Annotated in this window: 102 protein-coding genes, 4 tRNA genes and 1 pseudogene (2 of these 107 only partly in view); 75 read left to right on the plus strand and 32 right to left on the minus strand. The window is 64.2% G+C overall.

The window, feature by feature from the left end; genetic code table 11:
* From KNN17_RS00515 to KNN17_RS00550, 8 genes are all read left to right on the plus strand, one after another.
* Positions 1-1,179: the 3' portion of a sulfate adenylyltransferase subunit 1 gene (locus tag KNN17_RS00515; RefSeq protein WP_241707026.1), read on the plus strand. 234 nt of this gene lie to the left of the window's left edge; only the last 1,179 of its 1,413 coding nucleotides appear in the window; its start codon lies off the left edge, out of view; it ends in the stop codon at positions 1,177-1,179.
* A gap of 279 nt (positions 1,180-1,458) precedes the next feature.
* Complete coding sequence (locus tag KNN17_RS00520; protein WP_241707027.1) at positions 1,459-2,613, plus strand: ABC transporter substrate-binding protein; 1,155 nt, start codon at positions 1,459-1,461, stop codon at positions 2,611-2,613.
* A gap of 109 nt (positions 2,614-2,722) precedes the next feature.
* On the plus strand, positions 2,723-3,460 hold the full coding sequence (locus tag KNN17_RS00525) for an ABC transporter ATP-binding protein (RefSeq protein ID WP_234748948.1): 738 nt from the start codon (positions 2,723-2,725) through the stop codon (positions 3,458-3,460).
* Positions 3,450-4,400 carry an ABC transporter permease gene (locus KNN17_RS00530; protein ID WP_078107990.1) on the plus strand — a complete coding sequence of 317 codons (951 nt, stop codon included), beginning with the start codon at positions 3,450-3,452 and terminating at the stop codon, positions 4,398-4,400. Before KNN17_RS00525 ends, KNN17_RS00530 begins: the two co-directional genes overlap by 11 nt.
* A gap of 35 nt (positions 4,401-4,435) precedes the next feature.
* Positions 4,436-5,476: an LLM class flavin-dependent oxidoreductase gene (locus KNN17_RS00535; protein ID WP_241707028.1), complete on the plus strand. Its 1,041-nt coding sequence runs from the start codon at positions 4,436-4,438 to the stop codon at positions 5,474-5,476.
* Between the two features lie 79 nt (positions 5,477-5,555).
* Positions 5,556-6,812, plus strand: coding sequence for a uroporphyrinogen-III C-methyltransferase (gene cobA, locus KNN17_RS00540; protein WP_078107992.1), 1,257 nt, complete (start codon positions 5,556-5,558; stop codon positions 6,810-6,812).
* A 98-nt stretch (positions 6,813-6,910) separates the two neighbouring features.
* Complete coding sequence (locus tag KNN17_RS00545) at positions 6,911-8,377, plus strand: FAD-dependent oxidoreductase (protein WP_241707029.1); 1,467 nt, start codon at positions 6,911-6,913, stop codon at positions 8,375-8,377.
* A 94-nt stretch (positions 8,378-8,471) separates the two neighbouring features.
* Positions 8,472-9,851 carry an MBL fold metallo-hydrolase gene (locus tag KNN17_RS00550; RefSeq protein WP_241707030.1) on the plus strand — a complete coding sequence of 460 codons (1,380 nt, stop codon included), beginning with the start codon at positions 8,472-8,474 and terminating at the stop codon, positions 9,849-9,851.
* A 61-nt stretch (positions 9,852-9,912) separates the two neighbouring features.
* Here KNN17_RS00550 and KNN17_RS00555 read toward each other — a convergent pair whose 3' ends face one another.
* From KNN17_RS00555 to KNN17_RS00565, 3 genes are all read right to left on the minus strand, one after another.
* Complete coding sequence (locus KNN17_RS00555) at positions 9,913-10,593, minus strand: FadR/GntR family transcriptional regulator (RefSeq protein WP_241707031.1); 681 nt, start codon at positions 10,591-10,593, stop codon at positions 9,913-9,915.
* Positions 10,590-11,855 carry an MFS transporter gene (locus KNN17_RS00560; protein ID WP_241707032.1) on the minus strand — a complete coding sequence of 422 codons (1,266 nt, stop codon included), beginning with the start codon at positions 11,853-11,855 and terminating at the stop codon, positions 10,590-10,592. Before KNN17_RS00560 ends, KNN17_RS00555 begins: the two co-directional genes overlap by 4 nt.
* Positions 11,856-12,042: 187 nt before the next feature.
* Positions 12,043-13,485: a PucR family transcriptional regulator gene (locus KNN17_RS00565; RefSeq protein WP_241707033.1), complete on the minus strand. Its 1,443-nt coding sequence runs from the start codon at positions 13,483-13,485 to the stop codon at positions 12,043-12,045.
* 144 nt (positions 13,486-13,629) lie between these two features.
* Here KNN17_RS00565 and KNN17_RS00570 point away from each other — a divergent pair, with 144 nt between their 5' ends.
* Together KNN17_RS00570 and gabT are read left to right on the plus strand one after the other, a co-directional pair.
* Positions 13,630-15,060 carry a gamma-aminobutyraldehyde dehydrogenase gene (locus KNN17_RS00570; protein WP_241707034.1) on the plus strand — a complete coding sequence of 477 codons (1,431 nt, stop codon included), beginning with the start codon at positions 13,630-13,632 and terminating at the stop codon, positions 15,058-15,060.
* Positions 15,061-15,118: 58 nt separating this feature from the next.
* Entirely contained in the window at positions 15,119-16,474 is a 1,356-nt protein-coding gene (gene gabT / locus KNN17_RS00575) for a 4-aminobutyrate--2-oxoglutarate transaminase (RefSeq protein WP_078107999.1), read from the plus strand.
* 153 nt (positions 16,475-16,627) lie between these two features.
* Here gabT and rarD read toward each other — a convergent pair whose 3' ends face one another.
* Positions 16,628-17,524, minus strand: a complete 897-nt coding sequence (rarD, locus tag KNN17_RS00580; RefSeq protein WP_241707152.1) for an EamA family transporter RarD — start codon at positions 17,522-17,524, stop codon at positions 16,628-16,630.
* 291 nt (positions 17,525-17,815) lie between these two features.
* Between rarD and KNN17_RS00585 the strand changes: the two genes are divergently transcribed.
* The 7 genes from KNN17_RS00585 to KNN17_RS00615 all read left to right on the plus strand — a co-directional run bounded on the left by KNN17_RS00585 (position 17,816) and on the right by KNN17_RS00615 (position 26,377).
* Entirely contained in the window at positions 17,816-19,249 is a 1,434-nt protein-coding gene (locus KNN17_RS00585; protein WP_241707035.1) for an FAD-dependent oxidoreductase, read from the plus strand.
* Between the two features lie 151 nt (positions 19,250-19,400).
* Positions 19,401-20,765, plus strand: coding sequence for a GAF domain-containing protein (locus tag KNN17_RS00590; protein WP_078108008.1), 1,365 nt, complete (start codon positions 19,401-19,403; stop codon positions 20,763-20,765).
* A gap of 83 nt (positions 20,766-20,848) precedes the next feature.
* Positions 20,849-21,460, plus strand: coding sequence for a hypothetical protein (locus KNN17_RS00595; protein WP_241707036.1), 612 nt, complete (start codon positions 20,849-20,851; stop codon positions 21,458-21,460).
* Between the two features lie 132 nt (positions 21,461-21,592).
* On the plus strand, positions 21,593-23,116 hold the full coding sequence (exaC, locus tag KNN17_RS00600; protein ID WP_241707037.1) for an acetaldehyde dehydrogenase ExaC: 1,524 nt from the start codon (positions 21,593-21,595) through the stop codon (positions 23,114-23,116).
* 120 nt (positions 23,117-23,236) lie between these two features.
* Positions 23,237-24,259 carry an alcohol dehydrogenase AdhP gene (gene adhP, locus KNN17_RS00605; protein WP_241707038.1) on the plus strand — a complete coding sequence of 341 codons (1,023 nt, stop codon included), beginning with the start codon at positions 23,237-23,239 and terminating at the stop codon, positions 24,257-24,259.
* Positions 24,259-24,675: a DUF779 domain-containing protein gene (locus KNN17_RS00610; protein ID WP_078108010.1), complete on the plus strand. Its 417-nt coding sequence runs from the start codon at positions 24,259-24,261 to the stop codon at positions 24,673-24,675. Before adhP ends, KNN17_RS00610 begins: the two co-directional genes overlap by 1 nt.
* A gap of 112 nt (positions 24,676-24,787) precedes the next feature.
* Positions 24,788-26,377, plus strand: coding sequence for an amino acid permease (locus KNN17_RS00615; protein ID WP_241707039.1), 1,590 nt, complete (start codon positions 24,788-24,790; stop codon positions 26,375-26,377).
* A 57-nt stretch (positions 26,378-26,434) separates the two neighbouring features.
* Here KNN17_RS00615 and KNN17_RS00620 read toward each other — a convergent pair whose 3' ends face one another.
* The 3 genes from KNN17_RS00620 to KNN17_RS00630 all read right to left on the minus strand — a co-directional run bounded on the left by KNN17_RS00620 (position 26,435) and on the right by KNN17_RS00630 (position 29,193).
* On the minus strand, positions 26,435-27,070 hold the full coding sequence (locus tag KNN17_RS00620; protein WP_078108012.1) for a DUF2461 domain-containing protein: 636 nt from the start codon (positions 27,068-27,070) through the stop codon (positions 26,435-26,437).
* Positions 27,071-27,220: 150 nt separating this feature from the next.
* Positions 27,221-28,705 (minus strand): catalase, encoded by a 1,485-nt coding sequence (locus KNN17_RS00625; protein WP_241707040.1) that lies wholly within the window; start codon positions 28,703-28,705, stop codon positions 27,221-27,223.
* Complete coding sequence (locus KNN17_RS00630; protein ID WP_184738401.1) at positions 28,702-29,193, minus strand: Fur family transcriptional regulator; 492 nt, start codon at positions 29,191-29,193, stop codon at positions 28,702-28,704. Before KNN17_RS00630 ends, KNN17_RS00625 begins: the two co-directional genes overlap by 4 nt.
* A gap of 150 nt (positions 29,194-29,343) precedes the next feature.
* Here KNN17_RS00630 and KNN17_RS00635 point away from each other — a divergent pair, with 150 nt between their 5' ends.
* Together KNN17_RS00635 and htpX are read left to right on the plus strand one after the other, a co-directional pair.
* On the plus strand, positions 29,344-30,615 hold the full coding sequence (locus KNN17_RS00635) for an MFS transporter (RefSeq protein WP_241707041.1): 1,272 nt from the start codon (positions 29,344-29,346) through the stop codon (positions 30,613-30,615).
* 158 nt (positions 30,616-30,773) lie between these two features.
* A complete protein-coding gene (htpX, locus tag KNN17_RS00640) occupies positions 30,774-31,643 on the plus strand; it encodes a zinc metalloprotease HtpX (RefSeq protein WP_241707042.1) in 870 nt (289 codons plus the stop codon).
* A gap of 52 nt (positions 31,644-31,695) precedes the next feature.
* Here the strand turns inward: htpX and KNN17_RS00645 are convergent.
* Together KNN17_RS00645 and KNN17_RS00650 are read right to left on the minus strand one after the other, a co-directional pair.
* Positions 31,696-32,551 (minus strand): annotated as a pseudogene (locus KNN17_RS00645) (Dyp-type peroxidase); the annotation flags it as partial.
* 162 nt (positions 32,552-32,713) lie between these two features.
* Positions 32,714-33,205 carry a YajQ family cyclic di-GMP-binding protein gene (locus tag KNN17_RS00650; protein WP_059387254.1) on the minus strand — a complete coding sequence of 164 codons (492 nt, stop codon included), beginning with the start codon at positions 33,203-33,205 and terminating at the stop codon, positions 32,714-32,716.
* Positions 33,206-33,391: 186 nt separating this feature from the next.
* Between KNN17_RS00650 and KNN17_RS00655 the strand changes: the two genes are divergently transcribed.
* Positions 33,392-33,658 (plus strand): hypothetical protein, encoded by a 267-nt coding sequence (locus KNN17_RS00655; RefSeq protein WP_078108081.1) that lies wholly within the window; start codon positions 33,392-33,394, stop codon positions 33,656-33,658.
* A 129-nt stretch (positions 33,659-33,787) separates the two neighbouring features.
* A tRNA-Tyr gene (locus KNN17_RS00660) sits at positions 33,788-33,869 on the plus strand.
* Positions 33,870-34,037: 168 nt separating this feature from the next.
* Here KNN17_RS00660 and KNN17_RS00665 read toward each other — a convergent pair.
* Positions 34,038-34,262 carry a hypothetical protein gene (locus tag KNN17_RS00665; RefSeq protein WP_241707043.1) on the minus strand — a complete coding sequence of 75 codons (225 nt, stop codon included), beginning with the start codon at positions 34,260-34,262 and terminating at the stop codon, positions 34,038-34,040.
* A 138-nt stretch (positions 34,263-34,400) separates the two neighbouring features.
* Here KNN17_RS00665 and KNN17_RS00670 point away from each other — a divergent pair, with 138 nt between their 5' ends.
* Both KNN17_RS00670 and KNN17_RS00675 read left to right on the plus strand, forming a co-directional pair.
* The gene (locus tag KNN17_RS00670) at positions 34,401-34,946 is read left to right on the plus strand and encodes an acyl-CoA thioesterase (protein WP_241707153.1); all 546 of its coding nucleotides are present in this window, start codon (positions 34,401-34,403) and stop codon (positions 34,944-34,946) included.
* Positions 34,947-35,057: 111 nt separating this feature from the next.
* Positions 35,058-35,429, plus strand: coding sequence for a thioredoxin family protein (locus KNN17_RS00675; protein WP_059387274.1), 372 nt, complete (start codon positions 35,058-35,060; stop codon positions 35,427-35,429).
* Here the strand turns inward: KNN17_RS00675 and KNN17_RS00680 are convergent.
* Positions 35,426-35,704, minus strand: coding sequence for a putative quinol monooxygenase (locus KNN17_RS00680; RefSeq protein WP_078108018.1), 279 nt, complete (start codon positions 35,702-35,704; stop codon positions 35,426-35,428). The two genes, KNN17_RS00675 and KNN17_RS00680, sit on opposite strands and share 4 nt — an antisense overlap.
* Positions 35,705-35,806: 102 nt before the next feature.
* Between KNN17_RS00680 and KNN17_RS00685 the strand changes: the two genes are divergently transcribed.
* Both KNN17_RS00685 and KNN17_RS00690 read left to right on the plus strand, forming a co-directional pair.
* Positions 35,807-37,480: an AMP-binding protein gene (locus KNN17_RS00685; RefSeq protein ID WP_241707044.1), complete on the plus strand. Its 1,674-nt coding sequence runs from the start codon at positions 35,807-35,809 to the stop codon at positions 37,478-37,480.
* 132 nt (positions 37,481-37,612) lie between these two features.
* Complete coding sequence (locus KNN17_RS00690) at positions 37,613-38,575, plus strand: hypothetical protein (protein ID WP_241707045.1); 963 nt, start codon at positions 37,613-37,615, stop codon at positions 38,573-38,575.
* Positions 38,576-38,592: 17 nt separating this feature from the next.
* Here the strand turns inward: KNN17_RS00690 and KNN17_RS00695 are convergent, their stop codons facing one another.
* A complete protein-coding gene (locus KNN17_RS00695; protein ID WP_241707046.1) occupies positions 38,593-39,585 on the minus strand; it encodes a DNA-3-methyladenine glycosylase family protein in 993 nt (330 codons plus the stop codon).
* 150 nt (positions 39,586-39,735) lie between these two features.
* On the opposite strand from KNN17_RS00695, the gene KNN17_RS00700 reads away from it, so the two are divergent.
* The 5 genes from KNN17_RS00700 to KNN17_RS00720 all read left to right on the plus strand — a co-directional run bounded on the left by KNN17_RS00700 (position 39,736) and on the right by KNN17_RS00720 (position 44,865).
* The gene (locus KNN17_RS00700) at positions 39,736-40,143 is read left to right on the plus strand and encodes a VOC family protein (RefSeq protein WP_241707047.1); all 408 of its coding nucleotides are present in this window, start codon (positions 39,736-39,738) and stop codon (positions 40,141-40,143) included.
* A gap of 124 nt (positions 40,144-40,267) precedes the next feature.
* Positions 40,268-41,653, plus strand: coding sequence for a cystathionine beta-synthase (locus tag KNN17_RS00705; protein ID WP_236812368.1), 1,386 nt, complete (start codon positions 40,268-40,270; stop codon positions 41,651-41,653).
* Positions 41,654-41,667: 14 nt separating this feature from the next.
* The gene (locus tag KNN17_RS00710; RefSeq protein ID WP_078108023.1) at positions 41,668-42,831 is read left to right on the plus strand and encodes a cystathionine gamma-synthase; all 1,164 of its coding nucleotides are present in this window, start codon (positions 41,668-41,670) and stop codon (positions 42,829-42,831) included.
* A gap of 160 nt (positions 42,832-42,991) precedes the next feature.
* Entirely contained in the window at positions 42,992-43,519 is a 528-nt protein-coding gene (locus KNN17_RS00715; protein ID WP_241707048.1) for a winged helix-turn-helix transcriptional regulator, read from the plus strand.
* Positions 43,516-44,865 (plus strand): MFS transporter, encoded by a 1,350-nt coding sequence (locus KNN17_RS00720; protein WP_241707049.1) that lies wholly within the window; start codon positions 43,516-43,518, stop codon positions 44,863-44,865. The genes KNN17_RS00715 and KNN17_RS00720 overlap by 4 nt, the downstream gene beginning before the upstream one ends.
* Positions 44,866-44,918: 53 nt before the next feature.
* Here KNN17_RS00720 and KNN17_RS00725 read toward each other — a convergent pair whose 3' ends face one another.
* Entirely contained in the window at positions 44,919-46,103 is a 1,185-nt protein-coding gene (locus KNN17_RS00725) for an acyl-CoA dehydrogenase family protein (protein WP_241707050.1), read from the minus strand.
* Between the two features lie 81 nt (positions 46,104-46,184).
* Between KNN17_RS00725 and KNN17_RS00730 the strand changes: the two genes are divergently transcribed.
* From KNN17_RS00730 to KNN17_RS00770, 9 genes are all read left to right on the plus strand, one after another.
* On the plus strand, positions 46,185-47,669 hold the full coding sequence (locus KNN17_RS00730) for a sensor histidine kinase (protein WP_241707051.1): 1,485 nt from the start codon (positions 46,185-46,187) through the stop codon (positions 47,667-47,669).
* Positions 47,666-48,340: a response regulator gene (locus KNN17_RS00735; RefSeq protein WP_241707052.1), complete on the plus strand. Its 675-nt coding sequence runs from the start codon at positions 47,666-47,668 to the stop codon at positions 48,338-48,340. The genes KNN17_RS00730 and KNN17_RS00735 overlap by 4 nt, the downstream gene beginning before the upstream one ends.
* A 21-nt stretch (positions 48,341-48,361) precedes the next feature.
* Positions 48,362-49,024 (plus strand): MOSC domain-containing protein, encoded by a 663-nt coding sequence (locus KNN17_RS00740; protein WP_241707053.1) that lies wholly within the window; start codon positions 48,362-48,364, stop codon positions 49,022-49,024.
* 452 nt (positions 49,025-49,476) lie between these two features.
* Complete coding sequence (locus tag KNN17_RS00745; RefSeq protein ID WP_241707054.1) at positions 49,477-51,648, plus strand: DEAD/DEAH box helicase; 2,172 nt, start codon at positions 49,477-49,479, stop codon at positions 51,646-51,648.
* 226 nt (positions 51,649-51,874) lie between these two features.
* Positions 51,875-52,237, plus strand: a complete 363-nt coding sequence (locus tag KNN17_RS00750) for a LysM peptidoglycan-binding domain-containing protein (protein ID WP_241707055.1) — start codon at positions 51,875-51,877, stop codon at positions 52,235-52,237.
* Between the two features lie 118 nt (positions 52,238-52,355).
* Positions 52,356-52,427: transfer RNA gene (locus tag KNN17_RS00755), tRNA-Thr, on the plus strand.
* Between the two features lie 62 nt (positions 52,428-52,489).
* Positions 52,490-52,563, plus strand: a tRNA-Met gene (locus tag KNN17_RS00760).
* A 135-nt stretch (positions 52,564-52,698) separates the two neighbouring features.
* Positions 52,699-53,130 (plus strand): hypothetical protein, encoded by a 432-nt coding sequence (locus KNN17_RS00765; RefSeq protein ID WP_241707056.1) that lies wholly within the window; start codon positions 52,699-52,701, stop codon positions 53,128-53,130.
* Positions 53,120-53,299 carry a hypothetical protein gene (locus tag KNN17_RS00770; protein ID WP_241707057.1) on the plus strand — a complete coding sequence of 60 codons (180 nt, stop codon included), beginning with the start codon at positions 53,120-53,122 and terminating at the stop codon, positions 53,297-53,299. Before KNN17_RS00765 ends, KNN17_RS00770 begins: the two co-directional genes overlap by 11 nt.
* Positions 53,300-54,464: 1,165 nt before the next feature.
* Here the strand turns inward: KNN17_RS00770 and KNN17_RS00775 are convergent.
* Complete coding sequence (locus KNN17_RS00775) at positions 54,465-55,409, minus strand: LysM peptidoglycan-binding domain-containing protein (RefSeq protein WP_241707058.1); 945 nt, start codon at positions 55,407-55,409, stop codon at positions 54,465-54,467.
* 555 nt (positions 55,410-55,964) lie between these two features.
* Between KNN17_RS00775 and KNN17_RS00780 the strand changes: the two genes are divergently transcribed.
* Together KNN17_RS00780 and KNN17_RS00785 are read left to right on the plus strand one after the other, a co-directional pair.
* The gene (locus KNN17_RS00780; protein WP_241707059.1) at positions 55,965-56,621 is read left to right on the plus strand and encodes an NAD(P)H-binding protein; all 657 of its coding nucleotides are present in this window, start codon (positions 55,965-55,967) and stop codon (positions 56,619-56,621) included.
* A 149-nt stretch (positions 56,622-56,770) separates the two neighbouring features.
* Positions 56,771-58,342 (plus strand): Na+/H+ antiporter, encoded by a 1,572-nt coding sequence (locus KNN17_RS00785; protein WP_241707060.1) that lies wholly within the window; start codon positions 56,771-56,773, stop codon positions 58,340-58,342.
* On the opposite strand, the gene KNN17_RS00790 is transcribed toward KNN17_RS00785, so the two are convergent.
* Entirely contained in the window at positions 58,339-59,559 is a 1,221-nt protein-coding gene (locus KNN17_RS00790) for an ROK family transcriptional regulator (RefSeq protein WP_241707061.1), read from the minus strand. The genes KNN17_RS00785 and KNN17_RS00790 overlap by 4 nt on opposite strands.
* 107 nt (positions 59,560-59,666) lie before the next feature.
* Here KNN17_RS00790 and KNN17_RS00795 point away from each other — a divergent pair, with 107 nt between their 5' ends.
* The 8 genes from KNN17_RS00795 to KNN17_RS00830 all read left to right on the plus strand — a co-directional run bounded on the left by KNN17_RS00795 (position 59,667) and on the right by KNN17_RS00830 (position 67,588).
* The gene (locus tag KNN17_RS00795; protein ID WP_241707062.1) at positions 59,667-61,370 is read left to right on the plus strand and encodes a glycoside hydrolase family 13 protein; all 1,704 of its coding nucleotides are present in this window, start codon (positions 59,667-59,669) and stop codon (positions 61,368-61,370) included.
* Positions 61,371-61,480: 110 nt separating this feature from the next.
* Positions 61,481-62,446 carry an aldo/keto reductase gene (locus KNN17_RS00800; protein WP_241707063.1) on the plus strand — a complete coding sequence of 322 codons (966 nt, stop codon included), beginning with the start codon at positions 61,481-61,483 and terminating at the stop codon, positions 62,444-62,446.
* Positions 62,447-62,619: 173 nt separating this feature from the next.
* Positions 62,620-63,483 (plus strand): HpcH/HpaI aldolase/citrate lyase family protein, encoded by an 864-nt coding sequence (locus KNN17_RS00805; RefSeq protein ID WP_241707064.1) that lies wholly within the window; start codon positions 62,620-62,622, stop codon positions 63,481-63,483.
* A 284-nt stretch (positions 63,484-63,767) separates the two neighbouring features.
* Positions 63,768-63,992 carry a DUF3188 domain-containing protein gene (locus KNN17_RS00810; RefSeq protein ID WP_241707065.1) on the plus strand — a complete coding sequence of 75 codons (225 nt, stop codon included), beginning with the start codon at positions 63,768-63,770 and terminating at the stop codon, positions 63,990-63,992.
* Between the two features lie 8 nt (positions 63,993-64,000).
* Positions 64,001-65,500, plus strand: coding sequence for an FAD-dependent monooxygenase (locus tag KNN17_RS00815; protein WP_241707066.1), 1,500 nt, complete (start codon positions 64,001-64,003; stop codon positions 65,498-65,500).
* 45 nt (positions 65,501-65,545) lie between these two features.
* Positions 65,546-65,995, plus strand: a complete 450-nt coding sequence (locus KNN17_RS00820; RefSeq protein ID WP_078108045.1) for an FAS1-like dehydratase domain-containing protein — start codon at positions 65,546-65,548, stop codon at positions 65,993-65,995.
* Between the two features lie 2 nt (positions 65,996-65,997).
* The gene (locus KNN17_RS00825; protein WP_241707067.1) at positions 65,998-66,435 is read left to right on the plus strand and encodes a MaoC family dehydratase; all 438 of its coding nucleotides are present in this window, start codon (positions 65,998-66,000) and stop codon (positions 66,433-66,435) included.
* A gap of 85 nt (positions 66,436-66,520) precedes the next feature.
* Entirely contained in the window at positions 66,521-67,588 is a 1,068-nt protein-coding gene (locus tag KNN17_RS00830) for a UDP-N-acetylmuramate dehydrogenase (RefSeq protein WP_241707068.1), read from the plus strand.
* A 32-nt stretch (positions 67,589-67,620) separates the two neighbouring features.
* On the opposite strand, the gene KNN17_RS00835 is transcribed toward KNN17_RS00830, so the two are convergent.
* A complete protein-coding gene (locus KNN17_RS00835) occupies positions 67,621-68,088 on the minus strand; it encodes a hypothetical protein (RefSeq protein WP_078108048.1) in 468 nt (155 codons plus the stop codon).
* 109 nt (positions 68,089-68,197) lie between these two features.
* Here KNN17_RS00835 and KNN17_RS00840 point away from each other — a divergent pair, with 109 nt between their 5' ends.
* Entirely contained in the window at positions 68,198-69,316 is a 1,119-nt protein-coding gene (locus KNN17_RS00840) for a winged helix DNA-binding domain-containing protein (RefSeq protein ID WP_241707069.1), read from the plus strand.
* Between the two features lie 123 nt (positions 69,317-69,439).
* Here KNN17_RS00840 and asd read toward each other — a convergent pair whose 3' ends face one another.
* From asd to KNN17_RS00880, 8 genes are all read right to left on the minus strand, one after another.
* Positions 69,440-70,594, minus strand: coding sequence for an aspartate-semialdehyde dehydrogenase (gene asd / locus KNN17_RS00845; RefSeq protein WP_078108050.1), 1,155 nt, complete (start codon positions 70,592-70,594; stop codon positions 69,440-69,442).
* A 108-nt stretch (positions 70,595-70,702) separates the two neighbouring features.
* On the minus strand, positions 70,703-70,927 hold the full coding sequence (locus tag KNN17_RS00850; RefSeq protein WP_241707070.1) for an NF038396 family protein: 225 nt from the start codon (positions 70,925-70,927) through the stop codon (positions 70,703-70,705).
* A 2-nt stretch (positions 70,928-70,929) separates the two neighbouring features.
* Entirely contained in the window at positions 70,930-71,517 is a 588-nt protein-coding gene (locus tag KNN17_RS00855; protein WP_078108052.1) for a dihydrofolate reductase, read from the minus strand.
* Entirely contained in the window at positions 71,514-72,317 is an 804-nt protein-coding gene (locus tag KNN17_RS00860; protein WP_308196769.1) for a thymidylate synthase, read from the minus strand. The genes KNN17_RS00855 and KNN17_RS00860 overlap by 4 nt, the downstream gene beginning before the upstream one ends.
* 18 nt (positions 72,318-72,335) lie before the next feature.
* Positions 72,336-73,304 carry an NUDIX hydrolase gene (locus tag KNN17_RS00865; protein ID WP_241707071.1) on the minus strand — a complete coding sequence of 323 codons (969 nt, stop codon included), beginning with the start codon at positions 73,302-73,304 and terminating at the stop codon, positions 72,336-72,338.
* A gap of 11 nt (positions 73,305-73,315) precedes the next feature.
* Positions 73,316-75,565, minus strand: coding sequence for an RNA degradosome polyphosphate kinase (locus KNN17_RS00870; RefSeq protein ID WP_241707072.1), 2,250 nt, complete (start codon positions 75,563-75,565; stop codon positions 73,316-73,318).
* A gap of 105 nt (positions 75,566-75,670) precedes the next feature.
* Entirely contained in the window at positions 75,671-76,642 is a 972-nt protein-coding gene (mshD, locus tag KNN17_RS00875; protein WP_241707073.1) for a mycothiol synthase, read from the minus strand.
* A gap of 246 nt (positions 76,643-76,888) precedes the next feature.
* Complete coding sequence (locus KNN17_RS00880) at positions 76,889-77,587, minus strand: winged helix-turn-helix transcriptional regulator (RefSeq protein ID WP_059387339.1); 699 nt, start codon at positions 77,585-77,587, stop codon at positions 76,889-76,891.
* Between the two features lie 317 nt (positions 77,588-77,904).
* Between KNN17_RS00880 and KNN17_RS00885 the strand changes: the two genes are divergently transcribed.
* The 7 genes from KNN17_RS00885 to KNN17_RS00915 all read left to right on the plus strand — a co-directional run bounded on the left by KNN17_RS00885 (position 77,905) and on the right by KNN17_RS00915 (position 83,968).
* Positions 77,905-78,639, plus strand: a complete 735-nt coding sequence (locus KNN17_RS00885; RefSeq protein WP_241707074.1) for a permease — start codon at positions 77,905-77,907, stop codon at positions 78,637-78,639.
* 166 nt (positions 78,640-78,805) lie between these two features.
* Positions 78,806-79,405 carry an FABP family protein gene (locus KNN17_RS00890; RefSeq protein WP_241707075.1) on the plus strand — a complete coding sequence of 200 codons (600 nt, stop codon included), beginning with the start codon at positions 78,806-78,808 and terminating at the stop codon, positions 79,403-79,405.
* 85 nt (positions 79,406-79,490) lie between these two features.
* Entirely contained in the window at positions 79,491-80,213 is a 723-nt protein-coding gene (locus KNN17_RS00895) for a flavodoxin family protein (protein ID WP_241707076.1), read from the plus strand.
* A gap of 22 nt (positions 80,214-80,235) precedes the next feature.
* The gene (gene ygfZ, locus KNN17_RS00900; protein WP_241707077.1) at positions 80,236-81,321 is read left to right on the plus strand and encodes a CAF17-like 4Fe-4S cluster assembly/insertion protein YgfZ; all 1,086 of its coding nucleotides are present in this window, start codon (positions 80,236-80,238) and stop codon (positions 81,319-81,321) included.
* The gene (locus KNN17_RS00905) at positions 81,318-81,731 is read left to right on the plus strand and encodes an ankyrin repeat domain-containing protein (RefSeq protein ID WP_241707078.1); all 414 of its coding nucleotides are present in this window, start codon (positions 81,318-81,320) and stop codon (positions 81,729-81,731) included. The genes ygfZ and KNN17_RS00905 overlap by 4 nt, the downstream gene beginning before the upstream one ends.
* A 98-nt stretch (positions 81,732-81,829) precedes the next feature.
* Complete coding sequence (locus tag KNN17_RS00910) at positions 81,830-82,390, plus strand: PadR family transcriptional regulator (RefSeq protein ID WP_078108062.1); 561 nt, start codon at positions 81,830-81,832, stop codon at positions 82,388-82,390.
* A gap of 54 nt (positions 82,391-82,444) precedes the next feature.
* A complete protein-coding gene (locus KNN17_RS00915) occupies positions 82,445-83,968 on the plus strand; it encodes a DHA2 family efflux MFS transporter permease subunit (RefSeq protein WP_241707079.1) in 1,524 nt (507 codons plus the stop codon).
* Positions 83,969-84,039: 71 nt separating this feature from the next.
* Here KNN17_RS00915 and KNN17_RS00920 read toward each other — a convergent pair whose 3' ends face one another.
* From KNN17_RS00920 to KNN17_RS00940, 5 genes are all read right to left on the minus strand, one after another.
* Positions 84,040-84,771: a GNAT family N-acetyltransferase gene (locus KNN17_RS00920; RefSeq protein WP_241707080.1), complete on the minus strand. Its 732-nt coding sequence runs from the start codon at positions 84,769-84,771 to the stop codon at positions 84,040-84,042.
* A 94-nt stretch (positions 84,772-84,865) separates the two neighbouring features.
* Complete coding sequence (locus KNN17_RS00925) at positions 84,866-85,891, minus strand: ATP-dependent 6-phosphofructokinase (protein ID WP_078108065.1); 1,026 nt, start codon at positions 85,889-85,891, stop codon at positions 84,866-84,868.
* A gap of 159 nt (positions 85,892-86,050) precedes the next feature.
* Positions 86,051-86,308: a PspC domain-containing protein gene (locus KNN17_RS00930; RefSeq protein WP_078108066.1), complete on the minus strand. Its 258-nt coding sequence runs from the start codon at positions 86,306-86,308 to the stop codon at positions 86,051-86,053.
* Between the two features lie 45 nt (positions 86,309-86,353).
* Entirely contained in the window at positions 86,354-86,659 is a 306-nt protein-coding gene (locus KNN17_RS00935) for a hypothetical protein (RefSeq protein WP_241707081.1), read from the minus strand.
* Position 86,660: 1 nt separating this feature from the next.
* Positions 86,661-88,148, minus strand: coding sequence for a PspC domain-containing protein (locus KNN17_RS00940; RefSeq protein WP_241707082.1), 1,488 nt, complete (start codon positions 88,146-88,148; stop codon positions 86,661-86,663).
* Between the two features lie 125 nt (positions 88,149-88,273).
* Here KNN17_RS00940 and KNN17_RS00945 point away from each other — a divergent pair, with 125 nt between their 5' ends.
* Together KNN17_RS00945 and KNN17_RS00950 are read left to right on the plus strand one after the other, a co-directional pair.
* Positions 88,274-89,632, plus strand: coding sequence for an ATP-binding protein (locus KNN17_RS00945; RefSeq protein WP_241707083.1), 1,359 nt, complete (start codon positions 88,274-88,276; stop codon positions 89,630-89,632).
* Positions 89,629-90,300 (plus strand): LuxR C-terminal-related transcriptional regulator, encoded by a 672-nt coding sequence (locus tag KNN17_RS00950; RefSeq protein WP_241707084.1) that lies wholly within the window; start codon positions 89,629-89,631, stop codon positions 90,298-90,300. The genes KNN17_RS00945 and KNN17_RS00950 overlap by 4 nt, the downstream gene beginning before the upstream one ends.
* An 83-nt stretch (positions 90,301-90,383) precedes the next feature.
* Here KNN17_RS00950 and KNN17_RS00955 read toward each other — a convergent pair whose 3' ends face one another.
* Positions 90,384-91,613 carry a pyridoxal phosphate-dependent aminotransferase gene (locus KNN17_RS00955; protein ID WP_241707085.1) on the minus strand — a complete coding sequence of 410 codons (1,230 nt, stop codon included), beginning with the start codon at positions 91,611-91,613 and terminating at the stop codon, positions 90,384-90,386.
* Positions 91,614-91,933: 320 nt separating this feature from the next.
* On the opposite strand from KNN17_RS00955, the gene KNN17_RS00960 reads away from it, so the two are divergent.
* The 9 genes from KNN17_RS00960 to rplL all read left to right on the plus strand — a co-directional run bounded on the left by KNN17_RS00960 (position 91,934) and on the right by rplL (position 98,534).
* Positions 91,934-92,006: transfer RNA gene (locus tag KNN17_RS00960), tRNA-Trp, on the plus strand.
* 82 nt (positions 92,007-92,088) lie between these two features.
* On the plus strand, positions 92,089-92,370 hold the full coding sequence (secE, locus tag KNN17_RS00965) for a preprotein translocase subunit SecE (protein ID WP_059387348.1): 282 nt from the start codon (positions 92,089-92,091) through the stop codon (positions 92,368-92,370).
* Positions 92,371-92,484: 114 nt separating this feature from the next.
* Complete coding sequence (gene nusG / locus KNN17_RS00970; RefSeq protein ID WP_241707086.1) at positions 92,485-93,321, plus strand: transcription termination/antitermination protein NusG; 837 nt, start codon at positions 92,485-92,487, stop codon at positions 93,319-93,321.
* A gap of 129 nt (positions 93,322-93,450) precedes the next feature.
* On the plus strand, positions 93,451-93,879 hold the full coding sequence (gene rplK, locus KNN17_RS00975; RefSeq protein WP_028265119.1) for a 50S ribosomal protein L11: 429 nt from the start codon (positions 93,451-93,453) through the stop codon (positions 93,877-93,879).
* Positions 93,880-94,147: 268 nt separating this feature from the next.
* Positions 94,148-94,855: a 50S ribosomal protein L1 gene (gene rplA, locus KNN17_RS00980; protein WP_028265118.1), complete on the plus strand. Its 708-nt coding sequence runs from the start codon at positions 94,148-94,150 to the stop codon at positions 94,853-94,855.
* A 111-nt stretch (positions 94,856-94,966) separates the two neighbouring features.
* Positions 94,967-96,043 carry a GNAT family N-acetyltransferase gene (locus KNN17_RS00985; RefSeq protein WP_241707087.1) on the plus strand — a complete coding sequence of 359 codons (1,077 nt, stop codon included), beginning with the start codon at positions 94,967-94,969 and terminating at the stop codon, positions 96,041-96,043.
* On the plus strand, positions 96,022-97,173 hold the full coding sequence (locus KNN17_RS00990; protein WP_372489595.1) for a GNAT family N-acetyltransferase: 1,152 nt from the start codon (positions 96,022-96,024) through the stop codon (positions 97,171-97,173). Before KNN17_RS00985 ends, KNN17_RS00990 begins: the two co-directional genes overlap by 22 nt.
* A 302-nt stretch (positions 97,174-97,475) precedes the next feature.
* Positions 97,476-98,081: a 50S ribosomal protein L10 gene (gene rplJ, locus KNN17_RS00995; protein ID WP_078108073.1), complete on the plus strand. Its 606-nt coding sequence runs from the start codon at positions 97,476-97,478 to the stop codon at positions 98,079-98,081.
* 75 nt (positions 98,082-98,156) lie between these two features.
* Positions 98,157-98,534, plus strand: a complete 378-nt coding sequence (rplL, locus tag KNN17_RS01000) for a 50S ribosomal protein L7/L12 (RefSeq protein ID WP_059387353.1) — start codon at positions 98,157-98,159, stop codon at positions 98,532-98,534.
* A gap of 138 nt (positions 98,535-98,672) precedes the next feature.
* On the opposite strand, the gene KNN17_RS01005 is transcribed toward rplL, so the two are convergent.
* A complete protein-coding gene (locus KNN17_RS01005) occupies positions 98,673-99,140 on the minus strand; it encodes an aminoacyl-tRNA deacylase (RefSeq protein ID WP_241707089.1) in 468 nt (155 codons plus the stop codon).
* A 52-nt stretch (positions 99,141-99,192) separates the two neighbouring features.
* Complete coding sequence (locus KNN17_RS01010; protein ID WP_241707090.1) at positions 99,193-100,404, minus strand: acetyl-CoA C-acetyltransferase; 1,212 nt, start codon at positions 100,402-100,404, stop codon at positions 99,193-99,195.
* A gap of 397 nt (positions 100,405-100,801) precedes the next feature.
* Here KNN17_RS01010 and rpoB point away from each other — a divergent pair, with 397 nt between their 5' ends.
* The 7 genes from rpoB to KNN17_RS01045 form a co-directional block, all read left to right on the plus strand.
* Positions 100,802-104,308 carry a DNA-directed RNA polymerase subunit beta gene (gene rpoB / locus KNN17_RS01015; RefSeq protein WP_078108119.1) on the plus strand — a complete coding sequence of 1,169 codons (3,507 nt, stop codon included), beginning with the start codon at positions 100,802-100,804 and terminating at the stop codon, positions 104,306-104,308.
* 103 nt (positions 104,309-104,411) lie between these two features.
* Positions 104,412-108,311, plus strand: coding sequence for a DNA-directed RNA polymerase subunit beta' (locus KNN17_RS01020; RefSeq protein WP_078108087.1), 3,900 nt, complete (start codon positions 104,412-104,414; stop codon positions 108,309-108,311).
* 450 nt (positions 108,312-108,761) lie between these two features.
* Positions 108,762-109,136 carry a 30S ribosomal protein S12 gene (rpsL, locus tag KNN17_RS01025; RefSeq protein ID WP_009358312.1) on the plus strand — a complete coding sequence of 125 codons (375 nt, stop codon included), beginning with the start codon at positions 108,762-108,764 and terminating at the stop codon, positions 109,134-109,136.
* A 1-nt stretch (position 109,137) separates the two neighbouring features.
* On the plus strand, positions 109,138-109,608 hold the full coding sequence (rpsG, locus tag KNN17_RS01030; RefSeq protein ID WP_059387355.1) for a 30S ribosomal protein S7: 471 nt from the start codon (positions 109,138-109,140) through the stop codon (positions 109,606-109,608).
* A 68-nt stretch (positions 109,609-109,676) separates the two neighbouring features.
* Positions 109,677-111,791, plus strand: a complete 2,115-nt coding sequence (gene fusA / locus KNN17_RS01035) for an elongation factor G (RefSeq protein ID WP_078108088.1) — start codon at positions 109,677-109,679, stop codon at positions 111,789-111,791.
* Positions 111,792-112,027: 236 nt separating this feature from the next.
* A complete protein-coding gene (tuf, locus tag KNN17_RS01040) occupies positions 112,028-113,218 on the plus strand; it encodes an elongation factor Tu (protein ID WP_028265109.1) in 1,191 nt (396 codons plus the stop codon).
* 196 nt (positions 113,219-113,414) lie between these two features.
* Positions 113,415-114,472, plus strand: partial view of a hypothetical protein gene (locus KNN17_RS01045; protein ID WP_241707091.1) — the beginning only. 3,061 nt of this gene lie beyond the right edge of the window; 1,058 of the gene's 4,119 nt are visible here — the first part of the coding sequence; it begins with the start codon at positions 113,415-113,417; its stop codon lies off the right edge, out of view.

Below are 114,472 nucleotides of genomic sequence, written 5' to 3' on the forward strand. Positions count from 1 at the left end.
GACGGCCTTCGCGCCGAGCGGGAACAGGGCATCACCATCGATGTCGCCTACCGCTACTTCGCCACCGACCGCCGCAGCTTCATCCTCGCGGACTGCCCCGGCCACGTGCAGTACACCAAGAACACGGTGACGGGCGCGTCCACTGCGGACGCCGTCGTCGTCCTCATTGACGCCCGCAAGGGAGTCCTGGAGCAGACCCGCCGCCACCTGTCCGTGTTGCAGTTGCTCCGCGTGGCGCATGTGATCGTTGCTGTGAACAAGATCGATCTCGTGGGCTTCAGCGAGTCGGTCTTCCGCGAGATCGAGGCCGACGTGCAGAAAGTCGCCCGCGAGCTTGGCTTGGGCAGCGATGGTGTTGCCGACGTCGCGGTCATCCCGGTGTCGGCGCTCGACGGCGACAACGTCGTGGACCGCTCGGAACGCACCCCGTGGTACAGCGGCCCGGCGCTGCTCGAGGTCCTGGAAACCCTTCCGGCCGCGGACGAGCTCGAAAGCCACCTGGAGAGTTTCCGCTTCCCGGTCCAGCTGGTCATCCGGCCGCAAGGCGCGCTGGCTCCCGACGCCGTCGCCGCAGGGCTCGACGTCGGGGCGTACCGCGACTACCGCGCCTACGCGGGCCAGATCACGGAAGGAACTGTGAAGCTCGGGGACAAAGTCACCGTCCTGAGCCCGGGCCACGAACCCCGGATCACCACCGTGACGGGGATCGACTTCGCGGGCAGCGAGTTGACCGAGGCTACCGCTCCGCAATCCGTGGCGATCCGCCTGGCCGACGAAATCGACATCGCCCGCGGTGACACCATTGCCGCCGCAGGGACGGTGCGTGAGAGCTCGGCCGATCTGTACGCCGCCCTGTGCTGGCTTTCGCCGAAGCCGTTGCGAGAAGGTGCCAAGGTGCTCGTGAAGCATGGGACCCGGACCGTCCAGGCGCTCGTCCGCAATGTCACGGGCAAGCTGGACCTGGCCACGTTCAACGTCGAGGCGGCCTCCAGCCTTGAGCTGAACGACATCGGCAACGCCCAGCTTCGACTGGCCGCGCCGTTGCCGTTGGAGAACTACCTGCACCACCGCCGCACGGGCGCTTTCCTGGTGATCGACCCCGTGGACGGCAACACGCTGGCCGCCGGCTTGGTGAAGGACCACCCGGGCGACCACGAGGACGAACGTTACGTCATCTGACGCTTCCGGTGACTGGAACCGCAGCTTGTTTCCCGAACCCCGCCTTCAAGGTCCGGGATGGGAAACAAGCTGCGGTTTTTTGCGTCGGGGCCAGCTCAATTGTGACGCCGCATGAACGTGCGTGACCCCGGGTTTCCGGGTCATTGAACGGCAAATATGACAGTCCCTATGGTGAATCCATGACCTCATCGGATTGGTCCTTGGCTGCCCTTTCGGGGCGATGTCGCAGGGCCTGATAAACGCCCTGCCCCTTCCGCAACGCATCCCAAGGATTCCCCCATGTCAAACACCCCAGAACCCACGCCGCCCGCCTCGAACCCGGGAACCACCCGCATCGTCGCCGGCGAAACCAACAAGCCCAAGCGCCGCCGCGCGCTCGAGATCGGCATCGCCGTCGGACTCGTCCTGCTGATCGGTGCCGGCGCCGCCGTCGCATCGGTGGTGGCCAAGAACAACGAAACCCAGGCAGCCGCGGCAACGACGCCCGCCGCCGAACTTCGGCTCGGCTACTTCGGCAACGTCACCCACGCTCCCGCGCTGGTGGGCGTCAGCAAGGGGATCATCGCCAGCAAGCTCGGCAGCACCAAGCTCACTACCCAGATCTTCAACGCCGGACCCGCCGCGATCGAGGCCCTGAACGCCGGAGCGATCGACGCCGCCTACCTCGGGCCCAACCCGGCCATCAACTCCTTCGTCCAGAGCAAGGGCGCCTCCATCAGCATCATCGCGGGTGCTGCCTCCGGGGGTGCGCAGCTCGTGGTGAAGCCCGGCATCAACAGCGCCGCGGACCTCAAGGGCAAGACCCTCGCATCCCCACAACTCGGCGGCACCCAGGACGTGGCACTGCGCGCCTGGCTCGGCAAGCAAGGTCTGAAGAGCAACCCGAACGGCGGGGGCGACGTCGCCATCAACCCCACCGACAACGCCCAGACCCTCAAGCTCTTCCAGGACGGAAAGCTCGACGGCGCGTGGTTGCCAGAGCCCTGGGCCTCACGTCTGGTGCTCCAAGCCGGCGGGAAGGTCCTCGTGGACGAGAAGGACCTCTGGGACAAGGGTGCGTTCCCCACCACCATCCTGATCGTGAGCAAGAAGTTCGCCGCCGAGCACCCGCAGACGGTAAAGGCCCTGCTCCAAGGCCACGAAGCCTCCGTCAACTGGCTCAACACCGCCTCGGCGGCCGACAAGGCCACCGCGATCAACGCCGCCCTGAAGGCGACCGCCGGAAGTACGCTGCCGGCCGACGTCATCGACCGCTCCCTGAAGAACATCACCTTCACCGTGGACCCGCTCGCCGGAACCTACAAGAAACTCCTCCAGGACGGGGTCGACGCCGGCATCACCAAACCGGCCGACATCAACGGCATCTTCGACCTCCGCGCCCTCAACAACGTGACCGGGCAGAAGACCTCGGCTGCAGGACTGGGCCAAGACTGAACTGCCAAGACCCAACTGACTCGCAGTTGTTGTCGTTTTGAGGCCTCATAACGACAACAACTGCCAGTCAGTTGGGAATTCAACAACGAAACAAACGAAGGACGGGACCATGCCAGTCGTACTGGAACACCTGGGTAAACGCTTCGGCGACGGAGCCCCGGTGCTGGACGACGTCAACGCCACCATCCAGCAAGGCGAGTTCGTCGCCTTGCTCGGTGCGTCCGGCTGCGGCAAATCCACCCTGCTGAACATCCTCGCGGGGCTGGACCAGCCGACGTCGGGCGCCCTGGAGGTGCCCAGCGACGGTGCCGCCTTCATGTTCCAGGATTCAGCGCTGTTTCCATGGCTCACTGCCCGCGGCAACATCGAACTCGCGCTGAAACTCGCCGACAAGTCCGGCAGCCTGAGCAAAGCGTCGCGTGCCGCCCGTGCGGGCGAGCTGTTGGACCTCGTCCATTTGGGTGGCGCGGGGGACAAGCGCCCGCACGAGCTCTCCGGCGGCATGCGCCAACGCGTCGCCCTGGCCCGCGCGTTGGCGCAGGACCGGCAACTGTTGCTCATGGACGAACCGTTCGCTGCCCTCGACGCCATCACCCGCGACCTTCTGCACGACGAGCTTGAGCGGATCTGGAAGGAAACCGGCCGCACCATCGTGTTCGTGACGCACAACGTGCGCGAAGCCGTCAGGCTCGGCCAGCGTGTCCTGCTGCTGTCCTCCCGTCCGGGACGGGTCGTGGCCGAGTGGAACGTCACCGAGGAACACCGGACCGACGCCGGCCGGGCCGGGGAGCTGACCGGAACCATTACCCGCCGCCTGCGCGAGGAGATCCGCCGCCATGCCAATTGAACAAGAGACCCGGCTTGCCGAAGGAGAGGCCGCCGAGCAAGCTCAGCAGTCCCGCCACATCACGTCGCCGTCCCTGAAGGGAAACCCGGACGAACTCCGGGACCTTGAGGCCGGCCTGGACAAGCTGCAGTCGGATGCCCACCGCAAGGCGCGCATCGACTGGGCCCGTATTGTCCTCCCGATTGCGGCGCTCTTGGTCCTGATCCTCGCGTGGCAGTTCTATGTCTCCCTTGGTTTCAAGCGCCGCGACCAGGTTCCCGGACCGCTCGACGTCCTGGGCCAGTTCGGTTCTTTGTGGGCCGAAGGCAAAGCCCAGGAAGCCATCTGGACCTCACTTCAGCGCGGCGTGATCGGATTCCTCATCAGCGTCGCCGTGGCTACTCCGGTGGGCCTGCTCCTGGCACAGGTGCAGCCGCTGCGCCGTGCCTTCGGACCGCTCATTTCCGGGCTCCAGGTGCTGCCGTCGGTGGCCTGGGTTCCGGCGGCGATCATCTGGTTCGGGCTCTCGGACGGCACGGTGTACTTTGTCGTCCTCATGGGTGCCATCCCGTCCATCATCAACGGGCTGATTTCCGGCGTCGACCAGATCCCGCCGCAATACCGGAGCGTCGGGAAGGTCCTTGGGGCCTCGCGACTGCAGATGGCGTTACAGATCGTCCTGCCCGCGGCCCTCCCCGGCTATCTGGGTGGACTCAAGCAGGGCTGGGCTTTCTCCTGGCGCTCGCTCATGGCCGCCGAAATCATCGCGGTGGGCGGCACCATCGGCTTCGGACTCGGTTCGCTCCTGGACCAGGGCCGCACCCTGTCGGACATGGCCACGGTCATGTCCGCCATCCTGGCGATACTCTTTGTGGGCATCCTGATCGAGCTCGTTGTCTTCGCCCCGATTGAGCGCCGCCTCCTGCTCCGCCGCGGCCTGCTCGCGGGCAGCACGCGCTAAGGAATTCCCCGGCCCACACCGTGGTTGATGCGGGCATGAAACGAATCGGTTTTCTTTCCTTCGGCCACTGGGGACCCGTCCAAGGATCGCGCACTCCGTCGGCCGGCGACGCCTTGCTCCAAGGGATCGACCTTGCGGTGGCGGCTGAGGAACTCGGCGTCAACGGAGCCTTCTTCCGCGTGCACCACTTTGCGCGCCAGCAGGCCTCGCCATTCCCCTTGTTGGCGGCCATCGCTGCCCGGACCAGCCGGATCGAGATGGGCACTGGCGTGATCGACATGCGCTACGAAAACCCGCTCTATATGGCCGAAGAAGCAGCGGCCACGGACCTCATCAGCCAAGGCAGGCTCCAATTGGGCATCAGCCGTGGTTCACCCGAGCCGGCCCTGCACGGCGCCCGGTACTTTGGCTACGCGCCCGCCGAGGGTGAGGACGACTCCGCGATGGCCCGCCGCCACACCGCCGTTTTCCGGCACGCTATCGCAGGCCACGGAGTAGCCGAAGCTGATCCCTCCTTCATGGGCGGCGGCCGTGGCCTCCTGCCGATCCAGCCGACGTCGCCCGGGCTGCCGCGACGGATCTGGTGGGGCGCCGGCACCCGCAAAACCGCCGTCTGGGCCGCGGAACAAGGGATGAACCTCATGAGCTCCACCCTGCTCACCGAGGACACCGGAGTTCCCTTCGACCAGCTCCAGGCCGAACAGATCAGCATGTTCCGGGAGGCATGGACAACGGCCGGACACGGTTTCGAGCCCCGTGTTTCGGTCAGCCGCAGCATCATTCCCGTGGTGGATGCCGAGGACGAACACTATTTCGGGCTCCGCGCGCAGGTGGATAACCGCGACCAAGTGGGCATGCTCGACGGTGCCCTGTCGCGGTTCGGCAAGAGTTACGTCGGCCCGCCCGATGCCTTGGCCGAGGAACTCGCGCAGGACGCCGCGGTCCAGGCAGCGGACACCGTACTCGTTACCGTGCCCAACCAACTCGGTGTGGAGTACAACATCAAGCTGCTGGGCAACATCGCCAAATACGTGGCTCCGGCGATCGGATGGGAGGCGCCCGGCGCTCAGGCGTAATGTGACGCCGGGTTACCTAGCGTGAACTGGTGTTTCCGGACCTTTGAAGCATGTTACGGCCCGGCCCTACAGTTTTTTCATGGCAATACAGGACATCTACCCCACAGCCCTGCGGCTGCTTGGCCGCCCGGTGCTGGTGGTGGGCGGCGGACCCGTGGCTGCCCGACGCGCCAAGGGACTGCTCGACGCCGGCGCCCGGGTGACCGTGGTGGCCCCCGTTGCCTCTGACGCGCTCCGCGAACTTGCCGCCTCCGGCCTGCTCACCTGGGAGCCGCGCACCTACCTTTCCTCCGACGTCGACGGCGTGTGGTTCGTCCAGACTGCCACCGGTGTTGCCGCTGTGGACGCCCAAGTAGCCGCCGACGCCGAAGCGCAGCGCATCTGGTGCGTCAACGCCTCGGACCACGAATCGTCGGCAGCCTGGACGCCCGCCGTGGCCGTCGTCGACGACGTCAAGATCGCCATCAATGCCGGGGGAGACCCGCGCCGCGCCATGGCCTTGCGCGACGCAGTTGCCACCGCGCTTGAGACGGGAGACTTGCCGCTCCGCCGTCGTCGTGCGTCCACCGGAAGCGTCGCGCTCGTAGGCGGAGGGCCCGGCGACTCCGGACTCATCACCGTCCGCGGCCGCCGTCTGCTGGGCCAGGCCGACGTCGTCGTTGCGGACCGCCTCGGACCGCGTGACTTGCTGCAGGAGCTCGCTCCGGACGTCCGCGTGATCGAGGTCGGCAAGACACCCGGCCACCACCCCGTGCCGCAACTCGAGATCAACCGGATCCTTGTGGAGGAAGCCCTGGCCGGCCACCGGGTGGTGCGGCTCAAGGGCGGCGACCCCTACGTCCTGGGCCGCGGCGGCGAGGAAGCCGAATTTTGCCGGCAGAACGGCGTCGAGGTTGAAGTGGTTCCGGGCGTGACCTCGGCGATCTCAGTGCCGGCCGCAGCGGGTATTCCCGTGACGCACCGAGGACTCGCGAAGGGCTTCAGCGTGGTGACCGGCCACGAGGAACTCTCCGAGGTCCCGGCCCGACCGGACCACACCGTGATCCTGCTCATGGGCGTCGCCAAACTCCGCGAATCCGCCGCGGCCCTCGCGGAATCCGGAATGCCCCTGGACACGCCAGTAGGTATCGTAGAGAACGGCTACATGCCCGAACAGCGCGTCACGATCGGCACTTTGGCAACCATCGCCGAGCAAGCCGAGGCCACCGGCGTCGCAAATCCCGCAGTGATTGTGATCGGCGATGTTGTGCGTGTCAGCCCGTTTGCCCCCGAACATTTCAAGACCGCTGACTACAGCACACTGACCCCCAACAAGCCCCGCGTCGTTACCCCTTAGCCCCTCACCCAACTAGCTCGCATTAGGTGTCGTTATGAGCCCTCATAACGACAACAATTGCGAGCCAGTTGGGAAGCACACTGAAAAGGAACACAGCCGTGTCATCTAGCACCACCGTAGGAACCGCCGCACGTCCGCTGCGCGTCGCCGTCGTCGGCTCCGGCCCGGCCGGCGTCTACGCAGCTGACATCCTGACCAAGAGCGAGGCCGTCAAGAGCGGCGAGCTGACGGTCAGCATCGATCTCTTCGACCGCTACCCGGCCCCCTACGGCCTGATCCGCTACGGCGTCGCTCCGGACCACCCCCGCATCAAGGGCATCGTCAACGCGCTGCACAAGGTCCTGGACCGCGGGGACATCCGCTTCTTCGGCAACGTCGACTACGGCACGGACATCTCCATCGAAGACCTCCGCACCCACTACGACGCCGTCGTCTTCGCCACCGGCGCCATCAAGGACGCGGACCTGAACATCCCGGGCATCGAGCTCGAGGGTTCCTTCGGTGGTGCCGACTTCGTCTCCTGGTACGACGGGCACCCCGACGTTTCCCGCGAATGGCCTCTCGACGCCAGCTCGGTGGCCGTGCTCGGCAACGGCAACGTCGCACTCGACGTTGCCCGGGTCCTCTCCAAGCACGCCGACGACCTTCTCGTGACCGAGATTCCGGACAACGTCTACGCGGGCCTCAAGGCTTCCCCGGTCACCGACGTACACGTCTTCGGCCGCCGTGGACCGGCGCAGGTGAAGTTCACCCCGCTGGAGCTCCGCGAACTGTCCCACTCCAAGGACGTGGACATCATCCTTTACGCCGAGGACTTCGAGTTCGACGAAGAGTCGGACCGCCAGATCCAGACGAACAACCAGACCAAGACCATGGTGGGCACGCTCACCAACTGGATCGCCGAGCAGCCCGAGGACCTCTCCGAGCTCAAGGCATCCCGCCGGCTGCACCTGCACTTCCTGCACAGTCCGGTGGAAATCGTGGATTCCGCAGAGACCCCGGGCAAGGTTGCCGCGATCAAGTTCGAGCGCACCGAGCTGGACGGCACAGGCAACGCGCGTGGTACCGGCGAGATCGTCGACTACCCGGTCCAGGCCGTGTACCGCGCGATCGGCTACTTCGGTTCCGCGCTGCCGGACGTTGAGTTCGACCACAAGCGCGGGGTCGTCGCGAACGACGGCGGCCGCGTGCTGGACGCTTCCGGCGAGCACGTTCCTGGCCTCTACGCCACGGGTTGGATCAAGCGTGGCCCCGTCGGCCTCATCGGCCACACCAAGGGCGACGCACTGGAGACGGTCATGTACCTCCTGGAAGACCGTGAAAACCTGCCGTTTGCTGCCGTTCCCGAGGCGGACGCCGTCGTCGAGCTCCTGGACGCCCGCGGTGTGAAGTTCACCAGCTGGGAAGGTTGGCTGGCCCTGGACGCCCACGAGCTCGCTCTGGGTGCCGCAGCGTCCGACGCCGGCACCTCGCACGGCGTCGAGGTCCAGCGCGAACGCATCAAGGTTGTCCCGCGTGAGGACATGGTGGATATCTCCCGCGACGGCGTGGCTGCCCAGGTCTAAATCTCCAACGCGGGGTCACTTGGCGCCCATCCGGGGCATCGGAATGGGCGCTAAGTGACCCCGCGTTGCGCGTTATCGGGGCTAAACTTTCCGCATGGACGTCGTCGTCGTCGAAACGACCCAATTGGGGGACCGCAGCTACCTCGTTCACGACGGTACGGTGGCGCTCGTGATCGACCCCCAACGTGACACCGACCGCGTCGAAACAGCGGCGCGCGCTGCGGGAGTGGCCATCACGCATGTCGCTGAGACCCACCTCCACAACGACTACCTCACCGGCGGCCTCATCCTTGCCCGTGACCACAACGCCCGCTACCTGGTGAATGCGGCGGACAACGTAGCGTTTGAGCGGGAGCCGGTTGTCCCGGGGCGGGCGTTCAAGGTAGGCAGACTTTCAGTCAAGCCCGTGGCCACGCCGGGCCACACGCACACACACCTGGCCTATGTCGTTTCGGACCCCGACGCCGGCACTGGCGTCCGGCTAGCCGTGTTCTCGGGTGGCAGCCTGCTCTACGGCTCTGTGGGCCGGACGGATTTGATTGGCCCGGAGGAGACCGCCGGACTGGCCCATGATCAATACGCCTCGGTCCGGCGGCTCGTCGCTGAGGCAACACCGGATGCGATCCTGTATCCCACCCATGGCTTCGGTTCGTTCTGCTCCATCGGTCCCGCGAGCAGGATCCCCGCATCGACGATCGGGGAGCAGGCCGCAAGCAACCATGCGCTCACTGACCCGGACGAAGACCACTTTGTCAGGCACCTCCTGGCGAATATCACGGCCTACCCGAGCTACTACGCGCATATGAGCCCGCTCAATGCACTCGGTCCGGGCCCGGCGATACTCGACATGCCGGAATCCGTGGAACCCGCCGAACTGGAGCGCAGGCTCGAGGCCGGGGAATGGGTGGTGGACCTTCGCAACCGGGTCGCGTTCGCTGCGAGCCACCTGCGTGGCAGCGTGGCCTTTGAATACGGGACGGGATCGAGCTTCACGAGCTACCTTGGTTGGGTCCTGCCATGGAACCAGCCGCTGACCCTGCTGGGTGCCCATGCCGACGTCGAAAAGGCTATCCGCGACCTCGCGAGGATCGGATTCGACTCCCCGGATGCCGCCGTCGGCGTGGATCCCGGGGCTCTGGCACCCGGCGCGTTGTTGGTGCAGTATCCGATCACCGACTGGGCCGGGCTCGTGCGGGACCGGGCTCCGGGTGAAACGGTGCTGGACGTGCGCCGTACCGAGGAATTTTCCGCCTCACACGTCCAAGGCGCGGCGAATGTTCCATTGCACGAGCTTTTGCGCCGTGTGGACGAATTGCCGACGGCCAGGATCTGGGTGCATTGCACCTCCGGTTATCGGGCAAGCGTCGCCGCAAGCCTGCTGCATCGTGCAGGCCGCGACGTGGTGCTCATCGACGCGCCCTTCCGCGAGGCAGCTGATGCCGGTGTCGAACTGACGGGCGCCGCTTCAGGCTAGATCCCGGACTCGCTGCGGACGCTCGCTCACTAGATGTGAGCGGGCGTCGGGGAAGATGGCGTCAGCTGTTGAGCCACTCCGCGGCAAAGTCCAGGTTGCGGTACACGCTCGCGACGGCGGCAGCTTCGTCGCGTGCTTCGATGGCGTCAGCCAGTTCGTCGTGGCCTTCGTGCGGGATGCCGTTGAAGCCGGCCTTGCGTTGTTGGCGCAGCAGGTCGTCGTTGAAGACCCCGCCGAAGGAAACATACAACTGGTGCAGCAACGGATTGCCCGAAGCCAGCGCCACCCGTTCGTGGAAATCCCAATCGGCCCGGGCCCACGCGGGGTAGTCGGCCGCGAGCCAAGCGTCGTGGCGCAGTTGGAGCAGTGCGCGCATGGCGGCGATGTCCTCGGCGGTAGCGTGCTTCGTGGCTAGCCGGGCGGCTTGGGTGTCGAGCCCCACCCGGACTTCGACCACGTGCTCCTGCGTGTGTTCCTTGTACATCCGCTGGGCTGCGCCGGAGATCTCGCTCGTGGCCCGGACATAGGTTCCGTCACCCCGGCGGACCTCCAACATGCCGCTGTGGGCCAAAGCTTTGATGGCTTCGCGGAGCGTCCCGCGGGAGACTCCCAGCGAGGCCATGAGCTCCGGCTCGGCCGGAATCTTCTCCTGTAGCGGCCACTCACCGGACTGGATCATGCTGCGCAGTTGCCTGGTGACTTCCTCGGCCAAGGCGGGCCGGTGCGAAGGTGTCAGGCTCATGCAACAGGCCTTGGTCCGGCCTTGATCGGCGTCCGTTTGCTGGTCAGCTGGTGGCCCGTCACCATGAGGGCCAGCGCCACCAAGGCAAGGAGTGCCAAGGGAAGGGTCCAAGCGCCGGTGGCACTGTGGAGCAGGCCCATGCCGAACGGTCCCAACGCCGCGATCAAGTACCCCACGGACTGGGCGACAGTGGACATGGCGGTGGTCTCCGCCGTCGTACGCCCGCTGCGGCTGATGATCACCAGGACCAGGGGGAAGATGCCCAGACCGAAACCGAACATCACGGCGGGAACCGAGGCGAACGACGTCGGCAGCAGAAGCATTGCGGGGATTGCCAGGAGGGTGGTCCCGCTGCCGAGGTACAGGGCAGGTCGCATCATGCCGGGCCGCGAGCCGATGGCCAGGAGGATCATGCCACCAGCCACGGACACCAGCTGCATGAGTCCGAACTGGAGGCCGCTCTCGGAGGCGCTGAGTCCCTGGGTTGTCAGGATGTAGGCAAACCAACTCATCACGGCATACGCCAGGAGGCCCTGCAACGTGAAGATGGAAGTGATAAGGAATCCCAGCCGGGTGCGCAGGAGCGGCCACATCGACACGTGCTCTTGGCTGGCCTTGCGTGATGAGCGGTGGGTGTGGAGGACCATCGGAAGGAAGCCAAGGAGTGCGGCGACGCCAAGGAGTCCCCATGCGGCCAGGCCCATCGACGGCGAGCCCAGTTGCTGCGCCAAGGGCACGCTGACCGCCGCGGCGAAGGTGGCACCCGCGGACATCGTGAAGGTGTAGAGACCGGTCATCATGGACGTCCTGCTTGCGTAGTGCTCGCGGATGTACGACGGCATGGCCACGTTGCACACTGCCAGGCCGGACATCGCCAGCACTGTTCCGGCGAGGAGCGCACCGGTTGCGGGGACGCTGCGGACCAGGAGCCCGGCGGCCAACATGGCGAGCGCGACGAAGATCGATTTCTCGACGCCGATCCGGCGCGATAGCCACGAGGTACCCAAACCCGCGACGGCGAAGCACAGCAAGGGGATCGACGGAAGAATCGACGCGACGAGCGCCCCGTATCCGAGGAATGCCTGCAAATCGTGGAACAGCGCCGCCGCGCTCGTGATGCCGGCACGCAGGTTCAGGCCGATGAGGATGACGGCGATGATCCCGACGACGGCGACCACCTTGGATTTCGGCGCTACAGTACCGCCGGTGGTGGGCACAGTTGTTGTTTCCGTTGCGTGGGGAGTCGGGTGAGTCGAAGCCATGCTTAAAGGTTAGACGTTTGATGTTTGGCGCGCGAAGTTTTGTGGCGAATCTCTCTGTGCCGCGGCGGGAGCCCAACTGACTCGCACTTAATGTCGTTTTGGACGCTCGTAACGACAACAAATGCGAGTTAGTTGGGGAGGGCCGACGGCGACGGCGGGTGGGGAGGACCGACGGCGGCAGGGAACCTTAGCGCGGGTTGCGGGCGCCCAGCCGTTGCACCGCCAGGGCGAGCCACAGCTGCACGCGGTCCGGCGTCTGGGCGGGGTCATAACCGGTAAGGTCCGTGATTTGCGCCAGCCGGTAGCGCACCGTGTTGCGGTGCAGGGTCAGGGCTTCAGCGACGGCGGCCACCGAACCATTGTGGTTGAGGTAGCTTTCCAGGGTTGAAACGAGCTCCGAGCCGTGCGCGGCGTCGAACTTGCGCAGGGGGGTGAGCGCCTCGCTGGCCATGTCCGCCAACGGCACATCCTCGCTCGCCAGCAACAGCGAGGTCAGGCTGAGCCGCTCGGGCTCGTTGACCGGCAGGCCGTGCGCCACGGCGTCGCGCGCTTCGAAGTAGCTCCAACGCACGCCGTTCGGCTTCGTGTACGCGCCGCCGATTCCGATCACCGCGTGGATCCCCGCCTCCAAAAGGTGATCACTGAGGTCCTTGGCGAGCGCGCTCGCGGAACTGCCGTCGTCGGGCACTACCGTCACCAGGTCCTTCCCGACGACGGCGGTCACCCCGCCGTCGAGCGACTGCGGAAGCGATGTGCTCCCGAGTTGCTTGTGATGGGCTGTTGAAACCACCAGCAGCACCACGTTCTTGCGCGTGCTGTTGATTCCGACGCCGGCCAGGCGGCGGGCACCCTCCACCGTGTCCAGGGTTCCGTGGATGACATCGTCCAGTACCTGGCCCGCCAAGGCCCGTTGGCTCTGGCGCTGCTTGACCATGTTGTTGAGTTCCACGCTGATCAGGTTCTGCGCATAACTGACAATCCCGGTGTCCCCGAAGGGTTGCCTGATCCATAGCGTGCAGGCGTCGCGACGGCCTGTCGGAATGGGAAAGGACGCCCAATCGTCAGCCGTCGGCGCGGGTTTGCCGGGCACGCTGTTGTAAAGCTGGGCGCTGAACTGGGTGAGCGCGATATCGGTCCGGAGCATGCTGCCCAACTGCTTGAGCAATTCGCCGAGGCCGCCACCGGTCAGCAGGGCCCGGGCCAGGATCTGGTGGCCGGCGATGAGGCGCTCCAGCTTGGAGTAGTGGTCGGCGGATTGGGAATCGGCCACGAGTTTTCCGATGGCGATGAAAGGGGTCTCGTAGGGGACTTCCACGAGGGGCAGGCCCCAGCGGTTCGCTTCCGCAACGAGGGCGGAGGGCACGGCTTCATGGGTCAGCCCGGTCCCGAAGCCGATGCCGACTGCTCCCGCGCGCTGGACCTGGCGCACGAAACGGCGCTGTTCCGCGGCGCCGTTGAGCCTGAGCCCCGTGGTCAGGATCAGTTCGCCGCCATTGAGGAAGCGTTGGGGATCCTCCTGCTCCGTCACGGCCACCCATCGGATGTCTTCGTTCCAGGTGGTTTCCGCGAGGCCGGCTTTGCGGAGTCGAAGTGAGGGGACGGCGACGAGCGCGGCGAGTGACATTGCCATGCCAAAAAGGATATCCCTGCACTGGTCATTCGCACTAAGCCGTGGTGGTCGGGGTGTGCACCTGACTATTCCGCGCTGCGGGGTGCTGGCATAGGCTCGGAGCAGCTGCAACCAATGCCTAGACACCGAAAGAGGTTGTACACCGTGGTCCAAACCTTGCAGAACTTCATCAACGGCGAGTTCGTCACGCCGGCAGGCACCGAACTGCTCGACATCGTGAACCCCACCAACGGAGAGATTGTGGCCCATGCGCCTATCTCCACGGCGGCCGACGTCGATGCCGCCATGAACGCGGCGAAGGAAGCTTTCAAGTCCTGGAAGCATGTCACGCCGGGCCAGCGCCAGCTCATGCTGCTCAAGCTCGCCGACGCCATCGAGGCCAACAGCGATGAGCTCGTTGAGGCACAGCACCGCAACACCGGCCAGGTCCGCGCCCTCATTGCATCCGAGGAAGTTGCCGCCGGTGCAGACCAGCTCCGCTTCTTCGCCGGCGCCGCGCGCATCATGGAAGGCAAGTCCGCAGGCGAATACTTCGAGGGCCACACCTCGTACGTCCGCCGCGAACCGATCGGCGTCGTGGCCCAGGTTGCCCCGTGGAACTACCCGTTCCTCATGGGTATCTGGAAGATCGGCCCAGCCCTCGCCGCAGGCAACACTGTTGTTCTCAAGCCCTCTGACACCACGCCGGAATCCACCTTGGTCCTGGCCCGCCTGGCGGGGGAGATCTTCCCGGCCGGCGTCCTCAACGTGGTCCTCGGCAACGGAGCCACCGGGTCCATGATGGTCGAGCACAACGTCCCGGGCCTCGTCTCGATCACCGGTTCCGTCCGTGCCGGCATTGCCGTAGCCAGCGGAGCGGCCAAGGGCCTCAAACGTGCCCACCTGGAGCTCGGCGGCAAGGCCCCGGCCATCGTCTTCAAGGACGCCGACATCAAGAAGAGCGCAGCGGCCATCGCCGAATTCGCCTTCTTCAACGCCGGCCAGGACTGCACGGCCATCACCCGCGTGCTGATCGAGGACTCCATCCACGACGACATGGTTGCCGCGATGGTGGAGCACACCAAGACGCTGCACACGGGTTCGCAGAACGACGACGAGAACTACTTCGGCCCGCTCAACAACGTGAACCACTTCAACGCCGTGAACTCGGTAGTGGAGCACCTCCCGGCCAACTGCAAGATCGAAACCGGCGGCCACCGCGCAGGTGAGAAGGGCTTCTTCTTCGAGCCCACCATCATCACCGGCGCCAAGCAGAGCGACGACGTCGTCCAGAAGGAAACCTTCGGTCCCGTCATCACCGTCCAGAAGTTCACCACCGAGGCCGAGGCACTCGAGCTCGCGAACGACGTCGAATACGCCCTGGCCTCCAGCGTCTGGACCACGGACCATGGCACCGCGATGCGGATGAGCCGCGACCTGGACTTCGGCGCGGTCTGGATCAACACCCACATCCTGCTGACCGCTGAGATGCCCCACGGCGGCTTCAAGCAGTCCGGCTACGGCAAGGACCTGTCCATGTACGGCGTCGAGGACTACACGCGCATCAAGCACGTCATGTCCGCCCTTGATGCCTAACTCAGGCGCCTAGCGCCCGACGCCCACACACGGCAAGCATAAGAAAGAAAGAACCATCATGACCGCAACAGCACATGAAATCACCTACCGCCTGGACCAGAAGCGCAGCATCAACGGCGCCTTCCCCGGCCCCAAGTCGCAGGCCCTGAACGAGCGCCGCGCCGCCGTCGTCGCTGCCGGTGTGTCTTCGGGCGTGCCGGTCTACGTTGAGGATGCCGACGGCGGCATCATCCGCGACGTCGACGGCAACTCCTTCATCGACCTCGGCTCCGGCATCGCCGTCACGAGCGTTGGTGCCTCGGACCCCGCCGTCGTCGCCGCCGTCCAGGACGCTGCAGCGCACTTCACCCACACCTGCTTCATGGTCACCCCGTACGAGGGCTACGTCGCCGTCGCCGAGCAGCTGAACCGCCTCACCCCGGGCGACCACGAGAAGCGCACCGTGCTCTTCAACTCGGGCGCCGAAGCTGTGGAGAACGCCGTCAAGGTGGCACGCCTGGCAACCGGCCGTGACGCCGTCGTCGCTTTCGACCACGCCTACCACGGCCGCACCAACCTGACCATGGCGCTCACCGCCAAGGCCATGCCGTACAAGACCAACTTCGGCCCGTTCGCGCCCGAGGTCTACCGCATGCCGATGAGCTACCCGTTCCGCGAGGAAAACCCGGAGATCACCGGTGCCGAGGCCGCCAAGCGCGCCATCACCATGATCGAGAAGCAGATCGGCGGCGACCAGGTTGCCGCGATCATCATCGAACCGATCCAGGGCGAGGGCGGCTTCATCGTTCCCGCCGAGGGCTTCCTGCCGGCACTGTCCGCGTGGGCCAAGGAAAAGGGCATCGTCTTCATTGCCGACGAGGTCCAGTCCGGTTTCTGCCGCACGGGTGAATGGTTCGCCGTCAACCACGAGGGTGTTGTCCCGGACATCATCACCATGGCGAAGGGCATTGCCGGCGGCCTCCCGCTGTCCGCGATCACCGGCCGCGCGGACCTGCTCGACGCCGTCCACCCGGGCGGCCTCGGCGGCACCTACGGTGGCAACCCCGTTGCCTGCGCCGCAGCGCTTGCGGCCATCGGCACCATGGAGCAGCACGACCTCAACGCCCGGGCCCGCCACATCGAGGAAGTCGCACTCGGCCGCTTGCGTGAGCTCGCTTCGGAAGTTCCCGCCATCGGCGACGTCCGCGGCCGCGGCGCCATGCTGGCCATCGAACTGGTACAGGCCGGCTCCAAGGAACCGAACGCGGAATTGACCAAGGCCGTTGCCGCGGCGTGCCTCCAGGAAGGCGTCATCATCCTGACCTGCGGCACCTACGGCAACGTCATCCGTCTGCTGCCGCCGCTGGTCATCAGCGACGAACTGCTCCTGGACGGCCTCGAGGTCCTGGCTGCAGCCATCAAGGCCAACGCTTAGCCGCAACCTTCAGGGGGACATGCCCGCCTCTAGGTGCAAGGGATGGACATAGTGTGACTATGTCCATCCTTGGCGTTTAACAATGAGCATGTCCACTGGACGTCAATGAGCATGTCCACTGGTGCTGGGTAGCAATGAGCATGTCCGGCGGTCCTAGGCGGCGCTGAGCCGTGCGTTTTTCCTGATGACCGAGTTCTTGCGTGCCGTGCGCAGCATGTCGAGGGTCAGGAGCAGCAGCGCCAGCCACACGATCCCGAAGCCCACCCAGCGGTCCGGCGTCATGGCCTCGTGGAGGACCGCCAAAGCCACGATGAACTGGAGGATCGGCGCGAAGTATTGCAGCAGGCCGATGGTGGTCATGGGCAGGCGGCGTGCGGAGGCACCGAAGAAGAGCAGGGGCACGGCGGTGATGATGCCCGAAGCCGCCAGCAGCCAGAAGTGGCCCGGGCCGTTGCTTCCCAAAGTACCTGCTCCCATGAGGCCAAGGACAAGCATGGTGGCGCCGGCAACGGGAGCGAGGACCACGGTCTCCACCGTGAGGCTCGTGATGGCATTGACTTTCGGTCCTACGCGCTTCTTCACGAAACCGTAGAGGCCAAAGCTGAACGCCAGGACCAAAGCGATCCACGGCAGCTTTCCATAGGAAACCGTCAGGACGCCGACGGCAATGAATCCGATCACGACGGCGGCCCACTGGAGCGGGCGGAGCGTTTCCTTCAGGACGAACACCCCAAGGAGCACCGACACGAGCGGGTTGATGAAATAGCCGAGCGAAGCTTCGACCGCGTGCCCGGTGGTGACGCCGAAGGTGTACGTCAGCCAGTTGATGGCGATCAGCCCGGCAGCCATCGCGAGCGGTCCGAGGACGGCCCGGTCCCTGAAGGCATTGCCGAGGAGGCGCCACGTCCGGGTGATGGTGATGAGCAGGGCGCAGAAAATGAGCGACCACACCACCCGGTTGGCGACGATTTCCACGGCTCCGGCGGGTTGCAGCACCACGAAGTAGAGCGGAAGCAGGCCCCACAGGCCGTACGCCCCGATACCGAACACGACGCCCGCCGTCGTCTCCTTCTTTGCCGTGGCAGCAGCGGCTGCTGAAGCTGAAGAAGCACTGGTGTTGGACTGGGCAGGCACGGTTTGCTCGGGCGTAGACACAAAGTCAACAACATCACATTTTGCGAGGGTATTCCTGACCGTACGGCCGGAAAGTTTTTGTGATTTTCCTCGCCCGGTTGTGTCACCTCCCGCCACGTACTGCCGCTCCGGCCACAACTGCGAACTAGAATTGGAAACTGCGCGCCCCACTACGCGGGGCGGTTTCCTGTCTCAGAAGGGTTCACGGTGTCCAACTCGGCCGAAACCACCTCAAAACGTCCGTTGCGCGTCGCCATTGTCGGCGCAGGACCGGCCGGCGTGTACGCCGCGGATATCCTGACTAAATCGAATGAGGTCAAGGATGGCGACGTCGAGGTCAGTATCGACCTTTTCGAGGCATACCCTGCACCGTACGGCCTGATCCGCTACGGCGTTGCTCCGGACCACCCCCGCATCAAAGGCATCGTCAACGCGCTGCACAAGGTCCTGGACCGCGGAGACATCCGCTTCCTCGGCAATGTGACGTACGGCCGCGACCTCACGCTGCATGACTTCCGCTCTTTCTACGACGCCGTGATCTTCTCCACCGGGGCCATCAAGGACGCGGAGCTGAACATCCCGGGCATCGAGCTTGATGGCTCCTTCGGCGGAGCCGATTTCGTCTCGTGGTACGACGGCCACCCCGACGTGCCTCGCGAATGGCCGCTGGATGCCAAGGAAGTGGCAGTCATCGGGAACGGCAACGTGGCGCTGGACGTGGCCCGTATGCTCTCAAAGCACGCCGATGACCTCCTGGTGACCGAAATCCCGGACAACGTGTATGGGGCCCTCAAGGCTTCCCCGGTCACGGATGTGCACGTCTTCGGCCGGCGCGGTCCAGCCCAGATCAAGTTCACTCCGCTGGAACTGCGCGAGCTCTCGCACTCCAACGACGTGGACATTGTGCTGTACCCGGAAGATTTCGAGTTTGACGAAGCCTCGGACGAGGCCATCCGCAGCAACAACCAGATCAAGACCATGGTCAACACGCTGACCAACTGGCTCGTCGAGGAACATGCCGAAGCTGAGCAGCCCTCGTCCCGGCGGTTGCACCTGCATTTCCTGCACAGTCCGGTGGAGATCGTTTCCGAAGACGGCTCCGGGAAAGTGTCCGGCATCAAGTTCGAGCGCATGCAACTGGACGGCACAGGCAACGCCAAGGGCACCGGCGAGTTCGTGGACTATCCGATCCAGGCCGTCTACCGCGCCATCGGCTACCACGGTTCCCCGCTGGAAGAACTTGAGTACGACGCCCGCCGAGGTGTCATTCCGAACGACGGCGGACGGGTGCTGGACGCCGACGGCAAGCCGGTGCCCGGGATCTACGCGACCGGCTGGATCAAGCGCGGACCGGTCGGCCTGATCGGGCACACCAAGGGCGACGCCCTGGAGACCATCGGTTGCCTCCTGGAGGACCGCCTCACCCTGCCCCCGGCCGAAAACCCGGATCCGCAGGCCATCATCAACCTCCTGGAAGAACGGGGCATCGAGTACACCACCTGGGAAGGCTGGAACAAGCTCGATGCGCACGAAGTAGCCCTCGGTGCCGCATGGACCGCCGAAAACCCGGACGCCGGCGTCGTACGCGAACGCATCAAGGTGGTTCCGCGCGAGGACATGATCGAGATCTCACGCGGCTAGCGGGTCACCGCCGGGTGGCGGCGAAACCGTGGGTGTGGGCCGTCGGCTGCGTTCCGGAACGCAGCCTACGGGCCGCTGTCGCCCCATAGGCAAAGCCGTGCGACGCAACTAGACTGGCCCGTACTGTGCTGCGTCCGGTTTTGGGAGTTCGATGAAGAATCCGATCCATCCGGCAGCTTCGGTCTCCGACCCCGCCGAGCTGCTGCAGCATCACGCCCGGGCAGGGCACGAGCAACTGGAATCGTGGCGCTATGGTCTCCGGGACGCCACGGAGCTTCCCGGCCTGCGCAAGCTGATCAAGGAATCCTGGCAGCGATCCGCGCAGCTCAAAGCGAACCCGGACCAACCCGAGGCGCCGCTGGTCATCGACCTCGACGAACTCGAGGAATACCGCCGGCAGCACCCCCTGGCCACCATCATGCCCGTCATCCAGAAGCTCCTCATCCAGCCCAGCTATGAGAGCGGCCTGCTGGTCGCCGTGGGGGATGAGCTGGGCCGCTTGCTGTGGGTGGACGGTAATCCAGCGATGCGCCGCCGCGCCGAAGGCATGATGTTCGTGGCCGGCGCGGACTGGTCCGAAGCCGCGGTCGGCACGAGTGCTCCGGGCACGGCGCTCGCGTTGGGCCGCGGCATCCAGATTTCCGGCGCCGAGCATTACAAACGCTCCGTCCACCCGTGGAGCTGCACCGCGGTTCCGTTCCACGACCCTGACTCGGGGGCCCTGCTCGGCGTCGTCGACATCACCGGCACGGAAGCCGCCGTCGCACCCCACACGCTTTCCCTCGTCGAGGCAACCGTGGCGGCCGCGCAGGCGCAATTGCGCGTGGAGAGGCTCCAGCTCGCGGCCACCAAGCACTCTGCGCCTGCCCGACGCCGGAACTCGCCTCCCGCCGCCGGCTCGCGCCAGGGGACCGGACTATACCGGAACAGCCTCCAGCTGCTGGGCCGGGACCAGGCCTTGTTGAGCATGGGAGGGCGCAGTATTCCACTGTCCGCGAGGCACAGCGAGATCCTTGCGTTGCTGGGTACCCGTCCCGAGGGACTCAGCGCCGAGGAACTCGCCCTGGCCCTGTATCCGGGGGACGGCTCGAGCGTGACATTGCGCGCCGAAATGGTGCGCTTGCGGAAGGTTCTCCACGAGCTCGACCCCGCCGCGGTCCCGGAATCCCGCCCGTACCGGCTCCCGATCGACCTCGGCCAGGATGCCGCCCAGGTGCTGTCCTGCCTGCAGCGGGGCGCCCACCGCATCGCGCTGGAGATCTACAAAGGCGCCGTCCTTCCGCATTCGGAAGCACCCGGCATTGTCGAGCTCCGCGAGAAGGTATCGGCGCTGTTGCGCGAAGCGGTCCTGAACGACGGCAGTGCCGAGGCGCTGCTCAAGTATGCCGGGCTGCCTGAGGCGAAGGACGACGTCGACGTCCGGCGTGCCGCCCTCAGGCTCCTGCCGCCGCGCTCGCCGAAGCGGGCCGCCGTCGTCGCCGAGCTTGAACGCCTGGAAACCGAACTGTCGGCCTGAAGCGGGCCCCTCGTGTAGCACTCGGGAAGAACGGAGTTTCGGCCCTTATCGTAGAACCGAGCCAAACGAAAGAAGCCTCCTCCGTGTTGAACAAACGCCTCGCCGTTGCCCTGACCATGTCCGGACTCCTTGCCGGAGCCACAGCCTGTGGGGCACCCGCCCAGACTGCGCCCGCATCGGCAACGACGTCAACTGCGGCCACCACAGCTGCCCTTGCCGGTTGGGAACTCGATCCAGCCGCTGGCGCCCAGAGAATCAAGGCCGCAGGCCTGGATATCCTGACCGCCGAAGGCACAGCCGAGCACTATCACGCCCACCTGGACGTCCTGGTTGATGGCAAAGCCGTCACCGTCCCGGCTGAGATCGGCTTCAGTTTCGGTGCCGACGGGCAGCCCAACGGAATCTCGGCGCTGCACACCCACGACACGTCCGGCGTCATCCACATCGAAGCGCCCACGCCGGGCCTGAAGTACACGCTCGGCCAGGTCCTCAGCGAGTGGGGAGTCCTGGACGGTAAGGATGCCACCGGAGCACCGCACAGCGGGACCGGCGGTTGGACCGCCTACGTGAACGGCGCAAAGCAGAATGCGCCGGTATCGGCCGTGGTTCTCAAGGCCCACGACGAGGTGGTCCTCTCCTTTGGAACCGCACCTTCGCGGGTTCCGAGCTCCTACGATTTCCCCGCAGGACTCTAACTTCCCCGGCGCGGCAGGGGGGTACGTCCCCGAAGTGATCTGAACCACAGGGTTGCAACCTGCTTGCAACCTTCCCGCTCCTACGCTGATGGCACAGCAACGCCACCATCATGCGCAGCAAAGGAGCTACAGATGACTGTTTATGCACAGCCGGGTGCCGAAGGTTCGAAGGTCACGTTCAAGGACCGTTACGAGAACTGGATCGGCGGGGAGTGGGTTGCCCCGGTCAAGGGGCAGTACTTCGAGAACATCACCCCGGTGACCGGGAAGGCCTTCTGCGAGGTGGCCCGGGGCACGGCCGAGGACATCGAGCTGGCACTGGACGCCGCGCACAAGGTGGCTCCTTCCTGGGGTAAGACTTCGGCCACGGAACGCGCCGCGGTCCTGAACAAGATCGCCGACCGGATCGATGAGAACGTCGAGCTGCTTGCTGTGGCCGAGACGTGGGACAACGGCAAGCCGATCCGGGAAACCCTGAACGCGGACATTCCGCTCGCGGCGGACCACTTCCGCTACTTCGCCTCCGCGATCCGTGCCCAGGAAGGCCACTTGTCCCAGCTGGACGAAGACACCACGGCGTACCACTTCCATGAGCCGCTGGGTGTGGTGGGCCAGATCATCCCCTGGAACTTCCCGATCCTCATGGCCGTGTGGAAGCTCGCCCCGGCACTTGCCGCGGGCAACGCCGTCGTCCTCAAGCCCGCAGAGCAGACTCCGTCCTCCATCCTGGTCCTCATGGAACTGATCGGCGACCTGCTGCCCGCCGGCGTCGTGAACGTGGTCAACGGGTTCGGCGTCGAGGCCGGCAAGCCTTTGGCGTCCAGCCCGCGGATCCGAAAGATCGCCTTCACCGGCGAAACCACCACGGGCCGGTTGATCAGCCAGTACGCGTCCCAGAACCTGATCCCGGTGACCCTGGAGCTGGGCGGCAAGAGCCCGAACATCTTCTTCGACGACGTCGCCGCGCAGAGTGACGCGTTCTACGACAAGGCCCAGGAAGGCTTCACGCTCTTCGCCTTCAACCAGGGCGAAGTGTGCACCTGCCCCTCCCGCGCCCTGGTCCAGGAAGGCATCTACGATTCCTTCATGGCAGACGCCGTGGCCCGGACCAACAAGATCATCCAGGGCAATCCGCTGGACACGGACACCCAGCTCGGTGCCCAGGCCTCCAACGACCAGCTCGAAAAAATCCTCTCCTACATCGACATCGGAAAGCAGGAAGGCGCCAAGGTCCTCACCGGCGGCGCCCGCGCACAGCTCGACGGCGACCTGGCCGGCGGCTACTACGTCCAGCCGACCATCTTCGAAGGCCACAACCGGATGCGGATCTTCCAGGAGGAGATCTTCGGCCCCGTGGTGTCCGTGACGAAGTTCAGCGACTACAACGACGCCATCGGCATCGCCAACGACACCCTCTACGGACTCGGCGCCGGTGTCTGGTCCCGCAACGGCAACGTCGCCTACCGGGCGGGCCGGGAAATCCAGGCCGGCCGTGTCTGGGTCAACAACTACCACGCCTACCCGGCGGGCGCCGCGTTCGGCGGCTACAAGTCCTCCGGCATCGGACGCGAAAACCACGCCATGATGCTGGACCACTACCAGCAGACCAAAAACCTGCTGGTCAGCTACAACGAGAACAAGCTCGGCTTCTTCTAAGCCGCGCCCCACCCGGCGGAGGGACCAATCCAGGTCCCTCCGTCGGCCCTCCCTGGCCACCCCTCAGGAAAGCAGCACCCGTACCGCACTTTTAGTTTTGACGACGCAAGGATTTCGCCAATGACGACGACAATGCACGCAGCCGTAGTAACAGAATTCGGAAAAGAGCTACAAATCCAGTCCCTTCCCCTTCCCACTCCCGGACGCGGGGAAGCGCTGGTCAGGGTCATCACCAGCGGTGTCTGCCACACGGACCTGCACGCCGCGGACGGGGACTGGCCGGTCAAGCCTTCACCGCCCTTTGTGCCCGGCCACGAAGGTGTGGGCGAAGTGGTGGCCCTCGGTGAAGGCGTCACCGACCTGGCCATCGGAGACCTCGTGGGCAACGCCTGGCTCTGGTCAGCGTGTGGCGATTGCCAATTCTGCCGGACCGGTTGGGAGACCCTGTGCGAAGCCCAGAAGAACGCAGGCTACAGCGTGGACGGCTCTTTCGGGGAATACATGCTGGTGGACAGCCGGTTCGCAGCCAGGATTCCGGCAGGTTCGGATCCCGTGGAGGTCGCTCCGGTGCTGTGCGCCGGAGTCACGGTCTACAAGGGCCTGAAGATGACCGAAGCCAAGCCGGGCCAATGGGTCACCATTTCCGGCATCGGCGGCCTGGGTCACATCGCTGTCCAGTACGCAGTGGCCATGGGCCTGCGGGTCGCCGCAGTGGACATTGCCGACGACAAGCTCGCCCTCGCCAGGAAACACGGCGCCGAGCTGACGGTCAACGCCCTGCACGAAGATCCGGCGGAAGTCATCCAGCGGGACACCGGAGGCTGCCACGGGGTCCTGGTCACGGCCGTGCATCCTTCGGCTTTCGGGCAGGCGATCGGCATGGCCAGGCGTGGCGGGACCATTGTCTTCAACGGACTCCCTCCCGGCGACTTTCCTGCGCCGATCTTCGAGATTGTGCTCAAGGGCCTGACCGTCCGGGGCTCGATCGTGGGAACGCGCCAGGACTTGGAGGAAGCGCTGGACTTCTACGCGCAAGGCAAAATCCACCCGACCGTTTCCACGCGGGAGCTCTCCGAGGTAAACGCGGTCTTTGACGAAATGAAGCATGCCAAGATCGACGGCCGCGTGGTGTTGAGGTTCTAATGCGCCACAACAGGCTTGACGCCGCAGTGACGCTGCCCGGGGAAGACTTTTCCCGGGTGGCGCTCACCGCCGTTTCCAGAGAACTCCTCCGGAAGTTGTGGGAGCAGCACGGTCCGCTCATGTTCCATCAGTCAGGTGGTTGCTGCGACGGCTCCTCACCCATGTGCTACCCGGCCGGCGAATTCATTACCGGTGATTCGGACGTTCTGCTCGGACTTTTCGACATTGGCGAGCCCGAACGGCCGCAGCCTGTGGAGTTCTGGATGTCCCGGGAACAGTTCAATTACTGGTCACACACCCATCTGACCGTGGACGTAGTGGACGGCCGTGGGAGTGGCTTCTCAGTGGAATCGCCTGAGGGGAAGCGTTTCCTTATCCGTTCCACCTTGATGGATTGGAACGTCCCCAAGCTCTGAAGATGGGCTGCGCTTTTGTCTCACGATTCGGGACAAATGTGGGGGTCCATTGGCTGGACACTACTCTTGATGAGTCTGTTTCTACCCCCTCATCAAGATTGTGGACTCTCCTATGAACCTCTTCAGGACCAAATCGATCGAGCAGTCCATTGCGGACGCCGATGAGCCCGGACGCAAGCTCAAGCGTTCCCTCAGTACTTGGGATCTGATGATCATGGGCGTTGCCGTGGCCGTCGGCGCCGGGATCTTCTCTGTTGGCGCCAAGGCCGCCGCGAACTTTGCCGGCCCGGCCGTGACGATCTCCTTTGCAGTCGCAGCCGTCACGTGTGCCTTGGCCATCATGTGCTACGCCGAGTTCGCCACCGCCATCCCGGTGGCTGGGTCCGCCTACGTCTTCACCTACGCCACGATGGGAGAGATCCTCGCCTGGATCATTGGCTGGAACCTCATTCTTGAACTGTTTACGGCAGCCGCAGTCATCGCCAAGTACTGGGGCATCTACTTGAGCAACGTGTTTGCCCTCATGGGTGTGGACATGCCCCCGGCCTTGAACATCGGCGGCGTGGATCTCTATTGGGGCGCTTTCCTGATTGTTGCGATCTTCACGGTGCTCCTCGTTCTCGGTACCAAGCTCTCCGCCCGCGTGGGCAATGTCTTCACGCTGATCAAGATCGCCGTGGTGCTGTTCGTCATTGTTGTCGGCTTCACCTACGTGAAATTCTCCAACTACGCGCCGTTTGTCCCGGCATCGCAGCCTACAGGGGGCACTGACGGCGCGGATGTCATGAAGCAGTCCTTGTTCGGCTTCCTCACCGGCGCGGTTCCGGCACAGTACGGAACGCTGGGTATCTTCGCCGGCGCAGCCTTGGTGTTCTTTGCCTTCATCGGCTTCGACGTGGTTGCGACTTCCGCGGAAGAGGTCAAGAACCCGCAGAAGACCTTGCCCCGGGGTATCTTCGGCGGCCTGGCGCTCGTGACGTTGCTCTACATCCTGGTCTCCCTCGCCCTGACCGGCATGGTGTCGTATACCCAGCTGGCGCAAGCGAAGAACCCCACCCTGACCACGGCCTTCGAGGCGGTCGGAAACACCGACGCGGCCAAGGTCATTGCCTTTGGCTCACTGATTGGTTTGACCACTGTCATCATGGTGCTGCTCATGGGCCTGGCACGCGTGGTCCTTGCGATGAGTCGCGACGGTCTGCTTCCGCGCGCCCTGTCCAAGACGAGCGACAAGCGCTCGACGCCGGTCCGCCTCCAGATCATCTGTGGCGCTGCCGTAGCCATTGTTGCCGGTCTGACAAACGTGGATGTTCTCGAAGAGATGATCAACATCGGTACCCTCTCGGCCTTCGTGATGGTCAGCCTCGGCATCCTGGTCCTGCGCAAGAAGCGCCCGGATCTGAGGCCGGCTTTCCGGGTTCCCTTCGGCAAGGTGCTTCCGGTGGTTTCGGCCGTCCTGTGCGTCTACCTGATGACAAACCTGGCCGTGGAGACGTGGATCTTTTTCGCCATCTGGCTGGCAATCGGCCTGGCAATCTACTTTGCCTACGGTCAGCGCCACTCCCGCCTGAACGAGAAGTTCGCGTCCGCGAAGGCCGTGGTGTCCGGGCAAGACGCTTCGTCCGACGGGGCCTCCGCGTCCGACGGAGCCTCCGCTTCCGACACGAGCGGCGACGACGAGGACAGCCTCAGCAAGGTCTGAACAGACACGGATTCATTGCCGCGGCCGAACTCACGGCCGCGGCAACGACCCCAATGATTATGGCGCGGCGTGCTCGTTGACCCACTCCACGAGCGGGCGCAGCACCTCCCAACGCTTGGCGATTTCTTCCTTGGCTGAGGGCTCGGACATCCATGCGGGTTCTCCCAAGGTGACCCCTGCAGACAACGACTTGTGCTTCAAGAGCTCCGCGCGTGGATGGTCTTTGTCGAAACCACGCGGAACGGTCTTGAGCTTCTCGCCCTCCACCGTGAAACCTGCGGCGGCGATGGCATCGACGATTTTCTGGAGTTCTTCCCCGCTGGCCGGCGAATCCGTAGCGGCACGGAACCGGGCGATCTGTTCCGGGGTGCGCGAGTGGCATCCGCCGCCGATCAACAGGCCGTCTGCACTGAGCTGGAGATAGAAGCCCACGCCCTCGTTGTCGGCTGCAAATGCTCCCTGTGCCGTCTTATACGGGGACTTGTCCTGGGAGAAACGGATATCACGGTTGGGGCGGAAAACCTTGCCCGGCCCGAATCGGGGCTCAAGCTCCTCCAGCAACAGTGTCAACGGCTCTTTCACGGCGGAGTCGTAGATGTCTTTGTGCGCCAGCCACCATTCGCGGTTGTTGTTCTCTTCAAGCTCGGCATAGAAGGCGATTGCCGCTGCGGGGATCCCGGTAAATGTGCTCATGCAAGGATCCTATGGACGACAAGGCCGGGCTAGCCAGAGACGTTGTCGGCTATGTGGAAAACCTGCCGACAGCCCCCGCTATTCATGCGCATCAAAAAAGCAACCCCGCCGCGGAGATTCCGCAGCGGGGTTGCTTCATGGGTGGCGTTGTTACAGCTTGTTGGCTGCCTCTGCAGCCGACTCGTTTTGGCCGGCGCCGAGGTTGGCGCGCAGTTTGGCACCGAGTTCAGCATCGACGTTGGTCCAGTACTGGATGGCGCGTTCCTTGATGCCGGGGCTCTTGACACCGCCCACGGCGCCCGTGATGGTCTCGAGCAGGCGGGCCTTGGCGCCGTCGTCGTAGACCTCGCGGTACAGCGCGCCGGCCTGGACGAAGTCGCCGTCCTCGGCATGCAGGGAGTGCGCGGAGAGCGTCAGCTCGCCGTCGTTCTCCCAGCCACCGGCCGGGTTCTGTGGCTCAACAGTGGCCGGGCCACCCACGGAGTTCGGTGCGTAGACCGGAACCGAAGGAGCATTGAACAGGTAACGTCCCGCGCCGTCCTGGCTGTAGTTGTTGACTTGGTTCTTCGGCTGGTTCACCGGGATCTGGGCGTGGTTGGTGCCCACGCGGTAGCGGTGTGCGTCAGCGTAGGAGAAGATGCGGGCCTGCAGCATCTTGTCCGGGGAGGCGGCGATACCCGGAACGAAGTTCGACGGCGCGAAGGTGGCCTGCTCGATCTGCGCGAAGTAGTTTTCCGGGTTCTTGTTGAGCTCCATGGTGCCCACGTGGATCAGCGGGTAGTCCGAGTGCGGCCACACCTTGGTGAGGTCGAACGGGTTGAAGCGGTAGGTCTTGGCGTCCTCGTAAGGCATGACCTGGATGTGCAGTTCCCAGGACGGGAAGTTGCCGGCGGCAATGTTCTCCTGGAGGTCGCGAATGTAGAAGTCCGCATCCGAGCCGGCCAGTTCAGCGGCTTGGTCGCCCGTGATGGTCTTGACGCCTTGGTTGGACTTGAAGTGGTACTTGACCCAGAAGCGCTCGCCCTCGGCGTTGATCCACTGGTAGGTGTGCGAGCCGTAGCCCTGCATTTCACGCCAGGAAGCCGGAAGGCCGCGATCGCCCATGAGCCAGGTGACCTGGTGTGCGGACTCGGGCGAGAGGGTCCAGAAGTCCCACTGCATGTCGGCGTCGCGCAGGTGGGTGCCCGGGAGCCGCTTCTGGGAGTGGATGAAGTCCGGGAACTTGATGCCGTCGCGGATGAAGAACACCGGGGTGTTGTTGCCGACCAGGTCGTAGTTGCCCTCGGAAGTGTAGAACTTGACGGCGAAGCCGCGCGGGTCGCGCCACGTGTCCGGGGAGCCGTTCTCGCCTGCCACGGAGGAGAAACGGATGAGCATGTCCGTCTCGACGCCGGGCTGGAACAGGGCAGCCTTGGTGTACTTGGATACGTCCGAGGAAGTCTTGAAGGTACCGAAAGCGCCGCCGCCCTTGGCGTGGACAACACGCTCCGGGACGCGCTCGCGGTTGAACTGGGCGAGCTTTTCCACCAGGTAGTGGTCGGTCAGGATGATGGCACCATCGGCACCGACGGACTGGGAATGCGCGTCCGAGGTGACGGGGGCGCCCGACTGGGTGGTCGAGATGTTCGCGGTCATCGTTCTCCTATTTCGTGGGTTACTTGCGTTTGAGTAGGAAGCTGTTGTTTGGCCTGGCAGTCCTGGCAGATGCCTTGGTACAGGACGTCTGCGATCTGGATGGTCATGGGTTTGGAGTGCTCATCCCAATGCGGGGTGAGGCAGGGGGCATGGCCTACTGCGCAGTCGACATCTTCCACCCGGCCACAACTGATGCAGACGGCGTGGTGGTGGTTGTCGCCCACCCTTGTCTCGTAGAGAGCGGGAGAGTGGGGCGGTTCGAACCGTCGCAGCATCTGCAGGTCCGTGAGGTCGCTCAGCACCACATAAACAGACTGCGCTGTCAGTTCGGGAAGATCCTTGCGTGCGGCAGCCAGGATGCCTTCGGCGGGGGAATGTGGATTGTGCTGAACGGCAGCAAGGACGGCAAGCCGCTGCTTGGTCACGCGGCGTCCGTGGGAATGCAAGGCGGAAGCCCATGCTTCCTGGTCTGCCGTGTGATCTGCCATACGCCCATTGAAGCACTTATTATGAGTGCTTCACAATAAGGCGAGGCTAACTTCAGGTGAACCTGCCCGACGGCGGCCCTCACCGCAGCCGCTAACCCCACGCCCGCGGCGCTCCGGGAGGATGGGCGGGTTGCTGGATAGGGTTGGACGGTGGCAAAACTCCTGGCTGACATGACCCCGCTTCGCGAAAGCCCCGCATTCCGCCGCCTGTGGCTGGGCTCGTCGGTGTCGATGGTCGGATCCCAGTTGACCCTGGTTGCCGTAAGCCTCGAGGTCTACAGCATCACCCAGCAGAGCCTCTATGTGGGTCTGCTCAGCATCTTTGCCCTGGTTCCGCTGGTGATTGCGGGTTTGTTTGGCGGCGCACTTTCGGATGCCTATGACCGGCGGAAAGTCGCCATTGTTGCGTCCCTCGTTTTGTGGGCCTGCAGCGTGGCCCTGGCACTCCAGGCGTGGTTCCAGCTGAACAATGTCTGGATCCTGTTCCTCCTCGTCGCGATCCAGAGCGGTGCGCAAGGCATCAACGGACCGGCACGCAGCGCCATTATTCCCTTGCTGGTCCGCAAGGAACTGCTGCCCGCCGCCAACGCGTTGAGCATGCTCAACATGGGTATTTCCATGACGGCCGGCCCCCTGCTGGCCGGCGTTCTGGTCGCGTCGAGCGGTTTTGGCTGGACCTACACGATCGATGCCCTGAGCTTCGCCTTCGCGCTGTGGAGCCTTTTCAAGCTCCCGGCCCTTCCCGCGGCAGCGAACGCGTCGGCACCCGGCCTGCGCTCCGTCGTCGAGGGCTTCCGTTTCCTGGGCACCCGGCCGAACCTGCGGATGACCTTCATCATCGACCTCATTGCGATGATCTGCGCCCAGCCGCGCGCCCTCATGCCCGCGATCGGAGCCACGATGATCGGGGGTGGCGACACCACCGTGGGCGTGCTGCTGGCTTCCGTGGCTGTCGGCGCCTTCCTGGCGGGGTTGTTCTCCGGACCTTTGGGGAGGGTGCGGCGCCAGGGCACTGCGGTGGTATGGTCCGTGGCCGGATGGGGATTCTCGATCGCGGCTTTCGGCCTGGTAGTGGTCCTTGCCGGGGACGCCGGACGCGGCGGCGTGACGCTCTGGATCATCCCGGCGGCAATGTGTTGTGCCGTTGCCGGAATCTCGGACTCGGTCAGCGCGGTCTTCCGCACCACCATCCTGCAATCGGCCACTCCGGACCACATGCGGGGACGGCTGCAGGGCGTGTTCATCGTGGTGGTTTCCGGTGGTCCCCGAGTGGGGGACATGCTCGCCGGTGGCGTCACCAAAGTTCTCAGCGAAGGCTGGGTGCTGCTTCTGGGCGGCGTGCTGTGCGCAGTGCTTGCGTGGCTCGTGGCGCGCGGGCAGCGCGGATTCCTCCGCTACGATTCCCTCCGTCCGGTGCCCTAGCCCGTGTTGAGCCCACACGCCCAAGTAGCTCGCAGTTGTTGTCGTTATGGCGGCCCAGAACGACATTAAATGCGAGTCAGTTGGGCGGAACGTCCGGGCCGCCGTCGGCGTTAATCGGAACAGAACCAACACCGGGCCGACTGCAAGAAAGTAGTGAAGTGCACAATCATCACAATGGACTGAAGACCGCAGCGCTTTTCGGTGTGCTCTGGGCAGTGCTGCTGGGACTTGGCGCCCTGATCGCCGCGAGCACCCGCAGTGCTGGGCCCATCTGGATCATGGTTCTGATCGGCGTCGCGACAACGGCCTACGGATATTGGAACAGCGACAAGATCGCCATCCGCTCCATGGCCGCGTACCCGGTGTCGGAAGCGCAGGCTCCGCAGCTATATCAGATCGTCCGGGAACTCTCCGTGCGGGCGAACCAGCCCATGCCGCGGATCTACATTTCTCCGACCATGGCCCCCAACGCCTTTGCCACGGGACGCAATCCGAAGAACGCCGCTGTGTGCTGCACCGCGGGCATCCTGAACTTGCTCGACGCCCGCGAACTCCGTGGCGTCCTCGGGCATGAACTCATGCACGTCTACAACCGCGACATCCTCACCTCGTCCATCGCGGCCGCCGTCGCCGGCGTCATTACTTCGGTGGGCCAGATGCTGCTGTTCTTCGGCGGCGGGGACCGGCGGAACGCCAACCCGTTTGCCATGATCGCCATGGCCCTCTTGGCCCCGTTTGCCGCCTCGCTGATCCAGCTCGCCATTTCCCGCACCAGGGAGTACGACGCCGACCACGACGGTGCGGAGCTCACCGGCGATCCGCTGGCGCTCGCCTCAGCCCTGCGCAGGATCGAAGCGGGCGTGAAGCAGGTGCCGCTGCCACAGGATCAGCGACTCGTGAACACTTCGCACCTCATGATCGCCAACCCGTTCCGCGGCGGCGCCATGACCAAGCTGTTCGCCACCCACCCGCCCATGCGTGAGCGCATCGAGCGGCTGGAGCGGATGGCTGGACGCCCGCTCTCCTAGCCGGCGGTCCCGTAAGTTACCCCACCGGTGCCGCGTCCGACGACGGTCGGCTTCATGCGAACAGGCCCTCACCAATGAAGCCGCCCGCCTTACTGCTCGGGGGCACCGCGAAGAGGCCCGATCCCGTGTGCTTGAGGTACTCCAGGGCCAGTTTGTCGCTTTTCGCCATGGCCATCTGCATGGGCACGTAGTGCGTCCGCTGGTCCTTGACGAAGGCGACGAAGAACAGGCCCGCGTCGAGGTGGCCGAGCCCGTCCGAACCGTCGATGTAGTTGTAACCGCGGCGAAGCATCTTCACGCCGTTGTTCTGGTCCGCGTGGGCGAGGCGGACGTGGGAGTTGATGGGAACCAGCGGCGCGCCGTCGCGGCCCTTGATTCCAAAGTCAGGAGACGTGAATTCCTCTCATCCACGCTTCACCCTGGCGGTTTCCGGCGGTGGCCCAGACGTGCTCGTTGAGGAGTGCCGTGTCTTCCGACGTCAGGTTTGCCGTGCCGTCCTTGAATCCGAAGAGGTTGCGCGCGGTCGTCTGGGCCCTCGACGTGGAGGAGGTCCTGCCGAAGCCCAGCTGGGACCAGCGGACGCGCACCCTGCCGAAGCCGATGCGTGCGAGGTTCCGGGTCGCGTGCACGGCGACCTGCGTATCGTCGGCGCACGCCTGGACCACAATGTCGCCGCCGGTGCGTTCTGGCTGCAAGGCGTCGCCGGGGAAGTGCGGCAGGTCAATCAGGGCATCGGGCCTGCGGCCCTCAAGGCCGAAGCGCGGCTTGCCGTCCTTTTCGAAGAGGCCCGGGCCAAAGCCGAACGTCAAGGTCAGCTTGGCCGCCGCGAGATCGAGCGCTTCCCCGGTGTCTTCCGGCGGCGCATCGTAGGGGCCATCGACGGCGCCAGTCGAGCCCGTTGTGCGGCCGGGGAATCCCGGGGTATGCGCTAGCCCCGACCCCAAAAAGTTGTCTGGTGTGACGCACCGCCCATCAACGACCGCCGCATTAACGACGACGGCGCGTCGCCCGCTCAGGGGCAACGCGCCGTCGTCGTACTTCCGGATAACGGCCTGGGCCGCGGCGAACTCCTAGCTGCGGAAGTTCACGAACTGGAGATCGGCCTCTTCGAACTTCTTCAGGATGTTCATGGTTTCCTGCAGGTCATCGCGGGACTTGGAGGTGACGCGGAGTTCGTCGCCCTGGATCTGGGACTTGACGGACTTCGGGGCCTCGTCGCGGATGATCTTGTTGATCTTCTTCGCGATGTCCTGCGCAATGCCCTCCTTGATGGAGCATTCCAGGCGGAATTCCTTGCCGGAGGGGTACGGCTCGCCCTGGTCGAGGGACTTCAGGGAGATGCCGCGCTTGATGAGCTTGGACTGGAAGACGTCCAGTACGGCAAGGATGCGGTCCTCGGAGTTGGCCTTCATGAGGATCTTCTCGCCGCTGAAGTCGATCTCCGCGCCGACGCCCTTGAAGTCGTACCGCTGTGCGATTTCCTTCTGGGACTGGTGGAGCGCGTTGGCGACTTCCTGCTTGTCTACCTTGCTGACGACGTCGAATGTGGATTCGCCTGCCATGACTCTCCTTGTGATCGTTGGGGGTGGCCCGGAAACGGGCGGTTTTGTCTGCCATCCAGCCTAGTACGGAAGCGCCCGGCGTGTGCCGAACGTTCACAGTTCGCTCACAGCACACGTATGGCCGGAACTGAGACTGCCCCGACAGAGTTGTATCAGTTTGAAGAGCCCATCCTGAAAGGGAGCACCATGAGCAACCAAGCCGTCCGCTACGTCACCAAGTCAGCCGCTGCCGCCGCCGGTTCAATCGGAGCCGCTGCCGCCACCGCCGCAAGCGCGGTTGCAGCCGCAGCGCTTGCGGCCTCCGTGGTCTTGAGCCCGGTCCCGGACGCGGCATCTCGGATGGACGGCATTCACGCGGACCTGTTGCGGGCCGTGCAGCTCAACCAGATCACGCTGGAGCAGGCGGCCAGCTTCGAGGCCAAACTGGCCGGGCGGATACTTGGTGATGCCTGAGATTTTTGCCTGCTTTGAGGCTTCGAGGCCTCGATTCGATTCTTCGGCAGAAGTTCTGTAAGGTTGTCTTGCTCGCGCTTACCGGATCGGAAACGAAACGATGATCGGGAGTGACTTCTTTTGAAGTTCGGCAGATTACCCGAGCGGCCAAAGGGGGCTGACTGTAAATCAGCTGGCAACGCCTACGGGGGTTCGAATCCCTCATCTGCCACAAAATGAAATCCCCGGAACCATATGGTTCCGGGGATTTTTTGTTTGTCCATTGCGTTTTTGAGCGCCCCGTTCGACGCGGAAAATTTCCTGCGCGGCGCGGATGGGCTCTCGACACTCGGATTCCTGCGTCGACAGGAATTTTGCGTGTCGACGACGGAAGTCCGGGTTAGCTAGCACTGCCCGGCTCCAGCCAGTATCCGTCCTGGTGATGAACGAGTTGCCGGCCCAGGCCTCCGGAGAGCTGGATCCAGAGCGTGCTACGATCATCGGTCATGCCGTCCAAGGTGCCCACGATCCTGTTGCCGCGGGTGTCCTGCAACACCAGCTCCTGGTGGAGGGGAAGTTCCGGCCACACGTCTGCGTGTGCCGTGATCGTCGGGGTGGTGCTCACGGGATCTCCTTGGTGCTTTCTGCAAATTGTTTTCAGACATTCTTCCCGGGGCATGTGAACCGGCGGTAAACGACATGCCATGGAGCGACACACAAAACGAAGGCGCCCGAAATGTTACCGAGGAGTAACATGGCGTTTATGCATTTGCTTCTCCGAACCCTCTTGATCTTGTTCACCTCGTCCAGGCGGAGCTGGCTCAGCGTTTGGGGCACGTCCTCGTTGCCTATGCGCGTGCTACCCACGGACATCGACATTGCGATGCATGTGAACAACGGCATGTATTTTTCGCTGATGGATCTTGGACGCTTCGACCTCATGGTGCGGGCGGGGATCTGGCAAAAGATGCGACGCCGCCGCTGGAGTCCCGTGGCCGCGGGGGAGACCATTGCGTTCCGGAAGTCGTTGCAGCTTTGGCAGCAGTACACCATCGAGTCCAAGATCATCGGGCTCGATTCCAAGGCGATCTACTTTGAACAACGCATGGTGGTCGACGGCGAGATCTACGCCCGTGCGCACATTGCCACCCGGCTTGTCGCGAAGGGGCGGCCCGTGAGCCAGGAGGAGATCCTGGCCGAGTTTGGCGAGCCTCCCGCGGACCTCGAGCTTCCGGAATGGATCCACGAGTGGCGCGAGAATAACGCGCTCCCCGGCGCGCGAAAGACCGCCCCGCACTTCTGGCGCTAACCGAAGGTACCGGGCGGCGCCAAACCGCCCGGCCGCCGTCGTGGTTTATTCCCGGTTTGCCGGGTAGCGAACAAGGGCGACTTCGAAGGCGTGGTCGCGTACCGTGGAAGCATGGCTACAGTTGACATCACCGGCGAGCAGTTCGCATCGACCATCGAGGGCAATGACATTGTCTTGGTGGATTTCTGGGCTGCGTGGTGCGGCCCTTGCAGGCAGTTTGCGCCCACGTACCAGGCCGCTTCCGAGAAGCATGACGATGTGTTCTTCGCCAAGGTGGACACCGAGGCCGAGCAGCAGCTCGCTGCCGAAGCCGGTATCTCCTCGATCCCCACGCTTATGGCCTTCCGCGAAAAGGTCCTCGTGTTCTCCCAGCCGGGCGCACTGAACGGACCCCAGCTGGAGCAGGTCATCGAGGCCGTCAAGGGGCTCGACATGGATGAGGTCCACGCGCACATCGCGAAGCAGCGCGCGGAAAACTCCTAGAGGCGCTCGAGCTTCACCGGCTCCGCGAGCAGCGCGCTGAGGGATTCGTTGAGGTCCTGGACCGCGATGCCCTTGGAGTGGATGTCGAGGTGCTCCTCGGAGGCCCACTGCTCGGTCAGGACGAGCTTGTCCTCGGTGGCTTCGGTGAGCTCGTAACGGATGCAGCCGGGTTCGTTCACTACTTCGTCGATCGCGATTTCCAGGGCGAGCTTGACGCGGAAGAATTCGCCGTCGTTGGGAATGAACGTGGCCTGCAGGTCAATGGGTGCACTCATGGGATTCACCTTACCGGCTGGCCCGGCGAGGCCCTGAAATATTTTGTAGGACTTCCAAGCAAAAGTCTTCTCTTGGCCCCGCGGAGTTGGTAGCGTGCGTTCATGCTTTCCTACACAGCCGGGGACACTGACGTCCCGCTGCTTGAAGAGACCATCGGCGCCAACTTTGAACGCGTCGCGGCGCGGTTTCCGTTGCGGGACGCGCTCATCGAAGCCGCCGTGGTGCCCGGCGATGAGGCTCGGCGCTGGAGTTACGAAAAACTGAACGACGACGTCGACCGGCTCGCGCGTGCGCTGCTCGCGATGGGCGTCGCGAAGGGTGACAGGGTAGGCATCTGGAGCCCGAACTGCGCCGAATGGACCATCCTGCAATACGCCACTGCGAAGGCCGGCGCGATCCTGGTCAACGTCAACCCGGCATACCGGAGCCACGAACTCGAATTCGTGGTCCGACAGAACGGCATGCGGATGCTGGTGGCCGCGCCTTCGGACAAGAACAGCGACTATGTGGGCATGGCCCGGGAGGCCTTGGCTAGCTGCCCTGAGCTTCGGGAGCTCGTGTTCCTTCCCGATCTTGGACTGGACATGCTCAACGCAGGCGAACCGCAAAGCGACGCCGAGCTGACGTTCGCCGAGCTGCTCAAGCGGGCGGACGACGTCGGGCCGTCGGCGCTCAAGGCGCGCATGGCGGAACTGGATCCGCACGATCCCATCAACCTGCAATACACCTCGGGAACTACAGGATTCCCCAAGGGTGCCACGCTGACACACCACAACATCCTCAACAACGGCAACCAGATCGGCAGGCTGCTGGGATACACCGAACGCGACCGCGTGGTCCTTCCGGTGCCGTTCTACCACTGTTTCGGCATGGTCATCGGGAACCTGAACGCGCTGAGCTTCGGAGCTGCCACCATTATTCCCGGGCGCGGATTCACCCCGGCTGCCGCCCTGGAAGCGGTTCAGGATTTTGGCGGCACCTCGCTGTACGGCGTGCCCACCATGTTCATCGCCGAGCTGGCTTTGCCGGACTTCGCCTCCTACGACCTCTCCACGCTGCGCACAGGGGTCATGGCCGGCTCACTGTGCCCTATCGAGGTCATGGAGCGCGTCATCGGGGAGATGAACATGCGGGACGTGGCCATTTGCTACGGCATGACCGAGACTTCGCCGGTATCCACCATGACCCTCGCGGCGGACACCCTGGAACTGCGCACCACGACTGTGGGCCGCACGATGCCCCGGCTCGAGTCCAAGATCGTGGATCCGGGCACCGGCGAAACCCTGGAACGCGGGGGCATCGGCGAGTTGTGCACACGGGGCTACGCAGTGATGGACGGGTATTGGGGCCAGCCGGAGAAGACAGCCGAAGCCATCGACGAGGACGGCTGGATGCACACCGGCGATCTCGCCCGGATGGACCCGGACGGGTTCATCGTGATCGAAGGCCGCATGAAGGACATGGTCATCCGGGGCGGCGAGAACGTCTATCCCCGCGAGATCGAGGAGTTCCTGTACCGGCATCCGGCCATCCAGGACGTCCAGGTCATTGGGGTTCCCGACTCCAAATACGGCGAAGAACTGATGGCCTGCATCATCCTCAAACCGGGAGCAACTTTGGACCTGGACGGGGTGCAGGAGTTCTGCCGCGGCAGGCTGGCCCACTTCAAGATCCCGCGCTACGTGGACATCAGGGAGAGCTTCCCCATGACGGTATCCGGCAAGGTGCGCAAGATCGACATGCGCGAAGAAGCGATCGCCCGCCTGGGACTCTAACTCCAACGCGGGGTCACTTACGGCCCATGCCGGGCAGCAACATGGGCCGTAAGTGACCCCGCGTTGGCGTGGTTGGAAGTCTGCCTGTGGATAACTGCTTGCCGGGGTCAAATTGCGGCCAAACTGGATCCCATGGTCCGCATCATTCCGCTGCCGAACGAACTCAGCAACCGTCCTTTCACGGTCTATGAATCGCGCGGCCTTGGCGTCGCTCCGAAGCGGCTGCGGGCCAGGGACGTGTCCGACGGCGGCCGCCTGATCTACTTGCCCGCGGGTCGTGAGTTTGAGTTTGCCGAAAGGGCACGCGTCCTTGCCGCGGCAACTCCGGGCGCCTGGGTGTCCCATGAGAGCGCCGCGATATTGACCCGGCTCGGCCTTCCTCCGTGGCTTGGCGACGGCGGGACGATCCACCTCAGCAAACCCCATGCGCTTCCCCGGGTCCGCCGGACGGGAGTGACTGGGCATCGGGTGCGCGTCCTCCCGGGCGAAGTCACGGAAATTGACGGAATTCCTGTGTCCTCTCCATCCCGGACGTGGCTTGACCTGGCGCACCAGTTGCCGCTGCGGTACGTGATTGCCATGGGCGACCAGTTGATCCGCATGCCCCGGCCGGGCCTGGAAGGACGGACGGAGCCCTACGCGGACAAGGAAGGGTTGCGCCTCCTGATCCGGCAGCATCCGAATATGAAAGGCGTCGAGAAGGCCCGGCTTGCCCTCGACGACATGCGCGTCGGAGCGGACTCGTTTCCGGAGACATTCCTGCGGCTGGCCATGGCGGATGCACGATTGCCTGAACCGGAATTGCAGCTCTGCCTCGATCCGGATGATCCGTGGTCGCCTTCCGCGGACCTGGGGTACCGGCGATTCCGGATCGCCGTCCAGTATGACGGTGCCCCGCACCTTACGCGGGAACGGCAGACAAGGGACAACCGGAGGGACGAGGCTTTCACCAGCGCCGGCTGGTCCTACTTCAAGGCCAACGCCGATGACCTGGCCGAAGGGTTCGCCGGCGTCATTGTCCGGATCAAGCGGGCGAAACCCCCAACGCGGGGTCACTTACGGCCCATGCCGGGCAGCAACATGGGCCGTAAGTGACCCCGCGTTGCCAGGCTTTAGTGTCCCCGATGGTCCTGGATGGTCATCCGCGGTCCGAACGTCGGCTTGCGGAAGCCGCTGAGCCCGAGCATCCGGACCACCCGCTGCCGGTGCCCGCGCCACGGTTCCAAGAGGGCGATCATGCCGGCGTCGTCCGTTTTCCTGCCCGTGAGCGCGTAACCGACGTACGAGGCCAAATGGTAGTCGCCCACCGCGATCGAGTCCGGGCAGCCATGGGTCCGCTGGACAACCTCCGCGGCCGTCCAGATGCCGATTCCCGGGATGGTCTGCATCTTGGCCCCGGCTTCCGGCGCGCTGAGTGAGGCGAGCCGTTCAAGCGCGACGGCGGATCGCAGCGCCCGCATGACAGTCCCCGAGCGCTGGGGACCCACTCCGGCTTTGTGCCACTCCCATGAAGGGATGGCCAGCCATTGGGCGGCGGTCGGCGCCACGAGGAGGCCCGATGGCATGCCCGACGTCGGGAGGCGGCCCGCGCTTGGCGCTGCGGTGCCGTACCTGTACATGAGGTAGCGGTAGCCCCGGCGGGCTTCGATGGTGGTGACCTTCTGCTCAAGAATCGTGGGCACAAGGGAGTCCACCACGCGGCCGGTGGTGGGCAGTCGGACGGCGAGGTTCCGGCGTCGGGCTTCCCTGACCATCCGCGGAAGGGTCGCATGGAAGGAGGCGTCGTCAAAGCCGGACCAGTCGTCCCGGCTCCCCAACAGCGCTGGTACGGAGGCAATGGCGGAACCCGCGCCGGGGCCCCAGGCCTGCGCATCGACAGACGTGTCTTGGCCGGTTCCCGCGGCCGTGAGGCGCAGCGTGGCCGGGCCGGCCGGCGTCGTGAAGGCCATCCACACGCCGTCCTGCCGTGCAGCGAAGGACGGATCACCGTTGCCGCGCATGAGGATTCCCACGGTCTGCAGAAGGTCGAAGGGGCCGCCGGGGTGCCATCGCACTGACGCGTCGGCCGTAGCCGCTGCGGCCGGTGGGACATCGACGATGGTCATTCATTCATGGTCGCATGCTCGTCGGACATCACCGGACATGTCCCGAAACAAGCAGTCCGAGAGGCCCCTTACGCCGCGAAACCCACACGACTAGACTCCACGTGTGGCGCGGGGCGTCTGCGCCTTCCAGGACAATCTCAGGAGAACGCAATGGCCGGTGTAGTGCATTTTGAAATCCCCGCGGACGACAAGGAGCGGGCCAACACTTTCTACCAAGGTGCCTTCGGCTGGATGCTCAACCCCATGCAGGAAATGGACTACACGATCGCCATCACCACGCCTTCAGACCCGCAGACAGGCATGCCGAGCGCGCCCGGGGCCATCAATGGTGCTCTGTTCCCGCGCTCGGAAGAACTGAAGACGCCCATCATCACGGTTGACGTCGAAGACATCGAGGCTTCGCTCGGCCAGATCGAGAGTGCGGGCGGATCCGTGGTCAAGGGCAAGGACGCTGTTCCGGGCATGGGCTACTACGCGTACTTCAAGGACACCGAAGGCAACATCCTCGGCCTCTGGCAGACCGATCCTTCGGCAGGAGGCTCTGCACCGGCTGAGTGAGGGTGTCCCGCTAGCTTGACCCGCGTGGCCGTCGCTTGGTGAGGAGCGAAGCGGACGCGGCCCGGCACAGGTCTGAGCCTCGGCTGCACCGGAGCAGTCCCGACCAAGCGGTAACTTGGTACCTATGAAGTACGCCCAGTCCGTCCTGGACCTCATTGGCAATACACCGCTCATCAAGCTCAACCACGTGACCGGGGACATCAAAGCCACCATCCTGGTGAAGCTCGAATATGTGAACCCCGGAGGCTCGATCAAGGACCGCATCGCGGTGAAGATGATCGAGGAAGCCGAGCGGGACGGAAAGCTCAAGCCGGGCGGAACCATCGTGGAACCGACCTCGGGCAACACGGGCGTCGGACTTGCCCTGGTGGCGCAGCAAAAGGGTTACAGGTGCATCTTCGTCGTCCCGGACAAGGTGGGCGAGGACAAGCGTGCCGTGCTCCAGGCGTATGGCGCCGAAGTTGTGGTGACTCCCACCTCCGTGGCCCCGGACAGCCCGCAGAGCTACTACAGCGTCTCCGACCGGCTCGTGTCCGAGATCCCCGGAGCGTACAAGCCGGACCAGTTCTCCAACCCCGCTGCTCCCGGCAGCCACTACGAAACCACCGGGCCCGAAATCTGGCGCGATACCGATGGGAAGATCACGCACGTCGTGATCGGCGCGGGAACGGGCGGCACCATCACCGGCACAGGCAGGTACCTCAAGGATGTATCCGCCAACCGGCCGGAGTCCGACGGCGGCCGCGTCAAGGTCATCGGCGCGGACCCGGCAGGCTCGGTCTACTCGGGCGGCACGGGGCGCCCCTACTTCGTGGAGGGCGTCGGCGAGGACATGTGGCCGGCCAACTACGACAAGACCGTGCCGGACGATGTCATTGCCGTCAGCGACGCGGACTCCTTCGAGATGACCCGGCGCCTGGCCCGCGAGGAAGGCCTCCTGGTGGGCGGCTCCTCGGGCATGGCAGTGGTTGCCGCCTTGCAGGTGGCCAAAGACCTTGGCGAGGAAGCCGTCGTCGTCGTGATCCTGCCGGACTCCGGGCGCGGCTACCTGGCGAAGATCTTCAACGACAAGTGGATGCGCTCCTATGGTTTCCTCTCCGGCGGCGAGGAAGCCTCGGTGGGCGAGGTCCTGAAGTCCAAGACGGGCGAGATGCCGGACCTCGTCCACATCCATCCCAACGAGACCGTCCGCGATGTCATCAACATCATGAACGAATTCGGGGTCTCGCACATCCCGGTCCTCTCGCAGGAACCGCCGGTGGTCATGGGCGAGGTGCTCGGCGCCGTCGATGAGCGCACGCTGACCTCCAAGCTGTTCCGCGGCGAGGCGAAATTGACCGACAAGATCTCCGAGCACATGGGGGAGCGCTTGCCGGTCATCGGCTTCTTGGAAACCATCTCCGCCGCGCGCGAGCTGCTGTCCGACGTCGACACCGTCATGGTGACGTTCGTCGGGGCTCCCGTGGGCATCCTGACCCGCCACGACCTTCTCGCCTACCTGAGCAACTGACACTAGGAGTTCCCATGTCTGCAAACGAAGCAGGATTCAACACGCGTGCCGTCCACGCCGGCCAGGCCTTCGAGCCGCGCACCGGCGCCGTGGTTCCGCCGCTGCACTTCAGCTCGACATATGCCCAGGACGGCATAGGCGGTTTGCGCGACGGCTACGAATACGGCCGCGGCGGCAACCCCACGCGCGATGCGCTGCAGGAGCAGCTCGCCGCGCTCGAGGGCGGCACCCACGCCTACAGCTTCAGTTCGGGCCTCGCCGCGGAGGACTCCCTGATCCGTGCCGTTGCCCGGCCCGGCGACCACATCGTCCTCGGCAACGACGCATACGGCGGCACCTACCGGCTCATCAACCGCGTGCTCGGTGAGTGGGGCATCGGCAACACGCCAGTGGACATGTCCAACCTTGATGCCGTGGCGGCGGCCGTCGCGGCGAACAAAACCCGCATCGTCTGGGTGGAAACTCCTTCCAACCCGATGATGAAGGTCACCGATATCGAAGCGCTCGCCAAAGTAGCGCACGACGCCGGTGCCCTCCTTGTCGTCGACAACACCTTCGCGTCGCCCTACTTGCAGACCCCGCTCGCCCTGGGCGCCGACGTCGTGGTCCACTCGACCACCAAGTACATCGGCGGCCACTCGGACGTCGTGGGCGGAGCGATCGTGGTGAAGGACGCCGAGCTGGCCGCGAAGATCGGCTTTGTGCAGTTCGCCGTCGGCGCCGTGTCCGGACCCATGGATGCGTTCCTGACCACCCGTGGTCTCAAGACGCTCGGCGTGCGCATGGACCGCCACAGCGAGAACGCCCAGGCGGTGGCCGAATGGCTGCTGGAGCGCCCCGAGGTCGAAGCCGTGCTGTATCCGGGACTGCCTTCCCACCCGGGCCACGAACTCGCGGCCAAGCAGATGAAGAAGTTCGGCGGCATGATTTCCGTGCAGTTCAAGGGCGGCGAAGCTGCGGCCCGCAAAGTGGCGGAGTCCACCCAGGTGTTCACGCTGGCCGAGTCCCTGGGCGGCATCGAGTCCCTCATGAACTACCCCTCGGAGATGACGCACGCTTCGGTCAAGGGCACCGAGCTGGCCGTTCCGGTCAACCTGATCCGGCTTTCCTGCGGGATCGAGGACGTCGAGGACCTGATCGCGGACCTTGAGCAGGCGATCGGCAACATCGCGGACTGAATGCCCCTCCACTTCTGACCTTCTTTGATTGTCGATCCGGCCGGGACACGCCATCACCACGGCATGTCCTGGCCGATCCTCTTTCGAACCTGGTCGCAAGGGGAGAGCCGTCCCCGTCACAAACCTAGCTTTCTTTAGAAAAGCCAACTAATCTCGGACCATGCCCTTACGATCCGATTGGTCCGAGCGGACGTGCAGCCTGGCGCGCGGCCTCGATATCCTCGGCGACCCTTGGGGAAGCCTGGTGCTGCGGGAGGTCTTCTTCGCCAACGGCCGGTTCGATGCCATCAAAACCCGCCTCCACATCGCAGACAACGTCCTCAGCAAAAGGCTGGCTTGGCTGCTTGAGTCGGGCCTGCTCGCCCAACGGCCCTACCAGGATGGCGCCCGCACCCGCCAGGAATACGTCCTCACGGCCAAAGGGGAAGATGCCTTGCCCGTCTTGAACGCCATCATTCTCTGGTCCGAGAAACATCTCGATGCGCCTGCGGACAACGCCCACATGCGCGTGATCCACACCGGTTGCGGACTGCCGACGGCGTCGGCTGATACCTGCTCCCACTGCGGTTCCCGCCTGACCGCGGCCAACACCAGCTGGCATAGCCTCACGCGATCGGAACACCCCGTGGCCTTGGCCACTGCCCCCGCCAGACGTGACCTCCTGGACGAATCGGAGCCCTCCGCATGACCGCACCCAATCCCACCAAACTTTCCGCTGGCAAGACTCCGCGGAAGCGTCGACTCCACCCCGCCTGGATGGTCGCCGCCGTCGCGTTCCTGGCACTCGTAGGCGCGGCCGGTTTCCGGGCGGCACCCGGCGTGCTCATGGTGCCGCTGCAGCAGGAATTCGGCTGGTCAACAACCGTCCTGTCGCTCGCGGTCAGCATCAACCTGGTGTTGTTCGGCCTCACCGCGCCCTTCGCTGCCGCGCTCATGGAACGCTTCGGCATCCGCACTGTCACCTCGATTGCCCTCTGCCTGATCGGCCTCGGCTCCGCGCTGACGGTGTTCGTCAGCCAGTCCTGGCAGATCCTGCTGACCTGGGGTGTGCTGATCGGGCTCGGCACCGGTTCCATGGCCCTGGTTTTCGCGGCCACCATCGCCAACACGTGGTTCTCCAAGAACCGTGGACTCGTGATCGGCATCCTGACGGCGGGCAGCGCCGCCGGGCAGCTTGTGTTCCTGCCCTTCATCGCGATGCTCGCGCAGAGCCCGGGCTGGCGCGGCGCCTCGCTGTTGATCGCCGCCGGAGCGCTCGCGGTAGTGCCGCTCGTGTTGCGCTGGCTCAAGAACTCACCCGCCGACGTCGGGGTCCAACCTTACGGTGCGGAATCCGAGGAGCCGACGACGGCGGAAGCCGGCCCGGTCGCGGAAGTCGCCAACGCTGAAGGCGCCAAGACGCCCAACGCCGCCGTGCGCGCACTGCAGGTCCTCAAGCGCGCCAGCAAAGTGCGCACGTTCTGGGCACTCGTTGCCGGTTTCGCCATCTGCGGTGCTACCACCAACGGCCTGATCGGCACCCACTTCATTCCCTCGGCGCACGACCACGGCATGCCGGAAACCACCGCGGCCGGCTTGCTGGCCGTCGTCGGGATCTTCGACATCGTGGGCACCATCGCTTCCGGTTGGTTGACGGACCGCTTCAACCCCAAGGTGCTCCTTGCCGTGTACTACCAGTTCCGCGGGGTCGGGCTGCTGGTGCTGCCCGTGCTCCTGAGCTCCACCGTGCAGCCGAGCATGATCCTGTTTGTCGTGGTGTACGGCCTGGACTGGGTGGCCACGGTGCCTCCGACGGCGGCCATCTGCCGCAAGGTGTTCGGGGCGGACGGATCAGTGGTGTTCGGCTGGGTCTTCGCCGCGCACCAGCTTGGAGCCGCGGCTGCAGCGTTCCTCGCGGGTTACATCCGGGACGCCACGGGCCACTACACCTATGCATGGATCGGTGCTGCCGCGATGTGCACCGTGGCAGCCGTCATCAGCGCCACCATGCGTAAAGACGCGGCCAGGAAGGAACCGGTCCCGGTCAGAGCCTAGGCCCGGTCGGCTAGGTCGGGCGCGGGACCCGCGCGTGGCCTGCGCCAGTGAAGTCAGCGGAAAGCCGGGATGCCCGTGATGTGCTGGCCGAGGATGAGCGTGTGGACCTCGTCCGTGCCTTCATAGGTGCGCACCGATTCCAGGTTGTTGGCATGGCGCAGCGGCGGGTAGTCCAGCGTGATGCCGTTGCCGCCCAGGATGGTGCGGGCGTCGCGGGCGATCTTGATTGCCTCACGCACATTGTTGAGCTTGCCCACCGAGATCTGTTCCGGCCGCAGTTTGCCAGCGTCCTTGAGCCGTCCGAGATGCAGCGCGAGCATGGTGCCCTTCTGGATCTCCAGGACCATGTTCACGAGCTTCTCCTGGGTCAACTGGTAGCTGGCCAAGGGCTTGCCGAATTGCATGCGGCTTCCGGCATACTCGAGCGCGGCTTCGTAGGAGTCGCGGGCCGCGCCCATGGCACCCCAGGCAATGCCGTACCGCGCCTCGTTAAGGCAGGAGAACGGGCCGCGGAGGCCCAGCGCACCCGGGAGGAGGGCCTCGAGACCCAGCCGGACGGCGTCGAACACCACATCGCACTGGATCGAGGCCCGCATGGAGAGCTTCCCGTCGATGGGAGCCACGGTGACTCCCTGAGTGCCGGCCGGAACCAGGAAGCCGCGGATGCCGTCGTCGGTGTTTGCCCACACCACCATGACGTCGGCGATCGAGGCCATCCCGATCCAGCGCTTCGAACCATTCAGCACCCAGCCGGCGTCGTCTCCCGTCCCGTCGCGGCGCGCAAAGCTGGCCATGGACGACGGGTCCGAACCCGCCGTCGGCTCCGTCAAGGCAAAGCAGCCGATCAGTTCGCCGGCAGCCATGCGCGGGAGCCATTGTTCCTTTTGCGCTTCGCTGCCCCAGCGGTGGATCGCCGTCATGGCCAGGGAGCCTTGGACGGACACGAAGGTGCGGATGCCGGAATCGCCGGCCTCGAGTTCCATGGCTGCGAGTCCGTATTCGACGGCGGAGCGGCCCGGGCAGCCGTAGCCCTCCAGATGCATGCCAAGGACTCCGAGCTCGCCGAGTTCCGCCGGCAGTTCCCGCGGGAACAATGCCGCCTCGTACCACCGGTCGATGTTCGGGCGGATCCGCTGGTCGGTAAAATCCCGTACTTTCTCACGGATCTCCAGTTCCTCGGGGGCCAAGAGCGAATCGAGGGCAAGGACATCGGAGGTATTCGTCGTTGAATGGCTCATGCCAGCATCCTAGGCCGGACATGTTCCTCGCGGCGGCCTGCAGGCGCAGGAGCGGCACTTCCGCCGTGCCAGAATTGAGCCATGGCCGCGGCAGACGTGAACGCAATAGGACTGCCGCTACGGGCAGTCAAGGGGATCGGGCGACGCCGCATTCTGGCGGGCCTGGCCTTGGCCCTGCTGCTGCCCGTCGCGATCGAAGTCCTGGTGTCCGCGCTGCAATACCGGAATTTCGCCATGATCATGCTGTTCCAGCTGGCCGTCTCGGCAGCGGTTGCGGCAATCGGGGGCCTGTGGCCGGCCGTGGTGTCCGCCGTCCTCGGCAGCATGCTGTTGAACTACTTCTCGGCAGATCCGGTGGGCTCCCTGTCCATCGCGGATCCCACTACGCTTCTCACCCTGGTTATCTTCCTTGCTGTGGCGTGCGGAGTGGCGCTCGCCGTCGGCTTGGCGACCAGGCGGGCCCAGGAGGCCGCGCACTCCGGCGCCGAGGCAAGGGCCCTCAGCGAGCTGGCCCTTCGTATCCTGAGCTCGGACGGCAGCCTCGAGTCATTCCTGGACAAGATCCGCGTCAACCTCGGCATGGAGGCGATGACGCTGCTCGCCACGTTTGACTCGCCGGACGCCCCCGGACCCAACTGGCAAGTCCTTGCAAGCTCCGGGATTCAACCGCCGGTGACCCATGCGGCAGCCGACCATGCCGCCGTCGTCGATCGCAACTACACGCTCCTGCTCCGGGGTGGACCGCTTTCCGAACAGCATCGCCGCATGCTCGCCGCGTTCGGCGCCTTCGTGGTGGCGTTGAGGGAGCGCCAGCAGCTCGTCAAGAGCAGGCAGGACAACGTGCGCCTGGCCGAAGGCAACAAAATGCGGACCTCCATCCTGCGCGCCGTCTCCCATGATCTCCGCACTCCTTTGGCGGGCATCAAGCTTGCTGTCAGCAGCCTGCGACAGGAAGACGTGACCTTTGCCCCCGAAGACGAGCGCGAACTGTTGGCCACCATCGAGGACTACGCGGACCGCTTGGATCACCTGGTGGATAACTTGCTGGACATGTCCCGGATTACTGCGGATGCCGTGAATCCGCTGCTGCGAGGACTGGGCTGGCACCAGATCATGCCGGAGGCTTTGCGCGGCGTGCCGGGGGAGCGCATCCGCAACGAGCTTCCGGCAAACCTTCCCCTTATAGAGGCCGACGCCGGGATACTGGAACGCGTCGTGGCGAACCTTGTGGAAAACGCAGTGAAATACGCGCCTGATTCCGATGTTGTGCTGGTGGCTCGGACCGGAGCGGGCATCACGGTGGATGGTCGGCCGGCCAGCGAACTCCGCGTGATGGACCATGGTTCGGGGATCACGCCAGCGGCAGTGCTGGAGCTTTTCCAGCCTTTCCAGCGACTCGATGATTCTGCATCCAGCCGGGACGGCCGCAGCGGAATCGGTTTGGGACTCGCTGTCGCCAAGGGATTCACCGAGGCCATGGGCGGTACGCTCATGGCTGAGGCGACGCCGGGAGGCGGGCTGACCATGGTGGTCACACTCCCTCTGTGGACGGGAGGGCGGCCATGAACCTTGTGCTGATCGTGGAAGATGAAGCCCAGATCGCCCGGGCGATGCAAATCAATCTCCACGCCCACGGCTACCACGCCATCAGCGTGGGCAACGGCGCAGATGCGCTCAAAGCGGCGGCCCAGCAGCCCGTGGACATCGTTGTACTCGACCTTGGGCTTCCGGACATGGATGGTGTGGATGTGATCAAGGGAATCCGCGGCTGGAGCACCATGCCCATTATCGTGCTGTCTGCCCGGCACGGTTCGGAAGACAAAGTAGAAGCGCTCGACGCCGGAGCCGACGACTATGTGACCAAGCCCTTCGGCCTGGACGAACTCCTGGCCAGGCTCCGTGCCGCCTCGCGGCGGGCAGCACCCAGGCATGAAGCGCCGACGCTCCAGACCGCCGACTTCCTGGTTGACCTGGCCGGAAAAAAGATCACCAAAGACGGCGCGGAAGTACGGCTGACGCCCACGGAGTGGAACATCCTGGAATTGCTTGTGCGCAACGCCGGACGGCTGGTCAGCCAGCAGCAGATCCTCACCCAGGTCTGGGGACAGGCCTACGCCAAGGAGACCCAGTACCTGCGTGTCTACATCGCGCAGCTCCGGCGCAAGCTCGAACGCGACCCCGCCCAGCCCCGCCACCTCCACACGGAGGCCGGCATGGGATATCGCTTCGATCCGTAGCTGCGTACGTAGACTGTAGTCATGGATACCGCATCGTTGCTTGCCGTTTGCCGGGTATACGAGCTCCTGCCCGATCCCGAAGGGTCTGTGGGAGTGACGGCCATCGACAAGCGCCCGGTCGACGGGCCGGTGAAGGTCCACAAGCTGGGAGTCCACGGGGACATCCAGGCGAGCCGGATCCACCACGGCGGCGAGGACCAAGCCCTCTACGCGTACTCGCAGGCGGACGCCGATTTCTGGGCGAAGGAACTCCAGCGGGACATGCCCGCCGGGATCTTCGGCGAGAACCTCCGCGTTGCCGGAATCGAGACCAGCGGTGCCGTGATCGGCGAACGGTGGAAGATCGGCCTGGACGTCGAGGTCGAGGTCACATCGCCGCGTGTACCGTGTGCGACTTTCCAGCGCCGCATGAATGAACCTCAATGGGTCAAGCGTTTCACGGAGGCAGGGCGGGTCGGCACCTACCTGCGCGTGGTTAAGACCGGCTCCATCTCGGCCGGCGACTACATCCACAAACTGTTCGTGCCGAAGCACGGCATCACGGTGGGGCAGTGGTTCAGCAATCCCAACCTCGATGACATGCAGTTGCTTCTCGACGCTGAGGCGGACGGAGAGATCCTGCTGCAGTCCGACTACCATGACAGCTTCGAAAAGCTCTTGCGCCGCAACGGGGTGGACGCCTGAAAGCGGCCCTTGAGCGGACAACCTGAAGTGCGGTATTAAAGGCGGCCCTGAGGGCGGCTTTGAGGGCGCCGGCGGCGCGTTTGTGCGCAAGCTCACCGCCGCCGTCGGCCGTTATGTCGCCACGGGGCTGATCTGTGCCCTACACTTGAACTATCCCCCACTCCGGAAATCCCTTTTTCCTGCCCAATTCTTGAGGCAGGACTGGTCAGTGTTGGGGCCCGCAAAATGTGTGTGGGCAGTTTCATAGGGAGAGCCGGGCGAAGAAAACGCTGTACAGACTGCTGAGATAGCAGCCAAGAGATGCAGCGGGAAGTCCTGCCATGGGATTGCGACAGCGCCGGACTTCTTGCGAGCACCAGAACCTCCTGGTTCTTTTGCCCGCAACGTGTACTGCGGCCAAGCCCAACCGGGCCGCGCCGACTGGCCCCCTATGGATGAGGAAACTTTCCCCTATGCCCGAAAACCTGAACGACCCGTTCGTCGCCGAGTCTGCTGAAGAAGCAGAGACCGCCGTCGAGATCGCCGAAACCGCACCCGCCGCTGAGTTCATCGAGGCTCCGGCCCCGGTCGAGGCTCCTGTGTTCACTGAGGCACCCGCCGCGGCTCAGGCTGAGGCGCCCGCCAAGGCTGAGGCACCCGCCGACGACGAGGAAGACGGCATCCGCTTCGTCGACCTCGGAATCGACCCCCGCGTCCTTGCAGCCCTGCAGGACGTCGGCTACGAGAAGCCGTCCCCGATCCAGGCAGCAACCATTCCGCTGCTGCTCGAAGGCCGCGACGTCGTGGGCCTCGCCCAGACCGGCACCGGTAAGACTGCAGCTTTCGCAGTACCGGCGCTGTCCCGCCTGGCCGAACTCCACGACCTCAACGGCCCTTCCCGCAAGACCCAGGCACTGGTTCTCGCTCCGACCCGCGAGCTTGCGCTCCAGGTTGCCGAGGCCTTCACCTCGTACGCCAAGCACATCGATGACTTCACGGTCCTCCCGGTTTACGGTGGCTCCGCCTATGGCCCGCAGCTTGCCGGCCTTCGCCGCGGTGCACAGGTTGTTGTCGGTACCCCCGGCCGCGTCATCGACCACATCTCCAAGGGTTCCCTGGACCTGTCCGAGCTGCAGTACCTCGTACTGGACGAAGCCGACGAGATGCTCCGCATGGGCTTCGCCGAGGACGTAGAGCAGATCTTCCAGCAGACCCCCGAAGACCGCCAGGTTGCACTGTTTTCTGCCACCATGCCGAGCCAGATCCGCCGCATGTCCAAGCAGTACCTGAACAACCCGGCTGAGATCTCGGTGAAGTCCAAGACCACCACCGGCGCCAACACACGCCAGCGGTACCTGCAGGTCATGGGCCCGCACAAGCTTGACGCCCTGACCCGCATCCTCGAGGTGGAAGAGTTCGACGGCGTTATCGCCTTCGTGCGCACCAAGATGGCTACCGAGGACCTCGCTGACAAGCTGAAGTCCCGCGGCTTCCAGGCTGCCGCCATCAACGGTGACATTCCGCAGCAGCAGCGCGAACGGACTGTCGACGCACTGAAGGAAGGCCGCATCGACATCCTGGTGGCCACCGACGTCGCGGCCCGTGGCCTTGACGTTGAGCGCATCAGCCACGTGGTCAACTACGACATCCCGCACGACACCGAGTCCTACGTCCACCGCATCGGCCGTACCGGCCGTGCAGGCCGTAGCGGCGACGCCATCCTGTTCATGACGCCGCGGGAGAAGTACCTGCTGCGTTCGATCGAGAAGGCCACCCGCCAGCCGGTTGAGCAGATGCACCTGCCCACCGCCGAGACCGTCAACACCTTGCGCCTTGGCAAGTTCGCGGACAAGATCACGGAGACCCTCGAGTCCGAGGACGTTGCCGCGTTCCGTGACTTGATCTCTTCCTACGAAGAGGAGCACAACGTTCCGGCGTCGGAGATTGCTGCTGCGCTGGCCGTCATGGCACAGGGCGGCCAGCCGCTCCTCGTCAAGGAACTGCCGGCTGCACCGGAATTCCAGAAGCGCGAGCGCTCCAAGGACGGCTTCGGTTCCCGTGGCCCGACCCGCGCCCTGACCGAGGGCAACGCCACGTACCGGATCGCCGTCGGACGCCGTCAGCGCGTCATGCCCGGTTCGATCGTTGGCGCCATTGCCAACGAAGGCGGCATCTCCTCGGCACAGATCGGCGGCATCGACATCCGCTCGGACCACTCCCTGGTGGAGCTTCCGGCGGACCTGAGCCCCGAGCAGCTGCGCGCACTGTCCCGCACCCGGATCGGCGGCGAGCTGATCCACCTTGAGCTGGACAACGGTCGCAAGCCGGCGTCTGACCGCGGCGGCGAGCGTGGCGGTTACTCCGGTGGCAGCCGCGGCGGCGACCGTGGCGGCTACTCCGGTGGAGACCGTGGCGGAAACTTCAAGGGCAACGGTGGCTTCAAGAAGGAGTTCCGTAAGACTGAAGGCGACCGTGGCGGCTACGCCGGCGGCGAGCGTTCTTCCGCTGACCGCGGCGGCCGTTCCTACAGCGAGCGCAGCAGCGCCGGTACCGGAACGGGCAGCTACGCCGACCGGGGCGCACGCAAGCCGCGCACTGGTGGCGACGCTGGCAACCGCGATTTCAACCGCAAGGGTAAGTGGTAAACAGGACTAGTTCCTGGGTTTTTGGCAGAGGCCGGCTTTCGAGCCGGCCTCTGGCTGTTTAACGGCGGTCTGGGTTTAGCGGGGGCACGTGCCGTTCGTGTCTGTACCGTCCTCCCCATGTTTGCCCTCCCGAAGGCGCAGGATTGACCGACCCGCCGTGTCGCAGAAGCATTCCCAAGCCAAACATGGGGAAGACGAGCGGCCCCGGGTGTGGAAAGGTTGGTTCATGGGTTTCCTCGATGGGTTGAAGAAGAACCTCGGCTTCGACAAGGCCGACCACAGGCAGACTGGACGGCCCTCGGAGGCCCCGCAGGAGGCCGCTCAAGCCTCACCGGGGGAGACGGTCCAGACTGCCGTGCCGGAGCCGTCAGCGGAAGCTCTCGTGGTTCCGGACCCCGCAGTGCCCGACGCCGGTGCTCCCGCCGACGGCGGAGGGCAGGTCACCGAGGTCGTAGTGGAAGCAGACGATACCTTGAGTGGCATCGCCTTGCAGTTCGGCGTCGACTTGGATGCCCTGATCGCCGCGAACGCGGATACCGTGCCCAACCCGGACCACATCTACCCTGGACAGGTGCTCCGCCTGCCCTGATTCAGGCCCTTTCCGGCTCAAGAATCCGGCGCGGATGCAAATTGTGTCGGGGCCGTTTTTCCCTGTCCCGCAGCCGATTTGTGGCCTGAGAAATCGTCCGGTAGAGTATTTACTCGTTGCCCCCCTAGCTCAGTGGTAGAGCGCGTTCTTGGTAAGAACGAGGTCACCGGATCGATTCCGGTGGGGGGCTCTGAATGAGGGCCTGTGTCAAGGCGGTTTTTGACCGGCTTGGCGCAGGTTTTTCTCATTCGTGGCGGTGTAGCTCAGTTGGTTAGAGCGCACGACTCATAATCGTGAGGTCGGGAGATCGAGCCTCCCCACCGCTACAAGTTTCAGCAGGCCAGAAGCGTTTCGCTTCTGGCCTGCTGCTGTTTTGAGCCTGCTTCTGGGGCCGTGACCACAAGGGGTTCGTCTTCTGGATGGGCTGTTTTGCGCCCAGGACCAGGGTTTACGCTCTGGTCATGAGATCCCGGAGCAAGGGAAGGAAGCCCCCAATCGAAGTGGTCTTCTCCGTATGGGCGTTCATGGTTGCCTTAGCGGTGATCGACGTCCTCGGCGTTTGGGCCGTCTTCCAGATGGTGTCGGGACCGCCATGGGTTCCGTGGCTCTTTGGATTTGTCCTGCTGCTGCTTTCCGTGATCTGTGCCAGCTTGGTGCAGGCCCTCAAGCACGGCGATCGAAACATGCGCTATTACTTGAGCTTCGCCGTCGTCGTGTGCGGTTTTGGCTTTTCTTGGCCACCGTCATGGAGATGGTTGCTCTTCCTTGTTCCTATTGCCCTCATCGGCCCGCTGTGGCTGCCGCGAGCCCGGCGTTTCTTTGACGATGCCCGCGATGAGTCCTCTTCAAATGCGGGCGGTCCGCGCGGACAGGGCACTGATGATGAAACTTAGAGTCGCCATTATCGGGTTCGCTTTGTTCATTTTGATGGCGATGGCGCTCCTCGCGGCCCTCTTCCCAAACCTCGTGCGGCTTCTCACGGCTGGCATGCCCCTCGTCATGGGCGCCGCGCTGTTGGCTGTGGTTATCCTGGAACGGTCGCGACGACGTCGGAACAAGTAGGCCAGGTGCCCGGCAAAAGACTCCGGTCGCCACCACCCCGCAAGCTGAATCTCCCCCCTGTCCTGACCGCAGCCCGCAAGCCTGCTGGGCACTAGCCGTAAAGATTTCGTAAAGATCCTGCTGAATGGCTGGGAGCACCGCCGAGCTGCCGATAGTTTTTAGAGGGCGCCGCCACTTGGGTGTCCCCCAATCCTCAGGTGGCGGCGCTTCTCGACGATGGCCCGCTCTTACGCGCTTGCGGTGGAGTTACCCGCACCATCGAAACTCTGCTTGCCAGCCATCCACTAGACAGCCGCGAACCATGCAGAATCCTGGCTTCGGGCAGCGCGCAAGTCCCCAGGAGTGGCCGCAGAGAAGGGTTCATGATTAACACTAAATCAGATTTTTCCAGGAGCATTTGGCGCCCGGTCGAACACTCTTAGTTGAATCTTGATCTTTTCTTAGAGTTTCCTTGAGGTTCACCCTGTATTGAGGCCGTTTCGTTTGTGTGGCCATCTCAAGCTACGATCAGGAGGTTGTCCGGACCGAAAGGCATCCCTGCTCGTGGATTTTGGCCGCTTTCTCATTGACCTTGTGGTCTTCGTTGGCATCACAGTCGTGCTGATGTGTTCCTTCCATCTGCTGGTGCTGTGGCACTCGAAGCGGAAGTATGCGAAGCTGTCGTGCCCTGAAAGACAGCCCCAACCAATCCGCAATGCACAACCGGGCGCAGAGCGGTTGATATCTGTTCCTGATCGAGCCTGACCCCCAGTGCGTCCTGTTCTGACGGCGAGTCGGTGATGCGAAAGCTTGGCTCTCCGCTTGCGTCGGACTGGCAACGCGTTTTGCGATCAAACGGCGACTATCCGCGGCGTCCGAAGGCCATGACAATGGCTACCACAGCCGCGACGACCAGTACCGTCGCAACCCAGATCCACTGTTGTCCGTCCAACTTCGCCCCAATCTCAGGTCTTGATTCAGTCTCCCAAAATGGAAGCTATTGAGCGAGGTCTTATCGGGAGATCGAACATCCCCATCACCACAGAAACAGAAGAAGGCCAGGAGCGTTGAGCTCCCGGCCTTCTCATATTCGGGCTGCAGGGTTCCGCAAGCCGCCCGTCCTGACTTCCCGGATCAAAGAGGGTCAGGAAGGGCGCCGTCGCCAGTTGCGCAGAAGGGGCCAGCCCTAGTTCAACGCGATTACCAGCATCTGGTTGGTTCCCGGGATGCACGTCTGGAGTACCGCCCGGGGAAACCCGCCGAATACCGCTGCGACGTTGTTGGTGGTCCCGCCTTGGGGCACCTGGCCGCGGGCTGTCACGGTGTACATGCCGTACCCGGGGATGCTCACCTTCTCGCCGACGCCGATCCCCGAGAATTGTGCCCATCCTCCGCAGAAATCGTGTTCTGTAATGAACAGCGAGTAGGCGTCCGTGGGCGTGAAGTGGATCGGGCCAATGCAACTATCCACAGCGGCCTGGCCACCTGAACCCGCAACGTAGATGGTCCGCACCGCCTGAGCAGGAGCCGGTGCTGGTGCGGGAGCGGCTGCCGGCGCAGGGGCTGCCGGGGCCGCGGCAACCGACGGTCCTGTCAGCTTCAGCACCTGGCCGGGCACGATCACCGAATACGCGCTGAGGCCGTTCGCTGCCAGCATAGCGTTGACGTCGACGCCGAACCTGGCGGCTATCGAGCCGACGGTGTCGCCGCTGACCACCGTGTAGGCGTTCGTGTCCGTCGCGGGATCAGGAGCCGCAGCGGGGGGAGCTGCGACTGCCGGCGCCGCTGCGGGGGCTGAAGGCGCGACGGCGGCTGGCGTCTGTGCGGGCACGGGCACCAGCGTGGCTGCCGGGGCAGCGCTTTCAACCGGCGTCGGATTGGCAGCGGCCGGCGAAGGCAGGGTGAGCCCGGCTCCCGAGCCCAGAAGCGGTGCGATGGCGGAACTGGTGCCTCCTGGCGCCAATATCTGTGAGTAGTTCTGCATCGTCACGGCGGCAACGGCGACGACTGCCACGATTGCCCAAGTGACTATTGATGCCTTGTACCTGGTGAGTGTTCTTACCCCCGCGGATATCAGGGCGAGGACGCTGCCTCCGCTGATCCCGCTGTGCCTGTACTCCTGCTGATACATGTCATATCCCCGTGATTCATCGTTTCTGGGGCAAGTCGGTTGGCTGGCCCTGGAGGTGATGCGCAGGCGCAGGGGACGGCGCTTGTTGAGACCCTTTTGCTTAATTGCGCAGCACTGAGGAAGCCCTCAATTCATCCCACTTCGAATAAATCCATCAACGGGATGTAACCCGGCTATTTGGATAAATCCATCAATGAGATTTATGAATGAGGCATTCCTTTTCCTGCTGCAGGTGATTTGAGTCTAGAAATTCGAAATTAACTCCACACGAGTGGGTGCCACTTGCTTTTATTTCCCGCCATCCACCCAACACTCACAAGGCGTCTCCGGCAGCGAGGGTGTGCCTGAAGTGTCCAGGTCCTCCGGTCTTCGAGCGGAAAATGTGATGGCGATTAAACTAAGTCTGCTTAGTTTTTGAAGGCCCTATTTGTTCGAAGTATTTACGAATTAGTCATTCCTTTCCGCAAATGCGAAGAGGGCTATTTTTCGGGAATTTATCCATCGACTTGGGGAGGGCGCGGCCGAGGTACTTGACCACTGCGACAGAATGGGTCCATGAGTCGAATCGCAATCATCGGCGGCCACGGCAAGGTGGCCTTGCACCTGTCCCGCATCCTGAGCAACGAAGGCCACGCGGTCACTTCCTTCATCCGCAATCCCGAACACGCGCCCGACGTCACGGTGACGGGTGCAGCCCCGGTAATACTCGACGTCGAGAAGTCGACGACGGCGGAGATCGCCTCCGCGCTTGACGGCCACGATGCGGTGGTGTGGTCAGCCGGGGCAGGGGGCGGCAGCCCGCAACGTACGTATGCGGTGGACAGGGACGCCGCCATCCGCTCGATGGATGCCGCGGCGCAATCGGGCGTGGCCCGCTATGTGATGGTGTCCTACTTCGGGGCCGGGCCCAACCACGGCGTTCCCGAAGACAACAGCTTCTATGCCTATGCGGAAGCCAAGGCCGCGGCCGACGAGTACCTGCGTGGGACAGACCTCGACTGGACGATCCTCGGTCCGGGGGCGCTGACCAGCAATCCGGGCTCTGCGCTCATCGAGGTAAGCCCCGCGGACCCGGGCGTGGGGACGGAAACCTCGCGGGCCAATGTCGCCTTGGTGGCTGCCGCCGTCTTGGAACTGCCGGAAACTGTGCGCCGCACCATCGAGTTCAGGGACGGTGCGGTGCCGGTGGTCGAGGCCCTCACGGCGTCTTAGCCGCGCCCAGCCGGGACTATGCCATGCCGGCCACAAAACCGGCCACAAAACCGGCCTCGGGACCGCGCCCAGCCGCGATATGTTGGTAGGGCTAGTCCACGGCATGCGCCCGGGACGCTGCCGCTACGACGTCTGGGGAAATCGGGAACATGGACCAGTTGGCACTCATTGTTGGATTGCTGCTTGCAACGGTCGTGGCCGTGGGCTTGGGGGACCGCTTGCGGCTCCCGTACCCGGTGTTGATGCTGTTGCTGGCTGCAGCGATGACCTTCATCCCGGGGTTCCCGGATTTTGAGCTTGCGCCCGAACTGATCCTGCCGATATTCCTCCCTCCCTTGCTCTTTGCGACCGCGCAGAAGAGCTCCTGGGCGGCGTTCCGGGTCCGATGGCGGACGCTGTTGCTCATGGCTGTCGCCCTTGTTGTAGTCTCCACGGCTGTAGTTGCCGGAGCCGCGTGGCTCATGATTCCCGGGATCGGCATTCCTGCGGCGATCGCGCTGGGGGCCATGGTGGCTCCGCCGGACCCGGTTGCGGTTGAATCCGTCGCCGGCCGCGTCCACATGCCGCGCAGGCTCATCACGGTGCTCCAGAGCGAGGGCTTGTTCAACGACGCTGCAGCCATCGTGATCTTCCAGGCCGCGGTGGCGGCGACGGTTTCCGGCACCAAGCTGGGGGCCGGCGTCGTGCTCCAATTCGTGATCGGTGCGGCACTGGCCGTCATCGTCGGCATCGCGATGGGCTGGTTGACGAGGCTGATCACCAAGCTGGTCACCTCCATGGTGGCCCGAAGCGCCGTGACCCTGGTGATTCCCTTCGCGGCCTACATCCTGGCGGAAGAAGTCCACGCTTCGGGGGTGATCGCCGTCGTCGTGACCGCGCTGGAGACACAGCGGCACGCGCGGTCCCAGGACGCGGCCGAACGTGTCACGCGCACCGCTTTCTGGGATGTGGTGGAACTCCTCGCGACGGGCCTGGCGTTCGGACTTGTGGGGTTGGAGATCCGGCATGTGATCCGGGACGAGGGAGCGGCCGTTTACGGCATGATCGGCCCGGCCGTGGCGGTGTGCGTGCTGGTGTTCGTTGTCCGTTTCGCGTGGCTCGGGCTGTTGGCGATCTCGGCCCGCAAGCGGAAGAACCTGTTGCAGCCGACGTCCCCCAAGGAGGTCCTGATCCTGACTTGGTGTGGCATGCGCGGCCTCGCGACGCTCGCACTCGCCTTGGCCCTCCCGCTCACGATTGCCGATGGGGGCGACTTCCCCGCCCGGCACGAAATTCTGGTCATCGCTTGCGCGGTATTGCTGGCCACTCTGGTGCTGCCGGGGCTGACCCTTCCCTGGCTTATGCGCGTGCTCAAGGCATCCGAAGACGGCTCGCACGAAAAGGATGCCGCGCGGCTCTTGGCCAAGCGCGCCCAGACCGCCGCAATCTCCGCGCTCAAGGAACACGATCTGATGAAGGAATTGCCGGCGGACAAGGTGGCGCTCGTCAAGGAAAAGATGACCCGCCTGCACGCCGAGCTGCTTGACGGGACCTTGAAGAACGAAACAGACGTTGAAAAGCGCCAACGCGGCAGGGAACTGGCGATAGCAGTCCAGACCATCGCCCTCGACGCCGCGCGCCAGGAAGTGGTCGCGGCACGGAGCGAACCGGGGATGGATCCCGAGGTTGCGGACCGGGTGCTGCGCCAGCTCGACCTCCGCACCATGGCGATGCCGGACTAGCTGCCGAAGGTCTTGGGCGGCCGCAACACCAGGTCCAGGGAGTTCTTCTCCACGCGGTCGAGTGCGTGGCGGACTGCGCCGATGCCAACAATCGCGTCGCCCAGCGGCGACGCTGCCAACCGCGGGGGAGTGGCGGTGTAGGCAGCCAGCTTCCGGACGGTCGGCTCAAGAAGGGCCGACGCCGAAGCTGCCACCGCGCCGCCGATCACCACGAGCTCCGGGTTGAGCATGATGGCCACCGTGGAGACTACCCGGGCCAGCCGATCCGAAAGCCGGTCCAGGATGTCCAACGCAACCTTGTCGCCTTCGGCAGCAGCGGCGAAGACGTGCTGTGCCGTGACCTCCTGGCCAGCGGGGGCCGCCGTCCGCAGTGTGGTTTTCGACTTTCCCGCCAGGGCTTCCGCCGCCCACAATCTGGCCAGCGCGGCGAGGCCGTCCGCCGATCCGACTCCGTCCACCATGTCCAGGTAGGCCATCTCGCCAGCGCCGCCGCGGCTGCCATGAAGCAAACGGCCGGATTCCACCAGGCCCGCGCCGAAACGTTCACCGGCAAGGAGGACTGCCAAGTCCTGGATGCCGCTGCCGGCGCCGCGCCAACATTCCCCCAATGCCGCCAAGTTGGCATCGTTCTCCAGCACCACAGCCCATCCGTGCAGATCGTGCAGGGCCTTCTTCAGCCCGACGTCGAACAGGCTCCAGAACGGCTGGCTGACGAGGATGTTTCCGTCGCGGCCCACCGGGGCGGCAAGCCCGACCGTCACCGCGAGGACTTTGTCCGGTGCCACTCCGGCAGCCTCGAGGGCAAGGAGAGCGGTTTCGCTGATAACCCGGATCCGTTCCTCCGCTTCGATCTCCCTGGCGCGAAATGGCCCACTGGACCGTCCGATGGTGTGGCCGCGCAGATCGGCCACCACAACGGTGGTCTTGAGCACGCCGACGTCGATCCCCAAGACGCAGCCGGCGCTTTCGTCGAGCTCGAAGCGTCGTGCGGGGCGGCCCTTTTGGTACGTGCCGAAGTCACGCTGGTTCTCCAGCTCTCGGATCCAGCCCCGGGCCATAAGGTCTTCGCACACGGAAATGGTGGTGGCGCGGGTCAAGCCGGTGGCGTCCATCAGCTCCGAAACAGTCACGGCGTTGGAAGCGCGGATGGCTCCGAGCACGGTGGCCGCGTTGAACCGCCGGAGCATCTGCGGAGTGGCAGTCGCGATATCGGGCATGGCTGTTGACCTTCTGTTGGTATGCGTCACATAATACTAGAGGCACTAAATTTAGATTCTAAATAAACGCCCGTCCATCGCAGCGTCGACACAGAACAGGATTCCCTTTGTCCTCCACCGTCACCATGGCCACCCACTTCGACTCCGAGCGCTCCGAGCGCATGGCCGATCCGAACTGGTGGCGCCAAGCGGCTGTCTACCAGATCTACCCGCGCAGCTTTTCCGACGCGAACGGCGACGGACTGGGCGACATCAAGGGCATTACCGCCAAGGTTCCGTATCTGAAATCCCTCGGCATCGACGCCGTCTGGTTGAGCCCGTTCTACCCGTCGGCCCTGGCTGACGGTGGTTACGACGTCGATGACTACCGCAACGTTGACCCCAAGCTGGGCACCCTTGCAGACTTCGATGAGATGGCGGCCGCCCTGCACGCCGCAGGCATCAAGTTGATCGCGGACATCGTGCCGAACCACTCTTCGGACCGGCACGAGTGGTTCAAGGAGGCGCTGGCTTCACCGAAGGGTTCGGCCGCCCGCGAGCGCTACATTTTCCGCGACGGCCTGGGCGAGAACGGCGAACTGCCCCCGGCGGACTGGGACTCGATTTTCGGCGGCCCGGCCTGGGAACGCATCACGGAACCGGACGGCACCCCGGGCCAGTGGTACATGCACATCTTCACCAAGGAGCAGCCGGACTTCAACTGGGACAACCCCGAGGTCCGCGAGGACTTCCTGAAGACCCTGCGCTTCTGGTCCGATCGTGGCGTGGACGGCTTCCGCATCGACGTCGCCCATGCCCTCACGAAGGACCTGCCGGAGGTTCTGCCGTCGAAGACCGAGCTGCCCAAGGAGGGCGAAAACGCTTTGGGCGCCCACCCGTTCTGGGACCGTGATGAGGTGCATGAGATCTACGCCGAGTGGCGCAAGGTCTTCAATGAGTACAACCCGCCCCGGACGGCCGTCGCCGAAGCATGGGTGCACGCTGACCGCCGCGCCCGCTATGCCAGCCCAGACGGCTTGGGCCAGGCATTCAACTTCGACCTCCTCCAGGCTGATTTCGACGCAGGCCAGTTCCGCGACATCATCACGAAGAACCTCAGCGAAGCCGCTGCCTCCGGTGCTTCTTCCACCTGGGTCTTCTCCAACCACGACGTCGTCCGGCACGCCACCCGCTACGGCTTGCCCGCGGGCGGCGGCCGTGACGGCCTGGGCCAGGACGGCAAGCAGTGGCTGCTCGACGGCGGTTCGGCCGCCGACGTCGACGCCGAGCTCGGCTTGCGCCGCGCCCGCGCCGCGTCGTTGCTGATGTTCGCCCTTCCCGGCTCCGCGTACCTGTACCAGGGCGAAGAACTCGGACTGCAGGAAGTCGGCGACATCGCGGCCGGCCAGCGCCAGGACCCGGCGTTCTTCCGCAACCCGGGCGTCGACGTCGGCCGTGATGGTTGCCGTGTCCCGCTGCCGTGGACCAGCGAGGGTTCGTCGTTCGGCTTCGGCGAGGGACATGCCCACTTGCCGCAGCCTGAATGGTTCGCGGACTACGCGGTGGCGGAGCAGGAGAACGTTCCCGGCTCCACGCTGGAGCTATACCGCAAGGCCCTGGAACTGCGTTCGGAACTGCGGGCGGCCGAGGACCTGGAGTGGATCCCGTCCAGTCACGAGTCGGTGCTCCATTTCGTGCGCCCCAACGGCTGGCAGTCGGTGACGAACTTCGGCACCGAGCCCGTGGCACTTCCGGAAGGCACCGTCGTCGTGAGCAGCGCACCGCTCGAAGGCGGCAAGCTCCCGGCAAACACGACGGCCTGGATCGTCTAGTCCCTCACCCCTGCCCCTATCCCTCACCCAACTAACTCGCAGTTAATGTCGTTTTGAAGGCTGTAAACGACAACAACTGCGGGTTAGTTGCGTTGTGAAAGAGTTGGAAAATGACAGCAAAGAGTGAAACTGCCGCGGGCCGGCTTATTTATGGATGCATGGGCCTCGGAGGTCCTTGGGAGGGCAGCGAATACGGTGCTGCCGAAATCGAGCAGGCCGCGGCCGCGATCGAAGCCGCCATGGGCATCGGGATCACCCTGTTCGACCATGCCGACATCTACCGCAGCGGCAAGGCCGAGGCCGTCTTCGGCGAAGTCCTCGCCCGGACGCCGGGGCTGAGGGAAAAGATCCAGCTCCAGACCAAGTGCGGAATCCGGCTGAGCCAGCCCGGCGTCGATGGACATTATGACCTCAGCAAGGACGCCATCCTGGAGCGGGTCAATGGAAGCCTGGAACGGCTGAGGACCGACTACGTCGACGTGCTTCTGCTCCACCGTCCCGATCCCCTGATGGAACCCGCAGAGGTGGCGTCCGCCGTCGGGCAGCTCATGGCGGAGGGTAAGGTGCGGCAATTGGGCGTGTCCAACATGTCCGGCGCGCAGATCGCCTTCCTGCAGGACCAGCTGGAGGTGCCGATCGTGGCCAACCAGCTGGAAATGAGCCTGCACCGGCGGGCGTGGCTCGAGAGCGGGGTCCTGGTCAACCACGACGACGCCCTCGGCTACAGTTTTCCGCACGGCACTTTGGAACACTGCGTCGGCCAGGGGATTGAACTGCAGGCCTACGGTTCCCTCGCCCAGGGCCGGTACACGGGCTCGACGCCGGTTTTCCCGACTGCCGCGGACACTGCGACTGCCGCTCTGGTCGCCCAGCTCGCGGAAGCAAAGGGCGTCACTCCTGAGTCCGTGTTGTTGGGATGGCTCATGAAGCATCCGGCACGCATTTCCCCGGTGCTGGGCAGTTCCAACCCGGCGCGGATCGCTGCCTGCGCGGATGCTCCCGCCGTTGCCGCAGCAATGACGCGCGCCGAGTGGTATGGCCTGTGGGTGGGTGCGCGGGGCAGCAAGCTCCCCTAAAGCGCGTTAAGCCCAACTGACTCACAGTAGGTGTCGTTATGAGGGCTCATAACGACACCTACTGCGAGTCAGTTGGGCTGGGGCTGGCTGTCACAATCGTTTTGTTCGTATTGATGCTCACACCGGTGCCCGATTCTTAGCGTTCCTGGTGGCTGGCCGGATACGGTAGATACATGACGTCTAGCACCGCCGCCGAGTCCATTCGGTCCACCCGCAACATTCCCGCCGAGATTGCCCGCTCCTGGCTCCTTGTGAACGCCATGAAGACGGAGCTTTTCGACCAGTCGGCCTCGTCGCGCGCGGACGCCATCATCCTTGACATTGAAGACGCCGTGGACCCATCGCAGAAGGACATTGCCCGCGACAACGTCATCAACTGGCTGACCGCCGGCGGCCAGGCCTGGGTCCGCATCAACGACGCCACCAGCCCGTTCTGGGCCGATGACCTCGCCGGCCTCCGTGGCACGCCAGGTCTCTTGGGAGTCATGCTCGCCAAGACTGAGTCCGCGGACCAGGTCACCGAGTCCTTCCACCGCATGGACGGCAAGACCCCGGTCATCCCGCTCGTGGAGTCGGCCCTCGGCATCGAGGAAGCCAACCACATCGCCCGCGCACAGGGTGCCTTCCGCCTCGCCTTCGGTTCGGGCGACTTCCGCCGGGACACGGGCATGGCCGCCACGCCTGAGGCAATGGCGTACCCGCGTGCCAAGCTCGTCGTCGCCAGTCGCGTGGGCAACCTTCCGGGTCCCATCGACGGCCCCACCGTCGGCACCAACCACCCGATCCTGCGCGAGCAGACCGGGATCACTGTGACCATGGGCATGACCGGCAAGCTCTGCCTGGCCATTGACCAGACCACGGTCATCAACGAAGTCATCAGCCCGACGCCGTCCGACGTCGCCTGGGCCACGGACTTCATGAACGACTTCGAAGCCAACGGCAGGGTCATCCGCGACGGCTCCGACCTTCCGCGCCTCGGCCGCGCCGAAAAGATCATGAAGCTCGCGGTAGCCTTCGGGGTCCAGCCCTCTCTGTAAGCGCACCCACCGACGCTCTCTCACCTAAGTCCGGCTTTTTCAGGACGCCCGCTCACGTATGAGGGAAATACCCGAACCCTCCTGCAGATGATCTGAGCGGGCGTTGGCTGGAAAGCTGTCATAGGTGAGCGGGCGTTGGTGGATTGGCGGCCATAGGTGAGCGGGCGTTGGCTGGAGTCGGACGCTCGCTCGCTCATATCGGGTTTTGACGCCACGCTCGCTCACTTGCGTCGGTTCCCGCCCTGTGGAACCCGCGGTTTCGGCAAGTGTCCTAAACTTGGGTGGTGCTGAACGAATTCTGGGCCACGGCCTCAATCGCCTACAAAACGCTGGTTTTCGGCGCGATGGGGCTTATCGCCGTCGGGATCATCCTGACGATCATTGGCAACGCCTCCCATAACCAGGGCCTTGCTCTGACGTCCTTGTTCGTGATCGGGCTCGGCCTGGTCCTGCATGTCGTGGGCATGGTGGTCCGCGGACAGCAGGTCCGCAAGAGCTTGAAGAAGTAGCCCGCGGAATGACCCAGCACGCGGTGGTGATCGCCGGAGCAGGCCCCACAGGGCTGATGCTCGCGGGCGAACTGGCGTTGGCCGGCGTCGACGTAGCGATTGTCGAGCGGCGCGCAAACCAGGAGCTCGCCGGCTCACGTGCAGGCGGTTTGCACTCGCGAACCATCGAGGTCCTCGATCAGCGCGGAATTGCCGATCGCTTCTTGTCCGAAGGACAGGTCGCCCAGGTTGCGGGGTTCGGCGGCGTCCGTTTCGACCTCAGCGACTTTCCTACCCGGCACAACTACGGGCTCGGCCTGTGGCAGAACCACATCGAGCGCATCCTGGCCGGGTGGGTCGCCGAGCTGGCGGTGCCGATCTACTACGGGCGCGAGGTGACCGGTTTCGCGCAGGACGGGACCGGCGTCGACGTCGGGCTGTCCGCCGGCGAGCCGCTGCGCGCGGAATACCTCGTCGGGTGCGACGGCGGCCGCAGCCTGGTCCGTAAGGCCGCCGGCATCGAGTTCCCGGGGTGGGATCCGACCACCAGCGCCCTGATCGCCCAGGTCGAAATGGCCGAGCAGCCGCCATTGGGCGTCCACACCAACGCCTTTGGCATCCACTCGTTCGGCAAGCTCGACTACAAGATCCACGACGGCAAGATCGTTTACGCGGAGGGTGGACCCGTCGGGGTCATGGTGACCGAAGAGCACGTCGGGGCCGCGAACGAGCCGACCCTCCAGGACCTGAGCGCGGCGCTCATCGCCGTATGCGGGACGGACTACGGGGCCCACAGTCCCATCTGGATCTCCCGTTTCACCGATATGACCCGGCAGGCCGCGAACTACCGCGACGAACGGGTCCTCCTCGCCGGCGACGCGGCACACGTGCATGCCCCCGACGGCGGACAGGGCCTCAACACCGGCGTGCAGGATGCCGTGAACCTGGGATGGAAGCTGGCGCAGGTGGTCAAGGGGACATCGCCGGAAAGCCTCCTCGACAGCTACCACGCCGAGCGCCACCCAGTGGCCGCCCGCGTGCTGCGCAACACGATGGCGAGTGTCGCGCTCCGCCGCCAGGACGAACGCACGAAGGCCGTGGGCGAGGTCGTGGCCGAGCTCCTCGGCATGGAGGAGCCGCGCCAGCGCTTCGCGGCGATGCAGTCCGGCCTCGATGTACACTACGACGTCGGCCAGGGGCACCCGTTGCTCGGACGCCGCATGCCCGATCTCGACCTCGCCACCCCAGTCGGCCCGCTGCGTGTCTTCAGCCTGCTGCACAGTGCCCAGCCGGTGCTCCTCAACCTTGGCGAGCCCGGCAGCATCGACATCACGCCGTGGGCGGACCGCGTTCAGTTGATCGACGCCACCTACCCCGGGACTTGGGAGCTTCCCGCAATCGGGGCAGTCCCCGCCCCCGTTGCCGTGTTGATCCGGCCCGACGGATATGTGGCCTGGGTCGGAGAAGGCTCCCAACTGGGCCTCGCCGACGCCCTCACCAGATGGTTCGGACCGCCTGCCACGGAGTAGCCGTCCGGCTCTTCTTACCGGCTCAGGGGCCGATAGGGTTGGATCATGACTATTAACCCGGATTTGCAGGGCCGCAGCTACCCTGCCTCAGAGGTGTACGACGTCGGCCGCGAAAAGATCCGGGAGTTCGCCCGGGCCGTGAAGGCCACCCACCCCGCCCACTTCGACGTCGAAGCCGCCAAAGCGCTTGGCCACAGCGACCTCGTCGCCCCGCCGACCTTCGCCATCATCGTCGCCCAGCGGGCGGATGCCCAGCTGATCGAGGACCCCGATTCAGGGATCGACTTCAGCCGCGTGGTGCACGCCGACCAGCGCTTCACGCACCACCGCGCGATCGTTGCCGGGGATCAGTTGCGGGCCGAACTGCACGTCGACGGCGTCCGCGCCATGGGCGGTGGGGCCATGATCACGACGCGTTCGGAAATCACAACGTTGGACGGCGAAAAGGTCGCCACCACCACGTCGTCCATCCTGGTCCGCGGAGAGGGACAGTAGCCATGAGCTTGAAACTTGAAGAACTCACCGTCGGGCAGGAAATCGGCACCCGCAGCATCGAGGTCACGCGCCAGGACCTGGTCAAGTACGCGGGCGCGTCGGGCGACTTCAATCCGATCCACTGGAACGAATCCTTCGCCACCGGCGTCGAGCTTCCCGGAGTCATCGCCCACGGCATGTTCACCATGGGCTCTGCCGTGCAGTTGGTGAGCGACTGGGCCGGCGACCCTGCCGCCGTCGTCGACTACCAGACGCGCTTCACCAAGCCCGTGCTGGTCGCCGACACCACCGGTACCAGCGAGCCCGGCGCCGTGATCGAGGTTGCCGGAGTGGTGGGAGCGCTCGACGCCGAGGCCCGCACCGCGCGCATCGACTTGATCGTCACCTTCGGCGGCCAGAAGGTCCTCATGAAGTCCCAAGCCGTTGTGAAACTTGCGTAAGTAATCAGCTCGCGCGCCGGGGCGCGCGCCTGACCGGCGCGCCCCGGGGTCGGCTGGCACAACGAATCCCAGCTAGGCTTGTTTGGTGACCCAGACGATGCTTTCCGAACTGACCACGGCCGCCGTTGGTGGCCCTGCCGGCGCCTTTGTGGAGGCCCGCACCGAGGCGGAAATCATCGACGCCGTCCGCTCGGCGGATGCTGCGGGCGAGAAACTGCTCATTATCGGCGGGGGATCCAACCTGCTGGTTTCCGACGCCGGATACCCGGGCACTGTGCTGAAGATCGCTTCGCAGGGCTTCACCGTCAACTCGGAAGACAGCTGCGGAGGCGTTTCCGTGGTGGTCCAGGCAGGGCACAACTGGGACGCCCTTGTGGGGCACTCGGTGCTGCACGCGTGGTCCGGGCTGGAAGCCCTCTCCGGCATCCCGGGTGCCACGGGCGCCACTCCTGTGCAGAATGTTGGCGCTTATGGTGCCGACGTGTCCCAGACCATCGCCGCCGTGCGCACCTGGGACCGCGAACGCAACGCCGTGCAAACCTTCACCAACTCGGAGCTCAAGTTCGGCTACCGGGATTCCATCCTCAAACAGACCACCACCGAGGGCTCGCCACGTTACGTCGTGCTGACGGTTGAATTCCAGCTGCCGCTCGGACGCATGAGTGCGCCCATCCGGTACGCGGAGTTGGCCCGGTCCCTCGGGGTCGAGGCCGGGAAGCGCGCGTATTCCAACGACGTCCGGCGCGAAGTCCTGCGGCTGCGCGCCTCCAAGGGCATGGTCCTCGACGCTTCGGACAGGGATACGTACTCCACGGGTTCCTTCTTCACCAACCCGATTGTTCCGGCCACCGCAGCTGCCTCGCTGCCCGAGGGAGCGCCGCAGTACCCCGCCGGGAACGACGGCCTCGTGAAGCTGTCCGCAGCCTGGCTGATCGACCAGGCCGGCTTCGAAAAGGGCTTCGGACTCGATCCCGCGGGCGTGTCCGGCGGGCGGGCCTCGCTGTCCACGAAACACACCCTCGCCATCACCAACCGCGGAGGGGCGAGCGCGGAGGATCTTGTGGCCATCGCGCGCGAGGTGCGCCGCGGCGTCGTCGAGCGCTTTGGCATCGAACTGCACCCGGAGCCGCTACTGATCGGTTTGGCCCTGTAGGAGCCTGCGTAGGTCCCTGCGAGGAACGCGCTTCAGCGCTTTCCGGTCGGATGGACCTTGTTGAGCAAGAGGAACGTCAGTCCGCAGCTCGCGGCCCCCAAGAGGAAGATCTGGCTGAACGCCATGCTCTGGGGCGACGGACCGCCCGGGGAAATCCAGCCTGCCGCCGCAAAGCCGGCCACGCCCAGGAGCATGACAATCGCGGCGAGCAGGAAACTGCGCACTTGATCGTTCGCGCCAGTGAACCCGGATTCGGGATCGTCAACGCGCCGATCGGACGATGGCTGGCTCGCGGCTGCAAGGCCCAGGAGCAGGGCGGCCGCGCCTGTGGCGGCAAGTCCAACCTCCTGGACAGTCTGCATCGACGGGGATAACCGGACCCCCGCACCAACAGCTATGGCCAAGCCGCAGACAAGCCCGACGGCGGCAGCGCACCAACCAGCGGCTGCTAACCGCCGGCTGAGCGGCCGCAGCAGCGGACCTAACTCACCGAACAGCATTCCCCTAGCGTAGGAGTGCCCGCTGGACGGCCCCTGTGAGCGGCATGGGAGTTCCTCCTGCGAGCAATTGAGGACTGAAGCTGTCCGCCATGCGTCCTACGATGGGGCCATGGCAGCTTCGGCGAGGATCAGCGTCACCCCCGGAGTCATGGGCAGGATGCGGCTCGCGAGCCAAGGATTGCTTGGGGGTTTCGGCAGCCCGGAGGAATGCGTCTCCCGGATGGGTGCCATGCAGGCCCAAGACCTTGCCTCGGCGTTCTGGGCCGTGGGGGAGAGGGTCCCCGGTTCCGGACTATCCAAGGTGTTGGAAGCGCTGGAGAGCGGCACAGTGGTCCGGTCCTGGCCTATGCGAGGCACGCTGCACCTGGTTCCGCCGCAGGACTTGCGCTGGATCCTCGCCATCACCACAGAGCGATCCATGCGTTCTGTTGCCGCACGGCACCGGGAACTCGGCATCGACGAGACGGACGTCGCGACGTGCCGGGACCTGGCCCTCGAACGCGTCTGCGGCAGTCCTGGCGCCACGCGCGAGGAGCTTTTCAAGATCTTCGAATCCGCTGGCCAAATGACGTCGGCCCAACGCGGCATCCATTTGCTCTGGATTCTGTGCCAGAACGCCTGGCTGGTGCAAGGTCCTCCGGCGGGCACGGCAGGCAAAGCCCTGGGACAGCAACTGTTCGTCGCCTTCGATGAGTGGATTCCGGAATCCCGGCGCCTCGACCGTGGAGAAGGAATTGCCGAATTCCTGCTCAGGTATATTCGCAGCCACGGACCGGCCACACTCGCGGACTTCGCGTGGTGGAGCCAGATTCCCAAAGCCGAAGTCCGGGCAGCCCACGAGGCCATCCGCGGCCAACTCGTTGAGCTCGTCTTCCGGGAAACGTCCTATTGGCTGTCGCCCGAGACGGCGGCACTGCTCGACGACGGCGTTCCCGGCTCGCGTACGGTCCTCGCCTTGCCTGGATTCGATGAATTCCTGCTCGGGTATAAGGACCGCAGCCTTGTCCTGCCCCCTGGGCATTTCCAGAAAGTCGTTCCTGGGGGCAACGGGGTCTTCAAGCGGATGATTGTGTCAGGCGCCGAAGTGGTGGGCACCTGGTCCCGCAGCGGCACCGGCCGGAGCGCCGTCGTCGTGCCTGAACCGTTCGCTGCGGAAGGCCTGGCCCCTGCGGCCAAACGATCCTTCGAACTCCAGGCGGCGAAGTACCTGCGGTTCATGGAGAGCTGACGGCACCCAACTCATCCCCACCGCCACCCTCGCCTCGCAAGTCCCCGCGGGCCCCCGCAGTTGATGTCGTTATGAGCGTTCAAAACGACATCAACTACGGGTTAGTTGAATAAGGCAGGACGCCTAGAGGGTGCCGGTAGCGATCTTCAGCATGCGGCGCAGCGGTTCGGCGGCGCCCCAGAGGAGCTGGTCGCCCACGGTGAACGCGCTGATGTATTCAGGACCCATCTCGAGCTTGCGGATACGGCCCACGGGGATCTCCAAGGTGCCGGAGGCAGCCACCGGGGTGAGGTCGGCCATGGAGGCTTCCTTCGTGTTGGGCACAACCTTGGCCCACTCGTTGTCGGCGTCCAGGAGCTTTTCGATTTCGGCGACGGACAGGTCCTCGCGCAGCTTGAGCGTCAGTGCCTGGGAGTGGGAGCGCATGGCGCCGATACGGACGCAGAGCCCGTCCATGACCACATGGTCCTTGCCCGGCTTTCCGTTGCCGGTGCCGAGGATCTTGTTGGTTTCCACCCCGGCCTTCCACTCTTCCTTGGACTGGCCATTGCCGAGGTCGGCGTCGATCCACGGTATCAGGGAGCCTGCAAGCGGCACGCCGAACTGGGTGGCGTCGACGCCGGTGCGCTGGGTGGCCAGGACCTTGCGGTCGATTTCCAGGATCGCGGAGGCGGGATCGTCCAGTTCGCTGCTGACTTCGTTGTTGAGGGTGCCGAACTGGTTGAGCAGTTCGCGCATGTGGCGGGCACCGCCGCCCGACGCCGCCTGGTAGGTCATGGAGGTGCCCCACTCGACCAGGTTGTTCTTGAACAGGCCGCCGAGTCCCATGAGCATGCAGGAAACCGTGCAGTTGCCGCCGATGTAGTCCTTCACGCCGCCGGACAGGCCGGCGTCGATGACGTCGCGGTTGATGGGGTCCAGCACGATGATGGAGTCGTCGTTCATGCGCAGCGTGGACGCGGCGTCGATCCAGAGCCCGGCCCAGCCCCGGCTGCGAAGCTCGCCGTGGACCTGCTTTGTGTAGTCGCCGCCCTGGGCTGTGACAATAATCGGCAGCTTGGCAAGAGTCTCAATGTCGAACGCGTTCTCGAGCTTGCCTGCGGCACCTTCTGCTGTACCAGCGAAAGACGGCGCGGCACCTCCCGCGTTCGAGGTGGAGAAAAATACCGGGTTGATGTTGGCGAAGTCGCCCTCTTCCTGCATGCGCTGCATCAGGACGGAGCCGACCATGCCACGCCAACCGACCAGTCCAACGGACGGATTAGCTGCTGTAGTCATTGAACCAGTCTAGACTTTCGCGGCTCCCGGCCGCTGTCGGTTACGTCACGACCCAACTGACTGGCAATAGGTGTCGTTATGAGCCCTCTAAACGACATCTAATGCGAGCTACTTGAGTGAGGCGTCGGGTTCTTCCAGCAGGGCCGCCTTTCGGGCACGCAGGGCGTAGAACGCGCCGAAAGCGAAAACCTGGGTTACCACTATCAGGACGATGATCCCCAGGATCTTGTTGCCGCCCAGGATCATGGTGAGCCCGACGATCGCGGACAAGAGCGCGAAGAGCGGCAACAGCATGTAGCCGAGCACGAACAGGGTCTCAGGTTTCTTCAGCATTCTCAGTCTTCCGTCCGGCGCCATGTGGCGATCCGGTAGTTGGTGCCGTTCTTGGCGGTCAGCCAGCCCTCAGCCGGTTGCGTCGCCTCAAGATTCCAAGCCTCACCGAACTCCGGCGCGAAGGTGTCGCCGTCGATGTCGGAATCGATGACCGTAACGACGGCGACATTCGCGATGTCCATGGACTGCCGGTAAATTTCGCCTCCGCCGATGATCCAGACATTCTGGCCGCCCGGTGCGAACTGGGACTCGAGGAGTGCGGCATCAAGTGAGGAGACGACGACGGCGCCACGTGCTTCGGGCGAGTCCGCCCAGCCGTGTTGCCGGGTCACCACGATGTTGGTGCGGCCGGGCAGAGGACGGTACTTTGCGGGGAAAGACTCCCACGTCTTCCGGCCCATGATGACCGGGTGCCCTGTGGTCAGCCGGCTGAAGTGCTGCAAATCTTCGGGAACGTGCCATGGCATGGTCCCGTCCTTGCCGATCACTCCGCTGCCGGTCTGTGCCCACACCAGGCCGATTCCGGTGAGCGTTTCCGCGCCCTCACCGGAGGAAGGGGACTCCGCGGCAGGAGTTTCGTGGTTGCTCATATCGCCACGGGCGCTTTGATGGAGGGGTGGTGGCGGTAGCCGACTACTTCGAAGTCCTCGAAGGTGTAGTCGAAGATCGAGTCCGGCTTGCGGGCGAAGCGCAATTGCGGGTACTCGTACGGCTCCCGGGAGAGCTGTTCGGTGACTTGTTCAACGTGGTTGTCGTAAACGTGGACGTCTCCGCCGGTCCAGACGAAATCGCCGGGCTCAAGGCCCAGTTGCTGGGCCACCATGCAGGTCAGCAACGCGTAGGAGGCGATGTTGAACGGAACACCCAGGAACATGTCGGCCGAACGCTGGTACAACTGGCAGGACAGCTTGCCGTCGGCAACGTAGAACTGGAAGAACGCGTGGCACGGCGGCAAGGCCATGTCCTTGATCTCGGACACGTTCCAGGCCGAAACGATGTGCCGGCGCGAATCCGGGTTGGCGGCCAGGCCCTTCATGAGTTCAGCGATCTGGTCGATGTGGCCGCCGTCGGGAGCCGGCCAGCTCCGCCACTGCACGCCGTACACCGGGCCGAGTTCGCCGTCGGCGTCTGCCCACTCATCCCAGATGGTGACGCCCTGCTCCTGGAGCCACTTCACGTTCGACTCGCCGCGGAGGAACCACAAGAGCTCCAGGGCCAGTGATTTGAAGTGCACCCGCTTGGTGGTGATGAGCGGGAAACCCTGGCTCAAATCGAAGCGCAGCTGGCGGCCGAAAACGCTCCGAGTGCCAGTGCCCGTGCGGTCCGACTTGTGCGTGCCGTTGGCCATGACGTCGCGCAGGAGGTCTTCATATGGGGTTGGGATGCTCACGCACCCAGCTTACTGGAGTCAGTCGTCGAAGGGCTTGATCTGTTCCACGGCCACTACGCGCTGACCGTTTCCGCGGGCCACGTGGCACACGATGATCTCGCCGGGGGCCAGGTACGGGTCCTGGGCCGGAAGCGCCTCGTGAAGCTCCGGACCCATGCGTTCTCCGAGCGTCTTCAAGACGGTGGGGAGCGCCGGCCGGTGGGTGCACAACGCCACCGCACGCTGCTTGTCGAACAAACCCTCGACGACGGCGGACGTCTTCTTCGGGCTCCGCTGGTGGTTGTGCTCCGTCAGGGCCTCGACAAGTTTCACTTTGGCTCCGGCTGACTTGGCGTACGGCGCGATGGTGGATACGCACCTGGCCCACGGACTGCTCACGATCCGCAGAGGCTTCCATACGCCCAGAAGCCGCTCCACGGCCAACGCCTGCCGCTGACCCGTCACGGCCAGCGGCCGGCTGCCCTCGGCCTTGGTCCAGGAGGACCGCGGCTTTGCCTTGGCATGGCGCACCAGAATCAGGGGCCACGTCTCCAGCTCACCATTAAGGTGGGCCTTCGCCAGCGCCTGGAGGGGACCCACGTCCGTCGGGTTGCTCAAAAAACGTGCCGCCTTGTCCGGCGCGGCCCACATGTAGGCGTCCACTTCCTCGCCGTCCGGCTTGATGATGGACCCGTTGACCTGCGTCGCCCAGTAGTGCACCACCTTCAGCCCGGCAGACACATGGTAATGCGTCGGAGGAAGGGGGATCCCGAGGGCTGCCTTGAGGCCGATTTCTTCCCTGATCTCGCGGACAGCGCACTCGGGGATGGTTTCCCCGGCGTCGAGCTTGCCCTTGGGCCAGGACCAGTCGTCGTACTTGGGCCGGTGAATCAGCAGGACCTCAAGGGCGCCCTTGGTGACGCGCCAGGGAATGGCGCCGGCCGCCGTGACGGCGATCGGCTCCCCGGGATGGTCCGTCTGGTCTGCAACAGGTGTATCGCTGTTCAACTTTTCGCTGCCTACCGCCGGGCGACTGCACGTTGGCGGGACCGGGAGGCAAGCAGCCAGGACTGGATGTCCAGCAGCGGCGAGCCGTCTTCGGCCTGGTGAAACCTGGTCCAGTGGCCTTGGTTGTCGAGGTGCCAGCTGGCCGTGCCGGGATCCATGTAGCGCCGCAGCAGGTCCATGACCTCGGCGGTGTCTTCCCGGTTGGAGAGCTGCACCAAGGCCTCGACCCGACGGTCGAGGTTGCGGTGCATCATGTCCGCTGAGCCGATGTAGACCACGGGATCGTTGGCATTGGCGAAGGCAAACACGCGGGAGTGCTCCAGGAAGCGGCCCAGGACGGAGCGGACCGTGATGTTCTCGCTCAATCCAGGCACTCCGGGGCGCAGCGAGCAGATGCCGCGGACAATGACGTCAACCTTCACCCCGGCCTGCGACGCCCTGTAAAGGGCGTCGATGATGGCTTCGTCCACCATGGAGTTGACCTTGATCTGGACCCGCGCGGTGATTCCCGCGCGGGCGTTGCGGATCTCGGTCTCGATCCTGTCGATCAATCCGGACCGCACCGAGCGGGGGGCCACGAGGAGCCGCTTGAACGTCGACTTGGGGGCATACCCGGAGAGCTGGTTGAAGAGCTTGGACAGGTCCTCGCCCACCTGCTCGTTGGAGGTCAGCAGACCGAGATCCTCGTAGTAGCGGGCCGTCCGGGGGTGGTAGTTGCCCGTGCCGATGTGGCAGTACCTGCGGAGGCCGTCCACTTCCTGGCGGACAACCAGGGACAACTTGCAGTGCGTCTTGAGTCCCACGATTCCGTACACCACGTGCACTCCGGCCTGCTCCAGTTTGCGCGCCCAGGAGATGTTGGCCTGCTCGTCAAAGCGGGCCTTGATCTCCACGAGGGCCAGGACCTGCTTGCCGGCTTCGGCAGCATCGATCAGCGCGTCCACGATGGGGGAATCGCCGGACGTGCGGTACAGGGTCTGCTTGATGGCCTGGACCTTGGGGTCGGCGGCCGCCTGCTCCAGGAAGGCCTGGACCGACGTCGAGAACGAGTCGTACGGGTGGTGCAGCAGGATGTCGCGGCGGCGCATTGCCGCGAAGACGTTGGCGGCCTTGGACGTCTCGGATTCGTTCAGGTACCGCGAAGTATGGGGTACGTGCTTCGGGTAGTGGAGGTCGGCGCGGTCGATGCCGCCGATGACGGACAGGCCCCGGAGGTCCAGGGGTGCCGGGACGGAGTAGACCTCGGATTCCTCGACGCCGAGTTCCCGCACCAGGAGCGCGCGGATGTTCGGGTTGATGTCCGTGGTGACCTCAAGCCGGACGGGCGGGCCGAAGCGGCGGCGCAGAAGTTCTTTTTCAAGCGCCTGCAGGAGGTTCTCGGCGTCGTCCTCTTCAACTTCCACGTCCTCGTTGCGGGTGACGCGGAAGCTGTGGTGCTCCATGACTTCCATTCCGGGGAACAGCTTGTCCAGGTGCACCGCAATGACCTCTTCGAGCGCGATGAACCGGGCCACGCGGCCCGGGACCGCGCCGGCCCGCGGGCCGTCGATCGAAACGAGACGGGGCAGCTGGTCCGGAACCTTGACGCGGGCGAACAGTTCCTTGTCGCTCACGGGGTTGCGGACAATCACGGCCAGGTTGAGGGAGAGCCCGGAGATATAGGGGAAGGGGTGGGCCGGATCGACGGCGAGGGGGGTGAGGATCGGGAAGACCTTCTCGCCGAACATGATGCTCAAACGGTGCTGGGCTTCGTCGTCGAGTTCGTCCCAGCGCATGAGGTGGATGTGCTCATAGGCCAAAGCGGGGCGGATCTGCTCGGCAAAAACGCGCGCGTGGCGTTCCTGCAGCTTCCGGGCCGCATCGCCGATCTGCTCCAGGACTTCGATGGGGCTCAGGCCGGCAGGGGAGGGAACCGCGAGTCCGGTGGCGATGCGACGCTTCAGGCCGGCTACCCGCACCATGAAGAATTCATCCAGGTTCGAGGCGAAGATGGAGAGGAAATTGACCCGCTCCAGCAGGAAGAGGTCCGGGTCCTCCGCGAGTTCGAGGACGCGCGAGTTGAAGGCGAGCCAACTCAGTTCGCGGTCCAGGAAGCGGTCCGGAGTGATGTCGCCTTCGGGCTCGAGGGAGGGCGCAAACTCAGGAATGTCGATGCGGTCCTGGGTTGCCCGCGCTGCCGGGACTTCGGATGAACCGAAGCGGGGAGGCAAGGTTGCGCCCTTGACCTCGGTTTTGGTGGTTCCGACCGGGTCCGGGTTCATCGGGCTCTCCTTCTCGTTCAGCGCGGGGTTTGATTCAACCCTACAAGGATTCCACGTGCCGGAATCCTAGATGTCCTAGCCTTTCAGATACGCCTTGGTTCCGGGTTACTTCCCGGCTAGCGGCGCATACATGACATCGACGTCCCAGCGCACGAATCCCAGCTTCTGGTACAGGGCGACGGCCGCGGTATTGTCGGCGTCCACGTACAGCATCACCGAGTGCAGCTCGTGGCTCTGCAGATACCTGATCCCGGCAACAGTGAGCGCCTTGCCGAGTCCCAGGCCTTGGGCTGCAGGCGTTACGCCGACGACGTAGACCTCGCCGATGGCCGGGTGGGTTCCTTGCCGGGGGTGCACCTTCGTCCAGTGGAAGCCGAGCAGCTCCCCGGCCGGATTCACGGCGAGCAGGAAACCTGCGGGGTCGAACCAGTCCTCGGCCATCCGGGCTTCCAGATCGGCCCGGGTGAGCGACCCCTGCTCTGGATGGTGGGCAAATGCTGCCCTGTTGGCAGCCAGCCAGGCGGACTCATCCTGACCCGGCACGAAGGCGCGCAGGGAGACTCCCTCAGGCAGGCCGGCGTCGGGCAGTTCCGCGGTGGAGGACATGAGGCGCATCTTCCACAGTTCACGTACGGGGCCGTAGCCGTAGCGGGCCGCGAGGTCCGCGGCGGCCTCGTGGTTTCCATGGGACCAGGCGTTCAGGCCCGCAAGCCCGCGGCTGTCCCGGAGCGAGTCCAACAGCCTCCCGGCGACACCCTGGTTGCGGTAGCTGGGGTGCACCGCCATTTCCAGGACCCCGGTCCCGTCGTCCGCTTCAACCACGACGGCGATTCCCGCCAGATCCTGGCCGCTCGCCGGATCGGACTGCTCGTCCGGGGCATACAGGGCCATGGTGAGCACTGAGTGGTCGCCGGAATCGGCTCCGCGCAGCATGACGAGGGTCTGTTCGGACAACGGGGGATTGCCGTCCGACTCCTCGGCGGCTGCGGCGAGCATTTTGATGTCTCTCAACAACTCGCTATCCGAGGCGCCTTTGACGACGAGTACGGGCCAGTTCTCCGGGTGCGCAGGGCTCATGCTGCAAGGCTATACGTCCCGGGCCGGTTTGGCGGGATGGATTTTGCAGGCACTCCCTTGGCCGTGTAAGGTCTATATCTCGTCCGGCTTTGCGAAGCAGGATACGAGGGGGATCCACCAGTGGGGTGGCCTCGATACGTTCGACCCGTATGTCCTCCACTCAAGCAAAAGAAGGCCCGGACTCATGGAGTCCGGGCCTTCCTTGTGTTCGAAGCATGGGGTTCCGAAGCGTGGGGGTTTGGAAGCCTAGGCCTCCGTGAGCTCATCTTCCGGCAAGCGGACCAACGTCAGCCGGTAGCCGACGTTGCGGACCGTGCTGATGAGGTTCTCGTGGTCCACGCCGAGCTTGGCGCGCAGGCGACGGACGTGGACGTCCACGGTGCGCGTGCCGCCGTAGTAGTCGTAGCCCCAGACTTCGGTGAGGAGCTGCTGGCGAGTGAACACCCTGCCAGGGTGCTGGGCCAGATACTTCAGGAGTTCGAACTCCTTGAAGGTCAGGTTGAGCGGCTGCCCGTTCACGCGGGCCGTGTAGCTTGCTTCGTCAATCACGACGCCGGCCGCCCGGATTTCGGTGTTGGTTTCCTCTTCGCCGGGAATCGCGCGGGCCACGGCCAGGCGGATCCGGGCTTCGACCTCCGCCGGTCCCGCAGAGTCGAGGACGATGTCATCCACGGACCATGCGGAAGAGACGGCAGCCATGCCACCTTCGGTGAGGATCAGGATGAGGGGTGCGCTCAAGCCCGTGGCCTTGAGGAGCTGGGTCAGGGAACGGGCCCCCACCAGGTCCTTGCGGGCATCCAGGAAAACGACGTCGGTGGGATCGGTCTCGAGCAATGCCGTGGGCTCGGCCGGAAGAATGTGGACCCGGTGGTTCAAGAGCTCCAAGGCGGGCAGGATGTCTACCGACGACCCGGTGCTGTTCGTCAGGAGCAGGATGTGCGACATAGTTCCTCCAATGGGCGGTCCGCGCATCATCGGGCGTCTGAACCGGGTTTCCACCGGCCGGTAGCTGCTTATGGGGCGTGGTTCCGTTGTAACGGAAGCGTTGCAACAAGAAGCGCTGTTGACAACCGAGTATACCCAAAGGCCCCTGCAACGTCAGGGATTCGTGTCACCTTCAACCCCTCTTTGCGACATATTTGTGCCGTATAAGGCAGGATTGTCACGAGGTTGGTCGCAGCTTGGATCGAAACGGAGTCCCTGAGGGGACCCGCGGATCGAGCGCACAGCGAGGTAAGGGACACAGTGAGGTCAGGGGCGCAGTGAAGTCTTGGAGCATCGGGGTGGTCGGCCTCGTGGCGCTCGCGGTTTTCGTCGCCAGCTCTTACGGCCCCACGGAGGGGTTGGTCGCCGTCGGAGTTCTGGCGTCGGCCGCCGTCGGCGTCGGCTGGCCCCATTTTCTTGCAGTACCCGCCAAGAAGACCCTCGCAGCCGTGATCGGGCTGAGCGGCGCGGGTTCGGCCCTGGCTGCAGGCTTCGTCCCGGCCCCCGGATTTCTCGACGCGACGCCCGGCTTCATCGCCGCCGGCGTGATTGCGGTGTTCGTCGTGCAGCTGATCCGCGGAACAGGGCAGGCCCAACGGCTCGAATCGACCCTGGGCAGTTGTGCCGGCGTCCTGCTGAGCTGCCTCGGCGCGGGCTGGATTGCGGGTGCGAGGTTCAACGGCATCAAGGAAATGCTGTTGGTCGCGGCCCTCAGTGCCGCGGTGGCTCTCCTCGCAGGCTTGTTGCGCTGGCCGGACCGGGTCGTGGCGCCCCTGGGCATCGTGGCGGCCGGTTTGGTGGCCCCGCTGGCGGGCCTGGTGTTCTCCGATATCGCGATCGTTCCCGCCATTGTCGTGGGCGTCGTGATCGGTTCGGTCCTGGTCAGTTTCCGTCGGATGGTGACGCTTCGGCTCGGCCGGCTGAATTTCCCGGCCGTCCTTGGAATGGGCGTTGCACCCGTCTGGGCGGTTGGGGCCATGTGCTATTTCATCGACAAACTACTCATCTACTAACAGTTAGGATGGCATCATGTCCGTACTTGCATTTGAAATCTTCTTCCTCGTCCTCCTCGGCCTGGCCAGCCTCTCGATGGCATGGTTCGCTGGTTTTGTCGTTTACCGTCTCTTCAAGGGCCAGAAGTAGAGCTTCTGTACCTTCCGGTCCACTGAGGTAGTTGCTGTGCCCATCGAAATCCCTTCCGACCTGACACCCGAACTGGTACCCCTTTCCTGGCTCATTGGTGAGTGGGAAGGCCGGGGACGGCTGGGGACCGGTGAAGAAGACTCGGAACACTTCATCCAGCATGTCTCTTTCACGCACCACGGTCTGCCGTACTTGGAGTACCGGGCGGAAAGCTGGCTCAGCGACGAGGACGGCACCAAATTGCGGCCTCTCACCGTGGAAACGGGCTTCTGGGCGCTGGAGCGGAAAATGCTCGACGCCGACGGCGGACCGGGCCTGATTCCGGCGGAAATGGTCCCGGTATTGAAGACGGCCGACGACGTCGAGGCGCACCGGAACGCGGACGGCGGGTTCGACATCGCCGTGACGATAGCCCATCCCGGTGGCATCAGCGAGCTGTACTACGGCCAAATCAAGGGGCCGCAGATCCAGTTGAGCACCGACATGGTGATGCGCGGCGGCCACTCCAAGGAATACACTGCGGCCACACGCATCTTCGGCCTCGTGGATGGCAATCTATTGTGGCGTTGGGATGTGTCCACCGCGGGCAAGTCGCTCGAGGCCCACGCTTCGGCTTTCCTGAACAAGCTCTCCTAGGGGCCTGTTCGCTGGCTTCAAGGTCTCACCGAAGAGGTCTCACTGAACGTCCCGTTTCGTAGTCCGAACCGCAGGGGAGCAGCAAGTGAACGAAGCAACAAAGCCCGCAAGCTATGACGATCTCAAGGCTGTGTTTTTCAACGGGACACTCAAACCATCCCCGCAAGTGAGCAATACCGACGGACTGATCACCATCAGCCGGCGCATCATGGAAAAGCAGGGCGTCAGTACCCAGGTCATCCGCACCGTGGATCACGACATTGCCGCCGGTGTGTATCCGGACATGCGCGAACATGGCTGGGCCGCGGATGAATGGCCGGAGTTGTACCCGGCTGTGCTGGAAGCCGACATCGTGGTGGTGGCCGGTCCTATCTGGCTTGGCGATAACTCCTCCCAGACCAAGAAGCTCATCGAACGGCTCTACGCCCATTCGGGCCAGCTCAACAGCAAGGGCCAGTGGGCCTACTATCCGAAGGTCGGCGGCTGCCTGATCACCGGCAACGAGGACGGCATCAAGCACTGCGCCATGAACGTCCTGTACAGCCTCCAGCACGTCGGTTTCACCATCCCGCCCCAGGCCGATGCCGGCTGGATCGGTGCGGTCGGCCCCGGCCCCAGCTACCTCGACGAAGGATCCGGTGGCCCCGAGAGCGACTTCACCAACCGGAACACAACGTTCATGACCTGGAACCTGCTCCACTACGCCCGGATGCTCAAGGATGCAGGCGGCATTCCTGCGTACGGCAACCTCCCGGATGAATGGAAAGCCGGCACGCGCTTCGATTTTGAAAACCCGGAATACCGCTGAGCCCCAAGGACTTCTACTACATATGACTTACACGAGCCCCCTTTTGTCGCGCCCCGGAGCTGTGGAAGGCGGCGGCGAGGACTCCGGCGTCGCGGCCCACTACGGCGAGCCCTTGCGTGAGCAGCGCGCCCTCGCCGCCGGCACCGCCGTCGTCGATCTTTCCTACCGGGGCGTCGTCACGGTCACGGGACCGGACCGCCTCAGCTGGCTCAACACCCTTTCCTCGCAGCAACTGACCAACCTCCAACCGCGCGTCTCCAGCGAATTGTTGCTCCTCACCATCCAGGGCCGCATCGAGTTCGATGCCCGCGTGGTGGACGACGGCGACACCATCTGGCTGCTGGTCGAGGCCGCCGAGGCCGCCCCGCTGGCGGAATGGCTCAACAAGATGCGCTTCATGTTGCGCGTCGAGGTGGCCGACGTGTCTTCCGATTGGGCGGTTGTCGGCGCAACCAAGGCCATTGACGCATGGTCGGAACGGCTGGTCTGGGAGGACCCGTGGCCGCATATCGGCGTCGGCGGCTACTCCTACAGCGTGGTGGAGGAAAGCTCCCATCCCGGCCTCGAGCGTCCCTGGTTCGAGTACCTCATTCCCGCGGCCGAGCTTGAAGCCGCCGTCGAGGGCATGGCACTCGCCGGTTCCCTGGCGGCGGAGGCGCTCCGTATTGCCGCCTGGCGTCCCCGGCTCGGCGCGGAGACGGACGAGAAGACCATCCCGCACGAGCTCGATCTCCTGCGGACCTCGGTCCACCTGTCCAAGGGCTGCTACAAGGGCCAGGAGACCATCGCACGTGTCCACAACCTTGGACACCCGCCCCGGCGGCTCGTCTTCCTGCAATTGGACGGCTCGCAGCACACCCTCCCGGCGCCGGGCAGCGTCGTATTTGCCGGAGAGCGCAAGGTGGGTACGCTGACATCCGTGGCCCAGCATTTCGAGATGGGGGCAGTGGGACTGGCGCTGATCAAGCGCTCAGTGGATCCCCAGGAAGTGCTGACCGTGCTGGACGGCGAAGAGCCTTATCCGGCCGCCCAGGAAGTAATCGTCGCGCCCGACGCCGGACAGGTGGTGGGGCGCCAGTCCGGATTCCTGAAGGGACCCCATCGATGAGCGAAACCACCGGCGCTGACGCCCAAGCGACAGGTGTCGACGACGAGGCCATTGCCCTGGCGCACACCTTGTTCGATGCTGCCAGGGAAGGCAACTCGGTGCTCCTGCGCAGCTACCTCGACGCCGGTGCGCCGGCTGGAATGCGCACTGCCGCCGGCGACTCGCTTCTGATGCTCGCCGCATATAACGGCCATGCCGAAACTGTTCAGCTCCTGTTGCACCACGGTGCAGACGCAAACGGGGCGAACGATCGTGGCCAGACTCCGCTGGCCGGCGCAGTTTTCAAGGGTTACACGGAGGTGGCCCGGTTTCTGGTTGACGCCGGGGCCGATCCCGACGCCGGTACGCCCACGGCGCGCGAGGCCGCGCGGATGTTTGCCCGCACGGAGATTCTCGAACTGCTCGGATAAACCAAGGCGGCCCGCCGGGCATGGCTGGCGGACCGCTTGCGATCAGTTATTCCATGTGGAATAGTTGATATGGAATAGTTCGCACGGAGGATGGGGAAATGGCACGAGCCGCACTGACTCCACTTGGCGTCGCCGCGTTGGCCCTCCTTGTCGAGGCGCCGATGCATCCGTACGAGATGTACCAGCTCCTGATGGCCCGCCATGAGGACCGCTTGGTCAAAGTCCGGCCGGGCACGCTCTACCACGCCGTCGCTCGGCTGGAAGAAGCAGGCTTGGTCGAGTCGACGGGCACTGACCGCGCCGGCAACCGGCCCGAGCGCACCACCTACCGGATCACCGGAACCGGCCGGGAGGCGCTGACGGAGCGCCTCCAGAACATGCTTTCGGAACCCGTGAACGAATACCCGATTTTTCCCCATGCGATCGCCGAGGCACACAACCTGCCGTCCGGCGTCGTACTCGAACTCCTGGACCACCGCGTGGCGAACTTGGAAAACCAGCTCGACTTCCTGGTCCAAGGAGAAGAAGCCGTCGCTGCCAAAGGCGTCGAGCCCAAGTTTTGGATCGACGTCAAGTACCAACAAACCATGCTGCGGACGGAAATCGACTGGATACGCACCTTCCAGGACGATCTCCGCAGCGGGCAATTGCCATGGTAAGCGCCCGTCCCACGCACCAACCTGCAATCGATTCAGCACAGTCAAAGGAAACCCATGGAAAACGTCGCTAAACCGTGGCCCGCACTGTGGTCCCTCGTGGTCGGGTTCTTCATGATCCTGATCGACACCACCATCGTCTCCGTGGCGAATCCACGGATCATGGAGGGCCTGCACACCGATATCAACTCGGTCATCTGGGTGACGAGCGCCTACCTCCTCGCCTACGCCGTGCCGTTGCTGATCACCGGAAGGCTCGGCGACCGCTTCGGGCCCAAGAACCTCTACCTGATCGGTCTCGTTGTCTTCACCTTGGCTTCACTGTGGTGCGGCCTTTCGGGCGACATCGGCATGCTCATCGCGGCCCGGGTGGTCCAGGGCATCGGCGCGGCCATGATGACGCCCCAAACCATGGCCGTCATCACCCGGATCTTCCCGCCGGACCGCCGCGGCGCAGCCATGGGCCTTTGGGGCGCCACGGCCGGCATGGCCATCCTCGTCGGCCCGATCCTCGGCGGCGTGCTGGTCGACGGCCTCGGCTGGCAGTGGATCTTCTTCGTCAACGTTCCCATCGGCGTCGTTGCCTTCGTCCTCGTGACCCGGCTGGTACCGAAGCTGACCACGCACAGCCACAAGTTCGACGTCCTGGGAGTGCTGCTGTCGGCAGCCGGGATGTTCCTGCTGGTGTTCGGCATCCAGGAAGGCCAAAGCTACAAGTGGGGCACCGTCACCGGACCCATTACCGTGTGGGGACTGATCATCACGGGCCTCGTTGTCCTGGCCGTGTTTGTCTTCTGGCAGTGGTTGCTGGAGCGCCGCGGCGGTGAGCCTTTGCTGCCTCTTGGCCTGTTCAAGGACCGCAACTTCTCCTTGGGCAACACCACCATCATGGCGGTGGGCTTCACCATCACCGCGTTCCCGCTGCCCACGATTTTCTATTACCAGGTGGTCCGCGGGTTGTCCCCGACGCAGTCCGCCTTGCTGATGATCCCCATGGCCGTGATCTCCGGCGCCTTGGCACCTTTTGTCGGCAAGCTGATCGACCGCATCAACCCGCGCTGGTTCGCCGCCTTCGGGCTCCTTTGCCTGTCCGGAGCGCTCTTCTGGACCGGCTCGCTCCTGAAGCCGGACACTCCCATTTGGATGTTCCTTCTGCCGAGCGCCCTCCAGGGCGTGGCCAACGGTTTCATTTGGGGACCGGTCTCCAACGCCACCACCCGCAACCTCCCGCCGCGTTCCGCCGGAGCCGGTTCCGGTGTCTTCAACACGACGCGCCAGATCGGTGCCGTGCTGGGATCCGCCGCGATTGCCGCGCTGATCCAGTCCCGACTCGCGGCTGAGCTGCCCGCGGCTCCGCCAGGTGCCGCCCCGGCCGGGGAAGGCGGATTCACCGGAAGTTTGCCTGAATTCCTGCACGCCGGCTTCTCGACGGCGATGAGCCAGTCGGTCTTGCTGCCGGCGTTTGCGATTCTGTTGGGCGCCGTAGCGGCGTTGTTGTTCGGCAAGCCCCAAGCCGTCCGGGGATGGGGTTCCCCGGCTGCCGCAGGGGCCAAGCCTGAGACTGTTTCGCAAGACAGTTAGCCCGCGCGAACTGGCAGACGATGCCCCCAAAATGCGGGCATCGTCTGCCAACTCGCGGCCAGGGCAAGTCGCTAGCGGAGCAGTACGGAGGTCTGGATACCGCCGTCGGCGAATCCCAGCCTTCGGGCCAAGGCCATGGAACCTCGGTTGTCCAGAGCAGTCCGCCACTGCAGCGTCAGGCCGGAAGCGAGTGCCTCGTGGGCGGCGATCGAGGCAGCCAGGGTTCCGAGCCCCTGCCGGCGCAATTCGGGCGGCACCAGGACGCCCATGTCTGCGAGGATCCCTTGCCATTCCGCGTAGGCGCCGCAGGCCACCGGTTTGCGGTCCGGTTCGTTCCCGTCCATCACGGTGAAATGGTGGTCCATTTTTGAGAGGTGGACCTCGTTGACGTCGTCCGGAGGGCACCTGCCCTCCAACTCGATTGCCTCCGGATGGCCGTGGGAGACGGTGACTTCACCGCCCGGCTGGAAGAGGGGTAAATCGTCGGCGAACAGCAGTGCCGACGTCCCGAGCCCGTGGCCGCCGTGTTCGCGACTGATCCGCAACAGTGTGGAATGCTCGCTCAGTTGATCGTCTGAGAACCCGACGGCGGCGGCCACCGCCCAAGCCGGAGCCACCAATGCGGAGCGGCCAAAGAGCCTCACGAACGTGATGGATTCGGCGTCGTCGTCTTCCCTGACCAAGCGCTCCCCAGTGCGGGCAGCGGCTGGGCCGGAGACGAAACTGAAGGCCTCGTCGTCGAACCCCAAGTGCCGGGCCCAGGCCAGCAGCACAATTTCCGCCGATCCCGCATCAAGTTCCATGACATCGAGTCTATGCAGTCACCGGAAAGGGAAGGAGCAGGCGGCCACCTCGTGGTACCCGCCTGCTCCAGGAAGATTCCTTTGAGGGGCCGGCTCAGCCGAACAGTACCGCGGCTTCGTCGTAGCGGTTCTGTGGGACGGTCTTGAGTTTGCCGAGGGCAGCTTCGAAGCCCACATGCTCGATGTCGGTGCCCTTGAGGGCCACCATGGTTCCCCAGCGGCCTTCCACGACGGAATCGATGGCTGCCATGCCCAGCCGGGTGGCCAGCACGCGGTCGAAAGCCGAGGGGACGCCGCCGCGCTGGATGTGGCCGAGGATCGTGGCGCGGGTCTCGATGCCCGTGCGGGCTTCGATTTCGGGGGCGAGCTGGTCCGCGATGCCGCCCAAGCGGGGCCGGCCGAAGGTGTCAAGGCCGCGTTCGGAGTGCGGGGCTTCCATGTGGTCCGGGACAAAACCCTCGGCAACAACAATCAACGGTGCGCGGCCACGATCGTGGGCTTCCTGGACCCATTCCGTGATCTGCTCGATGCTGACTTTCTGTTCGGGGATCAGGATGGCATGCGCGCCCGCGGCCATGCCCGCGTGCAGGGCGATCCAGCCCACGTGGCGTCCCATGACCTCGGCGATCATGCAGCGGTGATGGGATTCTCCGGTGGTGCGCAGCCGGTCGATGGCTTCCGTGGCGATCTGGACGGCGGTATCGAAGCCGAAGGTGTAGTCGGTGGCGTCGAGGTCGTTGTCCACGGTCTTGGGGACGCCCACGATCCTTAGGCCCGCGTCGGTGAGGCGCTTCGCAGCGGCCAAGGTGCCTTCGCCGCCGATGGCAATGATCGCGTCGATGCCGAGGCGGTCCATGTGGGCCTTGATGACATCCGGCCCGCCGCCGTTCTCGAACGGGTTGGTGCGGGACGTGCCAAGGATGGTTCCACCCTGTTTGGCGATACCGCGGACCATCGTGCGGGGAATGTCGATGACGTCGCCCTCCACGACGCCCCGCCAACCATCCCGGAAACCGACGAATTCCTGGCCGTGGATGGCAATTCCCTTGAGGACGGCGCCGCGGATGACGGCGTTGAGTCCGGGGCAGTCGCCACCGCTGGTAAGGATTCCAATTTTCATGAGGGCTCAAATCCTGGCTAGGAGGTATACGTGCAGAGCGCCACGCTGAGCTCACAACGATTGTAGGGGGAAATGTGGGGTGGGACACAAACCATGACCACCGCCGTGGATGAGACTTTTGAAATAACCAGGAAACAGCCCGGGCAAGCCCGGGCCGTGCTAGTTCTTCCCTTGCGAACGCTGGGTGAGGAAAGATTCCAGCGCAATGTCGCCCCTTTGGTTGGGAAGCAACAGCCACGCCACGATGTAGATGAGCACGGCTGGCCCGGGTAGCAGGCAGAAGATCAGATAGCCGATGCGGACGTAGGCCACGTCCACGTTCAGTTTGGCGGCGATGCCACCGCACACCCCGCCGATCAGACGCTGCGGACCGCGCTTCAGGCCGATGCCTCGTACGATGCTGAAGAACTTGTTCATGGCTAGAGCCTTCCGTGTTGTGGCTGCTTTGTCACGTGCTTCTTGCTAGCGGTGGCCGGAATCGGCGGCGCCGGTCCCGGAGCCAGGGCCGGACCCGCTGCCTTTTCGGGAGCGCGCCGACACCAGCCCTCCGATCACGAGTGCCGCACCTGCTCCGATCATGAGCCCGATCAGCACATAGTTGCCGTTGAGGGCCACGAGGCCGAGTTTGGAAATGATGATCAAGGCTGCGAGAGCCAGGACGATCAGCCCCCAGACCACCGTGCCCACCCTTGCCCGGGCTTGGGGAGGAGATGCAGGCGCCGGGACGGGGTCTGGTTCGAAGGCCCGCGTGGGTTCGTGCGTGCTCATGTCAGTTTCCTTCCTGGACGGTGACGTTGCTGAACGTTCCGTTGAGTTTGACGACCAGCTTGGCGCCGGGCTTGTCCATGTTGAAGCTGTCCAGGGTGCCACCGCTGCTTTGGGCGACGGCACTACCGTCCTGCTTGAGGTTCGCAAAGGTCATGTCTGCCTGGACCTCCACCGGCACTGTCGCGGGGACGAGGAGTTTGATGTTGCTTGCGGTCACGTCCATGGGAACCACGACGTCGGAACTCAGCGGTGCGCTCAGGTTCAGTTTGGTCAGGTCGACGGTCCCGTTGGCCCCGGTGATGTCGAAGCCTTTGCGGGCATCGTCGATGCTCACAGGATTCCACTGGGCATTCTGCAGGCGGAAGTGGTCCGCGTTGGGGGCTATGTTGAAGATGCCCCCGATCACGAGCGTCGCGATGGCAAGGAAGCCGAGCAGCCCCGACGTGCGGCCACGAAGCCCGGCAACCAGGATGCCGAGGCCGAGGACTGCGGCGCCCGTGGCCCAGACCACTGCATTGGCGGCGTCGCCCAGGTGGATGGCGTTGCCGGCGTCGAGCAGCTTGATTGTTCCGCCGCCCAGCAGGGCCGCGCCCGCTGAAACCGCTACGATCGCCGCGCCCGGTCCCTGCCGCCTCTGCCGCTCGGGACGCTCGGGGTGATGGGGTGCGCCGGCCGGTGGGTAGGGGCCCGTGGGATTGACGGGACCTGAAGGGGTCACGGGGCCGCCGGCCCCGTCATTGCCGGCTGCGTAAGCCCCGGCGCTGTAAGTCCCAGGCCCGGAAGACCCGGCGCTGTAGGGGCCCGCGCTGTACGGGCCGGCCGGATAGCCTGCCGAGGCCTGTGTGCCTGTGTCGCCAAAGGAACCTGGAGCGGCCGCATAGTGGTGTGGGCCCATGCTCTGCCTACCGCTGCGGGCTTTGCTCCGCTGGACCAGGAAATAGATCAGGTAGACGATGCCGCCTACCCAGAACAGCGTCCAGAGGATTCCGGGAACGCCGTTCCAGCCCCATCCCCAGAAGCCGCGGCCGAGGCTTGGCAATCCGATGATGGTTGTGATGAGGGCGCCGGTCATGCCTGCGGACCAGCGGCCGGCCCCGGCTTCCTGTGCATGGATGCGGCCATCGGGTTCGGGCAGGAGCGCCCAGGCGATGCCGTAGAGCAGGATGCCGATACCGGCGAAGAGGGTGAGGATGATGAAGATGCCGCGGACGATCAAGGGATCGATGCCGAAGCGGTGCGCGATGCCGCTCGCTGCGCCGCCCACCCACCGGTCCCGGCCACGGCTGATGCCTTGGCTTCGGATCCAGGTGAAGAAGTTCTGCGGGGGAGCGGGCACAGCGTAGTCCGGAGCCGCGCCGCCGGTGTGGCCGGCGTTGGGCTGGGCCGGCTCCTCGGGCGAGCCCACCCCGGCAGGGTGGCTGGATTCTGCAGTTTGTCCGGGCTCCGGTGCTTGTCCGGGGTCCTCGGGATTCATGCTGTTCGCGTTCATACTTCGATCTTGCCGCCCCGCGGCGCAGCCCTCTATTGGGGGATACCCTGAACGTTCCCTGAGTGGCCCCCTGAGATGCCCTGGCTTCGAGCGCCGAAGGCCCTGATACGTGTTTGGATGGATTCATGACAACCGCCATGCAACGCCCGCCGCTGGTCCGAAGCGGCGACCGGATGATTGCCGGCGTGTGCAGCGGCCTGGCGGACCACCTGGGCTGGCCCGTGAAGTACATCCGGCTCGGTATGGTCCTGGCCTCGTTCGCAGGCGGCGCGGGCGTGGTCTTCTACGCGTGGCTGTGGGTCATGGTGCCCACCGCCGACGAAAGCGCCCGCCGCAATAGCCGCCGGCCGGCGTCGCCCATTGCTCCCGCGGTGAGCATGCCTCCTTCGGTGGGCATGCCCCCCGATGTGGCAGCGCCCGACGCCGGAGCGCAGCCCCTGCCGCTGTACGCCCCGGCACCCGTCGTCGCCTCCTGGTTCAAGTTGAAGCGCATCCAGTACGGGAAGGAGATCCTCCTGGGAGCGGGCCTCCTCCTGGTGGCTGCCATCCTCATCGCCCGGCAGTTCGGCGTCGAAGTCCCGCTCGGCACCCTGATCCCCGCAGCGGCCATACTCGGCGGAGCGGCGATTGCCTGGATGCAGCTGGACGAGACGCGCCGGGCCGGACTGGTGGACAAGACCAAGGCGGACCAAGCCGGCGGCTGGGTCCGCCTCGCCGCAGGCCTGACCCTCGTGGTTGCCGGTGTATTGGTCATGGTGTCCGGTTCCGGCTCGTGGGAGCAGACTTGGCTCGCCCTGTTGGCTTCCATCGCCGTGTTGGGCGGCGTCGCCCTGGTGCTGCTGCCCTGGGGCTTGAAGTTCTGGAAAGACCTGGAAACTGAACGGGCGGCGCGGGTCCGCGAGACCGAGCGGGCCGAGATTGCCGCGCACTTGCACGACTCGGTACTGCAGACGCTCGCCTTGATCCAGCGCCGGGCCGGTTCCGAGCAGGACGTGGTCCGCCTCGCCCGTGCCCAGGAGCGTGAGCTGCGCACCTGGCTGTACCGGGACGCCGCCAAGGACTCGGGACTCCTGGCGGAGCGGATAGCCGCGGCCGCAGCCGAAGTGGAGGACGCCCACGGACACCCGGTCGACGTCGTCAGCGTGGGAGACGCGGCCATGACGGACCGGCACGAAGCACTCGTCCTGGCGGCCCGCGAGGCGATGCACAATGCCGCCAGGCATGGCGGCGGAGCCGTGTCCGTCTATCTCGAGAGTTCCGACTCGGGCAGCGAGGTCTTCGTCAGGGACCGCGGACCCGGCTTCGACCCGGATGCCGTCCCCGAAGACCGCCTCGGAGTCAAGGAATCAATCATCGGTCGGATGAAACGCCACGGCGGCACAGCGGTCATCGACAGCAGTTCCGAGGGCACGGAAGTCCGCCTGAAACTGCCTGTCGAGAACGCCGACAAAGCAGAAAACCGAAACGGAGACGCCAAAGCATGAATGCCTTATCAGAGCAAGTGGAGCGGAGCGTGCGCGTGGTGATCGTGGACGATCACGCCATCTTCCGGTCCGGGCTGAAGGCCGACCTCGATTCCAGGATCGACGTCGTGGGCGAAGCCGGAACTGTGGAGCAAGCCATCGCCGTGATTGCCGAGGTTCAGCCTGAAGTAGTGTTGCTTGACGTCCATTTGCCGGGCGGACTTGGCGGCGGCGGACGGGAAGTCATCAGCGGGTCCTCGGCGTTGCGCGGGAGCACGAGCTTCCTGGCCTTGAGCGTCTCGGATGCAGCCGAGGACGTCGTGGCCGTCATTCGGGCAGGTGCCCGTGGCTATGTCACCAAGACCATTTCCGGCCCCGAGATCTCCGACGCCGTGATCCGCGTGGCCGACGGCGACGCCGTCTTCTCGCCGCGGCTCGCAGGATTTGTCCTGGACGCGTTTGGAACGTCTCCTGCCGAGATCGCCGACGACGAACTCGACCGGCTCTCCTCGAGGGAACTGGAAGTCATGCGCCTCATCGCCCGGGGCTACAGCTACAAGGAGGTGGCCAGAGAGTTGTTCATTTCCATCAAGACCGTGGAAACCCATGTCTCGGCAGTGCTCCGCAAGCTCCAGCTCTCCAGCCGCCACGAACTGACCAAGTGGGCCGCCGAGCGCCGCCTCCTCTGACGCCCGCTCGCCTTTGGGGGTTTAAACCCAAACGCCCGCTCACCTCTGTCCCAAGGTGAGCGGGCGTTTGTGCAGGCGGGTGGTTACCTGGCCTGGCCGAGGAATTCCTGGAGGCGTCGAACGCCTTCGGCGAGGTCGTCGTCGCCCAAGGCGTACGAGAGGCGCACAAAACCGGAGGGGCCGAAGGCCTCGCCCGGAACAACAGCGACCTCAACCTCGTCGAGGATCAGTGAGGCGAGCTCAGCGGACGTTGCCGGACGGACAGGACCGTTCGACGTCGGGAACTCCTTGCCCAGCAGCCCACGGACATCGGCGTACACGTAGAAGGCTCCGGCCGGCGTCGGGCATTCCACGCCCTCGATCGCGTTCAGTCCGGCGACAATCGCCTTGCGGCGGCGATCGAAGGCCACCTTCATTTCGTCGACGGCGGTCAGCGGACCGGAGACTGCCGCGAGGGCTGCGATCTGCATGATGTTGGAAACATTCGACGTCGCGTGGGACTGGAGGTTGGTGGCGGCCTTGATGACGTCGGCCGGGCCTATCATCCATCCAACGCGCCATCCCGTCATGGCGTAGGTCTTGGCGACACCATTGAGGATGACCACCTTGTCGCCGAGTTCGGGGGCGGCAGTGGCAATCGAGGTGAAGGGCACGCCGTCGTACGTCAGGTGCTCATAGATTTCGTCGGTGACCACCCAGAGGCCCTTGGCCGCAGCCCATTTTCCGATCTCGGCCACTTGTTCGGCGCTGTAGACAGCCCCGGTCGGGTTGGACGGCGAAACGAAAAGCAGGATCTTCGTCTTGTCGGTGACCGCAGCTTCGAGCTGCTCCACGGTGACCAAGTAACCCTGCTCGGGGCCGGCGAAGACCTCAACGGGAACGCCTCCGGCCAAGCGGATCGCCTCCGGGTAAGTGGTCCAGAAAGGCGTAGGAATGATTACTTCGTCGCCCGGATCGACAAGTGTGGCGAAGGTGTTGTAGACGGCCTGCTTGCCGCCATTGGTCACCATCACCTGGGAAGGGTCAACCTTGTAGCCCGAATCGCGGAACGTCTTGTCCGCGATAGCCTTCTTCAGCTCCGGCAGGCCGGCAGCGGGGGAGTACCGGTGGTACTTCGGCTGGGCGGCGGCCTCGACGGCAGCCTTGACAATGTAGTCGGGGGTCGGGAAGTCGGGCTCCCCGGCGCCAAAGCCGATCACGGGGCGACCCGCTGCCTTGAGCGCCTTGGCCTTGGCGTCAACGGCAAGGGTGGCGGATTCGGCGATGGCGGAAATTCGCTGTGAAATGCGGGCGGCAGGTATTCCGGCAGACATTTAAAGCACCGTTCTTCGCGGGCAGCTCATGAGCTGGATGGTGGGATTCGACGGAATCTACTTTATGCTGTTCTGCGGAGCTATCGGGCTAACGCCGGGAAAGTGACAGTGTGCGTTGATCAAGCGAGCACTGATCAGCCGCAAGGCCTGAACGCTCCGGAAATGGCCCGGTTCGACTATCGCGACGTTGTTGCGTAGACTGGTTCACCGGTGTTGAAAAACATCACAATGGTTCGCGCCCCAGACTGGCTCCGGATTCCCGTGTTCTTCGGGATTCCTTGGCTTTGATGGAGTGTGGCCAAAATATGGATTCGTTCCATAGGGTAGTGGCGCAATTGGTAGCGCAGCGGTCTCCAAAACCGCAGGTTGCAGGTTCGAGTCCTGTCTGCCCTGCGCAAGCTGTTCCGGGGTTCTCCTTGGAACAAGCGCAGCAACCATGGCTCTGATCAGAGTCGGGTCAACGACGTTTGCATAGATGAGTGAGGATCAGGTGACCGAAACAGCTGCGAGCAGCTCGAAGGGCCGCCCTGCCAAGAAGTCCGATTCCGGCCTCTTCGCTCGAATTGCGCTTTTTGTCCGCCAGGTAATTGGTGAACTCAAGAAGGTAGTTGCCCCCACCCGCAAGGAACTGGTCAACTACACAGTCGTGGTGCTGGTGTTCGTGGCCATCATGATGCTTGTCGTCACCATCCTGGACCTGGCTTTCGGTACGGGAATCAAATGGGTTTTCGGCGCTACTGGCACCACGAACCACTAAGCGGATCGCTCCGCAAACCGCGTGGAATCCCCGGAAAATCAAGGGATTTCGCAGGGTTTGCGGAATTGAGCCATTTAAATAGGCATGTTAGGCAATGAGGAAGCAGGAGACCAAGTGTCTGAGCAGGAGCTCGAGGTAACTGAGACTGAGCTGGATGGGCCCGCTGAAAGCACGGCCCACGCCACGGCTGACGCCGTGGAAGGATCCGAGGTCGATTCTGCTGCGCCCGAAACTGCCGACGTCGACGACGCCGACCAGGATGAGTCCGAGGCCGACGAGTCTGCAGACGACGACGACTCCGATGCGTCCGACGCCGACGCCCTGGCCGCCGCTGCAGCCGTAGCGCCCGCGGACCCCGCTGAGGAGTTCAAGGCCAAGCTTCGCCGCCAGGAGGGTGACTGGTACGTCATCCACTCCTACGCCGGCTACGAAAACCGCGTCAAGGCCAACCTTGAGACCCGCATCCAGACCCTGGACATGGAAGATTACATCTTCGAGATCCAGGTGCCCATGGAAGAAGTCGTTGAGATCAAGAACGCCCAGCGCAAGATCATCAACCGCGTACGCATTCCGGGTTACGTCCTCGTCCGCATGGACCTGACTGACGCGTCCTGGGGCGCCGTCCGCCACACCCCCGGTGTCACCGGATTCGTGGGCAACGCACACAACCCGGTCCCGCTTCGCCTCGACGAAGTCTTTTCGATGCTGGCTCCGGTCTTCGAAGAGCAGCAGGCCGAAAAGGGCAAGCCGGTCAACAAGCAGCACCAGACGCCCGTCGACATCGACTTCGAAGTTGGCGAGTCCGTCATCGTCAAGGAAGGCCCGTTCGAGACCCTTCCCGCCACGATCTCGGAGATCAAGATGGATTCCCAGACGCTTGTGGTCCTGGTGTCGATCTTCGAACGCGAAACCCCGGTTACCCTCGCATTCAACCAGGTCACCAAGATCTAGTTGATCCAAGAATTTCGCCCCGCGGTTGCCCGCTTAGCAGCCACGGAGCGGCCGGCCGCCTTGCCATGGCGGCCATCAACCTGAGGCACGCTCCTGTGTCCTAGGAAGTTATTGAGAGAAGGACCTACATTGGCTCCCAAGAAGAAGGTCACCGGCCTCATCAAGCTGCAGATCCAGGCAGGTGCCGCCAACCCGGCCCCGCCGATCGGTCCTGCGCTTGGCCAGCACGGTGTCAACATCATGGAATTCTGCAAGGCGTACAACGCTGCAACGGAAGCCCAGCGCGGAAACGTTATCCCGGTTGAAATCACGGTCTACGAAGACCGTTCCTTCACCTTCATCACCAAGACCCCGCCGGCTGCAGAGCTCATCAAGAAGGCTGCAGGCGTTGCAAAGGGTTCGGCCACGCCGCACACCGTCAAGGTTGCCAAGCTGACCCAGGCACAGGTCAACGAGATCGCCACCACCAAGATGGAAGACCTCAACGCCACCAGCCTTGAGGGCGCTGCCAAGATCATTGCCGGCACCGCACGCTCCATGGGCATCACTGTCGAATAGTCCAGGAATGAACGGACGGTGAGGGCTGAGGAACGAAGCACTCGCCGGAAGTGAGTCCCGGAGACTTTCGACAATTAGATACCGTCGAGGGTTAATTCCCCTCACCGCTTCATGGCGTCTGTTCGGGAAACTGACGACGCCGGAGCGCACCGCCGGGAAACCGGCACCATTGAAACATTGAAAATGTTGGAGATCCACGCCGGATCCCCAACTGTGGCAGGGCCCAGCGCGGTCCGCAGACCACAACTGCACAAGGAGAATAAGCAGCATGGCAAAGCGCAGCAAAGCATATGAGGCAGCCGCAGCCAAGATCGAGGCAGACAAGTTCTACGCCCCGTTCGAGGCCATCAAGCTCGCCAAGGACACCAACCCGTCCAAGTTCGACGCCACCGTTGAGGTCGCTTTCCGTTTGGGCGTTGACCCGCGCAAGGCCGACCAGATGGTCCGCGGCACCGTCAACCTGCCGCACGGCACGGGTAAGACTGCCCGCGTCCTGGTTTTCGCAACGGGCGACAAGGCAGAAGCAGCAATCGCTGCAGGCGCCGACTTCGTTGGCTCCGATGACCTGATCGAAAAGATCGCAGCCGGCTGGACCGACTTCGACGCCGCAGTGGCAACCCCTGACCTCATGGGCAAGGTTGGCCGCCTCGGTAAGGTCCTCGGCCCGCGTAACCTCATGCCGAACCCGAAGACCGGCACCGTGACCGCAGACGTCACCAAGGCCGTCAACGACATCAAGGGTGGCAAGATCGACTTCCGCGTCGACAAGCACTCGAACCTGCACTTCATCATCGGCAAGGTTTCCTTCGACGAACTGAAGCTGGCCGAGAACTACGCAGCCGCCCTGGAAGAGGTGCTCCGCCTGAAGCCGTCCGCTTCCAAGGGCCGTTACATCCAGAAGGCTACGGTCGCCACCACGTTCGGCCCGGGCATCTCGGTTGACCCCAACGTCACCAAGGTCCTCACCGAGGCGTAAGCCACCGGGAGCATCGACTCTGAAAGGACCGTCCGGCATTCGCCGGGCGGTCCTTTCGTCGTATGCGACCGGCACCTATCGCTGGTGGCGGCCGCTCGTTAGGCTGAGGGCATGACAGGCCGGCTTCCGGATTTCAGCATCCACGAGCTCAACCTGCCGGACTCCCTGAATGGGCCGGACAGCAAGGAATTCCGGGAGCTCTCTTCCGTGATGGACGCCATGGTGCAGGAAACCTGGGGAAGCTTGGACAGGGCACTCTCTGCGCAAGTCCGGCTCGCGGGATGGCGCGATACCCCATACGAGGCATCGAGGAATTTCTTCGGCCGGGTTGACGGACGCATCATCGGGCATGCCTCCTGCTTCGTTCCACTCACGGATAACGTCCATGCCGCGTGGCTCCACGTAGATGTCCTGGCTGCGTACCGCCGGCGTGGAGTCGGAACCGCATTGCTCCGCACCGTCGAGGAGGTTGCGGAGGCCCGGGGGAGGCGCGTCCTTCAGGCGCACACCGAACATCCGATCGGCCCCGCAGGCGCAGCCGCGGCACCCGGGGGAGTACCCGAGGACGGGCCGGGAGCAGCCTTCTGCCTCAAAAATGGATATGCCCTGGAACTGGCCAGCAGATTCAGCACGCTGGACATGGACCATGACGCGGAGTGGGCACGGCTGGAGCTTGCGGCGCATGCCAAAGCCGACCCCGATTACGCGGTCCTTGCCTGGACGAACCGTTGCCCCGGCGAATGCGTGGACCACTTGGCCGGGCTGATGGGCCGAATGAGCACGGATACGCCGGCGGGAGGCCTTGAGATCGAGGCAGAGGCCTGGGATGCTGACCGGGTCAGGCAACTCGAGGACACGACGCTTGCCGGGGGACGGGCTGCCCTTGTGGCCGCTGCGCAGCATCGGCGGACGGGGGAGCTCGTCGCGTACACCGTGATCTACTGTGATCCCGCGAAGCCGCGGGTGGCCGAACAAGACGACACTTTGGTGGCAAGGCCCCACCGCGGCCACGGACTGGGAATGCTCGTCAAACTGGCCAATCTGCGCAGGCTTCAAAAGGAATATCCGGAAGTCGAGCGCGTCATGACTTTTAACGCCGAGGAAAACGAACATATGCTGTCCATCAACGTACAGCTCGGCTTCAAACCGGCGGGATACGACGGCGAATGGCAAAAGAGGATCAAATGACGAGCACGGTGGAGATCGGCCAACTCTGGATCCCTGATTCCCTTGACGCCGATGACGCGAAGGACTTCCTTGCCGCCGTCGAAGTCAGCCGCCGGGTCCGCATGCAGATCTGGGGCACGGACGATCTCGCTTACACCCCGTTGGAAAAGCTGCTCGAACTCGGCGATCCTTACGAACGCCAGGTCATTCTCGTGGCCCGCGTTGACGGGCGCATTGTCGGCACCGTGGACATCGCGCTGCCCCTTGCCGACAACATGGACCTCGCCGAGTTCACCTTGGACATCCTCCCTGAATTCCAGCGCAGGGGCGTCGGACGGCAGCTTCTGGAAGCTGCCGAACATTTCGCCAGAAGCGAGGGCCGGACGATGATCATGGTGGACACCAACCACCCTGCCGAGTCCCTGCGCGGCGGTGCGGAGGGCCAGCTCGTGCCTGGCAGCGGCCTGGGCTTCGTTCCTTTGGCCAGCCGCGAGGTCGATTTTGCCCGGCGAACCGGCTACACCCTCCAGCACATCGAACAATTCAGTTCCTGCGCGCTCCCGCTTGATTCAAAGCTTGTTGCCGAACTCGAGGCCGAAGCCGAGGCCGCGAACGCCGGCCGTTACCGGGTCCACCACTGGACCGACCGTTGCCCTCAACAGTGGCTCGAAGCCGTGGCCGCGCTGGAGAACGCGGCCGGGGAAGTGGTGTCCGAAGGCAATGACGCTGCGGAAGCCGAGCAACAGCAGTTGGTGTTCGACGCCGGTGTGTTGCGCCAGGCGGAAGACGCCGCCGTCGCGCAGGGGCGCCGAACGGTGGTCACCGCCGTCGAGCACGTCGCCAGCGGGCGGATCGTCGGGCTGACCACCATCGGCGTGCTGGCACAACGCCAGGATGTCGTCTTCCAGGACGACACGATCGTCCTGCAGGAGCACCGGGGAAACAAGCTGGGACTCCTCATCAAGGTCGCCAATATGCAGCGCCTCAGCGAACAGTTCCCCGACGCCCGGGTGATCTACACCTGGAACGCTCCCGAAAACCGATACCTGCTGACCGTCAACAAGCAATTGGGGTTCACCACCGCCGGGGTCACCGGTCTGTGGCAGAAGGAACTGCCGAACATGGGCCCGAGGGTCACCTCGTCCGAGTGAACCGGCGCGATTTGGCGATGCACTTGCCCGTCCCGTAAGCTTGAACTACCAAAGACCGTCGGTTGATGGGAATCCACTCCTCCGCGCACAGCTCAACTCTGTAGCTATGTGCGGAAGAACCAAGTGGTTTCCTAGACGAAGGACCCTGACAAAGGGCGGCCGGCGCAGGTGAACGAAGCAAATCTCCACGATCGTAGGATTGTGTCGAGCCAAGCCCCGTGCATCTGCGCAGGGCGTTTTTTAGTTGCAGCTCTTTTGAGCGGGGACCCGGAAGACCGGCTTTATTCCCCGGAAGGAGGGTTATGGCAACGCCAAGCAAGATCTCCGCAGTAGCTGAGATCACCAACGATTTCAAGGAATCGAACGCCGCTGTCCTGACCGAATACCGCGGGCTCTCTGTTGCACAGCTCAAGCAGCTGCGTGTTTCTCTCGGCCTGGACACCAAGTTCTCGGTCGTCAAGAACACCCTGACCGCCATTGCAGCCAAGGAAGCTGGTGTCGAAGCATTCGACGGTCAGCTCGCCGGCCCCACTGCAATCGCATTCATCAAGGGTGACGCGGTTGCTGCCGCCAAGAGCCTGACGGACTTTGCCAAGGCCAACAAGCAGCTGGTCATCAAGACCGGCTACTTCGAAGGCAAGGCACTGAACGCAGCAGAGGTTGCCGCACTGGCAGCCCTCGAGTCCCGTGAGCTGCAGCTCGCCAAGGTTGCAGGCATCCTCAAGGCACCTGCTGCCGCGGCTGCACGCATCATTGACGCTCTGCGCCTCAAGCTTGAAGAAGAGGGCGGCGCTGTAGCACCGGCCGCTGAAGAAGCACCGGCTGCCGAAGAGGCTCCCGCCGAGGCTGCTGCGGAAGAGGCTGCCGCTCCGGCTGAAGCCGCTGAAGCAGCAACCGAAGAGAACTAAGTTCTCCCCACTCAAACTGCGGTGCAGTAACGGACGACGTCCGTGGCGGCACCACCTAAAGGAAGGACGCCAAACATGGCGAAGCTCAGCAACGAAGAGCTCATTGAAGCTTTCAAGGAACTGACCATCATCGAGCTCTCCGAGTTCGTCAAGCTCTTCGAAGAGACCTTCGAAGTTACCGCTGCTGCTGTTGCAGTCGCCGGCCCTGCCGGTGGCGCTGCTGCTGAAGAGGCCGAAGAGAAGACTGAATTCGATGTCGTCCTCGAAGCTGCCGGTGACAAGAAGATCGCAGTGATCAAGGAAGTCCGCGCCATCACCTCCCTCGGCCTCAAGGAAGCCAAGGACCTGGTTGACGGTGCACCGAAGGCTGTTCTCGAAGGCGCCACCAAGGAAGCCGCTGAGAAGGCCAAGGAGCAGCTCGAAGCTGCCGGCGCCACGGTTACTGTCAAGTAACTCGGCTTTTCGGGAAGCCCCGTCCGGATTCGTCCGGGCGGGGCTTCCTGCATTTAAGGGCAACGCGGGGTCACTTACGGCCCATTGGGGGATGCCGGATGGGCCGTAAGTGACCCCGCCCTGCGTTTGTTGGAAGGCTCAGATCGGGTCGCTGATGTCGGCGACGACGGCCTCCAGCGCAGCGGCCAGTTCGTCGGCGTTGACGAACGCGCTGAATCCGTGTTCGCCTGCGCCCATGGAGATCCGGCGTCCCGTGATGCTGGCATCGGCATAAACCGGCCAAGGCGTCGTACTTCCCAGCGGCGTGATGGTGCCGCGCTCATAGCCAGTTGCCTCGAAGGCGACCTCGGCGGAGGGCATGGACAGCTTGTTGACGCCCAGGAGGGCGCGCAACTTGGGCCAGGAGATTTGCCGGTCACCCGGAACCAACGCGAAAAGGAACGTGCCATCCCGGTGCTTGACCACAAGCGACTTCACGATGTCCGCCGGTGTGATCCCCATGATGCGGGCCGCGTCCTCAAGGCTGCTTGCCGCCGCCCGCTCCACGAGGTGGACCCCAAGTCCGCGGTTGGCCGCGTCGGCGAGGAATCGCTCAGTGCCCCGCATTCATGCACCCTTTCCGTTCATGGCTCTTCCCGCTTCGGAACTCACCGAATAACTAGTCGCGGTAGAGAAGCAGGGCTTCGCCCTGGCCGCCGCCACCACAAAGTGCCACCGCCGCTTTGCCCGTGCCGCGGCGCTTCAACTCGTGGGCCGCATGAAGGGCAAGCCGCGCTCCTGAGGCCCCAATCGGGTGCCCGATCGCAATTGCACCGCCATGGATATTGCACTTCTCCAAGGGGTAGTCCAGATCCTTCAAGGACTGCACCGCCACCGAACCGAAGGCTTCGTTGATCTCGATGAAGTCGAGGTCGGCCGTTGTCCACCCCGCCCGGTCCAGCGCATGCCGTATCGCGTTGGAAGGCTGCGAATGCAGGCTGTTGTCAGGTCCCGCTACTTGGCCGGGTTTCCCGACGACGGCAAGGTATTCCAGGCCGTTCTCCTCGGCGAAGCGCCGGCTCGTGAGCACGAGTGCGGAGGCGCCGTCGGACAGGGGAGAGGAGTTGCCCGCGGTGATGGTTCCGTCGGTCGCAAAGGCGCCCTTCAAAGGGGCGAGGGTCTCGAGCGTGGTCTGGGGACGGACGCCTTCGTCGCTTGTCAGCACCAAGGGTTCCCCCTTGCGCTGCTTGACGCTGATGGGCGTGATCTCGCCGTCGAACACTCCTTGCCCGGCAGCCGCGGCCGCACGCTGGTGCGAAGCGGCGGCCACTTCATCCTGGGACCGGCGGTCGATGCCGAGCGAGAGGTTCTTGATTTCGGTGGACAGGCCCATGGACTGGCCGTCGAACGCGTCCGTGAGGCCGTCATGGGCCGCGACGTCGAGTGCCTGGATCGCGCCGTAGCTCCACCCTTGCCTCGAACCGGGCAGCAGGTGGGGCGCGCGGCTCATCGATTCCTGGCCGCCGGCAACCACGACGGCGGCGTCGCCGCTGCGGATCATGCGAGCGGCATCGATCACGGCAGTGAGTCCGGAGAGGCATACCTTGTTGATGGTCACCGCCGGGATGTTCCAGCCGATTCCGGCGGCGATGGCGCTTTGCCGCGCCGGGTTCTGGCCGGCGCCGGCCTGCAGGACCTGCCCCATAATCACTGCGTCCACTTGGTCCGCAGTGAGTCCGCTTGCCGCAATGGCGCCTGAAATGGCGTGAGCACCGAGCTCGACGGCGGTGAACCCGGCCAGTTGCCCGTTCAACCGTCCCTGTGGGGTACGGCTGGCGGAAAGGATGACAACGTCGTTGTTGTTGTCCGCTGTTTCTGAGGGGGTGCTCATTTTCTCTCTTCCGATCAAGGGTGGTGAGCCTAGGTTACCGTGGGGTACATCACCTCTCCATTCAACGATGGAGCCCGGGACAACATTCCACCCACCGTGCCCGCATAGGTGCCTGCAGCAACGGTGCTTGCATTCAGGCGAGATGTGGGGTAGACAGGTGGGTTGATTTGCCGTATTGTGGATATTTGCGTCTTCCCTGTTAACCTTCAGCCTTCATATAGCGGTGGGCTTTACCTCTCAGCTGCGCCATCGACGTGCCGTTTAGAACGAGCATGGTCTTGGCCAGCGGGGGTCCCGGGTCATATAGCGGAACCGGAAAGGTACACTGCGGATTCAATCTGCAGGGTGCAAGCGGGGGAGATCTGAAAACGCCTGAAGGTCTGTGGAAGGATCCCTCTTGGTCGCCTCGAGCACCTCTAATAACGAAACCGCTAATACGGCAAGCACCGATGGTGCAACTCGCCGGCTCTCATTCGCAAAGATTCACGAACCGCTTGACGTTCCGAATCTGCTTGCACTGCAGACAGACAGCTTTGACTGGCTGGTCGGAAACGAACGCTGGCAGTCGCGGGTTGCAAAGGCCGTCGAGGAAGGCGACCTGAGCGTCGCCACCACCTCTGGACTTGCCGACATCTTCGAAGAGATCTCCCCCATCGAGGACTTCCAGGGCACTATGTCCCTGAGCTTCTCCGAGCCGGAGTTCGCTGATCCGAAGTACACCATGGCCGAATGCAAAGACCGTGACGCCACTTACTCGGCACCGCTGTATGTCAAGGCCGAGTTCATGAACAACAACACGGGTGAAATCAAGCAGCAGACCGTGTTCATGGGCGATTTCCCTCTCATGACCGAGAAGGGAACGTTCGTTGTCAACGGCACCGAGCGTGTCGTCGTCTCCCAGCTGGTCCGTTCGCCGGGCGCCTACTTTGAGCGCACCGCCGACAAGACCAGTGACAAGGACATCTTCACTGCAAAGATCATCCCGTCCCGCGGTGCATGGTTCGAGCTCGAAATCGACAAGCGCGACCAGGTCGGCGTCCGCCTCGACCGCAAGCGCAAGCAGTCGGTCACCGTTCTGCTGAAGGCCCTTGGCTGGACCGAAGGCCAGATCCTCGAAGAGTTCGGCCAGTACGACTCCATGCGCGCAACGCTGGAGAAGGACGCTACCGAAACCCGCGAAGACGCCCTGCTGGACATCTACCGCAAGCTGCGTCCGGGCGAGCCGCCCACCGTCGAGGCTGCCCAGTCCCTGCTGGACAACCTGTACTTCAATGCCAAGCGCTACGACCTGGCGAAGGTTGGCCGTTACAAGATCAACCGCAAGCTCGGCATCGACCGCTCCCTTGGCGACAAGGAAGCTTCGGTCCTGCACGTTGAAGACATCGTGGCCATGATCAAGTTCCTCGTCGCGCTTCACGCCGGCGAGAAGACCCTCATGGGCAAGCGCGATGGCGAAGACCACGAGCTCCGCGTCGAGATCGATGACATCGACCACTTCGGCAACCGTCGCATCCGCGCCGTCGGCGAACTGATCGAAAACCAGGTCCGCACCGGCCTGTCCCGCATGGAGCGCGTCGTCCGCGAACGCATGACCACGCAGGACGTCGAAGCGATCACGCCGCAGACCCTGATCAACATCCGCCCCGTCGTGGCAGCCATCAAGGAGTTCTTCGGAACCTCCCAGCTGTCGCAGTTCATGGACCAGAACAACCCGTTGTCGGGTCTGACCCACAAGCGCCGCCTGTCGGCCCTTGGCCCGGGTGGTCTGTCCCGTGACCGCGCAGGCATGGAAGTTCGAGACGTTCACCCGTCCCACTACGGACGTATGTGCCCCATCGAAACTCCTGAAGGCCCGAACATCGGTCTGATCGGTTCGCTGGCTTCCTACGGCCGCATCAACCCGTTCGGTTTCATCGAGACTCCGTACCGCCTGGTGTCCGAGGGCGTTGTTTCCGATGAGGTCCAGTACCTCACCGCCGACGACGAAGCAGAGGTCCTGATTGCGCAGGCCAACGCGCCTCTGGATGCAGACAAGAAGTTCGCGGAAGAAACCGTGCTTGTCCGTGCCCGTGGTGGTGGTGGCGAGCCCGTCCTGGTTCCGGCCGGCGAAGTCCAGTTCATGGACGTTTCCCCGCGCCAGATGGTGTCCGTAGCTACCGCTCTGATTCCGTTCCTTGAACATGACGATGCAAACCGCGCACTCATGGGTGCCAACATGCAGCGCCAGGCTGTGCCGCTGGTCCGCTCCGAGGCCCCGTTCGTGGGAACCGGTATGGAGCGCGCCGCCGCCGTCGACGCCGGTGACGTTGTCATCGCGAAGAAGGCCGGTGTCGTCAACGAAGTTTCCGCTGACCTCGTCACCATGCTCAACGACGACGGTACGGAAACCAGCTACCGCATCAACAAGTTCGCGCGTTCAAACCAGGGCAACTGCTACAACCACCGTGTCCTGGTCAACGAAGGCCAGCGCCTCGAAGTCGGCGGCATCATTGCTGACGGCCCGGCAACGGACCAGGGTGAACTCGCCCTCGGCAAGAACCTCCTCGTGGCATTCATGTCCTGGGAAGGCCACAACTTCGAGGACGCCATCATCCTGTCGCAGCGCATCGTCGCTGAGGACGTTCTTTCTTCCATCCACATCGAGGAGCACGAGATCGATGCCCGCGACACCAAGCTTGGTGCCGAGGAAATCACCCGTGACATCCCCAACGTGTCCGAGGAAGTCCTCGCAGGACTGGACGAGCGCGGCATCATCCACATCGGTGCCGAGGTTGAAGCCGGCGACATCCTGGTCGGAAAGGTCACCCCGAAGGGTGAAACCGAACTGACTCCGGAAGAGCGCCTCCTCCGTGCGATCTTCGGCGAGAAGTCCCGCGAAGTGCGTGACACCTCCCTGAAGGTTCCCCACGGTGAGTCCGGCACGGTCATCGGCGTGCGCGTCTTCGACCGCGACAACGACGACGAGCTGCCCCCTGGCGTCAACCAGCTGGTCCGCGTCTACGTTGCTGCCAAGCGCAAGATCACCGACGGCGACAAGCTCGCCGGCCGCCACGGTAACAAGGGTGTCATTTCCAAGATCCTCCCGATCGAAGACATGCCGTTCCTTGCCGACGGTACGCCGGTGGACATCGTCCTGAACCCGCTGGGTGTTCCGGGCCGCATGAACGTCGGCCAGGTGCTTGAAACGCACCTCGGTTGGGTTGCGAAGACCGGTTGGAAGATCGAAGGCGAGCCGGAGTGGGTCAAGAACCTCCCGAACCTGCCTCGTGAATCCGGCCAGACGACCGTTGCCACCCCGGTGTTCGACGGTGCACGCGAAGAGGAAATCACAGGTCTGCTGGATTCCACCAACGTGACCCGCGACGGCGACCGCCTGATCGACTCCTCCGGCAAGACCCGTCTGTTCGACGGCCGCTCCGGCGAGCCGTTCCCGGACCCGATCTCCGTGGGCTACATGTACATCCTGAAGCTCCACCACCTGGTGGACGACAAGATCCACGCGCGCTCCACCGGCCCGTACTCCATGATCACGCAGCAGCCGCTGGGTGGTAAGGCACAGTTCGGTGGCCAGCGCTTCGGTGAAATGGAAGTGTGGGCGCTCGAAGCATACGGCGCTGCCTACACCCTCCAGGAACTGCTGACGATCAAGTCGGACGATATCCACGGCCGTGTGAAGGTCTACGAAGCCATCGTCAAGGGCGAGAACATCCCCGAGCCTGGCGTTCCGGAATCCTTCAAGGTCTTGATCAAGGAAATGCAGTCGCTGTGCCTGAACGTGGAAGTCCTTTCCACGGACGGTACGACGATCGAAATGCGTGACTCTGATGACGCAGTCTTTACGGCTGCGGAAGAACTGGGCATTGATCTGTCTCGCGCAGAGCCCAGCTCCGTAGAAGAGGTCTAAACAGCAGCTCTGGCTGGCGGTGCAGACCGCCAGCCAAGGCAGCTGCCTCTTTCCGTAAACCCAAGACTTCAGAATTTAGAGAACAAGAGAGAACAGGGACCATATGTCCAGCGAATCCTCCTTCGGCCTCATGCAGATCGGCCTCGCCACCGCGGAAGACATCCGCGGCTGGTCTTACGGTGAGGTCAAGAAGCCGGAAACCATCAACTACCGCACGCTCAAGCCCGAGAAGGACGGCCTCTTCTGCGAGAAGATCTTCGGCCCGTCCCGGGACTGGGAGTGCTACTGCGGCAAGTACAAGCGCGTGCGCTTCAAGGGCATCATCTGCGAGCGTTGTGGCGTTGAAGTCACTCGCGCCAAGGTGCGCCGCGAGCGCATGGGCCACATCGAGCTGGCCGCTCCCGTCACGCACATCTGGTACTTCAAGGGTGTTCCGTCCCGTTTGGGCTACCTCCTTGACCTGGCACCGAAGGACCTCGAAAAGGTCATCTACTTCGCTGCCTACATGATCACGAGCGTCGACACCGAGAGCCGCCACGCGGAACTGCCGAACCTCCAGGTGGAGCACGACCTCGAGAAGAAGCAGCTCGTCGACAACCGCGACAGCGACATCGCCACGATTGCCCGCGACCTTGAGGACGAGCTTGCCCGCCTCGAGGGTGAAGGCGCCAAGGCTGCGGACAAGAAGAAGGCCCGTGACTCCGCGGACCGCCAGATGGCCAACGTCCGCAAGCGCGCGGATGCTGAGATCGAGCGCCTCGAGCAGGTCTGGGACCGTTTCAAGAACCTCAAGGTCGCCGACCTCGAAGGTGACGAAGGCCTGTACCGCGAACTGCGCGACCGCTACGGCATGTACTTCGAAGGCTCCATGGGTGCCGAAGCCATCAAGAAGCGTCTTGAGAACTTCGACATGCAGGCAGAGTCGGAGTCCCTGCGCGACACCATCCAGAACGGCAAGGGCCAGCGCAAGACCCGTGCGCTCAAGCGCCTGAAGGTTGTCAACGCATTCCTGACCACCAACAACAGCCCGCTTGGCATGGTGCTGGACGCCGTCCCGGTGATCCCGCCGGAACTGCGCCCGATGGTCCAGCTGGACGGTGGCCGCTTCGCGACCTCCGACCTCAACGACCTCTACCGCCGTGTGATCAACCGCAACAACCGACTCAAGCGACTGCTTGACCTCGGTGCTCCGGAGATCATCGTCAACAACGAGAAGCGCATGCTTCAGGAAGCTGTTGACAGCCTCTTCGACAACGGCCGCCGCGGCCGTCCCGTCACGGGTCCGGGCAACCGTCCGCTGAAGTCCCTGAGCGACATGCTCAAGGGCAAGCAGGGCCGTTTCCGCCAGAACCTGCTCGGCAAGCGCGTCGACTACTCCGGCCGTTCGGTCATCGTCGTCGGCCCGCAGCTGAAGCTGCACCAGTGTGGTCTGCCCAAGCAGATGGCCCTGGAGCTCTTCAAGCCGTTCGTGATGAAGCGACTGGTTGACCTCAACCACGCGCAGAACATCAAGTCGGCAAAGCGCATGGTCGAGCGTTACCGCCCGCAGGTCTGGGACGTGCTGGAAGAGATCATCACCGAACACCCGGTGCTGCTCAACCGTGCACCTACCCTGCACCGCCTCGGCATCCAGGCATTCGAGCCGCAGCTTGTTGAAGGCAAGGCCATCCAGCTTCACCCGCTGGTTTGTGGCGCCTTCAACGCCGACTTCGACGGCGACCAGATGGCAGTCCATCTGCCGCTGAGCCCCGAAGCGCAGGCTGAAGCCCGCATCCTGATGCTGTCCTCCAACAACATCTTGAAGCCGTCCGATGGCCGTCCGGTGACCCTGCCTTCGCAGGACATGATCATCGGTCTGTACCACCTGACCACCAAGCGCGTTGGTTCCGCAGGCGAAGGCCGTATCTTCTCCTCGGTTTCGGAAGCCATCATGGCCTACGACTCCCGCGAGCTGCACCTGAACTCCCAGGTCAAGATCCGCCTTGAGGGCTTTGTCCCTTACGCGGGCTGGGAAGCTCCGGAAGGTTGGGAGCCGGGTCAGACCGCACTGGTCCAGACCTCCCTCGGCCAGGTTCTCTTCAACGAGACCCTGCCGGAGGACTACCCGTGGGTTGAGGCTGTCGCAGACAAGGGCGAGCTTTCCCGGATCGTCAACGACCTCGCAGAGCGCTACCCGAAGGTTGTCACGGCCGCAACGCTGGACAACCTGAAGGATGCCGGTTTCTACTGGGCAACCCGCTCGGGCGTCACCGTGGCAATCTCCGACATCGAGGTGCCTACCTCCAAGCCGGCCATCCTGGCCGGTTACGAGACCATGGCCGCCAAGATCCAGGGCCAGTACGACAAGGGCCTGATCGACGACGACGAGCGTCGCCAGGAACTGATCGAGATCTGGAACAAGGCCACCAACGAAATCGCCCAGGCGATGCGTGACAGCCTGTCCCCGATGAACACCATCAACCGCATGGTGTCCTCCGGTGCACGTGGTAACTGGATGCAGGTACGCCAGATCGCGGGTATCCGTGGTCTTGTGGCCAACCCGAAGGGTGAGATCATCCCGCGTCCGATCAAGTCCTCGTACCGCGAGGGCCTGTCGGTGCTGGAATACTTCATCGCCACGCACGGTGCCCGTAAGGGCCTGGCCGACACCGCGCTGCGTACCGCCAACTCGGGTTACCTGACCCGTCGTCTGGTGGACGTTTCGCAGGACGTCATCGTCCGTGAAGAGGACTGTGGCACCGAGCGTGGTCTCATGACCGCGATCGCCGTGCCGGACTCCAACGGCGAGCTGGTCCTTGACGAGAACGTCGAGAACAGCGCCTACGCACGTACCCTCGCCGTCGACGTCGTCGACTCCAAGGGTGCGGTGCTGGCAGCTGCCGGCACCGACTGCGGCGACGTCGTCATTGCCGAGCTGCTCGCAGCCGGCATCACCGAGGTCAAGGTCCGTTCCGTGCTCACGTGTGAGTCCAAGGTCGGTACCTGTGCGCTCTGCTACGGCCGTTCGCTGGCCACCGGCAAGACCGTGGACATCGGAGAGGCCGTCGGCATCATCGCCGCACAGTCCATCGGTGAACCCGGTACCCAGCTGACCATGCGTACGTTCCACACCGGTGGTGCTGTTTCTGCCAGCGGTGGCGACGATATCACCCAGGGTCTGCCCCGTATCCAGGAGCTCTTTGAAGCCCGTACTCCGAAGGGTGTCGCACCGATTGCTGAAGCAGCCGGCCGCATCGCCATCGAAGAGTCCGAGCGCCAGATGCGCCTCATCATCACCCCGGACGATGGTTCCGAGGAGATCGCCTACCCGGTGCTGCGCCGTTCCCGCCTCCTCATCGAGGATGGCGAGCACGTCAGCGTCGGCCAGAAGCTGATCAACGGTCCTGTGGACCCGAAGCAGGTTCTGCGCATCATGGGTCCGCGTGCCGCCCAGAAGTTCCTGGTGGACGAGGTCCAGGGCGTTTACCGCAGCCAGGGCATCGGCATCCACGACAAGCACGTGGAAGTCATCGTCCGTCAGATGCTGCGCCGCGTGACCGTCATCGAATCCGGCGACTCGGATCTGCTTCCGGGTGAGCTCGCTGAGCGCAGCCGCTTCGAGGACGAGAACCGTCGCGTGGTGTCCGAGGGCCGTACCCCGGCTTCCGGCCGTCCGGAACTGATGGGTATCACCAAGGCATCTCTGGCAACCGAGTCCTGGCTGTCGGCTGCTTCCTTCCAGGAGACCACCCGCGTTCTGACGCAGGCGGCCATGGAAGGCAAGAGCGACCCGCTGCTTGGCCTCAAGGAGAACGTCATCATCGGTAAGCTCATCCCTGCCGGTACGGGCCTGCCCCGTTACACCGAGGTCACCGTGGAGCCGACTGAAGAAGCAAAGGCAAGCCTGTTCACGGGCCCCAGCGCCTTCACCGACTTCTCGTACGACGCCCTGGGCGGCGACGGAGCTCCCGAGTTCCACGCCATCCCGCTGGATGACTACGATCTCGGCAACGACTTCCGCTGACGCCGATCAGGGCGGCCCCTTTCGTGTCGCGTTCCGCGCCACGTAGGGACCCTGCCGCCCTGCTCTTAGTGTGCAAGTCAAGGTAAGGACCCCGTACTCAGCGAGTGCGGGGTCCTTCCCGTTTGGCGCCCGACGACGGCGGGCGGCACCCGCCGTCGTGGTTCGCTCCTTTACACCCGATTAAGGCTCTAGATCAAGCCATGCTAGAATTTTGGTAATTGTTCTGTGTGGCAGTGGATGAAGGCCGCCGCAGCATCATTTCGGTTTTGTTCTCATGATGCTGGGTGGAGCCTGTTTCCGGGTTGCGGGCTACGTGCGCAACGAATGCCGCACTTTTGCACGCCCACCGGGTCTTCGGGCCAGGGCCGCATGGACAACGCCAAAGCTCTCACGCAAACACAGGCCAACGCCTGGGCGCGGAGCAGAGATCAACCAACGGAGAACACGAAAGTGCCTACGATTAACCAGCTGGTCCGCAAGGGCCGCACGCCGAAGGTCTCCAAGACCAAGGCTCCCGCGCTTAAGGGCAGCCCGATGCGCCGCGGTGTTTGCACCCGCGTTTACACGACCACCCCGAAGAAGCCGAACTCGGCTCTCCGTAAGGTTGCACGTGTGCGCCTCAACGGTGGCGTTGAAGTTACCGCCTACATCCCCGGTGTTGGCCACAACCTCCAGGAGCACTCCATCGTGCTGGTCCGTGGTGGTCGTGTGAAGGACCTCCCGGGTGTCCGTTACAAGATCGTCCGTGGTGCCCTCGATACCCAGGGTGTCAAGAACCGCAAGCAGGCCCGCAGCCGCTACGGCGCAAAGATGGAGAAGAAGTAATATGCCTCGCAAGGGTCCGGCCCCGAAGCGGCCGCTAGTTTCCGATCCCGTTTACGGTTCCCCGTTGGTCACCCAGCTGATCAACAAGGTTCTGATCGACGGCAAGAAGTCCACCGCAGAGCGCATCGTTTACGGCGCACTCGAAGGTGCACGCGCCAAGTCCGGTGGCGACCCCGTCGCCGCCCTCAAGAAGGCAATGGACAACGTCAAGCCTTCCCTCGAAGTTCGCTCCCGCCGTGTCGGTGGCGCAACCTACCAGGTTCCCGTTGAGGTCAAGCCGGGCCGCTCCACCGCCCTCGCTCTCCGCTGGCTGGTCGGCTACTCCAAGGCCCGCCGCGAGAAGACGATGACCGAGCGCCTCCAGAACGAAATCCTGGATGCGTCCAACGGTCTCGGTGCCGCTGTGAAGCGTCGCGAAGACACCCACAAGATGGCCGAGTCGAACAAGGCCTTCGCACACTACCGCTGGTAAAACTTCCCGTACGCCGCCGGCTCCTTGAGCTGGCGGCGAACGTGTAGTCCATCCGAAAGGGAGACACCGTGGCACAGGACGTGCTTACCGACCTTAGCAAGGTCCGCAACATCGGCATCATGGCCCACATCGATGCCGGCAAGACCACCACCACCGAGCGCATCCTGTTCTACACGGGTGTGAACCACAAGATCGGCGAAACGCACGACGGCGCTTCGACGACCGACTGGATGGAACAGGAAAAGGAACGCGGCATCACCATCACGTCTGCCGCCGTGACCTGCTTCTGGGACAAGAACCAGATCAACATCATCGACACCCCGGGCCACGTGGACTTCACGGTCGAGGTTGAGCGCTCGCTGCGCGTTCTCGACGGCGCCGTTGCTGTCTTCGATGGCAAGGAAGGCGTTGAGCCGCAGTCCGAGACTGTTTGGCGCCAGGCCGACAAGTACAACGTGCCGCGTATCTGCTTCGTCAACAAGATGGACAAGCTCGGCGCTGACTTCTACTTCACCGTAGACACCATCATCAGCCGCCTCGGCGCCAAGCCGCTGGTTCTCCAGCTGCCGATCGGTTCAGAGAACGACTTCATCGGCGTCGTGGATCTCCTTGAGATGCGCGCACTGGTGTGGCCGGGCGATGCCAAGGGTGACGTCACCATGGGTGCCAAGTACGAGGTCCAGGAGATCCCCGCCGATCTCCAGGCCAAGGCTGAGGAATACCGTGCACAGCTCGTTGAGACTGTTGCCGAGGCTTCCGAAGAACTCATGGAGAAGTACCTCGACGGTGAAGAACTCACTGTCGAGGAGCTCAAGGCCGGCATCCGCAAGATGACCATCAACTCCGAGCTCTACCCGGTTCTCTGTGGTTCTGCGTTCAAGAACCGCGGCGTACAGCCGATGCTGGATGCTGTTGTCGACTTCCTGCCGAACCCGCTCGACGTCCCGCCCATGGTCGGTCACGACCCGCGCGACGAAGAGAAGGAGCTCACCCGCAAGCCTTCCGCCGAAGAGCCGTTCTCGGCCCTGGCGTTCAAGATTGCGGCGCACCCCTTCTTCGGCCAGCTCACCTTCATCCGCGTGTACTCCGGTCACGTGGAAGCAGGCGCCCAGGTGGTCAACTCCACCAAGGGCAAGAAGGAGCGCATCGGCAAGCTGTTCCAGATGCACGCCAACAAGGAAATGCCTGTTGAAGGCGCTACCGCTGGCCACATCTACGCAGCGATCGGTCTGAAGGACACCACCACGGGCGACACCCTGTGCGACGCGAACAACCAGATCGTCCTCGAGTCCATGAGCTTCCCGGAGCCCGTGATCTCGGTTGCCATCGAGCCGAACACCAAGGGTGACCAGGAGAAGCTCTCCACGGCCATCCAGAAGCTCTCCGCTGAGGACCCGACCTTCCAGGTCTCCCTCAACGAGGACACCGGCCAGACCATCATCGCCGGCATGGGCGAGCTCCACCTGGACATCCTGGTGGACCGCATGCGCCGCGAATTCAAGGTCGAGGCAAACGTCGGGAAGCCGCAGGTTGCCTACCGCGAAACCATCAAGCGCGCTGTAGAGCGTCACGACTACACGCACAAGAAGCAGACCGGTGGTTCGGGTCAGTTCGCAAAGATCCAGATCGCCATCGAGCCGATGGACACCGCCGACGGCGAGCTCTACGCGTTCGAGAACAAGGTCACCGGTGGCCGCGTGCCCCGCGAGTACATCCCGTCCGTTGACGCGGGCATCCAGGATGCACTCAACGACGGCGTTCTGGCCGGCTACCCGGTTGTCGGCATCAAGGCCACGCTGATTGACGGCGCGTACCACGATGTTGACTCCTCGGAAATGGCGTTCAAGATCGCCGGCCGTATGGCTTTCAAGGAAGCCGCACGCAAGGCGAACCCGGTTCTGCTCGAACCGCTGATGGATGTTGAGGTCCGCACCCCTGAGGAATACATGGGTGAAGTTATCGGTGACCTGAACTCCCGCCGTGGCCAGATGCAGTCCATGGAAGATGCCGCTGGCGTCAAGGTGATCCGTGCGCACGTTCCGCTGTCCGGCATGTTCGGCTACATCGGTGACCTGCGTTCGAAGACCCAGGGTCGCGCTGTGTACTCCATGACGTTCAACAGCTACGCCGAGGTCCCGAAGGCAGTTGCCGACGAGATCATCCAGAAGACCCGCGGCGAGTAATCACCGACGGATAAACCAGGATGCTGGCCCGTTCCCGGGAAAGCATTCAGTGCAGGCGCCGGGCTGTAGCCCAGGCCGCAGTCCGGCTCCTGCGCGAACAGACTCCAGGTACCGGCATTGGTCCCTGAATCTGCAATTTCACCAAATCCAAAGCCCCCAAGTAGACTTGCTGGAGTTTCTGCCGCGAAAAGCGCGGCCGAGAAGCAACTCACTTGAAATCGTTCTAGGAGGAACCTGTGGCAAAGGCAAAGTTCGAGCGGACTAAGCCGCACGTCAACATCGGCACCATTGGTCACGTTGACCACGGTAAGACGACGCTGACTGCCGCCATTTCCAAGGTGCTGTACGACAAGTACCCCACTCTCAACGAGCAGCGCGACTTCGCGTCGATTGACTCTGCTCCGGAAGAGCGCCAGCGTGGTATTACCATCAACATCTCCCACGTTGAGTACCAGACCGAGAAGCGCCACTACGCACACGTAGACGCTCCGGGTCACGCTGACTACATCAAGAACATGATCACCGGTGCTGCCCAGATGGACGGTGCGATCCTCGTGGTTGCCGCCACTGACGGCCCGATGGCTCAGACCCGCGAGCACGTTCTGCTCGCCCGCCAGGTTGGTGTTCCCTACCTGCTGGTCGCGCTGAACAAGTCCGACATGGTTGACGACGAAGAGCTTCTCGACCTCGTTGAAATGGAAGTTCGTGAGCTGCTCAGCGCTCAGGGCTTCGACGGCGACGACGCTCCGGTTGTGCGTGTTTCCGGCCTCAAGGCACTCGAAGGCGACCCGGTTTGGGTCAAGTCCGTCGAGGACCTCATGGAAGCTGTCGACAACTCGGTTCCGGACCCCGTTCGTGACCGCGACAAGCCGTTCCTGATGCCGATCGAAGACGTCTTCACGATCACCGGCCGTGGCACCGTTGTTACGGGTCGCGCCGAGCGCGGTACCCTCGCGATCAACTCTGAAGTTGAAATCGTTGGTATCCGTCCGGTCCAGAAGACCACCGTTACCGGTATCGAGATGTTCCACAAGCAGCTCGACGAAGCATGGGCTGGCGAGAACTGTGGCCTCCTGCTCCGCGGTCTGAAGCGCGACGACGTCGAGCGTGGCCAGGTTGTCGTCAAGCCGGGTTCCATCACCCCGCACACCGACTTCGAGGCCAACGTCTACATCCTTTCCAAGGACGAAGGCGGACGTCACAACCCGTTCTACTCGAACTACCGCCCGCAGTTCTACTTCCGTACCACGGACGTAACCGGCGTTATCACCCTGCCGGAAGGCACGGAAATGGTTATGCCTGGCGACAACACTGAGATGACCGTTGAGCTCATCCAGCCGATCGCTATGGAAGAGGGCCTCGGCTTCGCAATCCGTGAAGGTGGCCGCACCGTTGGTTCGGGACGTGTCACCAAGATCCTCAAGTAGTTTCTACTTGTAGATCGGTGGAGCACCGGCCGCCTGGCGTCCGGTAGCAAAGCAAAAAAGAACCCTGTCACTATCGTGGCGGGGTTCTTTTTTGCTATCGTTCATCCATCGAATGGATTAATGGCGGATTGTGGATCCTTGAATTTGCGGATCCGCAGCCCGTGCCGCTTCGTCGCCCCTGGACAGGAGATCAGGAATGTCTGGCTTCTTCGGCACCATCCTCGTTCTGTTTGCTGTCTTCGTCACCTCATTGGTGTCCTACTCCGTAGGGAAATCGAAGGGGCGTTCGCTTTCCGAAAGGGCTGCACAGCGGGTGGTTGACGATTCCGCCGGGCAGTATCGCGCCGGCTATCTGGCCGGGCACCTGGCGGGGTGGCGCGACGCCGAGGCCCGCCGCACAGTTGCTCTTGTGGAACCACGGGATTTCCGCCCGCCGCATCCGGAGCCCAGCCAAACGTTCGCACCCGTCCCCGTTGAGCCCTTGCACCCCATCCATTGGCGGTTGCCGCAGATACCGCAAGCTGCCCGGATCCCGCCAGATGCCCGGATCCCGCCAGCGGCCCAGATCCCGCAGCGTGCACAGATCTCGCCGGAGGCCCTGCGTGCGGAGCAAACGGCGCGGAAACAGAAGCGGGATCGGCAGAACATCAACGCCACGCTGTACGTGGCGAGCCTGCTGCTGGTCGCGGCTGCGGCCCTGTTCATCGGCACCAGCCTTCCGTCCGTCCTCCGATTTGCGGGCGTCTGGACCATCACGGCTGCCTTCTATGGGGCGGGTTTCATCCTCCATGCGAGGGCTCCCAGGCTTCGGCCCGCCGCGATCGCTTTCGCGGGCACGGGCCTTGCGTTGATCCCGGTGACCGGTCTGGCGATGTACAACTTCGCGTTGCATAACGGCCCGGCCGCCTGGCTGGTTACATCCGTTGTCGGGACCGTGGCCTATGTTATCGCCGCGGTGCGGCTCGACAACAGGGTCCTCGCCTTCCTGTCCTTGAGCTTCGTTGTCTCCGCGGCGTGGTCCGGTGTGTCCATGCTGGGCGGTGCGCTCGTCTGGTATTTCGCTTGCCTGATCGGATTCGCCGTACTCCTGACCCTGATCGCCATGCGCAAACCGCGCTGGCTGCCGCCGGTCTATGTCCGGCCATTGATGTCCCTCCACCCCTATGTCGTGCCGTTCGTTGCACTCGCAGCCACTTTCGTGCCCCAGCATCTGGGCAAGGGCGAGTACGCGATCATCATGATGGCGTGTGGCCT

Source organism: Arthrobacter bambusae (assembly GCF_022606295.1).
Lineage (GTDB): Bacteria > Actinomycetota > Actinomycetes > Actinomycetales > Micrococcaceae > Arthrobacter > Arthrobacter bambusae_A.

Excerpts from the sequence above, each read along its gene's own strand:
- KNN17_RS00915 (WP_241707079.1), top strand. The coding sequence starts at position 82,445 with ATGGAAAACGTCGCTAAACCGTGGCCCGCACTGTGGTCCCTCGTGGTC.
- KNN17_RS00985 (WP_241707087.1), top strand. The coding sequence starts at position 94,967 with ATGACAGGCCGGCTTCCGGATTTCAGCATCCACGAGCTCAACCTGCCG.
- rpsG (WP_059387355.1), top strand. The coding sequence starts at position 109,138 with ATGCCTCGCAAGGGTCCGGCCCCGAAGCGGCCGCTAGTTTCCGATCCC.
- KNN17_RS00990 (WP_372489595.1), top strand. The coding sequence starts at position 96,022 with ATGGCAAAAGAGGATCAAATGACGAGCACGGTGGAGATCGGCCAACTC.
- KNN17_RS00535 (WP_241707028.1), top strand. The coding sequence starts at position 4,436 with ATGAAACGAATCGGTTTTCTTTCCTTCGGCCACTGGGGACCCGTCCAA.
- KNN17_RS00870 (WP_241707072.1), bottom strand. The coding sequence starts at position 75,565 with ATGAACCCGGACCCGGTCGGAACCACCAAAACCGAGGTCAAGGGCGCA.
- KNN17_RS00925 (WP_078108065.1), bottom strand. The coding sequence starts at position 85,891 with ATGAAAATTGGAATCCTTACCAGCGGTGGCGACTGCCCCGGACTCAAC.
- KNN17_RS00955 (WP_241707085.1), bottom strand. The coding sequence starts at position 91,613 with ATGTCTGCCGGAATACCTGCCGCCCGCATTTCACAGCGAATTTCCGCC.
- KNN17_RS00840 (WP_241707069.1), top strand. The coding sequence starts at position 68,198 with ATGGCAGCTTCGGCGAGGATCAGCGTCACCCCCGGAGTCATGGGCAGG.
- KNN17_RS00675 (WP_059387274.1), top strand. The coding sequence starts at position 35,058 with ATGGCTACAGTTGACATCACCGGCGAGCAGTTCGCATCGACCATCGAG.
- KNN17_RS00565 (WP_241707033.1), bottom strand. The coding sequence starts at position 13,485 with ATGGCAATGTCACTCGCCGCGCTCGTCGCCGTCCCCTCACTTCGACTC.
- KNN17_RS00905 (WP_241707078.1), top strand. The coding sequence starts at position 81,318 with ATGAGCGAAACCACCGGCGCTGACGCCCAAGCGACAGGTGTCGACGAC.
- KNN17_RS00730 (WP_241707051.1), top strand. The coding sequence starts at position 46,185 with ATGGCCGCGGCAGACGTGAACGCAATAGGACTGCCGCTACGGGCAGTC.
- KNN17_RS00630 (WP_184738401.1), bottom strand. The coding sequence starts at position 29,193 with ATGGCAGATCACACGGCAGACCAGGAAGCATGGGCTTCCGCCTTGCAT.
- KNN17_RS00850 (WP_241707070.1), bottom strand. The coding sequence starts at position 70,927 with ATGCTGAAGAAACCTGAGACCCTGTTCGTGCTCGGCTACATGCTGTTG.
- KNN17_RS00815 (WP_241707066.1), top strand. The coding sequence starts at position 64,001 with ATGACCCAGCACGCGGTGGTGATCGCCGGAGCAGGCCCCACAGGGCTG.
- KNN17_RS00655 (WP_078108081.1), top strand. The coding sequence starts at position 33,392 with ATGAGCAACCAAGCCGTCCGCTACGTCACCAAGTCAGCCGCTGCCGCC.
- KNN17_RS00825 (WP_241707067.1), top strand. The coding sequence starts at position 65,998 with ATGAGCTTGAAACTTGAAGAACTCACCGTCGGGCAGGAAATCGGCACC.
- secE (WP_059387348.1), top strand. The coding sequence starts at position 92,089 with ATGAGTGAGGATCAGGTGACCGAAACAGCTGCGAGCAGCTCGAAGGGC.
- KNN17_RS00525 (WP_234748948.1), top strand. The coding sequence starts at position 2,723 with ATGCCAGTCGTACTGGAACACCTGGGTAAACGCTTCGGCGACGGAGCC.
- KNN17_RS00745 (WP_241707054.1), top strand. The coding sequence starts at position 49,477 with ATGCCCGAAAACCTGAACGACCCGTTCGTCGCCGAGTCTGCTGAAGAA.
- KNN17_RS00780 (WP_241707059.1), top strand. The coding sequence starts at position 55,965 with ATGAGTCGAATCGCAATCATCGGCGGCCACGGCAAGGTGGCCTTGCAC.
- KNN17_RS00705 (WP_236812368.1), top strand. The coding sequence starts at position 40,268 with ATGAAGTACGCCCAGTCCGTCCTGGACCTCATTGGCAATACACCGCTC.
- KNN17_RS00945 (WP_241707083.1), top strand. The coding sequence starts at position 88,274 with ATGACAACCGCCATGCAACGCCCGCCGCTGGTCCGAAGCGGCGACCGG.
- gabT (WP_078107999.1), top strand. The coding sequence starts at position 15,119 with ATGACCGCAACAGCACATGAAATCACCTACCGCCTGGACCAGAAGCGC.
- KNN17_RS00750 (WP_241707055.1), top strand. The coding sequence starts at position 51,875 with ATGGGTTTCCTCGATGGGTTGAAGAAGAACCTCGGCTTCGACAAGGCC.
- KNN17_RS01020 (WP_078108087.1), top strand. The coding sequence starts at position 104,412 with ATGTCCAGCGAATCCTCCTTCGGCCTCATGCAGATCGGCCTCGCCACC.
- cobA (WP_078107992.1), top strand. The coding sequence starts at position 5,556 with ATGGCAATACAGGACATCTACCCCACAGCCCTGCGGCTGCTTGGCCGC.
- KNN17_RS00650 (WP_059387254.1), bottom strand. The coding sequence starts at position 33,205 with ATGGCAGGCGAATCCACATTCGACGTCGTCAGCAAGGTAGACAAGCAG.
- KNN17_RS00530 (WP_078107990.1), top strand. The coding sequence starts at position 3,450 with ATGCCAATTGAACAAGAGACCCGGCTTGCCGAAGGAGAGGCCGCCGAG.
- KNN17_RS00625 (WP_241707040.1), bottom strand. The coding sequence starts at position 28,705 with ATGACCGCGAACATCTCGACCACCCAGTCGGGCGCCCCCGTCACCTCG.
- KNN17_RS00590 (WP_078108008.1), top strand. The coding sequence starts at position 19,401 with ATGAAGAATCCGATCCATCCGGCAGCTTCGGTCTCCGACCCCGCCGAG.
- exaC (WP_241707037.1), top strand. The coding sequence starts at position 21,593 with ATGACTGTTTATGCACAGCCGGGTGCCGAAGGTTCGAAGGTCACGTTC.
- ygfZ (WP_241707077.1), top strand. The coding sequence starts at position 80,236 with ATGACTTACACGAGCCCCCTTTTGTCGCGCCCCGGAGCTGTGGAAGGC.
- KNN17_RS00685 (WP_241707044.1), top strand. The coding sequence starts at position 35,807 with ATGCTTTCCTACACAGCCGGGGACACTGACGTCCCGCTGCTTGAAGAG.
- KNN17_RS01005 (WP_241707089.1), bottom strand. The coding sequence starts at position 99,140 with ATGCGGGGCACTGAGCGATTCCTCGCCGACGCGGCCAACCGCGGACTT.
- KNN17_RS00615 (WP_241707039.1), top strand. The coding sequence starts at position 24,788 with ATGAACCTCTTCAGGACCAAATCGATCGAGCAGTCCATTGCGGACGCC.
- KNN17_RS00620 (WP_078108012.1), bottom strand. The coding sequence starts at position 27,070 with ATGAGCACATTTACCGGGATCCCCGCAGCGGCAATCGCCTTCTATGCC.
- KNN17_RS00950 (WP_241707084.1), top strand. The coding sequence starts at position 89,629 with ATGAATGCCTTATCAGAGCAAGTGGAGCGGAGCGTGCGCGTGGTGATC.
- KNN17_RS00835 (WP_078108048.1), bottom strand. The coding sequence starts at position 68,088 with ATGCTGTTCGGTGAGTTAGGTCCGCTGCTGCGGCCGCTCAGCCGGCGG.
- KNN17_RS00735 (WP_241707052.1), top strand. The coding sequence starts at position 47,666 with ATGAACCTTGTGCTGATCGTGGAAGATGAAGCCCAGATCGCCCGGGCG.
- KNN17_RS00695 (WP_241707046.1), bottom strand. The coding sequence starts at position 39,585 with ATGACCATCGTCGATGTCCCACCGGCCGCAGCGGCTACGGCCGACGCG.
- KNN17_RS00700 (WP_241707047.1), top strand. The coding sequence starts at position 39,736 with ATGGCCGGTGTAGTGCATTTTGAAATCCCCGCGGACGACAAGGAGCGG.
- KNN17_RS00680 (WP_078108018.1), bottom strand. The coding sequence starts at position 35,704 with ATGAGTGCACCCATTGACCTGCAGGCCACGTTCATTCCCAACGACGGC.
- KNN17_RS00710 (WP_078108023.1), top strand. The coding sequence starts at position 41,668 with ATGTCTGCAAACGAAGCAGGATTCAACACGCGTGCCGTCCACGCCGGC.
- mshD (WP_241707073.1), bottom strand. The coding sequence starts at position 76,642 with ATGAGCCCTGCGCACCCGGAGAACTGGCCCGTACTCGTCGTCAAAGGC.
- KNN17_RS00560 (WP_241707032.1), bottom strand. The coding sequence starts at position 11,855 with ATGGCTTCGACTCACCCGACTCCCCACGCAACGGAAACAACAACTGTG.
- rplJ (WP_078108073.1), top strand. The coding sequence starts at position 97,476 with ATGGCAACGCCAAGCAAGATCTCCGCAGTAGCTGAGATCACCAACGAT.
- KNN17_RS00770 (WP_241707057.1), top strand. The coding sequence starts at position 53,120 with ATGAAACTTAGAGTCGCCATTATCGGGTTCGCTTTGTTCATTTTGATG.
- KNN17_RS00715 (WP_241707048.1), top strand. The coding sequence starts at position 42,992 with ATGCCCTTACGATCCGATTGGTCCGAGCGGACGTGCAGCCTGGCGCGC.
- KNN17_RS00555 (WP_241707031.1), bottom strand. The coding sequence starts at position 10,593 with ATGAGCCTGACACCTTCGCACCGGCCCGCCTTGGCCGAGGAAGTCACC.
- KNN17_RS00790 (WP_241707061.1), bottom strand. The coding sequence starts at position 59,559 with ATGCCCGATATCGCGACTGCCACTCCGCAGATGCTCCGGCGGTTCAAC.
- KNN17_RS00775 (WP_241707058.1), bottom strand. The coding sequence starts at position 55,409 with ATGTATCAGCAGGAGTACAGGCACAGCGGGATCAGCGGAGGCAGCGTC.
- rplL (WP_059387353.1), top strand. The coding sequence starts at position 98,157 with ATGGCGAAGCTCAGCAACGAAGAGCTCATTGAAGCTTTCAAGGAACTG.
- KNN17_RS00910 (WP_078108062.1), top strand. The coding sequence starts at position 81,830 with ATGGCACGAGCCGCACTGACTCCACTTGGCGTCGCCGCGTTGGCCCTC.
- KNN17_RS00720 (WP_241707049.1), top strand. The coding sequence starts at position 43,516 with ATGACCGCACCCAATCCCACCAAACTTTCCGCTGGCAAGACTCCGCGG.
- KNN17_RS00670 (WP_241707153.1), top strand. The coding sequence starts at position 34,401 with ATGCATTTGCTTCTCCGAACCCTCTTGATCTTGTTCACCTCGTCCAGG.
- KNN17_RS00930 (WP_078108066.1), bottom strand. The coding sequence starts at position 86,308 with ATGAACAAGTTCTTCAGCATCGTACGAGGCATCGGCCTGAAGCGCGGT.
- asd (WP_078108050.1), bottom strand. The coding sequence starts at position 70,594 with ATGACTACAGCAGCTAATCCGTCCGTTGGACTGGTCGGTTGGCGTGGC.
- KNN17_RS00880 (WP_059387339.1), bottom strand. The coding sequence starts at position 77,587 with ATGTCGCACATCCTGCTCCTGACGAACAGCACCGGGTCGTCGGTAGAC.
- adhP (WP_241707038.1), top strand. The coding sequence starts at position 23,237 with ATGACGACGACAATGCACGCAGCCGTAGTAACAGAATTCGGAAAAGAG.
- KNN17_RS00855 (WP_078108052.1), bottom strand. The coding sequence starts at position 71,517 with ATGAGCAACCACGAAACTCCTGCCGCGGAGTCCCCTTCCTCCGGTGAG.
- KNN17_RS00785 (WP_241707060.1), top strand. The coding sequence starts at position 56,771 with ATGGACCAGTTGGCACTCATTGTTGGATTGCTGCTTGCAACGGTCGTG.
- KNN17_RS01010 (WP_241707090.1), bottom strand. The coding sequence starts at position 100,404 with ATGAGCACCCCCTCAGAAACAGCGGACAACAACAACGACGTTGTCATC.
- KNN17_RS00920 (WP_241707080.1), bottom strand. The coding sequence starts at position 84,771 with ATGGAACTTGATGCGGGATCGGCGGAAATTGTGCTGCTGGCCTGGGCC.
- KNN17_RS00740 (WP_241707053.1), top strand. The coding sequence starts at position 48,362 with ATGGATACCGCATCGTTGCTTGCCGTTTGCCGGGTATACGAGCTCCTG.
- KNN17_RS00520 (WP_241707027.1), top strand. The coding sequence starts at position 1,459 with ATGTCAAACACCCCAGAACCCACGCCGCCCGCCTCGAACCCGGGAACC.
- KNN17_RS00765 (WP_241707056.1), top strand. The coding sequence starts at position 52,699 with ATGAGATCCCGGAGCAAGGGAAGGAAGCCCCCAATCGAAGTGGTCTTC.
- rplA (WP_028265118.1), top strand. The coding sequence starts at position 94,148 with ATGGCAAAGCGCAGCAAAGCATATGAGGCAGCCGCAGCCAAGATCGAG.
- KNN17_RS00800 (WP_241707063.1), top strand. The coding sequence starts at position 61,481 with ATGACAGCAAAGAGTGAAACTGCCGCGGGCCGGCTTATTTATGGATGC.
- KNN17_RS00610 (WP_078108010.1), top strand. The coding sequence starts at position 24,259 with ATGCGCCACAACAGGCTTGACGCCGCAGTGACGCTGCCCGGGGAAGAC.
- KNN17_RS00820 (WP_078108045.1), top strand. The coding sequence starts at position 65,546 with ATGACTATTAACCCGGATTTGCAGGGCCGCAGCTACCCTGCCTCAGAG.
- KNN17_RS00550 (WP_241707030.1), top strand. The coding sequence starts at position 8,472 with ATGGACGTCGTCGTCGTCGAAACGACCCAATTGGGGGACCGCAGCTAC.
- KNN17_RS00725 (WP_241707050.1), bottom strand. The coding sequence starts at position 46,103 with ATGAGCCATTCAACGACGAATACCTCCGATGTCCTTGCCCTCGATTCG.
- KNN17_RS00690 (WP_241707045.1), top strand. The coding sequence starts at position 37,613 with ATGGTCCGCATCATTCCGCTGCCGAACGAACTCAGCAACCGTCCTTTC.
- KNN17_RS00805 (WP_241707064.1), top strand. The coding sequence starts at position 62,620 with ATGACGTCTAGCACCGCCGCCGAGTCCATTCGGTCCACCCGCAACATT.
- KNN17_RS00940 (WP_241707082.1), bottom strand. The coding sequence starts at position 88,148 with ATGAACGCGAACAGCATGAATCCCGAGGACCCCGGACAAGCACCGGAG.
- KNN17_RS00935 (WP_241707081.1), bottom strand. The coding sequence starts at position 86,659 with ATGAGCACGCACGAACCCACGCGGGCCTTCGAACCAGACCCCGTCCCG.